Here is a 115,343-nt window from a genome sequence, read left to right on the forward strand (position 1 = left end):
TTCCAATTGTCGTAAATGAACTTCCCGTAAACGTGGAAACAATGATCGTGAGAACTAAAGCGCTCAGCGTAAACCAGCTTGGATCAATCACATTTGTCCCGTAAAAAAGCATGGTAGGAACGGTCCCGCTCATCATCCAGGTGCCTATCAACATTCCGATGATCATCAGAATTAGAACCGGTTTTATTCCAATTGAAATACCGTCGATTAAGCCTTTCTCCATTCGCTCCCATTTATAGCCGAATGCTTTTGCCAAAATTGCAATGGCTACTAGTGATATGAGCAACGGAATGTGTGGTTCTGTCTTCAATATCAACATTGAATACAATATGATGCCGATTAATAATACAAATGATATCAATGAAAACGTCTGTTGTTTCTTTGCTGCCATTTTTTAAACCTGCCTTTGTTTTCTTATATTCTAGCTTATCCATAAAAAAAACTGTCAACACTAACACAGGGGCGATTGAATCGCGGTACCACCCTGCTTGATGTGTTTAACAGCATCTTCTCTACATAGATAAAGGTATGTGACCGATTAAGCTCCACGAATGTAATTTCGTCTAACCTCTTCCTTAGCTTCCACCAGCCGCCAAGTCTCTAATGTTTGAAGAAATCGACTACTCATTTCGCTTCAACGCTTTTGTGCTTTTGTGCGGTTAAGTAATAATGTATATCTACTATAAAATCAAATCAATCATTCGTCAAGAAGTTTTAACTAAAAAACAAAAAAACTGACACCTTTCTGTTAGCGTGTCAGTTCAATATAATCTCCTGGTGTATTCACATTCTTAAAGCAACTCATTCGTTCTTCAGACGTGTAGTGAAGATAAGCGCAGTTCGTTTGTTGAAGCAAATCCGTCAGCCTACGTTTATCAGACTTCAGTATCTTTGGGATCAACTCAGTAATTGACGCAGAGTATATAGCAGCTAACGGTTGAATTCGTCCATCCACACAAGGAATGATTGTACAATCTGATGTGAGCATCTTTTTCACCGCATATTGTTGCTGAAAAACGGATGACCTCATAATCGGCATATCACTTGCAAGCACAAAATAATCTGCAGCAGGCAAGTACTTTATCCCACTATAAATGCCGGCTAGCGGACCCATTCCTTTATATTCAACCACATCTGTTATGACGTCAATCTGGTCATCCAATTCATTTAACTGATTTTCGATAGACGGGTGCGCAACAATCACAATCCTCTCTACTAAAGGGCGTAGTACGTCAACTGCTCTTAAATAAAAAGGGATGCCATTTAACTTCTCTAGCGCTTTTGGTGTACCATACCTTCTAGACTCGCCCCCAGCAAGTATGATACCGACCTTATTCAAGTTCATATTCTTGCTTCCGTTGCATGTACTTTTTTAGGTAGAATGAGATAATCTACAGGTTTATCAAATGACTCTCTCGGGATATCATTATTGAGTTGAACCGGGTGTAGTAAAGAGACTGTTGTGCCCGTATAACGCTCTAAATATCTGTCGTAAAAACCGCCCCCAAATCCAATTCGGAAACCTTCTTCATCAAAAAGGAGACCTGGTACGATAAGGAGATCGATTTCATCTGGTGTGATGAGCTCGGTTTTTTCAACGACCGGTTCTTTAAGTCCAAAATAGACGACTTCAAGCTGCTCAAATGAATCAATTTTACGAAAATCCATTGAAAAATCCTTCGCATGACATTTCGGGACAACGACTGTTTTCCCTTCTTCCCAAGCCTTCTCAATAATCGGATATGTATTTATTTCGTTGCCTCTAGAGACGGTCACTCCAATTGTATCGGATTTTTTCCAGTCATCAGTTTGAAACAGCTGCTCTCTAATTTGTACGGATTCTTGATCGCGGGTTCCATCAGACAGATTAGATAGCTTTTTTTGTATATCCATTCGCATTTTCTTCTTTAATTCCTTCATACTATCACCTTCCGTTACAACCTATGTATAACGATTTTAACATAAATGTCTTGCGGTCGAGCTTTATTCAATTTATGATTATGTAAAAAGATGGTAAGGGGAGATGGTTATTGCTCATGAAAGTAAGAACAGTGCCCGAGGAATTGCAAATATTACGTGCTCTAAACTACCGTAAGTTGCTTTCAAATAAAGATAAGAATAAGTATATAAACGCAGAAAAAGGATATGAAGGAGAATGTAAGTTTGATGAATGGCTATCACCATTAATAAGTGGAAAAATTGTTTTGAATGACTTGTTACTGGAGTATAACAATTCTATTTTTCAAATTGATTCTCTCCTGCTTACTACTGAAAATATCATACTCTTTGAAGTGAAAAATTTCGAAGGCGACTATTATATTAATGGTAGTGAATGGTATTCGATGAAAGGTAAAGTAATCAACAATCCCCTACATCAATTACACCGAAATACTGTATTGTTACGAGGACTCTTAAATGAATCTGGACTAAAGCTGCAGATTGAACCCCAACTAATTTTTATGAATCCCCTCTTCCAACTCTATCAAGCACCAATTGAACCACCAATTATTTTTCCAAACCAGTTAATTCGATACAGAGCAATTTTGAAAAAAGACCGTTCATTTATTAATGACAAAATGAAAAAAATTGCCAAACATCTCTTATCTCTGCACCTCGATAAGAATCCCAACTCCCGCTCACCTAAATATCATTATAATGAGCTTCAAAAAGGAACCATCTGTCCAAGTTGTCACCAAATGTATAGAGAACTTACAAAAACTATATTAGTGTGTGGCAGTTGTGGCGGCACTGAACATTACGAGCCCGCTATATTAAGAACGATTGCAGATCACCAACTTCTTTTTCCAGACAAGAAAATTACTACTGACGAAATACACCAATGGAGTGGTAAAACAGTGTCTAAAATCACCATTCGGAAACTTTTAAATAAGAACTTCAAACAAGTGAAGTGTGGACCATCAACGTATTATGAGATTAGAGTTCAAACGTAAATCAAGAAGATTGTTTTTACTCATCCTACAGATATTTAGCTTAATCTTATCCTCATATCGGGGTTTTTCCTATTTTGAGAGAGGATAGAGCCCTTATCTTAACCTCATAACGGCGGTTTTCCTATTTTGAGAGAGGATAGAGCCCTTATCTTAACCTCATAACGGCGGTTTTCCTATTTTGGGAGAGGATAGAGCCTTTATCTTATCCTCATAACGGCGGTTTTCCTATTTTGGGAGAGGATAGATCACTTATCTTAACCTCATAACGGCGGTTTTCCTATTTTGGGAGAGGATAGATCACTTATCTTAACCTTATAACGGCGGTTTTCCTATTTTGGGAGAGGATAGATCACTTATCTTAACCTCATAACGGCGGTTTTCCTATTTTGAGAGAGGATAGAGCGCTTATCTTTCCCTCAAATCCAGTGATTCTCTTTTTCGGGGAGGATAGAGCGCTTATCTTTCCCTCAAATCCAGTGATTCTATTTTTAGGGGAGCATAGAGCGTTAAGAAAAAGAAAAAAACAGCAGGAGATGTCCTACTGTTTTACTTCGTCTCACGATGTAGTGTGTGACGCTTCAATCTTGGGCTATATTTCTTAAGCTCCATGCGATCTGGATTTGTACGTTTGTTCTTAGAAGTGATGTAATTACGGTCACCAGTTTCTGTGCAAGCTAATGTAACTTGTACGCGCATATCGTTTCCCTCCAAACTATCTACGATGTTTAAGCGTACGAAAGAATCACCCCTGTTGGATGACCGATCGCTTAACAATAATGAATAATTTCTTTAGTCGAAATGACACCTTTGTATAATATCAAATTCGCACGGAATAATCAAGATGTAACCTCAACAGAACACACATGATTTTGCATATATTTTACCACTATTTTAAAGGAGATTGTTCAATCGGCAAAAAATGTCGAATTTTAATAGGAAGAACGTTTCAAATTTGCCCAAAATACTATCATGACGACATAGACTGTGATATAAAAGAATAGGAAAACTATTAAGGAGGAGCATAATGGAATTTACAATTATTACGTTATTGATAGCGGGCATAGCATTGATCGTTCTTTCATTCTTCAAGCAAAATAAAACACAACAGATCGAAACGCAATTAGAGAACGTATCTATACAATTAATGAAAGAATTATATCAGATCAATAAGAAGATCAAAGTTCTAGAAGAAGAAATGATGATCACTGATCGAAAAGAGATACGATAAAAGGAGTAATCACCATGTTTAATAGCGGGTTAAGGGGTTTTGGAGCAGGCCTGATCGTTGCTGCAGGGGTACTTGCATTGGTCTATTACCAAGGGGCAGATGACCAAAGTAATGAAGCGGATGCTGCAAATTCAAAATCTATTACATATGAAGAAGTGAACCACTTCTTAGAAAATGAAGGTTTGGTAGCTGTAGGCCAGAACGAGCTTGATCAGTTAAAAGCAGACCAAGACAAACAAGCTGATTCTAAAAAGAATGATGAAAAAACAGAACAGCCTAAAGAAGAAAAAGTAATTGAAACAACTGTGGTTATATCAAAAGGGACATCCACTGGACAGGTTACAGACTATTTAGAGAGTAAGAAGATTATTAAAAATAGCGATGATCTCCTGAGCTACCTCCGTTCAAATAACTTAGAATCTAAAGTAAGATTCGGCAATTATAAGGTCAATAACAAAATGACGCTCGCAGAAATTGCCAAGATTATCACGTCACCATAAACCATAAAAAAAGAGCAGCCAAATTGGTTGCTCTTTTCATTATTATAAAAAAGGGAACTGATTTGCATCCTCAGTTCCCTCGCTATTTTTCTATTCGTTTAAGTCATAGTGTTTGCCTTTGACAAGGTATACGATGTTTTCACCGATATTTGTTGCATGGTCTGCTGCACGTTCAATATAGCGACAGATGAAGCTTAATTGTATGATTTGGTTCGTTGAGTCTGGATAGTCCTTCATACTGCCGAGTAACTCCTGAATCAACTGACCATATTTTTCATCGACAAGATCATCACGATCTGCCATTTTTTTAGCGAGTACAATATCCTCATCATTGTATGCTTGGATTGCTTCTACCAACATCGTCTTAGCTGATTCAGCGAGCTCAGGTATATCCACTAATTCTTTAATCAGAGGCTCTTTACCGATCCGAATGACAGATTTAGCAATGTTAACAGCAAAGTCTGCGATACGTTCAACATCAGAGGAGATCTTGATGGCAACGATAATTCTGCGCAAATCACTTGCTACAGGCGCTTGTTTCGCAATCAGCAAAATCGCTTTGTCGTTAATTTCTTCCTCTAAATTGTTTATACGAAAATCATTGTCAATAATGCGGAGTGCTTTATCTACATCTTGCGTTTTCAATGAATCGATCGCGTCATCTAGTGCACTTTCCGCTTGGCGACCTAAGTCAACCAACATATCTCTTAACTCATCAAGCTGGGTTTGAAAACTTTCTCTTACAACCATTCTATTCCCTCCCTTATCCGAAACGTCCAGTAATATAGTCTTCTGTTCTCTTATCTTCTGGGTTTGAGAACAGCTTGTCCGTATCAGAGAATTCAACGACCTCACCATTTAAAAAGAATGCTGTCTTATCTGAAATGCGGGCTGCTTGTTGCATGTTATGCGTTACGATGATGATACTGTATTCTTTCTTTAAATCCTGTACGAGTTCCTCTACTTTCAACGTCGAAATAGGGTCCAATGCAGAAGTAGGCTCATCCATTAAGATGACATCAGGTTCAATTGCGAGACAACGTGCAATACAAATTCGTTGCTGTTGTCCACCTGAAAGACCGTATGCATTTTCATTCAATCGATCCTTAACCTCATCCCAAATTGCTGCTCCTTTCAAGCTTTTCTCTACAATTTGGTCGAGTGTTTTTTTATCTCGGATCCCATGAATTCTTGGTCCATAGGCAATGTTTTCATAGATCGATTTAGGAAACGGATTCGGTTTTTGGAAAACCATCCCTACTTGTGTTCTTAATTCTTCCACTTTATATTTCGGTTCAAAAATATTTCGCTCTTTGTAACTGATCGCTCCTGATACTTTTACAATCGGAATCGTTTCTACCATACGGTTTAACGTTTTTATGAATGTTGATTTTCCGCACCCTGATGGTCCAATGATCGCTGTTACTTGTTTTTCAGGAATCTGAAGATTGACATCTTTTAGTGCATGATCTTCACCGTACCAAAGGTTCAGCTGGTCTACACCATACACTGTCTTTGCAGGTTCTTTCGCTTCGTTTTCCACTTTATTTACTGGAGCACTTTTGCGCTCATCGACTACTGTTTTCATTAAAGAAACCTCCTCAATTTATCATCAACGCGCTAAATTAGTATCGCTTCTGAAATTTGTTTCTTATTATGACTGCGATTGAGTTTAAAATAATTAGCATGACAAGTAACACGAGAATACCTGATGCTGCGAGTTCTTGGAATTCTGCTTGTGGTCGGGACACCCAGTTATAAATTTGAATCGGCATAACCGTAAATCCTGAATAAACACTCTCAGGTAAGAATGCGATAAAAGTTAACGCACCAATCATGATAAGAGGTGCTGTTTCACCAATCGCACGCGAAAAGGCTAAAATAGATCCCGTTAAAATACCTGGAACTGCAGCCGGTAGTACAACTCTTCTGATTGTCTGCCACTTGGTAGCTCCCATCGCAAAGGATGCGTCCCTCAACTCTTGTGGAACAGATCGAATCGCTTCTTGAGCGGCTACTACTATAACAGGTAAAATTAACAAGCTTAACGTATATCCACCAGCTAACACACTTCTGCCCATTTCAAGTAACCGAACAAATATCGTAAGACCTAGCAAACCAAATACGATAGAAGGAACACCTGCTAAATTTGAAATGTTGATTTGAATGAGTTTCGTAAATTTATTTTTTGGTGCATATTCTTCTAAATAAATCGCCGTTCCTACCCCTAGGATAAAGGATACGGGTGCTGTTACAGCCATGACCCATAAAGTCCCGACGATCGCTGCTTTAATTCCAGCCTTTTCAGGGAATCGAGAGGCGAAATTCATGAAAAATTCCGGAGTAATGTAACCGATCCCTTGTGTGACGATTCGATAAATCAAAATCCCTAATACGACAAGTCCAAATAATGTAGCCATTAACAGAATCGCTCGCTGTACATTGTTCATAATGAGTCGGGAGGTCATTTTCTTTTCGACGGTTTCTTGATTGATTAACTTCATCTTAGTAAACCTCCCTGAAACGTTTTGAGATATATTGAGCAAGTAAATTCATAATAAGTGTAAAGACGAACAAGGTCATCCCTACTGCATAAATACTGTAATAAATGGTTGTTCCATATCCAGCATCACCTAGACTGACTTGAACGATATAAGCTGTCATCGTTTGAATGGATTCAGTAGGATCTAACGTTGCTTTAGGCGATGAACCCGCTGCTACTGCGACAATCATCGTTTCACCGATTGCTCTAGAGATTCCTAATACAACAGATGCGATAATTCCTGACATCGCTGCTGGTAAAACAATTTTAGTTGCAACTTCAAACTTTGTAGCACCCATCGCGTATGCACCATCTCGAATCGAGTTTGGTACTGAGTTCATTGCATCCTCAGAAAGTGATGCAATCATCGGAATGATCATGATCCCTACAACAAGTCCAGCACTAAGTGCGTTGTAAATCATTACTCCGTCTATAAAAGTTCTGAGAATAGGTGTAACGAAAGTTAGTGCAAAGAATCCGTATACGATTGTTGGTATTCCTGCTAATACTTCAAGGACTGGTTTAATGATTTGCCTCGTTCTTTGGGATGCATATTCACTTAAGTAAATCGCAGAGCCTATCCCAATTGGAACAGCTACAATCATCGCAATCCCTGTAATCAATAACGTTCCAGCAACTAGAGGCCAAATCCCATAACTTGCATCTTCGCCTGTATAGAATGGTAGCCATTCCTTACTCGTAATGAATTCTATAAATGGCACTCTATTGAAGAAAGTGAATGTTTCTACAAGCAATGTAAAAACAATCCCTATAGTTGTTAAAATCGAAATGATACCACAGAACAATAAAAAATATGGCACAAGTTTTTCAATAATTTGAGTGCTAGAACCTTTACGTTTGTTATGTCGGATCATTTCACTCACAGAACGATTTTCTTTATTTGACAATCCCATATTGTTTGCCTCCCTCACATCACAACAAAACGGGATAAGTTGAGATCATTGAAGGATCTCACCCATCCCAATTTTGTAAAACAAATCAACTAATCTCTCTCAGTTATTTACCTGCAACTTCTTTCATTTTCTTCAGTTGCTCTTCATATTTTTCTTTCGGTAAAGCTACATATCCAACTTCTTTCGCATATGATCCAGAGTTTTCAAGTGCGAATTTCACATAGTCATATACTGCATCGTTGTTCTTGATTGATTCATGTTTAACGTATGTGAAAAGTGGACGAGAAAGTGGGTTGTATTCACCTGACTGAATCGTATCAGCAGTTGGTTTAACTGCTTTACCTTCTTCGTTTTCAATTGGAACGACTTTTAAGTTATCTTTGTTTTCAAGGTAGTATGCATAGCCAAAGAACGAAATTCCACCTTTAGATCCAGTAACACCTTGAACTAGAACGTTATCGTTCTCAGAAAGCTGAGCGTCTTTACGGATTCCTTTTTCATGCAAAATTTCTTCATTAAAATAGTCAAACGTACCTGAATCTGTACCAGGAGCGAATACTTGAATTTCTTCCTCAGGCCAACTTTCTCGAACATCTGCCCAAGTTTTCACTTCACTACCACGTTTGAAGATTTTGTTTAGTTCTTCTACAGTTAATTTATCTACAAAATCGTTTTCTTTATTTACAACTACAGAAAGACCGTCATAAGCAAGTGTTAGTTCCGTAAATTCGATACCATTGTCTTCTGCAAGCTTCTTCTCTTCTTCTTTAATCGGACGGCTTGCGTTACTAAGGTCTGTTTCACCTTTTGTAAACTTCTCGAATCCACCGCCAGATCCTGAAACACCTACAGGCGCTTTAATGTTAGGATTTTCAGCATTGAACTCTTCTGAAACAGCTTCCATGATTGGGAATACAGTAGATGATCCGTCGATCTTAACACTTCCACTTGTTTGACCCTCTCCACCTTCTGCACCTGTTCCGCCTTCTCCATTTCCATTACCACAAGCTGAAGCTACAACTAGTAGTGCAGCGAGTACAAGGAATAGTGAACTCTTTTTGAATGCTTTCATTACGAAATCCCCCTGTTTTTTTGTAGTTGGGTAAGAAATAGAGCCGTATGATATCTCTCCATTTCAATTGGGCAATTGCCCTTACAATGCACATCTTATCGATTAGTTATTAAGTGTGTATAAATGGATTGTTAAGGTTTTGTAAAGATGAAAGTTTTAAATGCAAATAAACCCCTATTTTCTTCAAAACCAGCACTAAAACTGTCTATAATGCCACATAGAGTTGATTTTCTGGAAGCTCTATGTCATTTTTGCTTTAATAAGGAATGAACTACTTGAAATTCATTCCCTGTTTGCGGGCGAACCGCAAGCCCCTAACGTTGTAGAGCTTATGAATTTCATCTCATTTTCAACTTAATAAAGCACAAAAAAAACCAAGTAGAAGAACTCTACTTGGTTTTGTTATTAGTTATATCATCTTTCTTCTTTATTGTTATTTTCACGTTCTTTTTCATTTTTTTGATTGGGTTGGTCTAATAGGTTTTCTTGATGCCCTTCTTTCTTAATATCAAAGTATGCATCCAAGATTTCACGACCAATTTTATTGTTTATGCCACCTTCCTCTGCATATGGGCTTACAACCGCGAATGCAACTTCCGGATTGTCAGAAGGTGCATATCCAACCAATGTCAAAATATAAGAATCACCATCATATTGGGCTGTTCCTGTTTTCCCAGCTGCCGTATATCCCTCTGTATTTCGGAAGTAGTAACTTGCAGTTCCTTCTTTCGTATTCATTACAGACCAAAGTCCTTGTTTTACTCGGTCAATCCACTCTTGCTTCATATCAATTCGATTCAATACTTTTGGCTCAAATGTATAAATACTTTCTCCGGGATTCTCTGCACGCGCACTTGGACTTCTAATTTCTTTCATTAAATGAGGTTGCATACGGTATCCGTTGTTGGCGATCGTAGAAATGTACTGCACCATTTGCATCGGTGTATACGTATCAAATTGTCCAATACCCATATCCATTAGGTTACCAAGCGCTTTGACTCCCCCATTGTATCCATCATCTTCATAAGGTAAGTCAATACCAGTCGGCACACCTAATCCAAATTGGTTGAAGTAATAACGCATCGTTTCAAAAGCCTGTTGAGGTTTGGTGAAACCTTTCTTCTCACTGTAGTCATATCCTGCCATCATCATAGCGATCCGGAACATATAAACGTTTGACGACTTTTGAAGGGCTTCAATATCGTTTACATAACCCATGTTTTTATAAGATTTCTTAATTTTAGTTCCTGGTAATTTGAGTGGCGTATCGTAAAGCACTGTACCTGGTTCAATGACGCCTGTTTGAAAACCTGTTAAAACGGTTGCTGCTTTAACAGTTGAACCCATCGGATATTGATTATAGACATTTCCAAAAGGTGCATCTTTAAATTTTCCACCCTCTAATTTTTTGCCGACCATTGAATATATTTCGCCCGTTTTCGGGTTCATCATTACGACATAAGAGCTTTTCAGTTGATTATTTTCTGTATACTCTCTTCTAGCATCTAATATTTGTCGCTCAACAATTTCTTCCACTCTCTTCTGAAGCTCCATATCAATCGTTAGAACAATATCCTTACCTCGACTACCTTTTAATTCTTCAGGCTTTCCGACAGGATTACCAGACTTATCGGTAACATAATTGATTTTTGTTTTCGTTCCTCGTAATACGGACTCATATTGTTCTTCAAGGAAACTCGTACCAACTAAATCATTACGGTCTCTACCTTCGAGTACATATCCACTAATCAATTCCTTCGGGATTTGACCGACTTTCCCAAAGATGGATTGCAGGGTATCCTTATACGGGTATGTACGTCGAGCATCGGGCTTAATATCAATGGTTCCATTGAATTCATCAAGATTCTCACTGATCACAGCTATTTCTTTAGAGGTAGCTCCAATTTTCACACGTTGAGGTGTTAATGCGTATCCTCTTATCATTTCACGCCAAATCGCTGCTATCTCTTCCTCTTCTTCAGACAAGTTAATATCTTCAGCATCCAAACGATCGATGACCAGGTTGTATTGTTCCTTATCGCTCAGCGTCTCTAATTCCTTTTGTGTGAGTAATTTCTTGTATATTTTTTGAGCATTCACTTTATACGAGAGGTAGAAATCCTTCGTTTCTCTTTCCGTAAGTTGATCTGTGTCCTTTTCGATATACTTTGATAGTTTCTTCGCAATATCATAAATCTCTTCTTGTTTTGTATTATTAGTCCGAGTAAATGTTACGGAAAATACAGGTTCATTATCCACCACTACTCTCCCATGGGTGTCGAACATTTTACCACGAGGCGCATCAAGTTTAGCCGTTATATTTTCAGTCCGTTCTGCTTCTGCTTGAAAGGATGTTCCATGAACAATTTGAACGACACCTAACCTTAAAATTAAGGTTGTAAACAATAAAAAAACCGCTAAAAACAGGATGTTCAAGCGTAAAGGAACATGTGTCTTCTTTCTGTTTCTCTCGACCATGTATACATCTCCCCAAAAATATGTAGAATAGACACCCAAATAGGTGCCTGTATAAGCATAAATTGCTTTTATATTGTATCGTATTCATATATCAAAAAAAAGTCTAAGTTATACATTTGATCCGTTTTCGTTCGAAAGTATTAACTCGTTGTTTTCATCCTTGTTTTCAAATTTTATTTTCCGTACACAGAAATAAATTAAAGAATGCCCAATCCCAACAATCGGTAGTAAATATGGAATACTTGTCTTTTCATCAAAAATTGTGATGGCAATAATGAATAAACAGATCGAAGTTATTCTCCCATAGTTTAAATACAATTCTCTAACAACAATATACTCTATCCGCATTTCCCTTGCTTTCCAACTACGACCAATCACATCATACGTTAACGAAACGTAAGGAACGAGAAGTATTGGGTATGCGATTGAGATGATCACACCATAAGTAATGAGCTTCGCAAAGGTTAGTTCGAAAAGAATTAAACTTAATGCAGCGTACAAAATGATGCCACCAAATAATATTGCTTTTTTTCTGTGCTCTGACTTAATAAATCTCGTTGCAACATAATAGGCTAAAAACGAAACGGCAGAATTAATCAATCCAAACGTTCCTAATGCCAATTCACTATTAGTCGTGATAAATACCCAAACGACGATAACAAATAAAAAGGTTCCTTCCCTAAGTCCTTGAAAATAATGGGCATACAAAATACCTTTCCAATTTGCATTTCGCTTTCGTTCTTTTATAATTCTTACAAAAGAATAAACCCCTTCAGCAGATCTACGATTTAGCATAAAGCTCATGATCACAGCTGCAAAGAATAACGTTAGTGAGATTGCAAAGATGGTCTTATAACCGACCAACTTATCCATTCTTGTTATGATCCAACCAGCTAAAAATGGTCCTACCATCCCGGCAAATGAGGTTAATAACCCAAGAAATCCGTTAAAAAAATCTCTCGTATCAGGCTCAGTAATTTCAAAGGTCAACACATTAAACGCAAGCCAGTAAAACCCCATACCGATGCCCAGCAGTGCTCCAAGTAAAATTAAAAATTGTTCTGCATGAACGCCAAGTAACAATACGGTCAGATAAAAGACCGCTAAACTGATTACGCCAAGCCTAAGCACGATAACGCGATCAATTCTTTTCGCTAATCGACCTGCAATAATAAAGGTTATCGGTTGAAAGATCACGATAGACAGATTGTAAATGGCAATATCGATGAATTTACCCGATTGTTTCCATAGAAACACATTAACAAAGGTATTAGACAAAGCTATGCTGAGTGCATATAGTCCACCTATGATTAAAAGCATTAAGAGGTCTTTCGTTATTTCAATGTTTCCGATCATCTTTTTCAATGCATTCATCATTTGTCTCCCCTTTACTCAATTCTAGTTTTCCTTAAAGCCTTCTCACTATTCCATAAGTATTTAGATCATCATCAAATACTCGTCCGACAAAGTGAGATCAAATTGAGCAAAGCCTATACACACCAACAAATAGATTCACCACATCAGCAAGAAATTTCTGTTACAAATAAAAAAGTAGCTGTCCAGAAGGTTAGTGACGACCTTTAGACAGCTACTTGTAAAACAATGATACTTGGTTTTGACTGATTTAACATGCATTAACTTACTGGGACTAATTTATAGCATTTCATATCGACTAAAAGTATTTTTGTTTCATTTGATCTATTTTTGTAAGAGAAGGTAGCACAACATGTTTTCTCATCTTCACAAAGTAAAGTGAAGATCGTTGCTTTTGTACCTCCATTGATTGATATTGGTTCACCTGTTTTACAATCGATTAATATATATTGATTTGGTCCCACAGGCGTTGGTCCATTTCCATCTAGAGCATAATCCCTTGTTAATGTTTCACCTTGATTTAAGAAAATCGGATCCACAACCGTTTCATATCCTGTTGCAGAAACGAGAACCGTATACTCACCTTCAGCCAACCCAGTGATGGAGTAACGTCCATCCGGATTAGTTGTACCCTCTGCTACTATCTCATTGTTTCTTCTTAGCGCTATCGTTGCACCACTGATTGCATCACCTGAGTTAGCATCAAATACAGTTCCTTCAAGAGTAGCTGGATCAATGACCCCTAGAACAAAGTTTATTGTTAAGTTGCTGTTTGGTGGTACGTCCACTACTTTTACATCTGGCTTAAACCCTGGTAGTGATGCAATGAAGGTTAGAGTCTCCCCAGGTATAGAACCAATTACATATTCACCCTCTCTACTTGTGACGCCAAGGTTCAAAAGTAATCCGTCTGCATTGTATACCCTCACACTAACGTCATTTAGAGGATTTCCTTTTGTATCGGTTACATTCCCACGGACAGTGGATGGATCACTGGTCAACAAGAAATTAATGGTTGTCGATTCTCCTGCTATAATCCTTAATTCCTTAGCTTCTGAATCACACCCCAAAGCAAGTGCCCGGATTGAATAGGTTCCTGGAGCAAGGCTTGTGATCAAATAATTACCTGTTTCATCAGTAAGCGTATTGGCTGTGATCACACCATTTTCATCCGTAACGATGATCGATACACCAGAGACAAACTTATCTGTTCTTCCGTCTTTCACACGTCCATTTACTGATCCCGTATCTCTAGTTAATGCAAAGTTAACAATTTCAGTTTGAAGAGGTTCCGCTGTAAAGTTTTTCGCATCAGATTGATACGTTTCACTTTTAACCGTAACAGTATACTCACCTGGATCAAATCCTTGGAACATATACTTTCCAGATGTATCTGTTTGTGTTCGTTGAAGAATCGTTCCACTTGATGCAATAAGCCTTACGACCACGTTTCTAATCCCTAACCCAGTTACAGCATCTGTCACTTGACCCTTTACACTAGACGGAAGTGGAAATAGCCCGAGGTTTTGTACTGTAGTTTGGTTAGGGAAAATTTGAATCGATGCTTGATCACTCCCCAAACCACCTCCATAAGCTAAAACCGTATAGATTGCAGGCGTCAATCCTTCGAACAAATATTCACCATTATTGTTCGTTATAGTGGAAGCTAGCAGTTCTCCATCTGGACTTAACCACCTTAACTGAACGATAGCCCCCGAAACAGCTTCCCCTGTCACTTGGTTGGTTACAATACCGCTCAAACTACCTGTGACAGGTGTTAATTCAAAGTTTAAAGTGGTTCTTTCATCACTGGTTACAATTGCCCCAGCAATCTTTGTTCCATAATCAGGATGACTGCTTGCCAGTTCATATACACCAGGACCTAAATCCATTACTAAATAACGACCATCTGCTTGCGAAAGTACAGTTACAAGTGTAGATTCATCTCCTCCAAGTACTTGCACCACGGCATCGGAAATCGGTTCTCCAGTTTCCTGATCCGTAATTACTCCTTCAATACTTCCAGGATTTGGTGTTAACCGAATAACCCGTTCAACAGTTTCATTCGGTTCAACCATGATGGTTACTGACTTTGTTCCGAATCCTTCTCTCGAAACCATTACAGATAAGGTTCCCGTTGGAAGGTTGTCGACATTGAAACGACCATCCTCGTTCGAAATACTCGTGGTTAATAATTTGTTGGCCGCGTCTTTTATATTGATTGAAGCTCCCGCAATTCCTACCAATGTGTCCATATTAATGACCTGACCAATCAAGTTGCCCGATTCTCGGAAAAGGGTAATGTCCAATTCCTCCGTACCTCCACCAACAACAGTAACGGGAACTACTTTTGATTGGAATCCTTCAGCACTTATACTGATGAGATATTGACCAGGACTCAAACTCAAGAAACTGAACTCGCTTTGTGGCGAAGCGATAGTGGATTGTAAGAGCAATCCCTGCTGGTCAAGTAACCTTACGCCAATTACTAAACCTTGAAGTCTGTTACCTTCTTCGTCCCTAAGGATACCGAATACTGAACCAGCAGATCTTGATAAAGTGATATTGACATTGGTCAATTCACCAGTTTTAACAATTCCTCCTGCTGTTTGTTTGGCATATTCATTTTTCGTGACAGATACCGTATAGCTCCCAGCTGCCAATCGGTCGACAAAATAGTTGCCTAACGTATTCGTCGCTGTCGTCGCAATTACCAATCCATTCGTATCTAGGATGTTAACATTAGCACCTACTATTGGATCACCTGTCTCCCGATCGGTTACTTTACCGAAAATTGTTCCAGGGCTTACCCGAAGTACGAAATTTACCACCTTTATTTCATTTGCAACTAAAGTGACCCCTGATGATTGGGATGCAACATCTGGTGCGGCTACACGAATTGAATACGTTCCTGGGCGTAGATTTCCAATCGAATAAAATCCTTCTGCGTTCACTGCACTTGTTCCGATTACTACACCATTACTATCAATGATCTTAATAACCGCATTCTTGAATGGAGTTCCATCAGTTCCCAGGACAGTCCCAGAAACACCTGATGATTCACTTATCAAGGAAAGATTTGTGGTCGTTGTTTGGTTTGCTAATACCGTACTACCAGTAGAATTTTCAGTGTACCCAACTGCGTTCACTACAATCGTATACGTACCAGGTACAAGTCCTGTAATTGTATACTCTCCTAATCCGTCCGTTAACGCCATTGCAATGGGCACAATATCCTGTGCTGAAAATACAAGGACCTCTGCTCCAACGAGTCTTGTTGCCGTTTCGGCGTCCGTTATCGTTCCGGATATTGAACCAGGATTAGGTTCTAAGCCGAAGTTTACAATCGTCGTTTCATCAGAGACAACCAATACACCAACCTCTTGCGTTTGGAATTCAGAATTGCTGGTGACTATTCTGAACTGCAATGGGGCGAGTCCGGTAAATTGATAGAAACCATTTGCATCTGTATTTGTAGAAAACACCAAAATCCCATCTACGTTAAAGATTTCTATTAGTATTCCTGATAATGGTGTGCCTGTATTTGAGTTAGAAATTGTACCTTCAATCGTACCTGGATTTGGTACCAATTTAACATCTACTGTCTCCGTTTGATTCGATTCTACAATGGTTGTCGCCTCTGCAGCTCCAAACCGATCGGCTGAAGCTACAATCGTATACGTACCAGGAGCTAATGTCGCTACGGTGTATTCACCATTTGAGTCTGTTAATGTTGTCGCAACAATCGGACCACTTGGGGACAGCGAACGGACCGCAATTGTGGCTCCTATAATCGGGTCACCCGTATTGAAATTCGTAATTCGACCTTGAACGATTCCAGGCTCAGGAGAGAGTGCAAAACTAAGGGTTGTCGTTTCATTTGGTAAAATCGTAAAGCTCGCCGTCCTAGACGTATAATTATCAGCTGCTACAACCGCTGTGTAATCGCCTGGGCTTAACCCTTGGGTTAGAAACTGTCCAGAACCATCAGAAGTAATCGTTGCAATTTGAGCGCCATTTTTATCAATTAGAATGACCGCCCCAGAAATCGCATTCCCTGTGTCTATATCTGAAATAAAACCTGTGAGGAAACCTAAACTTTCGGTTAATCCAATATTCGCAGTGGTTGTTTCGTTAGGTCCAACAACTGCTGTAACAGCATTTGCTCCAAAATCATCCGCAACGGCACTAATGTTCACTGTTCCAGGAGGTATGTTATTCGCCTCATACTCACCATTTATACCTGAAATTGTTGTTGTAATTGGAATTCCTTCCGCAGTAGTGAATGTAAGAACGGCTCCGTTTATACCATCTGAAGTAGATGTGTTAAAAACTCTACCAGTAATCGTGCCCGGAAGTAACGAGAGTGGGATCGTAACCGTTTCTGTTTCATTCGCGATAACAGTAGCATTTACTGAATTTGCAGCAAAATTGGTAGCCGTAGCATTAATCAAATATTGACCAGGTTGTAGTCCTAGAATTGAGAATGTCCCATCATTACTCGCAACAAGTGTTTGGAGAAGCGCTCCACTTTCATCAAATAATTTAATCCCTATATTATCACCGGTTATCGGATCTCCATTTTCATCAACAACTATTCCGGCAATATCTCCAATCGTACTCGTCAGAGTGATGTTAGCTACAGAACTAAGGTTACTTACTACCATTACACCTACAAAGTTTGTTGAGAAATCTGGAGCTGTAGCGACAACTGTATAAGATGCCGGCGCAATTCCTTCAACAAGGTATTCACCGAATTCATTCGTTGTCGTCGATCTGATCTGGAGGTTATCCGCATTACGTATGATGATGGTAGCACCTGAAATCGGATCCCCGTCTGTATCGATTATAGTCCCCACAATTGCACCAGGATCAGGTAGGAGGACGAAGTTTGCATCCGTAACTGTTTCACCTGGTTCTAGTGTGACACCCCCTGTTGCCGTAGAGAAATCTTGCGCATTAACGACAATGGAAAATGATCCAGGAGGGAGGTTGCTTAATACATATTGACCATTTTGATCCGTTCCACCCGTATTCAAAATCGTACCATTCATATCTATTATTTGGATTGTCGCGTTCGTCACCGGTATGCCTGAAGGATCAGTAACAACACCGCTAACTTCCGCTGGATTAGGTTCCATTTCAAGTGTTACAGATGTTGTTTCATCCGATACAACTGAAGCTCCAACGGTTGAAGTCTGATAATTCGGTGCTGAAGCAGTCAGAATATATTGGCCTGGTTGTAGGTTATTAAATTGGAAATCCCCATTTGTATCTGCAAGCGTTGAAGCAATCGGAATACCGTCAGATGTACTTAAAGTAACTAAAGTATCATTAACGACTGGCGTGATCGATCCTGAGATTGTACCAGGATTGCTTACCAAGCTTTGATCAACGACTGTTGTTTCATTTGATTGAACGATCGCACCTGTAGAACGTGATTGAAACCCTTCAGCGATTGATGTGACCGTATAGTTCCCTGGAGCTAAACCATTGAACTCGTAATTTCCATTCGTATCTGTCAAAACAGTGCCTACTATGAAGCCAGTATCATCGACAATAGTGATGGAAACATTCGGTAGTGCGTTCCCGCTCGTATCGGTAATCGTCCCTATAATTGCCCCAGGTTCTGGAGTCAATGTGACATTGACCTCAGTCACTTCGCCGGGTAATAGCTTTGCAGTTGCTGAGTTCGTTTGAAAATCTGGTGCACTGGCAAGGATTCCATACGTTCCTGGCTCAAGATTGTTCACTTCATACTGACCGTTTAAATCTGTAAATGTCGACGTCACGACATTTCCAAATGAATCAACAATTTTGACCTCAATCATTGTGTCAGTTATTGGTAACCCTGTATCAGCATTAATAATTGTTCCTGTGACACTGGCTGGATTTGCAACTAATGTGAAGTCCGTTATCGTGGTCTGTCCAGATTGGATGATTGCACCTTTTCGTTGACTCTGAAAATCCTCAGCTTGTGCGAGAACTGAATAGTCTCCAGGAGCTAATCCAAGCGCTGTATAATTCCCTTGATTATTCGTCACAACTTGAATGATATTCGCACCTGTCCTTAGGTCCTTAATTGTGATGACCGCACCTTGAATGGGATCGCCTGATGAAGTACTTACTGTACCAGTCAAGATACCTGGGTTAGGGGTTAAAGTGACATTGGCAGTGGTGATTTCATTCGCTAGTACCGATGCGCCAACGGTTTCCGTTCCAAAATTCTCTTTAGAAACACTTACTGTGTAGGCTCCAGGTGTTAGGTTGTTGATCGTATAGCTTCCATTGCCACCTGTTGAGGTTGATGCGATGAGTATATTATTTGAGAAAATTTCTACCAATGCACCAGATATAGGATTTGAACCTGTGTCTGTTACTGTACCGGAAATCGCACCTACAAGTTGATCCAATGCTACATTCAAGGTCGTCGTTTGATTGGGTTCAATTTTTGTGCCAATATTTTTAGATCCATAACCTTCCGCGATGAATGTGACAGTATAAGAACCAGGCGCTAATCTTGTGAACGTGTAGTCCCCACTTGCATCTGTTATCGTCGTACCAACCGTGACTCCATTTCCATTCGTTACTTGTACTGTTGTATTGGGTAGTGGATCACCTGTCTCAGAATCTGTAACTTTACCAGTTAATGTACCAGGATTAGGTTTCAATTCGACATTAAGTGTTTCTGTCTCTCCCGCCGATAAATTAAATCCAAGTACTTCTGTCATGAAGAGTTCTTTACTGACTCTCAGTTTATAATCACCTGGAGCAAGATCATCCACGACATACTCCCCTGAAGCATTTGTTGTCGTTTGGGTGACCACTGAATCTGCAGTATTCAATATTTCTACAAGTGCGCCACTAATGAGCGAACCTTCTGAAGTTACAACACCTTGAACTGTACCCGGATTTGGCTCTAGGACGAAGTTAACCGTTGAGGCATCATTCGCTTCTACTTTTACACCTTTTGTAGCTGATTGAAAGTTTGTAGCCGTTACCGTAATAGAATACTGCCCGGGTCTTACAGATGGAAACGAATATGCTCCAGTAGGATCTGTGGTCGTGTCAGCTACAACATTTCCAGCTGTATCAACTAATCTTACAGTGGCATTATTAATTGCTCCGCCACCAGAGTTCGTAACTGTACCATTGATACTTCCTGGCAACTCTGTCAAAAAGGCATCTTTCCTAGTAATTTCACCTGATAAAATCGTAACAGATTGTATATTTGTAATGTAATCTATCTTGGAATATTCGATCGTATAGGTTCCTGGCGCTATGCCAGTAAGACTGTATTCTCCATTTAAATTGGTTGTTGTCGTCGCTATGGTTGTTGCTCCATCTTTCAACTCAACATTGACATCTGATAGAGGGAATCCAGTTGTATGATCTTTTACAATCCCAACAACTCCACCGTTAGCAACAACATTCACATTAGTTATTACTGTGTCAGGGCGTAATGCTTTCCCAGTTTCACCGTCCGTTCCATTAACAGTGGCAGTTTCTAAAGTTCTTTCACCTGCTGTGTTAAAAAATCCACTCATTTCAAAATCTAAGACAGCAGTTGCACCTGGTGCTAGTTTCCCAATCTCCCAACTTAGCGTTTTCGTTTGTTGGTTGAATGTTGGGTGACCTATTGAGGAACTTATAATTGAAAATGTGTTGAGAATATCGAATGAAATAACATCCTTCAGACTTACAGTCGTTGCTTTGCTTTTCCCCGTATTTTCAACGATCAATCGAGCTGTATATTCTGCTTCCGTACCTGCAGAAACGGATGTAGGGCCGCTTAAGATGATTTTTCTTAAATCGAGTTTCGCTCTAACATCTGTATCATCTGGAGAAATGGGATCTGAAAAAGCATTTGAAAATTGAAATCCTTCACTCGTACGCAAAGAGTCTTTATTGTAATTATTAGAGTTCGTAGAAGTAAATGAAATCAACTGCAAAGGTGTATCTACATTAATACCCAGAAAGTCGAATAGAACACTAGCTGGAATGAAGAAGTCTAAAAACACATTATCATTGTTACCAAATCGTGTATTAGCAGGTATCACTCTAGCAATATCGAAATTAATAATCGGTTTTGAATAATTGGGAGCACCTCTACCATTGGTACCTTCCGCTGGGTCGTTCCATGAGTTAACCTCTTGAATTGTATTTTCTATTAAATTGAGTCGGCCACTATTTCCGTCAACCGATAACATCCATTGGTAGGTGCCAGGTGCCCCGCCTGTATTGAATAGAACCCCCCACGCAAAATTTCGGAAGCCCGTTTTTTGGTTGTTCCTTGGGTCAGCTTGTAATCGTAATCGAAAATAGACATTCGTCCCATCATATGCCATTGAAAAGGATGGATTCGACTGGTTACCTACGAGGTCTACTGATGTAGGCGATTCATCTCCTGTCACATCGAAATAAAATCCCGATCCTAATGGTATCGATGTATATTCATTATCATTTGGAAAAGTCACTTTTCCTCCTCCTTTATATTCACTCCTTATAGTTGTATGTCCTATTAAGTCGAAGGTGTTGGTTGCAAGTCCTAATCATCTATAAAAATCCATATATGACCATAAGCGAACAAGCCCTTTTTGCATTAATAAAGTAGAACGTACAGTAGTCCCGAATCCGTATTTCACTTTGAGAAAGTTAAGTGAGTAGTTAAACAACTTAGTCCATGTATCTGAGGCAAAAAAAAAAAACGAAGGGATCACTCCCATCGTTTTAAAGAAACTAATTTACTGGCACAAGCCTAAAACATTCTATACAGACTAGAAGAATTCTAATTTCACCTCTTCTACTCTTATAGGAGAAGGTGCCACAACCCGTTTTCTCATCTACACAAAGTAATGTGAAAACAGTTGGTTTTGTACTTCCATCTAACATGAGAGGTTTACCGGTCTTACAATCAAACAATAAATATTGATTGGGTCTTACTGGTGTTGGAGGGGCAGTTTCTTCTAATGCGTAATTCTTTGTCAAAGTTTCTCCTTGGTCCAAGAAGATCGGATCAACAGCTGTCTCATAACCTTCCGCGGATACTAAAACTGTATACTCCCCTTCTGCTAATTCATTGATGGAATAACGTCCATTCGTGTCTGTTAAGCCCTCTGCTACTATTACGTTATTTCTTCTAATCGCAATTGTCGCACCACTAATTCCATCACCTGTAGCTGCATCTGTAACAGTCCCTTGTAGTGAACCAGGATCACTGACGCCTAGAACAAAATTAATGATAAGATTACTATTCGGTGGTACGTCCACCACTTTTGTCTCTGGCGCAAACCCTGGTAAAGAAGCAGTAAAGGTCAATGTTTCCCCAGGAAGATAACCAATTACATATTCCCCCTCTCTACTTGTCACTCCCAAGTTCACAAGCAATCCATCAACATTGTATACTCTGATACTGACGTCATTAAGAGGATTTCCTTTTGTATCAGTTACATTCCCTCTGACAGTTGCAGGATCTGGGGTTAATAAGAAGTTAATGATCGTTGTCTCTCCTGCAACGATGGTCATTCGCTTTGCATCTGAATCGCAACCTTCAGCTAGCGCTCTTATAGAATAAGTTCCAGGAGCTAGCCCTTTAATCAAGTAATTTCCATTTTGATCAGTGAGGGTGTTCGCAATGAGAACTTCATTTTCATCTAACACAATGATGGAGACGCCGGAGACAAACGATTGCGTTGTTTCATCTTTCACTTTACCTGTAACAGATCCAAATGCACTTTCCAATTCAAAGTTTAGAATTTGTGTCCCGAGCGGTTCTGCTGTAAAGCTTTTGGCAAAGGATCCGTAATTTTCATTTCTCACAGCCACTGTATAATCCCCTGGGTCAAACCCCTGAATCATATAATTTCCAGAAGAGTCTGTCTCTGTCCGTTGAACAATCGTACCACTTGAAGCGATGAGCCTGACAAACGTATGCTGTATTGGCATACCTGTATCGGCATCAGTTATCCGTCCTTTAACAGTGGAAGGTAGAGGAAAGATGCCAAGATTTTGTACAGTCCTTTGATTTGGACGAACTGTAATAGAAGCAATGTCGCTCCCAAAGCCGCCACCATATGCTACTACCGTATAAATAGCTGGTGTCAAACCCTCAAATAAATACTCGCCTTTTTCATTCGTCAAAGTCGAAGCAAGTTGCTCTCCATCTGGACTTAACCACCTCAATAGAACGTTAACACCTGGTACCCTTTCTCCAGTCACCTGATTCGTTACAACTCCACTTAAACTTCCTGGGTCCAAAGGCAGCCTGAAGTCCAGTGTCGTCTTTTCATCACTTACTACGATTGCTCCAGCAATCTTCGTTCCATAATTCTGACGGCTTACAGCTAATTCATACACACCAGGAGTCAAGTTCGTTAGAAGATACTTACCATCAGGTTGGGTCATGACAGTACTAAACAACGTAACGTCACCATTGAACAGTTGCACATTAGCACTTGAAATCGGCTGACCTGTACCCTCTTCTGTTACCGTACCTTCAATACTCCCTGGGTTCGGAGTCAGTCGAATAGTCGCTGCTACTGTTTCATTCGATTCAACCATAATACTTACAGACTTTGTTCCGAAACCTACCCTTGAGGCTGTTATAAATAAAGAACCTATAGGGAGGTTTTCAGCATTGAAGTTTCCATCCTCATTTGAAGTACTAGTCGTTACAAGATTGTTCGCTGAATCTTTCACAATGATGGTTGCCCCTGCAATTCCAACTTCTGTGGATTCGTTCAATACTCGACCAATAACTTTTCCTGATTCCCTGAATAGGGTGATATCTAGTTCCTCTGTCTCTCCTCCAACTAGAGTCACGGGTACAACTTTGGTTTGGAATCCTTCTGCATTTATACTGATCAGGTATTGGCCGGGACTCAAGTTAAGAAAACTGAAATCACTATTTGGTGAAGCGACTATTGATTGTAAGAGTAGACCCTTGTTGTCAAGTAACCTGATTCCGGTCACTATTGATTCTAGCCTGTTTCCATCCTTATCCCGTAAAATACCGAATATCGATGCCATAGACTTAGATAAAGTTATATTGACATTTGTCAATTCGCCAGTATTAACGATTGCCCCTTTCGTTTGCTTAGCATAAGAGCTTTTTGTTACCGAAACTGTATAACTTCCTGCTGCCAATCGGTCGACAAAATAGTTGCCTAACGTATTCGTCGCTGTCGTCGCAATTACCAATCCATTCGTATCCAGGATATTGACATTTGCTCCCACGATTGGTTCTCCAGTTGTCTGATCGGTAACTTTCCCAAATATCGTCCCAGGACTTACCCGAAGAACAAAATTCACTTCTCTCACTTCATTTGCTACTAAACTGATACCTGAAGATTGAGATGCAATATCTGGTGCAGCGACACGTATCGAGTACGTCCCTGGACTCAACCCACCAATTGAATAAAATCCATTAGCGTTCACTGCACTTGTACCAACAACTACTCCATTACTATCAATGATCTTAATAACCGCATTCTTAAATGGTTTTCCGTCAGTACCAAGGACAGTCCCAGAAACGCCAGCAGACTCACTTATCAAGGATAAATTCGTGGTCGTTGTTTCGTTCGCTAATACCGTACTACCAGTAGAATTTTCAGTATATCCAACTGCATTCACTACAATCGTATACGTACCAGGTACGAGTCCAGTTATTGTGTACTGTCCTAACCCGTCCGTTAGCGCTCTTGCAATGGGTACGATGTCTTGTGCTGAAAATACAAGGACCTCTGCACCAACGAGTCTTGTTGCCGTTTCGGCGTCTGTTATCGTCCCAGATATTGAACCAGGATTAGGTTCTAAACCGAAGTTTACAATCGTCGTTTCATCAGAGACAACCAATACACCTACTTCTTCTGTTTGGAATTCTGGATTACTAGTCACAACTCTAAATTGCAACGGGGGAAGCCCTGTAAATTGATAGAAACCATTTGCATCTGTATTTGTAGAAAACACCAAAATCCCATCTACGTTAAAGATTTCTACTAGTATTCCTGATAATGGTGTGCCTGTATTCGAGTTAGAAATCGTCCCTTCGATTGCTCCTGGGTTAGGCACCAATTTAACATCTACTGTCTCCGTTTGATTCGATTCTACAATGGTTGTCGCCTCTGCAGCTCCGAATCGGTTGGCTGATGCAACAATCGTATACGTACCAGGAGCTAATGTTGCTACGTTGTATTCCCCATTTGCACCCGTTATTGTAGTCGCAACAATTGGACCACTTGGGGACAACGAACGGACCGCAATTGTCGCTCCTATAATTGGATCCCCCGTATTGAAATTCGTAATTCGACCTTGAACGATTCCAGGCTCAGGAGAGAGTGCAAAACTAAGGGTTGTCGTTTTATTTGGTAAAATCGTAAAGCTCGCCGTCCGAGACGTATAATTATCAGCAGCTACAACCGCTGTGTAATCGCCTGGACTCAACCCTTGGGTTAAAAACTGTCCTGATCCATTAGACGTAATCGTTGCAATTTGAGCGCCATTTTTATCAATCAGAAGTACCGCCCCAGAAATCGCATTCCCTGTATTAATATCTGTAATATAACCTGTGAGAAAACCTAGACTTTCAGTCAATCCAATATTCGCAGTGGTCGTTTCGTTAGGTCCCACAACCGCCGTGACAGCGTTAGCTCCGAAATCTTCTGCAACTGCGCTGATGTTGACAGTACCTGGTGGAATGTTATTAGCTGTATAATCACCGTTCATACCGGTAATGGTGGTCGCGATTGGAATTCCTTCCGTGGTCGTGAGCGTAAGAACAGCTCCGCTTATACCATTTAATGTTGAGGTATTGAATACTCTTCCAGTTATCGTTCCTGGTAATAAGGATAGCGGTATCGTAATCGTTTCTGTTTCATTCGCAATAACAGTGACATACACAGAATTAGCAGCATAGTTCGTAGCTCTAGCATTGATCAAATATTGACCAGGTTGTAGACCTAAAACTGAGAAGGTACCATCTACATTCGCAACAAGTGTTTGCAGAAGTGCACCACTATTATCAAAGATCTTAATGCCTGTATTGTCACCTGTAATCGGGTCACCATTTTCATCTACAACTGTACCCACAATATCTCCTATCGTACTCGTCAATATAATGTTAGCTATAGAACTAAGGTTACTACTTACCATTACACCGACAAAATTTGTAGAGAAATCTGGTGCAGTAGCCACTACTGTATATGACGCTGGTGCAATTCCCTCAACAAGATATTCACCGAATTCATTCGTTGTCGTCGATCTAATTTGAAGGTTATCGGCAGTACGTATGATAATCGTTGCGCCTGAAATAGGGTCGCCGTCTGTATCGATAATGGTACCAACAATTGACCCAGGATCTGGTAGGAGGACGAAGTTTGCATCCGTAACTGTTTCACCTGGTTCTAATGTGACTCCTCCAGTTGCAGAAGAAAAGTCTTGTGCATTCACGACAATTGTAAATGAACCTGGAGGGAGATTACTTATCACATATTGCCCACTTTGGTCCGATCCACCTGTCTGCAATACTGTTCCATTTTCATCTAAAACTTGAATTGTCGCATTCGTTATTGGTGAACCCGAATTATCAGTTATAAATCCGCTTACTTCTGCTGGATTTGGAATCATCGTAAGTGTAGCTGATGTTGTTTGATCAGATACAACAGTAGTTCCAACGGTAGAGGTTTGATAGTTTGGTGCTGAAGCAGTCAATATGAATTGTCCTGGTTGGAGGTTATTAAATTGGAAGTTCCCATTTGTATTTGTCAATGTAGAAGCAATTGGGATGCCATCAGAAGTACTTAATGTAATTAAAGTATCCTCAACAACCGGACTGACCGTTCCTGAGATGGAGCCCGGATTACTAACCAAGCTTTGATCAACGACTGTGGTTTCATTGGATTGGACAATTGCTCCTGTTGATAATGATTGAAAGCCTGCAGCAATGGATGTGATGGTATAGTTCCCTGGAGCCAGTCCGTTGAATACGTAGTTTCCATTCGTATCTGTCAAAACAGTGCCTACTATGAAGCCTGTATCATCGACAATGGTGATGGATACATTTGATAGCGGGTTCCCACCTGTGTCAGTAATCGTGCCGATTATGGTACCTGGTTCCGGCGTTAAAGTCACATTTACATTTGTTAATTGGCCAGGTAGAAGTTTTACTGATGCGGAGTTCGTTTGGAAATTCGGCGCACTGGCAAGAATTCCATATATTCCTGGCATGAGGTTATTGACCTCATATTGTCCATTTAAATCTGTAAATGTAGATGTCACAACATTCCCGAATGTATCAACAATTTTCACTTCGATCATGAGGTCTGTGATTGGTAATCCTGTAGTTGCGTTTATGATTGTACCTGTGACACTTGCAGGATTTGCAACTAATGTGAAGTCCGTTATCGTCGTTTGACCGGATTGGATGATTGCTCCTTTTCGTTGACTCTGGAAATCCTCAGCTTGCGCGAAGACAGAATAGTCTCCAGGAGCCAAACCAAGTGCTGTGTAATCCCCTTGATTATTCGTCACGACTTGAGTGATATTCGCACCTGTCCTTAGATCTTTAATTGTGATGACCGCACCTTGAATGGGATCGCCTGATGAAGTACTTACTGTACCAGTCAAGATACCTGGATTAGGGGTTAAAGTGACATTTGCAGTGGTGATTTCGTTCGCTAATACCGATGCGCCAACGGTTTCCGTTCCAAAATTCTCTTTAGAAACACTTACTGTATAGGCTCCAGGTGTGAGGTTATTGATAATATAGCTTCCATTGCCATCTGTTGAGGTTGATGCGATGAGTATATGATTTGAGAAAATCTCTACCAAGGCACCAGATATAGGATTGGTACCTGTGTCGGTAACTGTACCAGAAACCGCTCCAACGAGTTGCTTCATTTCAACATTCAATGTAGTTGTTTGATTGGATTGTATTTTAGCACCTATAGATTGTGAACCATAACCTATCGCAATAAATGTAACAGTATAGGAACCAGGCGCTAATCTTGTGAGTGTATAGTCTCCGTTTATGTCTGTCATTGTTGTACCAACTGTGACTCCAGTTCCATTCGTTACTTGTACTGTTGTATTGGATAGTGGATCACCTGTCTCAGAATCTGTAACTTTACCAGTCAGTGTTCCAGGATTAGGTTTCAATTCTACATTAAGTGTTTCTGTCTCTCCAGCTGATAAATTAAATCCAAGTACTTCTGTCATGAAGAGTTCTTTACTGACTCTCAGTTTATAATCACCTGGAGCTAGATCATCCACGACATATTCTCCTGAAGCATTTGTTGTCGTTTGGGTGACCACTGAATCTGCAGTATTCAATATTTCTACAAGAGCGCCACTAATGAGCGAACCTTCTGAAGTAACTACACCTTGCACTGTACCGGGATTTGGTTCTAATACGAAATTAACAATAGATGTATTATTCGCGGTAACTTTAACGCCTTTAGTTGCAGATTGGAAGTTAGTTGCAGTCACTTGGATTGAATACTGTCCTGCACTTATAGAAGGAAAAGAGTATGAACCCGCAATGTTGGTAGTTGTATCATCAACAATATTTCCAGAGGTGTCTACTAACAGGACAGTTGCATTATTAATTGCTCCGCCACCAGAGTTCGTAACGGTACCATTTATACTTCCTGTTAGTTCAGTTAGGAAAACATCTTTTCGCGTGATGACCCCAGAGGTGATTGAAACACTCTGAATGTTGGTAAGATAATTCACTTTTGAATATTCAATCGTATAGGACCCAGGTGGTATACCTGTAAGGGTGTATTTACCATTTGTATTTGTAGTAGTTGTCGCAATCGTCGTTGCACCATCTTTCAATTCAACAACGACTCCTGAAAGCGGGAACCCAGTCGATTGATCGTTCACGATCCCTACGACTCCACCATTTGCAACAACATTAATCTTGGTAGTTATAGAATCTGGACGTAAAGCTTTCCCAGTTTCACCGTCCGTTCCATTAACAGTGGCAGTTTCTAAAGTTCTTTCACCTGCTGTGTTAAAAAAACCACTCATTTCAAAATCTAAGACAGCGGTTGCACCTGGTGCTAGTTTCCCAATCTCCCAACTAAGCGTTTTCGTTTGATGATTGAAAGTTGGATGTCCCGTTGAAGTATTTGTGATAGAAAAAGTATTGAGTATATCAAACTGTATAACATCCTTTAAACTTACAGTCGTTGCATTGCTTCTTCCCTTATTTTCAACGATTAATCGTGCTGTATATTCTGCTTCAGTACCAGCCGATACAGATGTAGGTCCACTTAATAAGACTTTTCTTAAATCCAATTTCGCCCTTACATCAGTATCTTCAATGGAAATCGGATCAGAAAACGCATCCTCGAACTGAAAGCCTTCACTTACACGCAAGGAGTCTCTATTATATCTGTTAGAGTTCGTAGCCGTAAACGACACTAATTGCAATGGTGTTTCTTCTGTAATGTTCAAGAAGTCGAATAAAATTTTGGCGGGAATGAAGAAGTCTAGAAATACATTATCATCGTTCCCAAATCTTGTATTTGTGGGAGTCACTCTCGCAACATCGAAATTGATGATTGGTGTTGAGTAATTCGGTGCCCCTCTTCCGTTCGTTCCTTCAGCTCGGTCATTCCATGAGTTCACCTTTTCAATCGTGTTTTGAATAAGGTTCACCTGTTCTTTTCTTCCATCCACATTAAGCATCCATTGGTAAGTACCTGCTTGACCGCCTGTATTAAAAAGAACTCCCCATGCATTATTCCTGAAACCTGTTTTTTGTCTATTTCTAGGATCTTCTCGCAATCGTAATCGGAAATATACATTCGTTCCATCATAGGCCATTAAAAACGACGGATTCGACTGATCTCCAACTAAGTCCACCCTTTTGGGGGATATATCACCTGTAACATCAAAATAGAACCCCGCACCTAATGGTATCGAGGTATATTGAACATCATTTGGAAAAGTCAAACTTTCCTCCTCCTTTATAGTCACTACTTATAGTTGTATGTCCTACAGTAATAGAGGTGTTAGTTGCATGTCCTAACTATTCAATAAATTCCATATATGACTATAAAGGTACAAGCCTGTTTACAAAAAAAAGAACCACGGGATGAATACCCGTGGTTCCTTAAAATAAAATTATTTAGCTTCGTTATAACGCTTTTCAACTTCATCCCAGTTAACCACATTCCAGAATGCTGAAATGTAATCAGGACGACGGTTTTGATAGTTCAGGTAATAAGCGTGCTCCCAAACGTCAAGTCCAAGGATAGGTGTTTTACCTTCCATTAACGGAGTGTCTTGGTTTGGCGTACTTGTAATTTCAAGTTCACCATTGTTCACAACTAGCCAAGCCCAACCAGAGCCAAATCGACCAGCTGCTGCTGCAGCGAAGTCTTCTTTAAATTGGTCATAGCTACCAAACTTAGAGTTGATTTTGTCAGCTAATTCACCTGTAGGAGCTCCTCCACCATTCGGGCTAAGTACTTGCCAGAACAATGTGTGATTGGCATGTCCTCCACCATTGTTACGGACAGCTGTGCGAATGTTCTCAGGTACAGCATCTAAATTGCTTACTAACGCTTCGATGCTTTTATCTTGTAAATCCGCGTGCCCTTCAAGTGCACCATTAAGCTTTGTTACATATGCATTATGATGCTTACCGTGGTGGATTTTCATCGTTTCTTCGTCAATGTGTGGTTCAAGTGCGTTGAACTCATACGGAAGTGCAGGTAGTTCGTGTTTTGCCAATTAAATCTCCTCCTTATAAAGGTATGTAATACAAAAGCACGATTTATGTGCCTCTAAGATTAACAATATCAAATTTACCCGACTGATTCAATTTTTAAACACTGAAAGATGATCCTGCAGGAGTGATATAGATGAGAATTTATTCAAAAATAGAGAATGCACGGATTAGCGTCTTTTCATAACTTATTTGGAGGATTTTCGCTCGATATGTTGGGATTAGCCCTTTTTCACAACTTATTTGGAGGATTTTCGCTCGACTCGATATGTTGGGATTAACCCTTTTTCACAACTTATTGGGAGGATTTTCGCTCGATATGTGGTGGGAATCTAATTTCTTGTTAAAAGATATACTGATTGTAAGAAATTTAGGCAAATAAAAAAACCTCTTATATCAAAGAAGTTTATAATGGTGGCTCGAGACGGAATCGAACCGCCGACACGAGGATTTTCAGTCCTCTGCTCTACCGACTGAGCTATCGAGCCAAATTATGTAATTTAACGTTGTAAGTTTTACCCCTTCGGGTACTCCATATGTTCATTGAGCAAGATGTCATTTCGACGTAGTGCAATGAACTAAAATTGGTTGCGGGGATAGGATTTGAACCTATGACCTTCGGGTTATGAGCCCGACGAGCTACCAGACTGCTCCACCCCGCGCCGATATAAATGTTTACGGATGATGTTCACCCAATGATGGGATGATTGTACTGCATGTTCCTCGTCCAGATTTCAGAATGAGTACCAAGTAGCAGCTCAATCTGTACGCTGATGTTTATGCTACGTAGCTTATTCCTACGTGCTTCACCCCGCGTCGATAATACTATTCTAGATTGCTTCTCTCAATAGTTTGAGAAAGGCTTAAATGAAAATGGAGGAGGTAGAGGGATTCGAACCCCCGCGGGCGGTTAAGCCCCTGGCGGTTTTCAAGACCGCTCCCTTCAGCCAGACTTGGGTATACCTCCGTGCTAAATTGGTTTAGTGGTGGACCCTGTAGGACTCGAACCTACGACCAATCGGTTATGAGCCGACTGCTCTGACCAACTGAGCTAAGGGTCCAAAACGATATGTAGTTTTCTGTAATTTTAATGGGGCGGCTGATGGGAATTGAACCCACGAATGCCGGAATCACAATCCGGTGCGTTAACCACTTCGCCACAACCGCCATGACTAGTTATTAAAATTAAGATGGTAGCGGCGGAGGGGATCGAACCCCCGACCTCACGGGTATGAACCGTACGCTCTAGCCAGCTGAGCTACACCGCCATGGCTCCACAGGCAGGACTCGAACCTGCGACCGATCGGTTAACAGCCGATAGCTCTACCACTGAGCTACTGTGGAATAATATAATTTTAACGACAAGAATTAGAATAACACTTTAATTATGTATTGTCAATCTGTTTTTTCAAAACCGAAAATGTAAAAACAGGGACAAGAAATAATATATCATGTTCTGTCCCTGCTTGCAATAATCTTATAAAACTTTTATTAAGAAATATATAACCATACCTGCTTGGATGATCAACTTAACGGTTGTTCCACCAATAAAGCCTAACAATGAGCCGATACCAACTCTAACTGCTTGCTTAAAATCGCCTTTTTGATGTAAGAGTTCACCTACAATCGCACCTACAAATGGTCCAATCAATATACCGATCACCGGAATTATGAATGGTCCAATTAAAAGCCCAATTGTACTACCCCATATTGCATATTTGCTTCCGCCTCTTTTTTTGACACCATAAAAATTGCTCGCATAGTCAGTTACATAAAGAAGGATGACGAGTATGCCTTGAATGACCCAAAACACCCAGGTCAGTGGTCCGAAATCAAACATCCATCCATAGACGAAATAGCCTGCAATTAAAAAAATAGAGGAGGGAATGATCGGATAGATCAATCCCACAAATGCTAACACAAACAAGGTCGAAATTATGACCCAAGCTAATACAGTCATTCTACTCTTCTTCTCCTAACACGTACTCGGCAATATTAGTTGCATGGTCACCAATACGTTCTAGGTTACTAATAATATCAACAAATACGATACCAGAAGCTCCTGTACACTTACCTTCATTCAAGCGAAGGATGTGTTGCTTACGAAGCGTTCTTTCCATTTTGTCGATCTTGTTTTCCATATCTACAACTTTTCTTGCTTTCTCTTTATCATTTTCGTCCATTGCGTGGAATGCTTCATCAATCGTTGACATTGTAAGTTCAAACATTTCATTAAGATCTTTCAATGCAGTCTCAGACAAGTCCACTTTATGCGTCATTTGATAATCAACCAGTTCTACAATGTTCTCCATATGATCACCAATTCGCTCGATGTCACGTACAGAATCCATTAAGATTGAGTGTTGTTCTGAATCTTGAGCTGAAAGTGTATAAGAAGACAATTGAACTAAATAATCCGTAATCCTTTGGTCAAGATTATTGATGGCTTCTTCATACTGAGCAGCTTTTTCAGCGTTCTTTTTCGACTTCGTATCAAGATAAGTAAAGGTTTCATGTAATCCTTTCTTAGCGTAATCTGCCATCCGCAGGACTTCAAGTTTAGCTTGTCCGAGCGCTACTGCAGGCGAGCGTTCTAAGAAAATAGGATCTAAGTGTTTTGCTTTATATTCAATTTCTACATCATCACCTGGGACTAACTTCGTAACGATATAAGCTAATAATCCGATGAACGGAAATTGTATGGCTGTGTTAGCAAAGTTAAATGAACCATGTGCAAATGCAATTTGCATTTTATTGTTCAAGTCTAATGCTTCAGCCAAATATTCTACGTACGATGTAAATGGAACGAGCAGTAATAAGAATATGGCTGTACCTAACAAGTTGAAAATGACATGGGTTAGTGCTGCTCTTCTCGCAGCTACACTAGCACCAATTGCTGCTAATACGGCAGTAATCGTAGTTCCGATATTGTCACCAAACAGTACAGGTAATGCTGCACCTAGAGTGACGGTTCCTTGAGAATACAGTTCCTGTAGGATTCCGATTGTCGCACTTGAACTCTGGACAATAACTGTAAATAGAGTTCCTACAACTACACCTAATATTGGATTATTTGACATATCAATCGTCAGTTGCTGGAAGGCTTCAAGAGAACGTAATGGCTTCATTCCAGAACCCATTAAATCCAATCCATAGAATAGTGCACCGAATCCAAAGAACACTTGTCCAATGTATTTAATTTTCTTGGAGTTAAAGAAAAATAGTAGCAATGCACCAACAGCTAGAATTGGTAAGGCGTATTCTTTAATTTCAATCCCGATAATGAAGGCTGTTACAGTTGTACCAATATTGGCCCCCATAATGACTCCGATTGCTTGTCGGAGGGTCATAAACCCTGCGTTCACAAGTCCAACAGTTAACACGGTCGTTCCAGAACTTGATTGAATCAAGATTGTAACAATAATACCTGCAAGTACACCCATGAACGGGTTTGATGTAAAACGATCTAGAATTTCCCTTAATCGATCACCCGCTGAGTTCTGAAGACCATCTCCCATGTATTTAATACCAAATAGGAAGATACCAAGTCCACCAATGAATTCAAATATCATCTTTTGAATGTCTAAATCCAAATCATTCAACCCCTACGCTTAATTTTCGACATAATTTGCCCCATTCATTATTACCAACTTCATTAGGTTTGTAAAGACTTTTAACGTGATTTAATTTTTTTGTAATTAATTCATAGACCGATTATTTCCTCTCAATATCGATGCAACTTTTAGGTTGTCCGTATCGTAGAGTAAAGATACAATGAATCTAGAGTATTTAAGGGGGAAAATCATGAATATATTTAAGCAATTCACTGTAAGTTTCTACTCACCAAAAGACATGGCAGCCTTTCGTTTTCAGAAAATCGGTAAAACAATCGGCTATGTATTTATTATGATGTTGTTCGCGTTCATCTTCTTAGGAACGAATATGGGACTAATGATCTCTGGCTTTGTAAATAACTTTGAAACAGTAATCAATGATGAGCTACCTGCTTTTGAATTCAAAGATAAACAGATCACCTCTGATATTGATAAACCAATAATTTATGAAGACAAAGAACAAACATTTATATTTGATACGACTGGTCAGGTTACACGTGATGATCTTGACAAATATTCAGATGTGGTTGCAATCTTTCAGGATGAAACCTATATCATCACGAACTCATCTGTTGAAAAGTTAGATTACACAATGATGGGTGATATGAACTTTAATAAGGAAGACATAACAAACCTACTTGATGGAGCTAAGAGTTTGTTACCACTGATTATCAGTGTGGCAATTATTGCAGCCTATATATTCATGACTGCTCTTAAGTTCATCGGAATTACAGTTCTTGCACTTATAGGTTTAATCGTAAAAAATGTGATGAAAAGAAAGAATATACCTTACCGTCAACTCTGGATTATGTCTGCATATGCAGTAACCCTTCCGACCATTCTATTTGCGATTTTAGAGTCGCTCGGTATTATGTTTCCAGGACAACTCTTTATTTACTGGGCCGTTGCGGTCTTCATACTTTCAAGAATTGTAAAACATGTACCTGTTCCTAGAGTACCCGAGGACAAATAACCTAAACCACAAAATGAAATAAAAAGAGGGCTGACTATGCATGATCAACATGGCAGGTCAGCCCTCTTTCTTTTGATTCTTCGGTGATTGTATTCTTTTCTAAAGTAGTGTGTGTTTATTTAAACAGATTTTTTAATGCTTCAATTAAAGAAATAAAGAAGTCAAGAATGTTTCTGATTACGCTTTTCGTTTCCTCTTTATTCAGAAACTCACTAAGATTGTTTCTAACGTTTTCTAGATTACTTTTCACTTGATCCCAATCAATGTTCATATCTTTCATCTTATTAAATAATGACACAAGTCCATTCAATTCTTCTTCCGTTAAATTGATACCAACTTCTTCGGCGACTCTTTTAATAAGTGCTCTTAAGTCTTCTTCAGTTTCAACAGGATTATCGGCTAGTTCTTGTTTGATTTTGGTCATCAATTCAGTAGCTTTGTCCGCACCTACTCGATCACCTAACTTAACCGTCTTCACCATTTCTTCGTTGGCAACTTGCTTTTTCTCTTCTGGTATCTTTATATCTGCTTTAACTTCATAGGCCTTAAGAATACCTGTTAATGCTGCAGTACCTGAAACTTCAAATGGAGCTGTTACATAAATGTCTGCATCAGTAACGCCTGCTGTAGTAAGAGCGTTCGCATACATTTCTTCTGTTACCCAGTTGATATTATTCGTTTCAACATTAAGTCCAGAGTCCTTCTCACCAATTGTGATCTTTGTAGAAGAAATGGCTTTAGAACCAATCTGAGCCTTTGAAATATATTCTCCAAGATATTGATGCTCTTCCTCATTCGTTACTGTGATGGTTTCAACATCCGCTGATACATCCATCTCTTTAAGCAAATCTTGCTTTTGTTGCTCAGTCAGGTCCTCTCCTAAAGTTACGATGTTGTCTCCTGGGGCAGCATCTGCTAATGCGACGCCCGGTATGATGAATACTGCTAAGAGTGCTAATACTAACCATTTTTTTATTTTCATAATTGTATTCTCCTTTAAGTAAGAATTCCTTATATCATACGTGTGTTCATAGATTTTCTGTAGGTCCTACCTTTATTTTACAAGCTATTTAGCCATATGACCAATATTTTCTATTATCTCGCATGAACAGTAGTGGACAAGCATATGTATGAGGTAAGTCGTAATATGCGGAGGCGAAGTTTATGAAGAAGTTTAGCATTGCGTTTCTGGCATTTCTTTTGTTCTACAGTGTTTACTTTGATTTGAAGATTGGAACTTTACCTGCAAAAAACGATGCGATTCCAGTCAATGCCGCTTATTCTGGAGAAATAAATGTACCAGCTTATAAAGAAGTCGTCGTTCAACCTGGTGATACAATGCTTACTATAATGGAAAGGGTCCATAATGGTTCCCTTCCTGTTTCAATAGATACGGCAGTGAAAAATTTTGAAGAATTGAACCCCGGAACATCAGCTCATGCAATCAAAGCTAATCAATCCTATCGCTTCCCTTTATTTCAATAGCTCTGTTAGAGAATACTGTTGATTTCTATTAGTAAAAGTGGATGAAGCATAATTCACGAGACTCCTCGAAAATGAAATTCGCATTTTCTCCGTGCGATATAACGCTGCCTAAGCGTTCCTTGTCCTGCAGGACTAGCGAACCAGGCGAGACCCAACAACTACCTTTTGAAAATGGTTCTAAATCGAGTGAATGTCTAAGAAATCAACAATAACATTTAACAAAGCCGTTTCAATAAATACATTTCCTTGCCAAAACCTTCAAATCATTGCTAAAATGAAGTCGTTAAAGAAGGAATTATACGTCCTTAAAGGAGCGATAATATATGAGTGAAATAACTCACCGTACGAAAACAAGACCCGTCAAAGTCGGTAACTTAACGATTGGCGGAAACAATGAAGTCGTAGTACAAAGTATGACAACAACAAAAACACATGATGTAGAAGCAACTGTCGCAGAAATTTTACGATTAGAAGAAGCAGGCTGTCAGATTGTCCGAGTCGCATGTCCAGCGATGGAAGATGCTGAAGCCATTGCAGAAATTAAAAAGCGTATTAACATCCCTCTTGTAGTTGATATTCATTTCGATTATAAGATGGCTCTAAAGGCAATCGAAGGCGGAGCAGATAAGATTAGAATTAACCCAGGTAACATTGGACGAAAAGAAAAAGTGGAAGCTGTTGTAAAAGCAGCTAAAGAAAAAGGCATTCCAATTCGAATTGGAGTCAATGCTGGATCTCTTGAAAAGAAGTTTCTAGAGAAATATGGATACCCAACAGCTGATGGAATGGTAGAAAGTGCGTTAAGCCATATCAAAATCCTTGAGGATTTAGATTTCCATGACATTATCGTTTCCATGAAAGCCTCTGATGTCAACTTAGCTGTTGAAGCATATGAAAAAGCATCTAAAGCCTTCGACTATCCTTTGCATTTAGGTATTACGGAGTCAGGAACCCTCTTTGCTGGAACAGTTAAAAGTGCAGCTGGACTAGGGATTATTCTTCACAAAGGGATCGGAAATACTGTCCGAATTTCATTAAGTGCAGATCCTGTTGAAGAAGTTAAGGTTGCAAGAGAATTACTAAAGACATTTGGTTTAGCATCGAATGCTGCAACACTCATTTCATGCCCTACATGTGGCCGAATTGAAATTGACCTCATTTCTATTGCGAACGAAGTCGAAGAATATATTTCAAATATTAAAGCGCCTTTAAAAGTTGCTGTACTTGGATGTGCGGTAAACGGTCCTGGTGAAGCGCGTGAAGCAGATATCGGTATTGCAGGTGCCCGCGGGGAAGGATTACTCTTCCGCCACGGAGAAATCATTAGAAAAATACCAGAGGATATCATGGTCGAGGAGCTCAAGAAGGAAGTCGACAAACTCGCTGAAGAATATCATGCAAAGAAAGCAAAAGAAGCAGAAGAAGCTGAAAAAGTTTAATTCATCAAAGCTGGCCTCAGGGTCAGCTTTTTTTGTGGCTTTTTGCATCAAAAAAAAAGAAGGCAGCTTCAACTGCCTTCTAAATGTTAGAAGAATGGGACAAAGATTAGACTGACGACAATAGATGCTATTCCTAGCCCAATTGCCCAGTTTCCTGTTGTGCTTGCTCCTCGTCTTCTTGCAAAAAATCCAACGATGATCCCAGCGGCCCCTAACAATACAGGAAGGAAGAACAGTGATAGGACTGAAAGTGCAAGCGCGAAATACCCTACACCTCTACCCTCGTTCTGTTCATCTGAACCTTCTTCAAAATCACGGTCGCGATTCGTATTGTTTTCGTATCCGCGTTCTTGCTCTGGAAGAGGGAGTACCTCTGCAGCAGTTTCTTCCATAAAATCATTGTCGTACTCTCGGTGAGTTCTTTCTTCACGATCGTATCGATTATTTTCCATCAGGATCCCTCTCTTTCTTTAGAAAAGTTAAGGAGCCTTCTTATTATTCGCTATGGATACGCCGTTCATAATGACAATGATTACTAAACCTGTCTATTGCAATGCGGTAAAATTTACATCGCATAAGATTTTCAGATGTCTTTGCTCATCAAACTGAATATCGAAAAAAGGATGATATCTAATATCATCCTTTTAAGAAATTAATGTTTTGAACGAAAGGTGTGACAGCATGTTTCAGCATTATGTCTGGCTTGATCCTTATGCAAAGCATCTTCGATCAAGTTACCAGAGGCAGACATATCATAATCTTCGTTTGCATGTTGGTCAACTTCAACTAATATCGAGTCAGCTTGACAGTTGTTCCCTTCGCCCCAATAAACACAGTTGGCTACATTACATTTTACTGTTGGCATAAGATCTCCTCCTTATCGGTTAGAGTGCCTCTTTCACCAACTTTTCATGAATGTATTGTATTGGCATTTAAATATATGGTCAATGACATTCCTTGCAGTACCCGTAAATTTCAAACTTATGATCTGTAATCTGAAAATCATCTGATTCGATGTCGTTCATGGGACACGCCTTCACAGCACTTGTCTTGCCACAGGTAAGACATATCATATGGTGATGATGTCCTGGCATCATACAAGAATATCGAAATCTTTTCTCACCATCCAGTTCAGTCTCCTCAAGTATTCCGAGTTCTGTAAATACAGATAAGTTTCTATAAATTGTATCGAAGCTAAGCCCTGAGAATGTTGGTTTTAAATACTCCAACACTTCCCTTGCCGTTAAGTAACGACGTTCGCTGGCAAATAGCTCCAAAAACAATTCTCGCTTACGAGTATATTTGTACCCATGATCCTTTAAGATTTTAAGTGCTTCAGAAACATTCATTTCTTTCCCTCCACAGAACGAAATGCATATCTATATTTTTTCCAAATGATCACAAGTAATAAAATAAGTGCAGCGAATAGTACAATTGTTCCTCCTGGTGCTAAATCAAAATAATAGGCTGTGAAAAGACCAGCAATGACCGATGCTTCTCCAAACAAAATCGATATAAAAATCGTTTGTTTAAACCCTTTTGCAATCCGAATGCTTGCAGCAACAGGCAATGTGATTAAAGAAGATACGAGTAAGATCCCAACGATACGCATGGACGCCGCAATAACGAGTGCAACCATAACCATAAATAAGAACTGTATAGACTTTGATCGGATTCCCGCAACCTGAGCTTGATCCTCATCAAATGAGAGCAGAAACAGTTCTTTATAAAACAATATGATTGCTGTTGTTACCACAATTAATATACCTAAGACCATCCACACGTCCGAAGCATCAACTGCAATGATACTTCCAAATAAATAATTGAATAAATCAGTGTTAAATCCATTTGCTAATGAAATAAATATGACACTTAATCCAATCCCGACTGACAAAATGATAGGGATTGCCAGTTCTTGATAATGTTTGTACTCTCTTCTAAGTCGCTCAATAAGTACAGATCCCGTAACCGAAAAAGCCATCCCAAGATAGACCGGATTCAGCATTTTAAAAGCAGGGACTTGTTTGCTGACAAGTAAGCTTGCGGCTATGCCTGCTAATGTGATGTGGGAAAGCGCGTCTGCTATTAACGCCTGCCTTCTTACTACAATAAAAACACCAAGTAAAGGTGCAAGAAATCCAATCATCAAGCCGACAAATGTTGCGTTACGAATAAAGTCATATTGTATAAAGTCCTCAATCATAATAAACTCCTCTTAATCATGGTGATGATGATCCATTGCATGCACAGGGTGACCATAAAAAGCTGACAAGTCTCTGTTGTCCATTCTTTCATATTCAGTCGTGTTTCCGTGAAAGTGCAATTTCTTGTTCAAGCAAGCGACGTGGGTAACCAAGTTTGTAACTGGACCCATGTCATGCGTGACGAGCAATAAAGTGATTCCATATTGTTGATTTAATCGTTTCAACAATTCATAAAAGTCCTCAACAGAAGAAGCATCTACTCCTACGGTTGGTTCATCAAGAATTAATAATTTAGGATCACTAACGAGTGCTCTTGCAATAAAAGCCCTTTGTTGCTGCCCACCAGACAACTCTCCAATATTCTGCTTTGCATACTCTTCTAGCCCGACGGTCTTAAGCGCTTCCCTCACACGTTTTTTATGTGCTTTGTTCATGAAATTGAACATGCCAATTTTACCGAATAACCCCATCGATACGACTTCAAATACAGTAGCAGGAAATCCAGTATTGAAGCTATTCGCTTTCTGGGAGACATATCCGATTTTGTTCCAGGCTTTAAATTTCCGTAAATTCACACCAAATAATTCGACCTGTCCTGTTTGTAAAGGATTAAGACCAAGTAATATTTTAATTAATGTAGATTTACCTGATCCATTTGGACCTAGTAATGCTAGGAATGATCCTTCAGGCACTTCTAAATTTATATGTTCTAACACGTTCCGATCTTGGTAACTAAATGATACATCTTTAATGGATACGACAGATGATTTCATCGTGATCCCCTTTCATTAATCTACCTTACATAGGAATGATTACGATTTACTTTCACTAGTATATCCTACTCAATAATTTTGTAAAGTAAATTGAATTAAAAAAAACTGACCACAATACCTTTTTGTGGTCAGTACATTACCGGTAGCTTTTACTTATCACCTACGGCAATTAATTCTTGCTTTTCTGCTTTTTGTTGAATCTCTTTAGCATACCAGCTTTCTGCATGGCCTTCTTTTTGAATATATTTCTCAAGTCCATACATTCCTCTATGATATGCGGTTAAAGCTTTATCCCAATCATCATATTTGGCATGAAGATAATCCAAATATACAATGGATAACTGAATCGCATAATATGGGTTAAATAACTGCTCTTTGCTTTCATATTCCATGCCTGCCATCTCTGCGATCCATGGTGCAGTATTTTCCATAAATTGAGCCATTCCATATGCTCGTCCATATTTCGTCTTCGGTCCTACTAAGGTTGGATCAAATTTGTTACCCGTTTCAACACGTAGTAGTTCATATACAATATAAGGGTCTACATCATTTCTTAACGATTCTGTTACTAGAAATTGTCCCCACTCTTCTTTAAACCTTCCGTCACTGTGCTTGTGAAATTGTTTAGCAAGCTTCTGCGCTTCTTTTCTGACGACAAAACCGCTGGCTTGAGGCTTTTTACTTTGGCGTTCTTTTTTATAAAACGAGACCATTTGTTGATAGTCCTTTTCTGACTCCAAAAGTAAAGTTTGTTCCTTCTTCTTCTCAAGCTTTTGCTTCAAAGTATGATTTTGTAAAAACGTATATGATAATGCCATGATTAATGACATAAAAGCACCAAAGAGAATGTATAAATGCTTTTTGTTTCGCAATGAAAACACCCCATTCACTTTTAGGTAGTTTGACACACGCCCTTCATCATAGATGAATGAGGTGAGCAAATCAAGTAAATGGGGTTAAGTAGCCATTATTTTACAGTTCCTCCATTAATGAATCTGTGATTTGAATTTCGCGCCTTTCGTTTCTTGGGTATTCATAATTGTAATGAATGCATTTTTATCGATATCATGAACAATGTTTTTAAGTTTGGTTACTTCCAGCCTGGTGATTACAGCATAAATGACTTCTTTCTGAGCATCGGTATAACCACCTTTACCCATTAACTTAGTTGTACCACGTCCAAGCCTGTCTAGAATTGCACCAGATATTTCTTCATAGTGATCAGACACGATTAAAACGGCTTTCGTTTCATCTAGTCCTTGAATAACCGTATCAATCGTTTTAAAGGCTATGTAATATGTAAGGATTGAATACATGGCTCTTTCTGGACCAAAAACAAATCCTGCCCAAGCAAATACAAATATATTCAAAAACATCACAATTTCCCCGATAGAAAATGGAATCTTTTTCGAGATTAGAATTCCGAAAATTTCTGTACCGTCTAGCGAACCCCCGTGTCGTATGACAAGACCTACCCCGACACCGAGAACTAAACCTCCAAATACGGTCGCTAAAATCAATTCATTTGTAAATGGCTCTAAGCCATGAAGGAGAGGCTCAAATATAGCTAAACTCAATATACCGACGAGAGAAGAAACAACAAATGTCTTTCCGATCTGCTTGTACCCTGAAAACATGAACGGCAAATTTAAAAGGATTACCAACACAGAAAAGCTGAGTGGAGAAAGATAATCCAGTATCAAGGAAACCCCGATAATGCCTCCATCAATAATTTTGTTCGGTATGAGAAATAGTTCAATCGAAACCGCTGCTAAACCAGCTCCAAGAATGATCATGACCAATCGGTAGATCAGATGTCCAATACTTTCTCTTTTATGTTGTTTTGGTTGTACCATAGGTCACTCCTCGAAAATGTATTTGTATAGTTATTATATCATGCACACTTGAAAGTCATGAAAAAATCGCTATAATTAACAATCGTGGTATATAAAATTATGCCATGGGTGGGAGAGGGTTATTTATTAGAAAGAAAGGTTTTTGATGAAACAATTTATTGAAAATTGGTTTCGACTTTCCGTACATGGTACTTCAATTAAGCAGGAGCTAGTTGCTGGTATTACTTCTTTCTTCACAATTAGTTATATTATTATTGTCAATCCGCTCATTTTAGCGGATGCAGGTATTCCTTATTACGGAGCTCTTATGGCGACGATTCTAGTCAGCATCATTTCGTGTCTCTTTATAGGAATATACGCTAATGCCCCGATCATTCTTTCCCCAGGGATGGGCGTTAATGCGTTTTTCACTTATACAATTGTGCAAGGAATGGGATTAACGTGGCAAGAAGGCCTAGGCGCAGTCGTTATGGCAGGTATTCTTTTTTGTATTGCTGCCTTTACACCTATCAAGTCACTTTTATCAAAGTCAGTTCCAGACTCCTTAAAGCATGGAATCACGGTTGGTATTGGTTTATTCCTTGCCTTCATCGGTCTACAAAAAGCTGGAATCGTTGAAAAGAGCCCAGATACATTTGTTAAATTAGGAGACTTAAGCGAACCATCCACTTTACTCGCATTACTAGGTTTCATAATTTGTCTAACCTTCTTTGTGAAGAAAATTAAGGGTGGGTTCATCCTATCTGTACTTTTGATTTCAGTGCTTGCGTATTTCTTGGACTTGACGCCACAAGCTCAACCAATGAAGGGAAATACATCACTTCTCATTTTTGAAGCAGATTTGACTAGCTGGATCACGATGGATTTCTGGATTGCATCGTTTTCACTTGCACTGATCCTTATTGTAGAGAATATGGGTTTACTGCACGGAATGCTCCCAAATGAAGACAAATTCGATCGTTCGTTCCAGTCTAGCGCTTTTTCAAGTGTGCTTTCCGGTATGTTTGGCACAAGTCCAACTATATCGACTGCTGAAAGTGCATCAGGAATAGCTGAAGGTGGTCGAACTGGACTTACAGCAATTGTTGCTGGATTACTGTTCATTCTATCAATCTTCGCAATCCCTGTACTCTCAGGAATTCCGGATGCTGCAATTGCACCAGTACTTATTGTAATTGGTGGCGTTATGATGCAGTCCATACAGTATATTCAATTAGACGATTTTACTGAAAGCTTTCCAGCTTTCATGATTATCGCATTGATTCCATTAACTTATAGTATTGTTGATGGTTTGGCTTTTGGATTTATTGTGTACCCCATAATTAAAATGGCAATTGGACAATTCAAACAAGTGCCGAAAACAATGTATGTCATGGCATCCTTATTCATATTAAATTTCGTGTTCCACTTTTATATGTAAATAGAAAAGCCTAAAAACATGCTTACAAGAACAGCTGAGATTCAGCTGTTCTTTTTATTGATTAAGGGTAAAGTGAATTTTATTGAAGTACCTTGGCCTAATTTACTTCTAATACAGAATTCTCCACCATGATCCTCAATGATCTTCTTACATAAAGCAATTCCAATGCCGTTTCCTTTTTCTTTCGTAGTGAAAAAAGGTTTACCAATTTGTTCGAGAATCGTCTCATTCATTCCTGGCCCTTGGTCTCTAAATATGACTTCGTAACAGGTTGAAGTCACAGACCCTGAAAGTTTGATAAAACGATTATTTTCTATGTTATGATACGCCTCAACGGAATTCCTTAATAAATTCAGAACGACCTGCTTAACCATAGATTCGTTCATCATACTGTAGAAATTACATTCTTCAACGTCATGTTCAAAATACACATTATGTAATAAGCATTCAGACTGTATGATATGGACCAATGATTTCACAATTAAATCGGGTCTCTCCTTCTGTTTGTGCATCTTTCTCCGTGATACAGATAAGAAATCCTCAATGATCTCATTCATCCTCGCTAATTCAGATAGTACCGTGTCATAATATTTACTGAAATCTTTCGTTACTGAAGACAATTGAATAAACCCTTGTATGACCGACAAAGGATTACGCAATTCATGAGCAACCCCAGCAGCTAAATGCGATACTGATTCCATCTGCTTTTTATATAACAATAAGTTCTCAAATCGTTGTTGGTGGGATCGATCGTACAACACAAAACGAATACTCTCATCAGACTCAAAGTACATGCCTTTTACCTGATAAAGAATATCATCTTCATAATAAAATCGTTCATTCACAATTTTTGTTGAGCGGATTTCTATTGTCATCTGTTGTATTTGAGATAACAATGGGTGGAGAGCATTCAAATGGAGAAGATTTTGACCAATTAATTGATTTACTGATTCTAATTCGAAAAATAATTTCATCCGTTCATTACAGCAATCAATTTCATTTGTCGAGGTAACCGTTAAAATGCCAATCTCTAGTTCTCGAAACATAAATTTTCGAAATTCATGTTCTTTCTCGTATTTCTGTTTATAGTCAAGCGATTTAATCTTTGTGCAATTTTGTACAGCGTTCTGTTGAACTTTACCTAAGAGTACTAATTCATCATTTAATAACTTTCCACGATATTCTACTGTAATCCAACCGCTTCTGGATGGGTGCGTAAGGGTTCGAATGGCTGAGCCTTCAATCGACAGCTCTTCTAAAAAAGAATAAGCTTTAGGTTGGTCCTCTTTCAAACATAGATCATAGAAATTTACTGAACCTTCAATCATTATTTTCGATTGAGCAACTTTATTAGATTCTATAACGGACCCATTTGACTTCACAAGTAAATAAAGGTCATCTGTAAGGTCATTCATTATATGTTGAAAGGCTGCAAATGTATTGTCGGATTGACAGTATTGCATAGTATGCACCCCTATACTTGACATAGTATTTTAATTATACTAAATAATCCTTCCAATACCTAGTGCAAGAACCAATAAATCCCTAGACATATCTCGTCAAAATACTACAAATGTAAAAGTTTTTCTCCCAAAGATTGTACCTAAACCATACAAGCACAGAATCAAACGCCTCTTCATAAATTATGCAAGAGGAGGGAACAAGACATGAATCCTTTTCTACAACAGATGATCAACCATAAGCTGAATACGCTATCAGCAGAAGAATTGATTGCCCTAGGATCACAATACAATATTCAATTAACCGATGCGCAAGCTGCTCAAATCATTCGAATACTTAGACAAGAGAAAATTGATGTTTCAGATGTTAAGCAAAGAGATCGTATTATAAAAAGAATTGAAGCTGTTACTAGCCCTCAAGTTGCACAAACGATCCAAGTCATGTTCCAATCGATCTCAAGATAATGAATGCTTAACAAAAAACGGAGCTGTCTTGAAAGTTTGGTTCATTAAACTTTCTGACAGCACTATTTTTTAGAATTACTATTTCAAATAAAAACAAGACCAAGTAATTGTGCAGTTCGCACACTTCTTGGTCTTGTATGATTTAAGCTTGCATAATTTTTTCGAGTACATTCTCATCAAATTCTTTTTGCTTTAACATTTCAATCTCAAATTTGTATGGAGGTTTTCTATCTTTCTTATCCTCACCTACATATGGGGTTTCGAGAATCTTAGGGATTTCCTTTAACTGTGGATGATGGATAACATAGTTTAAAGTTTTAAATCCAATCTTTCCAAAACCAATATTCTCATGCCGGTCTTTAGCAGCGCCTCTTTCATTTTTACTATCATTGATGTGTAATACTTTAAGGCGATCTAAACCGACGATCTTATCAAATTCATTTAACACGCCGTCAAAATCGTTTACTAAATCATAACCAGCATCATGTGTATGACAAGTATCAAAACAAACGGATAATTTATCATTGTGCTTGACCCCATCAATAATTGCAGCTAATTCTTCGAAAGTTCTACCACATTCAGAACCTTTACCAGCCATAGTTTCTAGTGCAATTTGAACATTTTGATCCGCTGTTAGCACTTCATTTAATCCTTCAATGATCTTTTTGATTCCTGCTTCTGCACCAGCTCCAACATGTGCGCCTGGATGTAATACGATTTGCTTTGCACCAATTGCGTCTGTTCGTTGTATTTCAGATGTCAGAAAATCCACTCCGAGTTGAAATGTCGCTGGCTTCGTCGTATTGCCAATATTGATGATATACGGAGCATGAACAACGATTTCCTCAATACCGTTTTCTTTCATATGAGCCATTCCATTCTCGATATTAAGTTCTTCAATCGCTTTTCGACGAGTGTTTTGTGGCGCACCGGTATAGACCATAAATGTTGTTGCACCATATGAGGCAGCTTCCTCACTTGCGCCTAGCAACATTTTTTTGCCACTCATTGATACGTGAGATCCTAGTTTCAACATCCTTTTTCCCCCTGAAATCTATTTCTTTTTTCTTCTGTTGAATTTATTTTCTTGTTTTTGTTTAAATTGGAACTTCTTCTTATAGCCTGGTTTAACTTTCTTCGGTTTAGGTGTTGAGAAGCTTGTTGTATCTTTTTCAGCCTTCTTCTTTGGTTTAGGACGTTGAACATTCACCTGTACCCACTCGTCACCCTTCAATTCCTGGTGGTTAAAAGTTATGCCCTTCTTTTGAAGCTTCTCTAACTTGTCCATTTCGTCTCTTTCATATAAAACTGCAGCAATACCGCTCATACCTGCACGACCAGTTCTTCCCGAACGATGGATATAGTAATCTAAATCGGTAGGAATTTGATAATGAATAACATGACTGATTCCTTTTACATCGATCCCTCGAGCTGCGAGGTCAGTTGCTACGAGATATTGACATTCTGCGTTTGCGACACGTTTCATTACACTTTTTCTCGTTCTCGGCGGGAGATCACCGTGTAATTTATCGACATTCAAGCCTTCAGCCATCATTTTATCTGCTAATTCATCGGCATCTTTTTTAGTATTAGCGAAAATAATCGCTAAGTAAGGGTTATATTTTTTTGCAACTTCAATCGTCAGTTGAATTCTATCTCGACTTTTTAAAGGAATAGCAAAATGTTCGATTTCACCTGGTGCAATTTCCTCAGGTTTTACGTGTACATGTTTAGGATTGTTCATATATTTACGTAAAAAAGGTTCGAGATTTTCTGGAATTGTAGCCGAGAAAACCATCATCTGTAACTGATGCGCCATTCTAGATGCGATTTGATCGACATCCTCAATGAATCCCATATCTAGCATTTGGTCTGCTTCATCAACAACAAGCATGCTTGCACTGAAAATCGAAATACCTTCTTGCACGACTAAATCTTTAATTCTTCCTGGCGTTCCAATAATGATATGTGGTTCATTCTTCAATTGATCAACCATTCTTTTACGATCTGTTCCACCAACTACAGTCTTCACGACGATATTAGATTCTTCTACTAGCTTTTGCGCTTCGTCATATACTTGCCTTGCTAGTTCACGTGTTGGTGCTGTAATGACTGCTTGTACCTTTTTGACATCCGGATTAATCTTTTCAAGTATAGGCAGAAGAAAAGCTAACGTCTTACCAGATCCGGTTTGAGATTGACCAATAACGTCATTTCCTTTAATAATACTTGGAATTAACCGCTCTTGAATATCTGTTGGCCGATCAAACGCCTGTCTTCTTATCGCTTCAAATAAAAACGGTTTTAGTTGAAACCGTTGTTCAAATACATTCTTATCCATTTTATATCACCTTCATTTTTGATTCCCAATTTGAATCTATGTCCAAAAGGGCGAGGTATCTGAAACACCTGCTCTTTCGAACAACCTCTTTAAGTATTATAGAGGAAATTACGTAATTTCGCTATCCATTTGGGGATATACCCATTCTTTACATGGATGGACACCAAATATTGCAATTTCGCATATCTTGTTTATCAGAATAACCACTTTTGTATAAAGTTATTGAGAGTATATTGAAAGGAGCATCTTTATGTACCGTATGCCTCCCGGTTTCGGTCCCCAAAGTATGGGACCCATTTCGCAATTCGGTCAAATGATGCCTTTTAGAGGGGGATTTCCCGCTGCTCGTTCAGCAGGTTTTTTGAGTCGATTTCTTTCACCAAATCCCGGTGCTGGTGGAGGACTCAACCTCATAGGTATGGTTGAAAATGTGCAAAAAGTCATGAAAATGGCGGATACTGTAAGACCGATGATTCAACAATATGGACCCATGATCAAAAACTTCCCATCCATGTTGCAACTACTAAAAGAATATCAAAACTATTCTTCAGATTCTAGTTCTGACGAAGAATCTGAAACAGAAACTCAACCAGAGCAAAAAAAATCATCAACGACAAGCGGGAAGAAAAGCTCTTCCAGTGGAACGACCACTTCTGGTAAGAAAACATCTACATCTGGAAAGAAGAAGTCCACGGCCGGTAAGAAGACATCGAAGGCCTCTTCTGGAAGTCAAAAATCTTCTACTAGTGGAAAAACCATGATAAAGAAAACGACGATGAAAAAGAATGTTCCGAAAGTAAAGCAAATCAGCTCTGGTCCAAGTGATCAACGCAACTCTGTACCTAAACTTTACATCTAACCTATGATTTATTTGTCAATTGGATAGGTCCTCCTTTATAATAATGCTATGAGCGCATGAATAAAGGAGGACCTTTCTATATGAAGGTAATGAAGGTTTCACCGCGCGGTTATTGTTATGGCGTTGTCGACGCGATGGTGATCGCGAGGCAAGCTGCAAGTAATCCAGATGTACCTAGACCAATCTACATTCTCGGTATGATTGTTCATAATAAACATGTTACAGATGCATTTGAAGAAGAAGGCATTATTACACTTGATGGACCTAACCGTTTAGAGATTTTAAAGCAAGTAAATGAAGGTACCGTAATTTTCACTGCACATGGTGTCTCTCCTGAAGTTAGAAGAGTTGCTAAAGAAAAAGGGCTTCACACAATCGATGCAACGTGCCCTGACGTCACAGTGACTCATGATTTGATTTTGGAGAAGAAAGAACAAGGCTACCATGTTGCCTATATTGGAAAAAAAGGTCATCCCGAGCCAGAAGGCGCAATTGGGATTGCACCAGATATCGTTCATCTTATCGAGACTGAAGAGGACGTTTCGAATTTAGATATCCAAGCTGATCATATACTGATTACAAACCAGACGACGATGAGTCAATGGGATGTGCAGCATTTAATTACAAAAATTCAAGAAAAGTATCCACAAGCAGAAGTCCATGAAGAAATTTGCAAAGCAACACAAGTACGACAGGAAGCTGTTGCCGTGCAAGCTGTTGATGCTGACTTACTACTAGTGGTAGGAGATCCAAGGAGTAATAACTCTAATCGACTCGCTCAAGTTTCATGGGAGATTGCAGGTACACCCTCTCACCGAATCGCTGATGTATCTGAAATACAGCTTGAATGGTTGGAAGGCATTGAAACAGTAGCTGTTACCGCGGGTGCGTCTACACCTACACCGATTACGAAAGAAGTCGTACTGTTCCTTGACCAATATGACCCGAACGATGAGTCAACATGGAAGAGAGAACGTAAGGTGAAATTGAATAAGATATTGCCTAAAGTTAAAATGGCAAAGAAATAAGCACGATGCAGGGACAGTTCTTCTCGTTTCAGAAGACCTGTCCTTTTTTATGTGATTTCTCGTGCTTTTCTAGATAATTTCGTTTTTTTCTAGATAATTTTCTGTTTTTCTAGATAAATCCTAATTTTTCTAGATAATGACCTCCGATTACATGTACATACCATAAAAACATCGCATTTCACCTTTCATTCACACAGAAAAACGGCGTTTCACAGCTCAATACACCTAAACATAACAAAACGGGCCTCTTTTTTAGAGTGCCCGTCTCTTATATCTTACAAAAATGTAAATGGGTCCGTTTCAGCCTTCGAAAGGTACACCTCTGTATCCGAGTTTTTTGATTTAAGCCAATCAGACAAAATGGATCCGACCCCATCAATCATAACCTTTTCAATGTTATGACCTGCATCAATAATCGCCATACCTTCCATCCATGCTTCATGCGCAAAGTGATACTTTATGTCACCACTAATATAGACATCTGCACCTTTAAACATAGCATTACTGATAAAGTCGTTTCCTTCACCACCTGAAACAGCGATTTTCTCAACTTTCTTATCCAGATCTCCGACGACTCTTAATCCTTGCAGATTGAATGTTTCTTTAAGTTGTTTAGCAAGTTCTCCTACAGTTACATCGTCTTTTGGCTTTCCTATTCGTCCAATTCCAAATGTTTTGCCCTTGTTATCAAGCTTAAGAATATCATACGCTACTTCTTCATATGGATGAGATTTCTGCATGGCTGACATCACATCTTTTTCAATGCTCATAGGAAATATCGTTTCAATTTTCACTTCGTTCACGTACTCCATTGTTCCCTGTTCACCGATATGAGGATTCGTCCCTTCATTAGGTAAAAATGTACCCGTTCCAGGTGTATTGAATGAACAATGACTATAGTTTCCGATAAAACCAGCACCTGCATCACCAAGTGCATTTCTAACTGTATCGGCATGTGTCTCCGGAACAAATACGACAAGCTTTTTCAATTGATCTTCGACTCGATTCACAAGCACTTCCGTATTTGTCATTCCTATTTTATCAGCTAATAAATCATTCACCCCCCCCACTGCAACATCGAGGTTAGTGTGCGCAGCGTACAACGTAATATCATGTTTCAACAATTTTTGAATCGTCCTGCCGTAAGACGTATCAGGATTAATTTTCTTTAACGGTTTAAAGATTAAAGGATGATGAGCAAAGATTAAATCAACACCCTCTCGAATCGCTTCGTCTATTACAGGTTCAATGACATCTAACGTTACCATAATTTTTTTGATGCGTTTTTGTAATGAACCCACTTGTAGTCCTATCGGATCCCAATCTTCAGCCATCCACTTAGGCGCTAATTGATCAATTCGCTGAATGACTTCCTGTACATGAACAAATTTGTTACTCACTTTAACGCCTCCGATACAATTTGAATTTTCTTTAAAACATCCCTTTTCCTATCAATAATTTCCTCGGAAGGATTCGCTTGTTCAAGCTGATTAACGATTCGCTTCCAATTCATTTGCTCCCTCTCCCATTTCTTTATGAATGTTTCATTCTTTTCACGCATGAGAAATGGGCCAAGCAAGCGTTCTGCATCGCTTAATGGGTTAGTTGTTTCAGTCCGTTCCGCAACAAGTATCTCATAAATCTTCTCATCTTCTTCTAAAATTGATTCTGTTATGAGTGCCCATCCGTTTGCTTCTAACCACTCTCGGATAAACTTCGCCCCCATATTGGGTTGCAAGATGAGACGGTGTACCTCTTCTAATCTTGCTTTTCCACGATTTAGAATATTACTGATTAGTTGACCACCCATACCCGCAATGACAACCACATTGACTTCATTTGGAGATACGACCTCTAGCCCATCCCCCAACCTTACTTCGATTTGATTTTCTAACCGAAGTGCTTTCACTTGTGATAAGGCTGAATCAAATGGTCCTTGATTTACTTCACCCGCAATAGCGGACTTAATTAGTCCATTTTGGACAGCATAGCAAGGAAGGTAGGCATGATCAGATCCTATATCTGCTATTACTGATTCAATCGGTATGTATGTTGTTACTTTCTTTAATCGTTCTGACAGTACTATCATCGTTTCGCTCACCTATTCTATTGGTCTCTTGAAATCTAGTCCTTACTATAGCTTTTTTCACGCCTTCATTCAACTGTTTGCGAATGACCGTAAAATGTTTAAGCATCCTCATTGAAAGAATTGCCCTCATATATAAAAAGGGCTCAACTACGTTATATAACGTCAGTCAGCCCTTCTTATTATCTGTTTAGTGCTCTTTCTTCTTTTCTTTACCTTCTTCTCCGCCGCCAACTAAGAATTCAGCAACTTTTTGTGCTTCTTCTGCACTTAATCCTTGGGCTGGCATTTGTCCTTTACCATTTTGGACAATATCAACAATCTCATCTGGTTTAAACTTTGAACCAGCATCTGTTAAAGCTGGACCAACGTTACCTTCTAGGTTTTGCCCGTGACAAGATGTACAGCTTTGTTGAACGATCTCCTCACCTGACTTCGTTTCGCCTCCGCCAGATGCTTTTTCTTTCGCTTCGTTAACGCCTACTGCAGACATAACTAGCATAATGGCAATACCGACAACAGCAGTAATGGCGAATGGAATCAATGGATTTCTTTTCATCTCTAATCCTCCTTCTGATGCAGGTTATTCTCTGTTATTGTTTCCTACCTATGTAATAGTAAACAAGCCATTTACTATTTTACTTGAAAATCGATAGGAAGGAAAGTCTTAAACGATAGAGATGGTTCGATTGTCATGAATTGGACACGATTAACCGCCAGGACTGCTTATTTTCAAACAATAATAAATGATATAGGTAACTAAATAATCAAACGACCTTATTCTCCTCTGACCATTTTACCGCCAGTTCACGTAACTTATATTTTTGAATTTTTCCGGAGGCTGTCATAGGGTACTCATCGACGATGAAAATATATTCTGGTATTTTGTGATGAGCGATTTTCCCTTCACAAAAAGAACGAATCTCCTCTGTCGTCAAGGAATCTCCTTCTCTTACTTGTACACAAGCTGCGACTTTTTCACCATATTTTTCATCCGGCACTCCAATTACTTGCACGTCTAAAATAGAAGGATTCGTATAAAGGAATTCCTCAATTTCACGAGGATATACGTTTTCTCCTCCTCTAATGATCATATCTTTTAATCTCCCAGTAATTTTCACATAGCCTTCTTCATCCATTGTTGCTAAATCACCGGTATGCAACCAACCCTCAGAATCGATCGCTTTCGATGTTGCTTCTGGCATATTATAATAACCCTTCATAACGAGATATCCCCTCGTACAAAGTTCCCCCTGCACTCCAGCTTCAACTTCATCATTTGTGACTGGATCTACAATTTTCACTTCAGCAATTGGATGCTTCTTACCAACTGTCTCAACTCTACGTTCAAGTGGATCATCCGTTCTAGTCTGTGTGATAACTGGAGAGGATTCCGTCTGGCCATAAGCAATTGTAATTTCATCCATCCCCATTAAGTTGATCACTTTTTTCATGACTTCTATCGGACAAGGCGATCCAGCCATAATCCCTGTTCTTAATGTGGATAGATCGTAGTCATCGAAAGATTCGTGATTTAATTCTGAGATAAACATTGTCGGCACACCATGGAGGCCGGTACACTGCTCTTTCTCAACAGTCCAAAGTACAAGCTCCGGGTCGAACTGCACAATAGGTACCATTGTCGCACCAACAGACACAGCCGCCATTGTACCTAGCACACAACCAAAGCAATGGAAGAATGGGACAGGAATACACAATCGATCCTCTTCAGATAGGTTCATTGCATTCGCTACCTGAAAAGCATTATTAACGATGTTATAGTGCGTTAACATAACACCTTTCGGAAAACCTGTCGTACCACTCGTATACTGCATGTTAATAACATCATGCACGTCCAATTTGCTTTCTCTAATACTCAACTCCTCGTCTGATATATTTTCTCCAAGTGTAAGAAAGTGTTCCCATTCCAAGAAACCATCCGCTGATCCTTCTTCCATGAATACGAGCTGCTTTAAGTTTGGCAATATATCTGATTCTACTTTACCATCACTCTTCGTTTCTCCTATGATTGAGCGGACGATTTCAACATATGAACTATCTCTAAATCGATCCATCATAAACAATGTTGTCGTATCTGATTGTTTTAATAAATATTCTAGCTCACTCTGTTGGTAGTTCGTATTTACCGTCACAAGTACTGCTCCCATTCTTGCTGAGCCAAACTGTAACAATAACCATTCAAACCGGTTTGTGGACCAAGCGGCGATATGATCCCCTTTTTGAACGCCCATAGCCATTAAAGATTTAGCGACTTGTCCTGTTAAATTGTAAAATGATTCATATGTATGGCGAATGCCTTCCTTGCTGTACACAACTGCTTCTTGGCTAGGAATCTTTTCTGACTTCTCCTTCAAAAGTTGACCAATTGTTTGCGTTAAATACATGACAGCACCTCCGGATTTTAAACAATCTAAATTATCTGACTTCTATAGTTATTGAATAAGGGATTGAACATTCAATCCCTTATTTCGTCTATTCATTTAGCAACCAATTTCTCTTGCGATAACCATTCTTTGTACTTCCGAAGTACCTTCTCCGATTTCTAAAAGGCGACCATCACGATAGAATCTTTCAACGTGATAATCTTTCATGTAACCATAACCTCCATGAATTTGGATCGCTTCTGTACATACTTCCATACAGATCTCAGATGCATAAAGTTTAGCCATAGAAGCTTCTTTCGCAAATTTTCTACCTTGGTCTTTTAACCATGCTGCCTTATATACTTGTGTTCTTGCTAATTCAATTTTCATAGCCATATCTGCAAGCTTGAATTGTGTTGCTTGGAATTTAGATAGTGACTGTCCGAATTGTTTTCTCTCTTGTGCGTAAGCTAATGCCTTTTCATAGGCTGCTTGAGCAATACCGACTCCCATTGCTCCAATACCAATTCTTCCGCCGTCTAGCGTCATTAAGAACTGTCTGAAGCCATTACCGCGTTTTCCAAGCATGTTTTCTTCTGGAATACGTACGTCTTCTAAAATGAGTTCTGTAGTATTAGAAGAATTCAAACCAAGCTTTTCATAGTTATCGACGACTTTAAATCCAGGTGAATCAGTGTTTACGATGAAGGCAGTGATTTCTTTCTTACCTCCATCACGGTCAGTTATAGCAGTAAGTGCTAAATTCTTAGCATAGCTTGCATTTGTAATGAAACATTTACTTCCATTAATGACCCACTCATCACCGTCTTTGACAGCTGTTGTTTCAGTTCCACCCGCATCTGAGCCAGCGTTCGGTTCCGTGAGACCAAAAGCACCCATCGACTCACCCGTACAGATTGGCGTTAAATATTTTTGCTTTTGTTCCTCTGTACCGAACATATGTAGAGGTGCTCCACCTAAGGAAATATGTGCAGAATATGTAATACCTGCAGATCCACAAGCTCTACTTAATTCTTCTACCACAATTGCGAAGCTAACTGCATCTGCGCCCCCTCCGCCGTATTCTTCGGGGAATGGCAGTCCCATTAAACCTAATTCTCCTAGCTTTTTATAGATCTCAACTGGAAATCGCTTTTCCTTATCTCGTTGCTCTGCTCCTGGTGCAACTTCCTCATCAGCGAATTCACGAATCATCTTCCAAATCATTTTCTGCTCGTCTGTTAAATCGAAATTCATTTACTCCACTCCTGACTGTTATGTTAAATTTCTCTGTATACGCTTACATCAATTATACGTTTAAATGCAATAATTTTTCAACTGTTAAAAAAAGTGCGAAAATATCGTTTATTTTTTGTTAATATCCTAAATTTTTCCGAACTTGGTTTGCAAATGAAACAAAATATAAGTAAAATAAATAACAAGAAGCTGAAAATAGTTCTAAACAACCGTTCCAAAACTTTATAATCACATAAAAAAACACGGACCATAAATGATCCGTGTCTAAAGGTATACTATTCTAAGAAATCTTTTAACCGTTTGCTACGGCTTGGATGGCGAAGCTTACGAAGTGCTTTTGCTTCTATTTGACGAATTCGTTCACGGGTTACTCCGAACACTTTTCCTACTTCTTCAAGAGTGCGTGTTCGCCCGTCGTCTAATCCAAAGCGGAGTCGAAGAACATTCTCTTCTCGATCTGTTAATGTATCGAGTACATCTTCTAGCTGCTCTTTCAACAATTCATAAGCAGCTGCATCTGACGGCGCTAGAGCATCCTGGTCTTCGATGAAATCTCCAAGGTGTGAATCATCTTCTTCACCGATTGGCGTCTCAAGTGAAACGGGCTCTTGAGCAATTTTGAGAATTTCTCTAACCTTTTCTGGAGTAAGTTCCATTTCGTTTCCGATTTCTTCAGGAGTTGGTTCTCTACCGATATCTTGTAAAAGCTGTCGTTGTACACGAATAAGCTTATTAATCGTTTCAACCATGTGAACTGGAATACGAATTGTACGCGCTTGGTCAGCTATCGCACGAGTAATCGCCTGTCTAATCCACCATGTTGCATACGTACTGAATTTGTATCCTTTACGATAGTCAAATTTCTCTACCGCTTTAATTAATCCCATATTTCCTTCTTGAATCAAGTCTAAGAACAACATACCTCTACCTACATAACGCTTCGCAATACTGACTACGAGTCGTAAGTTAGCTTCAGCTAAACGACGTTTTGCTTCCTCATCACCTTGTTCGATCCTTTGAGCAAGACTTATTTCATCATCAGCGGATAATAAATCAACCCGACCAATTTCTTTCAAATACATACGGACTGGGTCATTGATTTTTACACCAGGAGGTACGCTTAAATCGTTTAAGTCAAACTCGTCATCCCCACTTTTAACTACCTCTTGAATGTTTGGGTCATCGCCTTCCTCATCTTCAACGATCTCAACACCTTGATCACCCAAATACTCATAAAATACATCCATTTGATCAGAATCTTGTTCAAATGGTGCAAGTTTATTAGTTATTTCATTATAAGTGAGAACGCCTCTTTTCTTTCCGAGTTCAACTAATTGTTCTTTTACTTGATCGATGGTCAATTCACCTTCCGCTTCTTGACGATTAGGTTTCTCAGCCATGCGATCCCCTCCTTCCATACTTCTAACTCTGTTACTGACTCTTTAATGCCTTCTTCAAGTTCACGATTTCCATCGCGATCCGTGCCGCTTCAACCATATCCTGCTCACGCTCTGCACGGTTCTTGTCTTTCTCTTTTTCTTGTATCTTAAGCAATTTAGGATATTTTTGAATTTGATGAACATAATCATATAATTCTTGATCTGAAATATCCTCATTGATCGTAAGCATTGCCAATTCTGTAACGACCTGTTTCAGTCGTTGATCATCCACTCTTTCTAGAAACAAACTAATATCAGGTGTGTGACCCTCAGCATAATAAGCATAGAGGTAGGCAGCAATCGCACTGTATTCATCAATGTTAAAAGCGCCACCAAGGAGTTCTTCGACCTTTTCTGCTATACTCACATCCTTTAGCATATGAGCTAATAATATTCGCTCCGCATTGTGGAATGCAGGTAAAAGGCGTGTAGATTGACCGATAAATTTCTTAGGGTTATTCTCCCTATTTCGACCAACATTATCCTTATTCCTCTTCTGATTTACAAATGCTTGATATTGTTGTTGCTTCAATGCATCTAAAGAGAGATTGAATTCCTCCGCTAACTGCCTTAAATAATGATCTCTTTCTACAGCTTTAGGGAGTTTTGCAATTTCATGTAATATCTCTTCGATATAGCGCATCCGTTCTCCTTCATCTTGAAGGTTTTTTCCTCTGCGCATGAATTGCATTTTAAATGCCATGACCGTTAAGCTTGCCCCTAATACATCCTGCTTAAAGCGTTCTCCGCCATAATTTTGGATATAGTCATCGGGGTCCAACCCTGGTGGCATTTGTGCGATCCTTACATTACAGTCCATTTTTTCAATATGTTCTGTAGCACGGAATGCAGCATTGATTCCAGCTTGATCAGAATCATAACAAATGACTACTGTATTAACATTTCGACTCAAAAGCTTCGCCTGATCTTGGGTTAATGAAGTCCCTAGGGTAGCTACCGCATTTGTGATGCCTGCCTTCCATGCTGCAATTACATCTACATAGCCTTCAAAGAGAATCGCCTTATCATCTTTTCTCATGTCTGGCCTTGCCATATGATACCCGTATAAAGTTTTACTTTTATGAAATATGCGTGTTTCGGGACTATTTAAGTATTTAGGTTCGCCATCCCCCATAATTCTTCCACCAAACGCAATGTTTTTCCCTTGTGTATCCCAAATAGGAAACATGATACGACTTCTGAACCGATCGTAGAATTTACGGTCAAATTCACGCTTAGCTAAAATGCCTGCTTCTTCCATCGTTTGAAGGGTAAAATTACGTTTTTGCAGAAAGGACGTCGCAAAATCCCATGATTCCGGAGCAAAACCGATTTGAAAATGGTCAATCATTTCATCGGTAAACCCTCGATTATATAGGTACTCTTTTGCTTTTTGCCCATATTCTGTATTTGTTAAACAATGATGATACAATCTGGCGAGTAATTCATGGCCTTCCTTCATGATTTCTTTTTCTTTTGTTGCATGATCATTTTGAGGTGAAGACGGTAATTGAGGTAGTTCAATATTCGTACGATCTGCTAAGTTCTTGATCGTCTCTATGAATGAAAAACCTTCAATTTCCATGAGAAAGGAAATTACGTTCCCACCCTTGCCACAGCCAAAACACCTATAGATCTGTTTTTCAGCAGATACAGAAAAGGATGGCGACTTCTCATCGTGGAAAGGGCAAAGCCCAAAGTAATTTCGTCCTTGCTTCTTAAGTTGGACATATTCTCCCACTATTTCTAAGATGTCATTTGATTTTTGAATCCGTTCAATTGTTTCTTCAGGAATACGAGTTCCCATTTTATCACCATTCTTTACTGATCTACCTTCTAAAAATCAAGATAAGGGAATTACTCTCCGATATCAGAGAATAATTGATTAAAGCTGTTACTAAACCTTTCCGCATCTTCTTCAGTAAATGGGGGTGGACCTTTCGTCCGATGTCCCGACCTTCGAAGTTTGCTTGAATAGTAACGAGATTGCAGCAATGATGGCATTTCTTCTTCACTGTAATGTTTCCCTCTAGGCGAGATCACATAAACCCCTTTTGATACGAGCAGGCTTGCTAAACCATGATCTTGAGTGATCACGACATTTCCCTTAATGGATTGGTTGACGATGTACATATCAACCGATTCAGGCTCTGCATCAACAAGGATCCACTCAGCATTTCGATATTGATCTGTGGCATGACTGTATGAAGCAATAAAAAAAACCTTGTACTCATAGAAATTCGAGATTTCAAGGATTGCCTTTTTTATTTGATTTGGACATGCATCTGCATCAACCAACACAATTCGAGTTTTCTTCATGTACTTGTATTTCTACATCCTCTCAATGATTCCTGCAAATTCATCAATGTTTTATATTTCAGAATATTGTCGTATTCTTAACCATAGTATGTCCAGAATAACAAGATTCATAACTTGTCTTCTAGGATTGCACACAATAGGATATTATAACGTATTTAGTTGTCATTGACCATTAAAAAGGGCTGCTTTTCTTTTTAATTCGACAAAAAATGCACATCTCCTTTATTTTAGGGTAGATATTTTTGTTTAACAAAAAATCTGCCTTTAATTGGTTCATATATTGATTTCGTCAACAAAATAGGAAAAGAAGGGGCTGACAACGTATTTTCTGTCAACCCCTTCAATTTATGTTGCTGTTATTTAATGTATGCTGAATTAATTTCTTTTTTTATGGATATTTAAAATATAATTTGCTGTTTCTTCCACAGCTTTGGTTGAGACATCTACCACTTTACAGTCTAATCGGTCAATGACATTATCAAAGTAGTTTAGTTCTTTTTTGATTCTGTCCATATTTGCGTAATTCGCATGATCATCTAGACCTAGAGCTTTTAATCTTTCCTTTCGAATATCATTTAGCTTTTCAGGACTAATTCTAAGACCATAGCATTTTGATTTCGAAACCTGAAACAATTCTTCTGGAGGCTCAACCTCAGGTACAATCGGAACATTCGCAACCTTAAGACGTTTCAAAGCAAGGTATTGAGAAAGTGGAGTTTTCGATGTTCTGGATACACCAACGAGTATAATATCTGCCTTCAAAATGCCTCTTGGATCTCTTCCATCATCATATTTAACGGCAAATTCTATCGCTTCTACTTTCCTGAAATACTCCTCATCAAGCTTATGAACAAGTCCAGGTTCATTCCTTGGTCCCTCTTTAAAGACAGATGCCATTTGGTTGATCATTGGTCCAACAATATCAACTGCTGGGACGCCTTCACTAGCTGCTTTTTCCATAAGATAGTCTTTTATTTCTGGTACAACTAACGTGTACCCAATGATGGCATGGTGATCCTTCGCTAATGCGACTACCTCATCAATTGTTGGTTTATCTTCAACGTATGGAACACGTCTAATTTCAATGTTTGTGGAGTTAAATTGACTAGATGCTGCTTTTACGACAAGCTCTGCAGTTTCGCCTACAGAGTCAGAAACTACATATACAATTGGACGTTGCTTTTGATCCGCCATAGCTACCTCCTTACTATTCAACTTAGTTATTATATGATGGCGTCTCCTGAGAAATCCACCAAAGCTTTTGTAATATTCGTCTTCGTAATTCTTCCAATTACTTCAAATGCATCCTCATCAGTTGAATTCTTAATAACTGGTAATGCATCAATTTGTTTATCAATGAGTTTCTCAGCTACTTCAACTAGCAAGTCTTCTTTAGAACAAACTGTGATGTTGGGCATTCTCGTCATAATAATACTAACAGGGATTGAATTTAAGTCTTGATTCCCCATACTTGCCCTGAGTAAGTCTTTTCTAGATAAAACACCAGCAAGCTTTGAGTGTTTATTTACAACAAACAATGTCCCTACATCTTCTAAGAACATCGTACAAATTGCATCGTATACCGTTGCATCTTCCTGAACGAGAACGGGCATAGATAAATACTCTTTCACTTGAATTTGTCGAATTTTTTCTGTTAATAGTTGTGCACTCGTTTTTCCAGTATAGAAATACCCTACTCTTGGACGTGCATCTAGATATCCTGACATTGTTAATATCGCAAGGTCTGGACGTAGTGTTGCTCTTGTTAGGTCTAAGCGGTCCGCAATCTGTTCACCAGTGATCGGTCCTAGATCCTTGACGATTTCTACAATCTTTTCTTGTCTCTTGTTAAGTTCTATTGGTAACACCACCTTATTGCCTATATGCTATACTCTTTAGGATACATTATATCCTATTTCGATGATCAATAGGAAATAAATCAGTTTGATTGTGTAATATTCATCCTATTAGTACAACATATATCGAAGAATGTGAAAACGAAGACCTCTTTGGTCTTCGTTCACTTAATTAGTTCAGGGATGTTCAGATTACTAATTGGTTGAAATCAGCAAAAGCTCTAATTACATTAGCCATTTGTTTCATTTGTGTTTGTCGATTGGCTCTTAAGTGATCTTCCTCGGCATTAACCATGGTATTTTCAAAATACTGATCAATTGCAGGTGGTAACTTCTTAAGCTTATTGTAAAGCATTTCTACATCATGACTCTGATGAATGCTTTGACACGCTTCATTTGCATCTAAATATAGTTCATAAAGCGCTTTTTCCTCGCTGTTTTCAAACAGTTCTGGTTGAACTTCTTCAGATGATTCAGATACATTTTTGGATATGTTAAGAATCCTTGTTAATGATTCATTCATTCCCTTAAATGATTCCTCTTGTAATGCATTTCCAAGAATTTCTGCACGTTTCACTAATAAATCTACCCGACCTATCTTTCCAGATAGTACCGCATCAATGACATCATAACGTACAGCTTGGTCCTGCAAGATGGTTTTCATTCGTATGTTGAAGAACTCAATCAGTTGGTGAAGGACCTTGTTTCGGTCATTTTTTAATTTTCCTGCTCGCTCATACTCATCTAATACTGCATTCAACAATTCTTCGACCGTTACTGGCCAACCTTTTTGCAATAGGATTTGTAATACTCCAGCAGCTTGTCGTCTTAGTGCATAAGGATCCTGTGAACCAGTTGGAATAATCCCAATACCAAAACATCCTACAATTGTGTCTAACTTATCTGAAACACTCAGTACCGAACCTACAACTGTTCCAGGTAAGTTGTCTCCAGAGTATCTTGGTTGATAATGCTCGTTAATAGCTGCAGCGATTAAATCATCTTCACCGAACATTTTCGCATACTTTTCACCCATAACACCTTGAAGTTCTGGGAATTCATAAACCATTTGAGTGACAAGATCGAACTTAGAAATGGTTGCAGCACGACGTATAGCCTCTTTCGACTCTTGATCAAGCTGTAATAAAGCACTTGTACGCTCTGCATGAGCACTAATGCGAGATACCTTATTTGCAATCGTTCCTAGTTCCTCATGAAAGACGATTGATTTAAGACGTTCTAAGTATGTGTCTATCGATTTCTTCTTGTCTTCATTATAAAAGAATTGTGCATCTTTAAGTCTTGCACGAAGAACTTTTTCATTTCCTTTCGCTACGTTTTGAAGGTTATTGTGATCTCCATTACGTACTGCCACGAAATAGGGTTGTAATTCTCCATCTTTATTCTGCACAGGGAAGTATCTCTGGTGCTCTCTCATGGAAGTGATTAAGACTTCAGATGGCAATTCAAGAAACTCTTCATCAAATTTTCCGTGCAGGGCAGTTGGGTACTCCACAAGATTATTTACTTCTTCTAACAAGCCATCATCTATTGGAATAATCCAACCTTCTTCTTCTTGAAGGTTATGCAGTTGATTTTGTATCGCTTCTTTTCGCTCATTTGAATCAGCAATGACAAATTGACCTAACAATTCGGTCGGATATTGTTCGGGGCTGTCAATTTCAATTTCTTCTCCTAGAAAACGATGTCCGAAAGTTTTGCGATCAGACTTTACTCCAGCTACTTCTAAATGCGGTACTTCTGATCCAAATAAGAATAAGATCCATTTAATTGGTCTTACAAATTTGAATTCTTGATCACTCCACCTCATGTTTTTCGGAAAATGAAGGTTTTGGATGACTTGATCTAGTTGAGGAAGTATTTCCATTGTTGAAACACCAGATGTATGCTTATTCGCAAATACATACTCAGTGTTTTTCACTTCTTTAAAATACATATCCTCCGGGCTTACCCCTTGCCCTCTAGCAAATCCAAGAGCAGCCTTCGACCAATTTCCGTTTTCGTCGAGGGCGATCTTTCGAGCCGGACCTCTAAGCTCTTCAGCTTTATCTTCTTGTTGTTCTGAAACCTCTGTTACTTTTACCGCCAAACGACGTGGTGTTGAATAGGGGATGACTTCACCAAATGGGACACGATTTTCGGTAAACCATCCAGCAATCTTATCAGAAAGTTGATACATTGCATCCGTAACAAATCTTGCCGGCATTTCTTCTAATCCAATTTCTAACAAGATATCTTGCTTACTCATGATTATTCGCCCCCTTTAGCATAGGAAATCCTAGTTGCTCTCTTTGTTCGTAATATGCTTTCGCACACTTCCTGGCGAGTTTCCTTACACGCCCGATATAACCTGTTCTTTCCGTTACTGAAATATCTCCTTTTGCATCCAATTGGTTGAATACGTGTGAACATTTCAGGACATAGTCATATCCTGGAAAGACAAGTTGCTCATCGATCGCACGTTCTGCTTCTTTTTCATAAATGTTAAACAAGTTAAATAGCATTTCTGAGTCAGACACTTCAAACGTATATTTAGAGTGCTCATACTCCGATTGGAAATAAAGGTCATGGTAGGTAATACCTGAATGCCATTCCAGATCAAAGACATTCTCCTTATCCTGTATGTAAGACGCAAGTCTCTCAATTCCATAAGTAATCTCGACAGAAACGGGTTTCGCTTCTAATCCCCCTACTTGCTGGAAATACGTAAACTGCGTGATTTCCATACCATCCAACCAAACTTCCCATCCCAATCCTGATGCAGATAGTGTTGGCGCTTCCCAGTTATCCTCAACAAAACGAATGTCATGCTCTAAAGGATCTATACCAATTTCCTTTAAACTTTCAAGGTATAGCTCTTGAATATTATCTGGTGATGGTTTCATGACTACTTGAAACTGATGGTGTTGATATAAACGATTTGGGTTTTCACCATAACGTCCATCAACAGGTCTTCTTGATGGTTCAACATACGCGACGTTCCATGGCTCAGGACCTATGCTCCGCAAAAAGGTCATCGGGTTCATAGTGCCTGCACCTTTCTCAACGTCATAGGCTTGCATGACAAAGCACCCTTGGTCTGACCAATAACGCTGTAATGTAAGAATCATGTCTTGTAAATTCATAACGCACCTCCGAATTTCATTTTTTCAGGTTTGATTTGGAAATAGAAAAAACTCTCGTTCCTATGTCCAAATCAGACATAGGGACGAGAGTTTACCCGCGGTTCCACCCTATTTGTCTTTAATCCGTCATGAATCAAAGACCACTTTATTAAAATGCTCCAGAGCGCCATTCCTTACTTCTCATTCCCTAGCTCACACGATCCTAGGGTCGCTATAAATGAGGGGCGTAAGTACTCCTCTCTATCAACGCATAAGTTTACGTATTGTTGAAAGTATCATAATCGTTTTCAAATTGTTTGTCAACTTCTACTCAAATGCTTGGATTTGATCTAAAAATCGTTTCGACTTTAAACGAATCCCTGAGTATTCATCTATATATGTTGTTAAAATTTGAGCGATCATCTCTTTCGTTTCCTTTTTTACTGATACATTTCCTAGTCGAGAAAGATCAATATGATAAAAAAGATTTAGAAGCCTAGCTGTTTGTGAGCTTAGTGCCACTGCTCTTTCATCTGAAAAGCGACATTGTCCGCATAAAAAACCACCTTCAGAAATCGAAAAGGAAAAATCACCTTCTTTACGTCCACAAAGTACACATCGATCAACTTGTGGTCCGATTCCGGCAAGCCTGAGCATTTTCATTTCAAAGATTGCCTTTAATACATCTGGGTCAATATCTTCCTCTAAATAAGTTAAAGAAAGGGATAGAAACTCAAATAATGCTGGGGAAGGTTTATGCTCATCCGTCACTTTATCAAGTAACTCTACCATGTATGCCGCATAAGCAGTTTTAATAATATCTTGTTTAATACCTCGAAACGTGTTGATGATTTCGCCTTGGCTTAGACTGCCTAGACCGCTTCCCTTTTGAATCAGAAAGTGAGCATGTGTGAAAAGTTGGGAAACAGAAGAGAGGCGACTTTTCGTTTTCTTCGCCCCTCTTGCCATCATACCCAATTTGCCAAAATCCTTTGTATAAACAGTCAATACTTTGTTCGATTCACCATAATCCGAAGTACGGATCACAATCGCTTCTGTTTTGATCAACATCTCCATCACCGCCAAATTTCAGTGTAGGAGTAATCAAAGCTCTGTTTCTATAAAATCGCTTTTCCTTTCTTCCACATTTAACAGGTTGTCCGATAACTCGTGGTCAGCCTCTAATTCCTTCCACAATAAATACGTATCAATGTCGCCTGTTTCGCAAAACAATTTCCAGGTAAAGTCCCTCATGGAATATCTCCACCTTTCGAAAGAAAAATTAGCAATCCTTAAGATTAGAATAACCTTGATTACACGATTTCATGTTATGGAATTTTTGACAATTTCACCGTTCCACCAATTCTAGTCCCTTAATAAGTATCTTCGCTAAATCCTAAATCCTTTAAGTTAAAGGGACGATTTCTCCAATCCTTTTGTACCTTCACCCAAAGTTCGAGATACACTTTCGACCCAAGAAGATGTTCGATATCCTGCCGAGCACGTGAACCGATCTTTTTAAGCATGCCGCCTTGCTTTCCAATCAAGATTCCTTTTTGTGATGAGCGTTCAACGACAATCGTCGCTTGGATATCAACCATGTTACCACTATCTCGTTGCTTCATCTGATCAATCACAACTGCAACAGAATGAGGCACTTCCTCATGTGTAAGATGGAGCACCTTCTCACGGATTAATTCAGCTACAACAAACCGCTCTGGGTGATCTGTTACTTGATCCGCAGGATAATACTGTGGTCCTTCTTCTAAGTAGTTCTTAATTTGATCCATCATTGTTGTCACGTTATTTCCATTCAATGCCGAAATCGGAATCACTTCCGCAAAATCAACCTTTTCACGGTACTGTTCAATGATAGGTAAAAGTTCATCAGGATGCACTTTGTCAATCTTATTTATGACTAAGAAGACTGGGCTATGGACATTTTGAAGTCGGTCCATAATAAATTGATCTCCTCGACCAAATCCTTCTTCAGCATTAATGACAAATAAAATGATGTCGACTTCATTGAGTGTATCTTGTGCGATCCTTGTCATGAAGTCCCCTAATTTATGTTTAGGTTTATGAATACCTGGTGTATCGATAAACACAACTTGTTCCTCGTTCGTTGTATACACACCATGAATCTTATTCCTAGTCGTCTGAGCCTTATCGCTCATAATAGCGATTTTCTGCCCAAGTATGTGATTGATTAATGTGGATTTTCCAACGTTCGGTCTTCCGATTATTGAAACAAACCCTGATTTAAAACCTTCTTTATTCATTTAAGTCCTCCGGAGAAAATGCACCAGGAAGCAATTCACTTACTTTAAGCTCCTGGAAATCACCATTTAAATTTGTTAAATAGACTGGCATAGATGGATCACAAAGCTCTGAAATCACTTGTCTACAAGCACCACAAGGCGGTACAGGTCGTTTCGTATCTGCAACAACTGCAATGGCTTTAAAAGCCGTATCGCCTTCAGAATACGCTTTAAAAAGAGCAGTACGTTCAGCGCAGTTACACAGACTATAGGCAGCGTTTTCAATATTCGACCCTCGATATACTTTACCATCCTTTGAAAGTAAAGCCGCTCCTACTTGGAAGTTCGAATAGGGAGTATATGCAAATTTGCGCGCTTCAATCGCTTCTTTTATCAAATCTTCTTTATTCAAATTATTCACCTCATACAATATATTCAATTAACGGTCCTGCAAATAGAAGGATACCTATTATAACAGCAATAACGCTGAAAATAAAGACAGAACCTGCTGCTAGATCTTTCGCTTGCTTCGCTAATGGATGGTAATCTTCAGTAATGAGATCAACCGTCCTTTCAACTGCCGAATTCATTAATTCTAAAGCAAGCATGATGCCAATTGTGAGGAGAAGTATGAACCACTTTGTTAAACTGAAGTTCAATAGGAATGCAAATGAAACCGTCAATATAGCGAAAACGATATGTATCTTAAAATTCCGTTCGTTTCTTCCTCCATCTATGACCCCTTCTATCGCATAGAGGAAGCTTTTCAAGATACTGATCATGACCGATTCAGACCATAGGATTCCAAAATGACATCTTGCCTTTCGAACATTACCTTTTCTTCTTTTTCATTCATATGATCATAACCTAATAAATGTAGGAAACCATGTACAGCTAGAAATCCTAACTCTCTGGAAAAAGAATGGTCATATTCTTCTGCTTGTTCCTTCGCTTTTTCAACAGATATGATGATATCACCTAATAGAACAGGGTTCTCATCACTCAAGAGTACTTCTTGCTCACCTTCTACTTCATCTTCTAAAGCAAAAGAAATGACATCTGTAGGTCGATCAATGTTTCTGTATTCTGCATTGATTTGTTGTATACGCTCATTCGACACAAATGTTACGGAAAGCTCTGATGTCTTTTCAAGCGCTTCTTCCTTTGCCGCATGAATAAGAAGCTTCTTGACCTCCTCAATCATACCCATATCAAGTTGTTCCGTTTCATCATGTACATCAATCGTTAACATTACGCTTGACTCACCTTCTTTTTGTGTATTTCCTCAGGGTACTCAATTCGAGAGTGGAACATCCCATTTAACGTTTCACAAATACTAATTGTTACTGTTTCAAGTTCCTTCAGTGTAATCGAGCATTCATTAAATTGTCCATCTTCCAATCTGTCGGCAATAATTTTTCGAACTAAGCTTTCAATCTTAGTTGGTGTCGGCTTTGGCATCGATCTTACCGCTGCCTCAACAGCATCAGAAATGCTAATAATCGCAATCTCTTTCGTTTGTGGTTTTGGTCCTGGGTAACGAAAATCTGATTCTTCAATTTGCTTATCAGATTGCTGCATCGCTTTATGATAGAAATACTTCAACAAGGTTGTACCATGATGTTGTTCAGCGATATCAACAATCTCTGTTGGAAGGTTATAGTTCCTTAACAGTTCGGCACCATCATACGGATGTGCAATTATGATTGTTTTACTTAACTGTGGCGATATTTTATCATGCGGATTTTCAATATTCATTTGATTCTCAATAAAAAAGTGAGGTCGCTTCGTTTTACCTAAGTCGTGATAATACGCCCCGACTCGAGCAAGCAAGCCATTTGCGCCAACCGCCTCACATGCTGATTCCGCTAAATTAGCCACAACAACACTATGATGGTATGTGCCAGGTGTTTCCATTAACAATTTTCTTAATAGCGGATGATTTGGATTTGACAGTTCTATTAATTTCATTGAAGTTAATATACCAAAGCCAGCTTCTAGAAATGGTAATAACCCCAATGTCAAAACTGCTGAAATGAAACCAGAAAGAAGCGCAAATGAAACTTGCCAAATAATGCTCCACTTATCAAACTGTCCGTTTGTGAGCGCTAAAGTCAATAGAACAACCGCTGCATTTATGATTGAAACGTAAAGACCCGTCTTTAAAATATTGGATTTTACATTCCTTTTCCCAAGAAATACGATTCCAGCTAGTGAGCTAATTAAAATGTAAGTACCGTACGTGAAATTAAACGGACTTGTCGTATTCTCGTTAAAAATTAAACTCCCACAAATTGCAAAAACAATACTCGATACAATGGCTGATTGTTCATCGATCAGCATTTTAATCATCATCGTACCTAACGCAACTGGCACGATGAAAGCGACACTTGGATAATAAATGCTTAACAAGCTGACAATTTTCATTAACACTAGCGTAAGCGAGAACATGAGTGTATAAATAATAATTTGAATGTTCTCCTTCTTCTTCTCACCGATCAAGTCTTTAAGGAAATAGATCAAAAAGGCAGTTAACAAGATAATGAGCATGCTCAAACCAATGTAAGGGTATGGTGAAATATTTTCTTTCAATAACCCAACTCGTTCTAATTCATAAAGGTCATCACTCGTAATGACAGAACCTTTTTCTACAATGATTTCGCCTTCTCTTATGAATACAGGCTCTACATTTTTAATTGCATCTTCACGTAATTGTTTAGTCGTTTCTGCATCAAACGTGTAGTTATACGTAATTGCACTGCTTGTGATATCAATGAGAGCTGGTTTAAGTCCCTCTGGTAAGGTAGACTGAACAATTTCTGGACCAACATCGTCCTTCTTATCATTGATCTGATCAACCGTAATCGGCTGATTCATAATGTTTTTCACTGTATTACTTGCTAGTTCTTTAGCAAATGCAATGTCAGAAGGCTCCGCCTTTATAATGGATTTAAGTGATTCATCTCTGATTTTGTTTGAGATTACATCAGGCAGACCTTCTTTTAATATCGAAATTTGATTCTCAATTTGCTTTTGATCATCAGGTACATCTTCATTTGATGTTTCGACATTCATTTTTTCAATACTCGTAAACAATTGATCAATGATGACAACTTGGTTAAGACCTCTTTCTTTATCAAGATAATATTTATCTTCAATAGACGAAACAGCTTCTTCAACCTTCGCTTTCGTTTCTTTCTCATTTTCTACCGCGAACGGCGCTTGTATGTCCTCTTCTGCAATTGCATTAAGCTCTAAGTCTATTTGCTCTGGAATGATATTACTGAGCATCGTAATGAACATGACGATCGAAAGGACGGCATAAAGAAGCATTCTGCTAATCTTACTATTTTCAATCCTATTCCATCTCGTCTTTATATCCTGAATGAGTTTTGGAGACATCCAACAACTCTCCTTCCGTTCTACACCATGCCCTTATTCTATCACGGAATGTTTAAAGTTGGGACAAGTAGAAAAGAAAATATTGTAAATGTTTTTGTGGGATTTTGTCGGAATTCATCGGTTAGTTGATAAGACATTCTAAGTCGTAAGGATGATTAGAAAAAAGAAGAAATGACCTGAATATCCATTCCTCATTCCATTCGTCGAGGTTCCATGAATTCCAGATCATTTCTTTATTAATCTTCTGTAATTTCATATGCATTAATAATTTTTTGTACGAGCGGGTGACGGACAACGTCGGATTGTTGCATGTACATCATTCGCACACCTTGAATGCCCTTTAAAATCTTCTGTGCAACACGTAAGCCTGATTCTTTTCCACGAGGTAAATCTACTTGCGTAATGTCACCTGTTATAATCATTTTAGATCCAAATCCTAAGCGGGTCAGGAACATCTTCATCTGTTCTGGTGTCGTATTTTGAGCTTCGTCAAGCAACACGAATGCTTCATCTAAAGTACGACCTCTCATATAGGCTAATGGTGCAATTTCAATCGTCCCTCGTTCAATCAGTCTTTCGGTATGCTCCAATCCAAACAAGTCATGCAGGGCATCGTATAAAGGACGTAAGTATGGATCTACTTTTTCCTTTAAATCTCCAGGAAGAAATCCAAGACTTTCACCAGCTTCTACAGCTGGACGAGTCAAGATGATTTTCTTAACTTTCCCTTCTTTCATTGCCTTAACTGCCATCACAACAGCTAAATATGTTTTCCCAGTTCCTGCGGGACCTATGCCGAAAACAAGGTCATTCTTTTTTATCGCATTAATGTAATGACGTTGGCCTAGCGTTTTTGCACGTATAGGCTTCCCCTTTACATTAGTCGTAATCTCTTCTTCAAATAATTGATCCAGTTCATCGAGTATACCTTCATGAGCCAGCTGGATGGCGTATATGACATCTCGATCGGTAATATTAATCCCTTTACGAATCAAAGATAATAACGCATTTAAGACATCTTCTACGAGCTGAGCAGTTGTGTGATCACCCGTTACAGCAACTCCGCCTCCACGTGTAACGATGTCCACATCAAGCGTCTGCTCAATAGTAGTAAGATGAGAGTCATTCGGACCAAACAGAGCAATACCCTCAGCTGGATTTTCTATTGTTAAATTCTTTAGATTTAAGCGATCAGACAATATGGCTCAATCTCCTCCAATTATAGGTTGTTCTTCAACAATATTTTCTATCACCTTATAATACATTGATACATTTACTTTACCATTGTCGATTGTATGGTGCAAAATTTTTCCGCTTTTTATTGTGGCTTCTTCATCCAAATAACTTTCCATCTCTTCATCTGCCATTTGTTTCGCCATCGAAACCGCTTTCTCCGCCGTATATTCTCTAATTACTCTTTCAGACTCTAGCACATCTTTCTTCACATAAGAGAGCGGGATCTCCCAATTAAACATTCGGAACGTATTCACATCTTCAATTTCTTCAAAGTGCTTGTATTCAATTTTTCCAAAGCCCCATATAGGTACATTCATTCCAAAAATTGATACGTAATGTCGTACTTTTTTATTTCCTGTATACGTTTCAAATGAAGACTTTAATGGTACTGAAACGTCTGAGCGGTACCACGTTTCACCGAACACTTTACCTTTCGCTGCCACTGTGCGCATATGCTTATCTTTACCAATTTGTCCAGATACTAATAAATCTCCTTTGTGCACCAATTGATTTTTCTCAACCTTGATTTGTCCCTGCTCAACGTACGTCGTAGTAATGAATGCTCTTTTCTTTGCAACTAAATTCCTTGGTTCTACCGTTTCGACTTCTTCAGGAAGTTCTTTTTGGACAACATTGAAGTGAAAAGTCGTCCCTTCAAGTGTTACACCGATCCAAGTAACCTCGTCCATTTTTTCGGTAGCCAAATATTGTATTTCTCTTGGGTCAGGTAACCGAAAAATGAGCTTGCCCTTTTGAATACCCATTTCATCAATTACCTTTTGAAGATGATGCTCCGTTTTCGGATCTGCTCCTCTTATTTCAATATTCCAAACGGTATTAGACATTAGGAAAACGATGATAAAAAAAATAAATAAACCAATTACGAATCCACTTCTAGATATCATCTTTCGAACAAGAGAAGGCGCACCCTTACGATGAATGACTTTAAAGGTACAGCCCATATTACGAAGCGGCACCCGAATTTTAAGTGCATCATCCGTATACATGTGTAATACTAAGTGATCGGTTCGGCTAACTTCCCAAATTTGTATATTATTTTTTAAACAATAGTTGAGAAAACGCTCGGAATCTTCTCCTTTTACTTTAATCCTAACGGTCCCCCGGAGATACTTTGTCCAAATTTTTGTCATCGTTTCTCCCCTCCAAAAAAATTCACGAAATATTTATGTAACGCACATCTGAGATTGTTCCTTCAAGTAAAATTTCTTCAGGAAGAATAGTCTTCAACACAAAATGATTACCAGAAATCAATAGTTCACCTTGTTCGAGGTTCAACCTGAGTTCTTGATTGGAAAATGTTTTCACACCTCTATGATTTTCAATATATATGTGAAGGTGACCGATCATTGTGATTCTTGGTAGGTCCATTACGACATCTGCTGGTAGTTCTAATGAATGCGACATCCAACTTTTAATTTTTTGTCTCCACTGCGCCATAATCGAACCCCCTCTCATCTCATTTTTATGATGGAAATCGATAAAGTATCACTCAGGAATTCAATGTTCTAGCTTATGATGGGGAAGAAACTTTAAACACTACAAATTTTGGTGATGATGCGATTTCTGTTGTTGGGTTCCAACTTCTCGACTCTTGTGTTTCACTTGTCGAATTCTCAGCATTGAACAAAAAAAGCTGTGCACAAATGTGCACAGCTTTTTTTGATATTATCTTTGATTCATTTTTGTAGAGTGTGGCTTTCTCGATCGAGGAGGACCGAGGATTTCTGCCCAAATGACCCCTTGGGCAACATTGTCTGGATTGGGTATGAGATCGCTTTTTGACGCTTTTAATTTTGGTTTAGATTTTGAACGCACTGGCCTAATCGTTCTTTGCATTCGGTCAGACCGATCTGTAGTTGACCGATCTGTAATCGACCGGTCAAATTCTTCGCGTTTTTCCATATACATTTCTTCAATGTTCGTTTGTACCTTTTTAGAGCGTTCAGAAGGCTGTCTAGCTGGGCGTGAAGAGCGAGAACGCTCTTCACGTGGCATTGACATTGTTTCCGCTTGATGAGGATTGTGTTGCCTCTGACGGTTCTTCCCAGGCTGTTGTTCTTCATTGTACTTCTCCATTTGACGTTTGAAGAAGCTGTAGATCCCACCAATGATCAAGATTACAAAAAAGAGGTTTGCCATCAGCAGTTCTATTAATTTTTCTAGCACTAGTAAGTGCCCCCTCCAGAAGGATCATCTTCATCTTTCGGATCCGTTGCTTTACCGATTGACCCTCTCATGTCTGTGTCAGCTTTCACATTATTGTAGTTCATGTAATCCATTACACCGATATTGCCTGAACGTAATGCCTCAGCCATCGCCATAGGTACTTCTGCTTCCGCTTCCACAACTTTTGCACGCATTTCTTCAACACGAGCCTTCATCTCTTGCTCTTGGGCTACAGCCATTGCACGACGTTCTTCTGCCTTAGCTTGTGCAATATTCTTATCTGCTTCTGCTTGTTCTGTTTGCAATTCAGCTCCGATGTTCTTGCCGATATCAACATCAGCAATATCGATCGAGAGGATTTCAAACGCTGTACCTGCATCTAGTCCTTTTGTTAAGACTGTTTGCGAGATTAAATCTGGATTTTCTAACACTTTCTTATGGTTGTCAGAAGAACCTATCGTGGATACGATACCTTCACCTACACGAGCAAGTACTGTATCTTCTCCTGCACCACCGACTAGTCGTTCGATATTAGCACGTACTGTAATTCTTGCTTTCGCTTTAACTTCAATTCCATCCATTGCAACACCCGCAATAAATGGCGTTTCGATTACTTTCGGGTTTACACTCATTTGAACAGCTTCTAGTACGTCACGACCAGCTAAGTCAATCGCTGCACAACGCTCGAAACTTAATTCGATATTTGCTCTGTGAGCTGCAATTAATGCGTTAACCACTCGGTCGACATTACCACCAGCTAAATAGTGAGACTCAAGCTGGTTCGTGCTTAGTTCAAGTCCAGCTTTTACCGCTTTGATCAACGGATTAATAACACGGGACGGTATAACTCGTCTTAAGCGCATTCCGATTAGTGTGAAAATACTAACTCGGACACCCGCAGCTAGTGCAGAAATCCATAACGCGACAGGTACGAACGTAAATAATACAGCAAGAGCGATGACGATTGCCCCGATTAAAATGACCATAAATAATACATTTTGATCCATTTGAATATTTTCCCCCTTAGTTTTCTACTTCATTAATTTCTCTAACGACGATACGAGAACCTTCTGTTTTGACGATTTTTATGGGACGATTTTGCCCGATGTAATTCCCTTCGGTGACAACATCGTACCTTTCATCATCGATTACCGCAGTTCCTGAGGGACGAAGTGGTGTCATTGTTGTTCCAGTTAATCCAATCAGCTCACTTTTCGTCACACTCGAAATATATCCCTTTTCGCTGGTTGTTGAATCGAACAAGATGATTTTCTTGAGCGGACCATTGTATCCAAAATATTTTAAGAAGACTATCGAAACGACGATGGTCGCAACCATTGCAATTAAGATCGATAACAGAATATTACCGAGGGATCCTCCAGCCAGTACAATACCAATTAATACGGCTAGGATACCTCCAACTCCTAGTATTCCACCAGGTACAAAGACTTCAGCGATAATAAGCCCTATACCTAGTATGAATAATATTAAGGATTCCCAACCTGCTAGACCGGCAATCATATGACCGAAGAAAAAGAGTAGCAATGATCCTAATCCTAACATCCCTGGAATTCCGAAACCTGGTGAATAAAGTTCTAGAACTAGACCGATACTCCCGATTGAAAGTAGGATCGGAACGACCACTGGATGCGTCACATATCTTGCAATCGTTTCTGCAAATGATACTTCGACATCTCTAATTTCAGCATCAGGAATTTCTAAATAACTGAGTAAGTCGTTGCGACTGTTGACAATAGCCTCCGCATACCCAACTTTCTTCGCCTGAGCAGCATCAAGTGTTAAGAGTTCGCCTTTCTTGACGCCTAAGTCTTCAAGTACAATATCCTCATCTGCCATTGCCAAGGCATACTTCGGGTCTCGGTTATGTAATTCAGCCGAGGCTCTCATATCAGCTAACCAAGCTGATTCAGCTTTTTTTCCAGCTGTGTTCCCTTGAGAATCAATAACTGCCGCAGCCCCCATTGTTGTTGAAGGCTTCATGACGATTTGGTCAGCATTCAATGCGATATATGCACCCGCTGATAAGGCATGCTTTGTCACGTAAGCAATAATCGGCACTTCTGACTCTCTCATGATTTTAGCAATATTATTGGCAGCTTGCACTAGCCCACCTGGTGTATTGATTTCAAGCACTAAATAATCTGCTCCTTGTTCTTCTGCCTCTTGAATGGAACGCTCCAGAAATTTCTCTAAGCCTCTTTCTACGGCATCTTCGACAGGTGCAAAGTATACCACACCTTTTCCTTCGGCTGCATTCGAAGGATTAATCTGTACAACTAATATAGGAACTAGTATTAATAGCATATAGAAAGTAACTTTCATCATTTTAAACATGTTTTTCATTTCACTCACCCCCGTTTCAGTTACTACCCTTTACGTTCAACTATACAGGTAGGTTTCACTATTTTGAAGATAAATTATTCCTCTGGAAGGATTAATGAAATAAATATCAGATTCACCATAAAAATTCGTTTGAAAGCGATGCTGATTCTAGAAGCATCAACGTACGTTCTTAATTCGGAGAACTTTCCTCACGACTTGTGGAACTCAGCACTATTTTACTATACTGCTCTCGTCACATTTAACCCATCAAAAAAACGCCTTGCATGATAGCAAGACGTTTTTATAGATTATTTACGATAAGTTCTGTTGAACTAGACGGTTCACAAGACCACCATCAGCTTTACCTTTTACTTTAGGCATGATGGCTCCCATGACTTTACCCATATCTTGTTTGGAAGTTGCACCAACTTGTTCAATTGTTTCTTTAACGAGTTGATCGACTTCTTCTTCAGATAGTTGTTGGGGAAGATACTCACCGAGTACTTCAATCTCTTTACGTAAGTTTTCGACTAGATCATCACGACCAGCTTTCTCGAATTCCTGGAGGGAGTCTTTCCGCTGTTTAACTTCACGTGAAAGAACCGTTAATTCCTCTTCTTCGTTCAACTCGTGTCCTAGCTTAATCGACTCGTTCTGAAGAGAGGCCTTCACCATACGTATGACCGTTAATCTTTGCTTGTCTTTGTTTCTCATTGCTTGTTTCATATCTTCATTCAAACGGTCAAGAAGACTCAATTAAGAACACCCTCTCTTAAAACTTACGCTTACGAGCAGCTTCGGACTTCTTCTTACGCTTAACGCTAGGCTTTTCGTAATGCTTACGCTTTTTAACCTCAGCCAATGTTCCCTCTTTAGAAACGTTGCGCTTAAAACGACGAAGTGCATCTTCTATAGATTCGTTCTTACGAACACTTGTTCTAATAGACATATATTTCCCTCCCTCCAAGCTCCTTCAGAAAAAAATTAGTAAAGGAGCGAAAACCATATCTTAAAACATTATAATATATGTGAGTTTTTTTCGTCAACTTTATTCGCATAATTTATTTCGTCATGTCCTAAACATCTCGTCCATAAAATAGATTAGGTGGTGATAACATTGACGCACATAATCTCTTTGTTTGCAGTGTTTTTAACGATTTTTATATACGGAATGACCGTCATGCGTTTAGGACTCAATTCCGCTTCGCATCAAAAATTAAAAAAGTGGTTGTTACATTATACCGACCATACTTGGAAAAGCTTTCTGCTTGGCATTTTTATAACAGCACTGATGCAAAGTAGTTCAGCTGTCATGGTGATGGTGATTGGTTTAGTTGCAGCTGGTGTTATGGGATTCAAGCAATCCATCGGTATCATATTAGGGGCTAACATAGGCACCACAATCACGACAGAGATCATTACATTTCAAATGGATCAATATATTTTACCTTTTATATTGATCGGTGTACTGTTAATCTTTCTAAATCGAAATTGGTCATTTTCAATTGGATCCACACTGTTTGGTCTAGGGTGTATGTTTATCGCGATGAATGGGTTTGAAATGCTTTCTGAACCTTTAACTGAGCTTAACGTGGTACAGCACTTTCTTCAGCTAACCGATCATCACCTTTTTATTAGTCTGGCACTTGGAACAACGATGACTGCTATCATACAGTCTAGTACAGCCACAACGGCAATCATCATGCCGTTGATGAATGAAAATTTATTAGAATTGACATCAGGAATTGCAATCTTATTAGGGGCAAATGTCGGCACTTGTGTTACTGCCCTTATCGCTTCTCTCGGTACTAAAAAAGAAGCGAAGCTAGTCGCTTTCGCTCACGTATGGATTAATCTTATTGGAGTTGTGCTGTTTCTGCCATTCTTAAAAGTCTTTGCCGAATTGGTTACCTTTTTAACAATCCTACCAGATGTACAAATTGCCCATGCAAGTGTGTTATTCAATGTAATTTCTTCGTTATTGCTACTCCCGTGTGCAGGACTCTTAGCTACTTTAATCACTAAGATCCACCATTCCCGTCCTATTTAAGCATACAAAACAAAAGAGGCTGTCTGATAAGTTCCTAAAATCAAACAAGGCAATGAAAATACGAAACACTACCCTCATCAAACATGTTGTTGATTTCAACGAAATTCACGAGACTCCTGCGGGAATAGCGAGCCAGGCGAGACCCCACAGCAAACTTTAACTACTGGAATCTGCGGTGAGCGAGGAGGCTCGCGGTTCGCCCGCGGAAAGCGAGTGAATTTCGAAGAAATCAATATCTTTATTTAACAAAGGGCTGTCAGAAGATCAGTTTTCACTGACTTTCTAGACAGCCCCTCCATGCAGAAATTTAATAGTCAGATTGTGATGTTTCGCCTTTCACAATTGAAATGCCTGAGCTTGCGCCAATACGTGTAGCTCCAGCATCAATCATCGCCTTCGCAGATTCTGGACCACGAACGCCTCCACTAGCTTTTACACCAATTTCAGGTCCGACAACCTTGCGCATTAAAGCTACATCTTCAGGAGTTGCTCCACCAGTTGAAAATCCAGTAGAAGTCTTCACAAAGTCAGCACCAGCTTTTACAGAAAGTTCACAAGCTTGTTTCTTCTCATCGTCTGTTAGAAGACAAGTTTCGATGATTACTTTCGTTAATGCTTTTCCTTTTGCTGCATCTACAACAGCTTTGATGTCTTTTTCAACTAGGTCATAGTCTTTGCTCTTCAAAGCACTAATGTTGATAACCATGTCCACTTCTGTTGCACCATTCTCAATTGCATTCGTTGTTTCAAATGCTTTTGTTTCAGGTGTTGATGCGCCTAAAGGGAATCCAATTACTGTACAAACTTTTACGTCTGTATCTTTTAAAATTTCATATGAAGTCGACACCCATGTTGGGTTTACGCAAACAGAAGCAAAGTTGTATTCTTTCGCCTCGTTAGCAAGTTTAACGATATCTTCCTTGTTTAATTCCGGTTTTAAAGCTGTGTGATCAATCATTTTTGCAATGTTCATACTAGCATCTCCTCTGTTGTTATATGATTGTTTGTTTAAATGATGTATGAATTAAGCCGTGGCGGATGTTTCAGATTGCTCAACATCCATTATTCTGACAAATCGTCCTTCGTTAAAAGGGTATCCCGCTTTTGTAATCTTTACTCGAACGAGTTTACCGATTAAATCTTCTGTACCTTCGATTCGGACTTTCATATAATTCGCAGTATATCCGATTACCCTATTAGAATTTTCCTTGTCAAGTTCCTCAGGAATGATTTCAAGAACTTCACCTTCATAATTGGAGGCGTATTCCTTCGCTAACTGATTCGATAATTCGATCAGTCGATGAACTCGATTATTTTTCACATCTTCAGGTACTTGGTCTTCCATATTTGCCGCAGGCGTACCTGTTCTTCTACTGAATGGGAACACATGCAACTCAGAAAATTTATGCTCTTTAATGAAATTGTAAGTTTCCATAAATTCTTCTTCAGTTTCGCCAGGAAAACCGACGATTACATCAGAAGTGATCGCAAGTCCTGGAAGTGCTTTCTTGAGCTTGTTCAAGCGATCTGCAAACATCTCCATGCTATACTTTCTTCTCATACGCTTTAACACAGTATTCGAACCTGATTGAAGTGGTATATGGAGATGAGGGACGACTTTATCAGATCGATCGAGAACCTCAATTACTTCGTCTGTCACTTGACTAGCTTCAATAGACGAAATTCTTAGTCGTTTAATGCCATCCACTTGATCATCTAAATCCGATAGCAGTTGTGCGAAATTGTAATCTTTCATATCCTCACCATATCCAGCTGTGTGGATACCAGTCAATACGATTTCTTGGTACCCTGCGTGAACAAGCTGTTGGGCTTGTTCAATGACATGCTCAGGCTTTCGAGAGCGTAACAACCCTCTTGCCCATGGGATAATACAGAAAGTACAGAAATTGTTACATCCTTCTTGAATCTTTAATGAAGCACGTGTTCGATCAGTAAAAGCCGGAACTTCTAATTCTTCATAGACACGAGCTTTCATGATGTTACCTACGCCATTTATCGGCTGGCGTTCACGTTTGTATTGTTCAATGTAATCAAGCATTTTTACACGATCTTGAGTTCCTACAACTACGTCAACACCTGGGATTGCCATTACTTCTGCTGGAGAGGTTTGTGCATAACAACCTGTAACACAAATCACAGCATTTGGATTCTTTCGAATGGCACGACGAATGACCTGGCGACTTTTCTTATCCCCAGTATTCGTAACTGTACACGTATTGATCACATAGACATCAGAACGCTTTTCAAAATCTGTTCGTTCATAACCATTACTTTCAAACAATTGCCAAATGGCTTCAGTCTCATAATGGTTTACTTTACAGCCTAACGTATGAAACGCTACAGAAGGCATAATTGGTCACCTCAATAACTCTAATTGATAGGATACAGCAGCCAAAACGTATAATGGAGCTGTTTCAGTCCGAAGAATACGGGGACCCAGTCCACACGTAACAAAGCCAGCCTTTTTCAACTCATCGACCTCTTCTGGTGTTAGACCACCTTCTGGTCCAACGACAACAAGCAACCGATCCTTATTTGGATCAATCTGTTGAAAAAGTTCAGCTAACTTCGCACTTTCGCTTTGTTTCGCATCTTCTTCGTAAGCAACGACTTTTATCGTATACGTATTACTCTGTGAAATCAGTTCATTGAACGTAATAGGTTCCTCACATACAGGCATGCGATTTCGATGTGATTGTTCAGCCGCCTCTTTGATAATTTTCTGGAGACGTTCTGTTTTTTTCTTCGATTTCTTTGCATCCCATTTTACAATCGATCGAGAAGCTTGAAAAGGCAAGAATACATTCGCACCTAGCTCAGTTCCCTTTTGAACAATCATCTCTAGTTTATCAGATTTGGGCAGGCCTTGTGCAATCGTAACAGGAATTGGCAATTCTGTATGACGGTCCAACCACTCTATAACTGAAAGCTCAACTCGAGAATCATCGAAATCGATAATTTCACATTTGGCAACACGGTCGTGGTTATTACTACAGATTACTTCATCACCGGTTGTCATCCGCATCACTTTAGCGATATGTTTAACATCATCTCCCCGTATCGTGACCGTCGAATCTGTCATTTGATCGGGTGAAACGAAGTAACGCTGCATTATGACATCACCTGTTTCGCAGGTTTTCTAGCAATAAATGCGACCCAATCTTCCATTAGTAACGTTTCATCAATCAAAAAGCCATTCTGTATGAGTGATTGCTTCACTTCTTCCTTTTTCCCTTTAATGATTCCAGAAACAACAAACTTCCCGCCTGGGTTCAGCAGTTCAAATGCTTGTTGGTCAAAACGTAAAATAATTTCTGCAAGTATGTTTGCGACAATGAGGTCTACTTGTCCTTCGACTTGGTCCAATAAATTATTTTGTCGAACTTGAATTCGGTCGTGGCATTTGTTCAGCTTAATATTCAAACGTGCACTTTTCACTGCAACCTCATCCAAGTCAAGTGCATATACAGACTTAGCACCAAGCTTAGCTGCAGCAATACTTAATACACCTGAACCAGTTCCGACATCAATCACATCGTCACCTTCAGACATCGATTTCTCAAGGGCTTGAATACACATTACAGTAGTGGGATGAGTCCCGGTACCGAATGCCATTCCTGGGTCAAGTTCCACAATCAATTCATCTGTGCTCACTTTTTCATATTCTTCCCATGTTGGAATAATCGTAATTCTCTCTGAAATTTTGACAGGCTTATAATATTTCTTCCAAGCCGTTGCCCATTCTTCCTCATGTACTTCACTAATCGTAATTTTGTTATGCCCTAAATCAATGTCATAAAGAAGCAAACCGTTAATCGCTTCTTTAATTTCATCAACCGTTTCTCCTAAAAAGCTATTTACGGGTAGATAGGCTTTGACTATAACACCTTCATCAGGGTAATCATCAGGATTAAGTTGGTAGATCTCTCCAAGAGATGTGTCCCATACTTTCACTAGGTCTTGTGGATCTTCAATAACGACACCACTCGCTCCAGACTCGTGCAAAATATTAGAAATAGGTTCTACAGCTTCCTGAGTTGTATGAATACTAATTTCAGACCACTTCATGAGATCTACCCACTACCTTTCCTTTTTTCAACCTTAAGTTGGTCATTCAAAGATTATTCACCTTTAAAAGCTCTCTTCACCTTACTAAAAAGGTTACCGTGTTGCTCATCTACAGATTCTCCGCTTAGTTCAGCGAATTCACGTAATAAAGACTTTTGACGTTCCGATAAATTTTTCGGTGTGACAACCTTCACTCTTACGTGTTGATCCCCTTGACCATAACCTCTGACGTTTTGAACACCTTTACCACGTAATCGGAAATTTGTGCCTGATTGAGTACCAGCAGGGATTTTTAGTTTCACGTTTCCGTGTAATGTAGGCACCTCAATTTCGTCACCAAGAGATACTTGCGTAAAGGTTAATGGCATATCTACATGAATATCATCGCCTTCACGACTATAAAATTCATGTTGAGCTACGCGGACAACAACATAAAGGTCTCCCGGAGGTCCTCCATTTTCGCCAGCTTCGCCTTTTCCAGCCACACGAATTTGTTGGCCATGATCAATTCCAGCCGGAATGTTGACATGAATTTTCTTTTGTTTTCTCACTTTTCCTTTACCACTACACGTATTACATTTATCTTTGATGAACTTTCCAGTTCCGTTACAGTGGTGACAAACTCTTCGATTGACTACTCGACCGAATGGCGTGTTTTGCTCAACGTTTAATTGTCCAGCACCACCACAATGTGAACATGTTTCTGGCTTAGTCCCTGGTTTTGCACCAGATCCAAAACATGTGTCACATTCTTCTTCTTTAGGAATTTGTATATCTGTTTCTTTACCGAAAACTGCTTCTTCAAACTTAAGTGTCATCGTATATTGTAAATCTGCTCCTTGACGAGGGGCATTCGGATTACGACGACCTCCTCCGCCTCCAAAGAACATATCAAAGATATCACCGAATCCACCGAAGTCTCCGCCACCAGCACCAAACCCTTGGTTTGGATCAGAATGACCGAATTGGTCATAGTGAGCTTTCTTCTGAGAATCCCCTAAGACATCATAAGCTTCTTTTACTTCTTTAAATTTCTCTTCAGCATCCGACTCTTTATTGACGTCCGGATGGTATTTTCTCGCGAGTTTTCGATAAGCTTTTTTAACCTCATCTGTCGAAGCGTTCTTGTCAACGCCTAAGACTTCATAATAATCTCGCTTACTCAACACACTCACTCCCGATTCTTTTACATAACGATTATCATATCACTATATTCTAGTATTCTGCAACTTGTTAGGCAGATTTTTCACATTGTACAAACGTACGGAAAACTCGGCTGGGCCAAGCTTTCCTAGTTTGGACATTATGATGATTGAAGGGAAATCCAACCCGATTTTCAGGCACGAACAGTATGTTGTTCGAGAAAGGGCAAAATTCACTTTTTAAACTTCCTCTCCAAGTAATAACGGTTTGTAACAAAGTAAAGTTCTAAACCCGAAAAAAGTCAAAGTCTAGAAGACTGACTTTGACTTTTTCGTATTACCATTACTTTTTCTCGTTGTCGTCGTTCATTTCTTCATATTCTGCATCTACGACATCATCTTCTGCTTTTTGCTCTTCTCCGCCTTCTTGTTGAGCTTGTGCTTGTTGAGCTGCTTGCTCGTAAAGCTTCGTTGAAAGCTCTTGAACAATTTCTTGCAACTCATCTTTCGCTGTGCGGATTGCTTCTAGATCTTCGCCTTCTAACGCAGTCTTAACTTTGTCTTTTGCTTCGTTCGCTTTTGTAACATCCGCTTCGTCAACATTACCTTCTAAGTCTTTCAACGTTTTTTCAGTAGTAAAGACTAACTGATCTGCTTCATTTCGAAGATCAACTTGTTCACGACGTTGCTTATCAGCTTCAGCATTTTCTTCTGCGTCTTTTACCATCTTTTCAATCTCATCTTCAGAAAGGCCAGAAGAAGAAGTGATTGTAATGGATTGTTCTTTATTTGTGCCTAAGTCCTTCGCCTTAACATTAACGATTCCGTTTGCATCAATATCGAACGTTACTTCGATTTGTGGTACACCACGTGGTGCTGGAGGAATATCTGTTAGTTGGAAGCGACCTAATGTTTTGTTATCTGCTGCCATTTCACGCTCACCCTGGAGGACGTGAATATCAACTGATGGTTGGTTGTCAGCTGCTGTTGAGAATACTTGTGATTTACTTGTTGGAATTGTCGTATTACGTTCAATCAGCTTCGTTGATACGCCACCCATAGTTTCAATACCAAGAGAAAGTGGAGTTACGTCTAGTAATACAACGTCCTTCACATCACCAGTGAGTACACCTGCTTGAACTGCTGCTCCTAATGCAACTACTTCATCAGGGTTTACACCTTTATGAGGGTCTTTTCCTGTCACCTTTTTAATTGCTTCTTGTACTGCAGGGATACGAGTAGAACCACCTACTAATACAATTTTATCAACTTCAGAAGGTGTAAGACCTGCATCTTTAAGTGCACGACGAGTAGGTCCCATTGTGCGCTCTACAAGATCTGATGCCAATTCTTCAAACTTCGCACGAGTTAATGTAAGTTCAAGGTGCTTCGGTCCAGATGCATCTGCTGTGATAAATGGTAATGAAATTTGAGTTTGTGTTACACCTGAAAGATCTTTCTTCGCTTTTTCAGCAGCGTCTTTCAAACGTTGTAAAGCCATTTTATCTTGTGAAAGGTCAATTCCGTTTTCTTTCTTGAATTCACTTACCAAGTGGTCGATGATTTTTTGGTCAAAGTCATCTCCTCCAAGCTCGTTGTCTCCAGAAGTTGCTTTAACCTCAAAGAATCCTTCTCCTAATTCAAGGATAGAAACGTCAAATGTTCCTCCACCGAGGTCATAAACTAGTATCGTTTGATCTTCTTCTTTTTCAAGACCATAAGCAAGCGCTGCAGCAGTAGGTTCATTTACGATTCGCTCTACTTCAAGTCCAGCGATCTTTCCAGCATCTTTAGTAGCTTGACGTTGAGAGTCATTGAAATATGCTGGTACAGTGATGACTGCTTTTGTTACTTTTTCACCTAGGTATGCTTCAGCATCTGATTTAAGCTTTTGAAGGATAATTGCAGAAACTTCTTGAGGAGTGAATTCCTTACCTTCTGCTTCAACCTTGTAGTCTGTACCCATATGACGCTTAATGGACATAATTGTGTTTTTGTTTGTTACTGCTTGTCGTTTTGCTACTTCACCGACTTGACGCTCACCGTCTTTAAATGCGACAACAGATGGTGTTGTACGGTTTCCTTCTGGGTTAGGAATTACTGTAGCTTCTCCACCCTCCATTACTGCGACACAAGAGTTTGTTGTTCCTAAGTCAATACCAATTACTTTGCTCATGACATATACCTCCTATATTAAATATGTAGCCCTTTCGATAGGACATTACTTATTTTGAATTCACTTTAACCATTGCTGGTCGAATGACACGATCTTTTAAGACGTAGCCTTTTTGTAAGACTTCAACTACTGTGTTGTCTTCATGATCGTCTTCTTGTACTTGCATGACTGCTTGATGTAAATGCGGATCGAATTCAGCTCCAACTGCATCTACTTCCTCAACACCTTCATTTTTCAAGGCTTCAATTAACTGGTTATACACCATTTTCATACCTTGAAGAAGTGATTCATTTTGTTCTTCAGCCGCCTCCATACTAAGTGCGCGCTCGAAGTTATCAATGACAGGCAATAAACCTTCTACGATGCTTTGCGCTCTATACTTTGCAGCAGCTTCCTTTTCTTCGCGAGTACGACGACGGAAATTATCGTAATCGGCCTGCGTACGAAGAAGGCGATTTTTTATTTCATCGAGTTCCTGTTCTATTTCAGTACCTCGGTTCATTTCATCATTTTCAACAGTCGAATCTTCTTCCATTGATGCCTCAGCTTCTTCAACTGCCTCTTCGTTTTCTTGAACAGCTTCATCTTTTTGTTTATTCTCTTCCACTTCATTCACCTCCCTGTAAGGATCAAATATATATTTTTTTACATAAAAACAACATGAAAACTTAACTCATAATTGTGTTCATATCACTACTTATAAGCAAGAAAATAATGGGAGAGGCGTTCTCCCACTCTAAATGTATTACCATTATCAGTTTGAATAATACCGTTGAGTAAGGACCTTCGTCAAATCTTTTGAAAGTAAATCAAGAAGTCCGATAACACGGTGGTATTCCATCCTCGTGGGACCAAGAATCGCAAGCGTTCCCATGTGTTGCCCACCGATTGAATAATTTGCAGTAATTAAGCTACAATTCTTCATTTCTTGAATCGTGTTTTCGGCACCTATTTTTACATTAATACCAGAAGAACCATCCTGATAAAGTAATTGTTGAATGAGATCTTGCTGTTCAATGGCATTATACAAAGCCTTCACCTTGTTTACATCTTGAAATTCTGGTTGATTCAAGATGTTCGTCTTACCACCATAATAGACTTTATCCGACTTCTCAGTTTGAAACAACTGCGCTAAGAAATCAAGGGATTGCTCATAATTCTCAATATGTGCCTTTAACAACCCTTGAACCTCTTGTTGAAGTTTCACCTTTAAGTGTGAAAAAGGGACACCTTTCAAACGGTCGTTCAAAATGTTAACGGTGCGCTCTAAGTCTGATGCATTCATTTCAGGTGGTAAATCTACAGTATACTTTTCAACATGTCCAGTATCAGTGATTAAAACAAAGATGGCCGTACCTTTAGAAATCGGTACAATTTGAAGATGTTTCAACTTCGTTTCATACACTTCTGGACCAAGTATAATAGATGTATAATTCGTAATTTCTGAAAGTAAGTTAGCTGAATGCTCAATTAACAGTTCTTGTTCATACATTCTATTTTGAAAGAGCGAGTGCACCTTCGCTAGATCATGATGCTGTAATTGAACAGGAGACAGCAAGTGATCGACATAGAAACGATACCCTTTCTCTGATGGAATTCGCCCGGATGAACTATGGGTCTTTTCAATAAACCCCATATCTTCAAGATCTGCGAGTTCATTACGAATCGTTGCAGAACTGAATGTAATATCCTGTCGTTTAGAAATACTACGAGATCCTAAAGGCTCTGCATTTTGAATATATTCGTCTATAAGTATTTGGAGAATTAACAGCTGACGATCTGTTAACATCAAGTCTCATCCCCTTTGTTAGCACTCTGTATGTTTGAGTGCTAATTCTACTTAATAAATTACCAAATCAGAAATTACTTTGTCAATCATTAAATGATTAACTCTTGTTAGAGAATGCTTTTGATTACTTGTTGAAAAGTTGATGAAGAGAACATGATTAAATAACACCAACGAACTCTTGAAAGACCTCATTCCCTAGAAATAACCCTTTTTGCGTTAAACGAATATGTCCTTCATCATTAATGAGTAATTCTTCTTTAACTAGCTTATTAATCTGATCATGGAAAATTTGTTCGATTTGAATACCGTATTTTTGATGAAAAACGGATTTATTCACACCTTCCATTTTCCGGAGGCCTAAATATACCTCCTCTTCCATTTGTTCGCTTCTTGTCAGTTCATTAACGAGTCGTTGAGGCAAATCACCCTCATTGACTTTCTTTATATAGTGTGGCAACGGCTTATTATTTTCATACCGCTGATTATTGATGTAACCGTGTGCGCCGGCACCAATGCCGTAGTACTCTTCGTTTTTCCAGTACACTAAATTATGGCGACTTTCATAGCCCTTTTTGCCAAAATTACTAATTTCATATTGAGAAAACCCATTGGATTTAAGTGTATCGATTAAATACTCGAACATTTCCGATTCATGGTCCTCACCTGGGAGGCTTAGTTGCCCTTTCTTGTCTTTAATATAAAAGACCGTCTGTTTCTCAACTTGTAAGGAGTATGCGGAAATGTGTGGAACTTGCAGTTGGAGAGCATGTTGAACAGATTGCTTAAACATCTCAAGCGTCTGTCCAGGTAATCCAAACATAAGATCAATTGAGATATTTTCAAAACCGGCTGATTTGGCTTGCTCAATCATTTTCCAAACATCTTTTTGTCTGTGATTCCTATTAAGGGCTACTAGCAAATCATCTTGAAAGGCTTGTACACCTATACTTAAGCGATTTACTCCAGCATTTTTTAGAATATCAAGTTTCTTTCGATCTGTTACAGAAGGATTCGCTTCAACTGTAAACTCTACATCAGGATGAATGGGCGCTAAGTTCTCTTTCACACTATCTAGCATTTTCTTTAATTGCTCACCGTTCAAAGCAGTAGGTGTACCGCCACCAATGTAAATGGTTTCTATCGGTTCAGGCGCTTTCTGGTGAACAAGTCGTTTCATTTCAAGATCCATCGCCTCTAAGTAATCGTCGACAGGCTGACCTTCTAGTAGAAATTTATTAAAGTCACAATAGTGGCAGATTTGCTCACAAAATGGAATATGGACGTAAGCGGCTTTTACCATGTTGATCACACTTTCAATGTATTGGTTTGAAAAGAAGCAAAATACTCCTAATCGTAAAAAAGAAGACTGGCTCTGTAAAGAACGCCAGTCTTAGCTCGTTTGATTAATCGTCTGTATCCATTCTAAGAACGGACATGAAGGCTTCCTGAGGAACTTCAACATTTCCAACAGTCTTCATACGTTTCTTACCTTCTTTTTGTTTCTCGAGTAGCTTACGTTTACGAGAGATGTCTCCTCCGTAACATTTCGCTAGTACATTTTTTCGCAATGCACGGATATTAGACCTTGCAACAATCTTCTGTCCAATCGCAGCTTGAACTGGAATTTCAAATTGATGACGTGGAATTAATTCCCGTAATTTGTCAACGACGGCTTTTCCTCGGTCATATGCGAATTCTCTGTGGACGATTACAGAAAGAGCATCAATCTTCTCCCCATTTAAGAGAATATCCATTTTCACTAGGCTAGATGTTCGATATCCAATTAATTCATAATCAAGTGACGCATACCCTTTCGTACTCGATTTCAATTGGTCGAAGAAATCATATACGATTTCTGATAATGGAATCTCATATATGACATTGACTCGAATATCATCCATGTATTCCATCGTAATGAAGTTTCCACGCTTTTTCTGACAAATCTCCATAATAGGTCCAACATAGTCGTTCGGCGTCATAATCGATGCCTTCACATAAGGTTCCTCAACAGAATCAATCGATTGTGGATCTGGCATATTAGCAGGATTGTCAACGGTCAATTTATCGCCATTAGTGAGATGCACATTGTAAATTACACTTGGTGCAGTTGTAATTAACCCAATGCCAAATTCTCTTTCAATTCGTTCTTGTATAATTTCCATATGCAACAGACCAAGGAAACCGCAACGGAATCCGAAACCTAAAGCTTGAGATGTTTCTGGCTCATATTGTAAGGATGAATCATTCAATTCCAACCGTTCTAACGCTTCACGTAAATCGTTATAATCGTTTGAATCAACAGGATACAAACCACAGAATACCATTGGGTTCATACGGCGGTAACCAGGTAATGCTTCAGTAGCACCATTCTTAGCCGAGGTGATCGTATCACCAACACGTGAATCCCCTACATTTTTAATCGATCCTGTTAAGAATCCAACGTCACCAACCGTCAGTTCATCTTTCATAACAGGTTTTGGTGTGAATACTCCAAGCTCATTCACTTCGAATTCTTTCCCTGTAGCCATCATCTTAATTCTTTGGCCCTTTTTCACAGTTCCTTCTTTAATCTGAATGTAAGCGACTACCCCGCGGTAACTATCGTATAAAGAGTCGAAAATCAAAGCCTGTAAAGGTCCATCAGGATCCCCTTGCGGTGCAGGTACTTTCTCAACGATCTGTTCAAGGATATCTTCAATCCCAATTCCACTCTTGGCAGAAGCTAAGACAGCCTCCGATGCATCAAGACCGATCACGTCCTCTATCTCTTTTCTCACACGTTCAGGTTCTGCACTTGGTAAATCAATTTTATTAATTACAGGTAATATTTCTAGATCATTCTCTAGCGCTAAGTACACATTGGCAAGTGTTTGTGCTTCAATCCCTTGCGCTGCATCGACGATGAGTAAGGCACCCTCACAAGCTGCAAGACTACGTGACACTTCGTATGAGAAATCGACGTGTCCAGGTGTATCAATCAAGTGAAAGATATACTCTTCTCCGTCTTTTGCTTTGTATGTTAACTGTACTGCGTTCAATTTAATTGTAATGCCACGCTCACGTTCTAAATCCATGGCATCTAACATCTGCTCTTTCATTTCACGATGTGTCAGAGCACTCGTTACTTCTAGAATCCGGTCAGCTAAAGTAGATTTCCCATGGTCAATATGGGCAATAATCGAAAAGTTCCGGATTCTCTTTTGACGTTCTAATCTGTCGTTTTTACTCATTCTCTTCACTCCTAAGGTCGTACAACTAAGCTAGCATTGATTATAGCAATAGCCAACGCTTTATTCAATTCTTTCTCTATGTACAAAAAAAGAACTGACCCAAAAGATCAGATCAATTCTTCAATTATGAAAATAAAAAGTATAGGATTTTATTTAAAATAGTGCCGATGATTTCCATAAACAAGGTCAGTATATCACTGATTAACGAAGAAATCATTGCGCCTAATTTCGAAAATAAATTGAATGCTTCAACATTTTCTAATTGTTTCTGTTTTTCCTGTAAATCATGACTCGTAATATTCTGACCAAGAACCTCTGCTTCGACAGCCCCATTCTCCTCTACATTCCATTCTAACGCTCTGTTTTCACTTTCAGAGCCCTTCATTTTATCCATTTGAAAGCCTACTTGTTGCATACCAATTAATATGCCAAACAAGAGAACTGATATTAATACAGAACTTTTCAAGAAGAACCGAATCATGCGACAGCCTCCTTTATTATAAGAAACGCATGCGATCGTGTTGGTACAAGCCTATGCGTATTGCCTGAACGTTAGAACCTAATGTGTATAGGAGCCACTGTTCTGTTGGTCAACCTGCCCGTGTAATGCAGCATTTAAGCCGCCAGCAATCACATTTGCCATATCTTCAATGAATATATCGACCTCTTTTGGTGTCACCATTAAATTATGCCCTAGTGGAGCGAGAACTTCTTTAATGAGTTGACGCTTTTGTTGGTCTTCTAATGTTCCAATCATACCTAAAAACGCTTTACGATTTTCTTCATCGGGTAAATCTTCATCTTTTAGTTCGCGACGCTCTCCAAATGTCATACCTGCTGGCGTAAGCGCTTTGGATGGATCATCTTTCTCATTCATCTCACGACCGAAGTGTTTCAAAATATAATCGATCGTATCACTCGTAATCGTCACTGCGTCTACAACTGTAGGCACTCCAATTGCAATAACAGGGATCCCTAATGAGTCCTTACTTAATTCCTTCCGTTTATTCCCTACACCAGAGCCGGGGTGTATGCCAGTATCGGATATTTGAATCGTCGTATTGACTCTCTCAACCGCTCTCGACGCTAAAGCATCAACAGCTATTACGAAATCTGGCTTTGACTTTTCAATAACACCTACAATAATGTCACTCGTCTCAATCCCTGTAGTTCCCATCACTCCAGGCGCAATTGCACTGACTGGACGAAATCCTTCTTCTACATTTTCTGGAGCCAAATCGAACAAATGTTTCGTGATCAAGAGATTTTCCGTGGTGATCGGGCCCAAAGCATCAGGTGTAATATTGATATTACCTAAGCCTACAATGAGGCAACTTGCTTCCTTTGGGATATTTAATTCGGTCAAGAAGTTATTAAGCTCATGTGAGAAAACGTCCTGGACCCGTTGTTGGAGAGCCGTGTCTTGTTGGCGAATACCTTGCATCTCCATTGTTAAATAGATACCCGGTTTCTTTCCTGTCGCTTTTGCACCAGCTTCCTCAATTTCAACCCTCGTCAACTTGATTCCATCCATTTCTCTTTCTTTAACAATCACGCCATCTATCGTACTTTTCGACTTCTCTTCTTGCTCTTTTGTAATCATTTCATTCGCTTCAATTGCTAAATCCGTTCTCACATTGAACTCTTCTAGCTCTTTATTCATGCTCGCGTCCCACCTCACGTTAAAATTATCGCATTTGTCTTATGATGACCGACCTATTCTTTTTTCATTCTTGGACGATTTGAAATGGATTATACTTAGGTGCTTAGAATACGTAGGAGAGCCTTATAAGCTGTGTGGAAAAAAGTACTTCAGTCCCTTAGGAGTGTAAAAATAGATTGCATTTATACGTTCTGTTTGATAGAATACTTTGTGTTGTATTTCCCGCAATTTCGGTTGCATTTCAAGGAGGTGAACGGAATTGGCTAATATTAAATCCGCTATTAAACGAGTAAAAACAAACGATAAGCGTCGCGCTGTTAATGCATCTTACAAATCAGCAATGCGTACTTCAATCAAGAACTTTGAAACAAAAGTAGCTAACAACGATGTTGAAGGTGCTAAAGAAGCATTTGTAGTAGCAACTAAAAAGCTTGATAAAGCAGCAGGTAAAGGTATCCTTCACAAGAATGCTGCAGCAAGAAAGAAATCAAGTCTTGCAAAGCAACTTAACGGGCTTAGCGCTTAATTGATATGAACGTATTAAACGACCTGACAATAGGTCGTTTTTATTTTTGTCAAAAATAGCAAGAGAATGCTCATTTTGTGATGTATGGTGCGCTTGCGGGTACTGAAAACTGCTCCCGTTCGTTTTCAAGGTGCGAGCAGATTTCCACACCACACTAAATGAAGTCAAAAAAATAAACAGCCTCGGAGGACTGTTCATCTCAATTCACTTGTTTTTCTCTTACGACACTCGTTAGGAAAAGTTCAAGTGTCAACTGTTTATCCCTTTGTCCTGTTTTCATTTCAAAGTCTGCATCAGCTGCTTGAATTAACAGCTTCTTCAACTCTTTCTCGGAAAAGGATCGCCCTTGTTTCGCTGCAATTTTCACAGCATATGGATGAAGTGATAATAAGGATGCCATCTTTTTCTCAGTAAATCCTTGTGTACCAAGTTGTTTCACTTGTAAAATAATACGGATTTGCCTAGCCAGAAGTGCCATCAGTTTTATCGGCTCTTCATTTTGTTTCAATAAATCGTAACAAATTCTGAGCGCTGCATCGATCCGCCTATTTGCAACATGCTCAACCATCGTAAATACATTACTTTCTAATGACCTCGAAATGAGTTCATCGACAGTCTCTGGTTCAATGACCCCATTAACCCCTACATTCAATGCCATTTTATTCACTTCACTAATAAGCATAGCTAAGTTTTCACCTTGCAATTGAATAAGTCTCTCTGCTGCCTCATTCGTAATATGCACGTTCGCCTCTTTAGCAGCATGGTTTACCCATTCCTTTTGCAATTGGATATTCATTTTCTCAGCTTGTATAACATCCCCATGCTTTTTCAGGGCTTTCACAACTTTCTTACGTTCATCAAGCTTTTCATATGGGGCTACAAAGATTACAATTGCATGATCAGTCGGGTTGGATAAATAACTCTCCAGTCTCTTTAAATCATGTTCAACTTTTTGCTTCGCTTTTGTCCCCGTCAAAAAATACGGATTCTGAATGATGACGACTCTGTAGTCACCCATGAATGGAAGTGTTTCAGCATCATCTAATGCGGATTGTATTGTATATTCTTCCATGTCATATGAAGATAGATTAAAGTCAGCTGTACCTTCATCCAGCACAGCTTGGACAATCATTTTTTGAGTATGTTCTAATATGTATTTTTCTTTTCCATATAATAAATAAAGTGAAGAATAGGATTCACTCTTCAGCTTTTTCGTTAGCTCTTTAATGGACAACTTCATCACCTCGCTCTATACTATCTTAAGCATAAATGATAAAATTGCAAAGGTATAGGGGTAAAGGAGGCCTAACCCTTATAGGTAAGCCTCCATTTATATGAACGCTGACGTTTAAGACCCGGGATTCTTAATTGTCAACGATTATACTGTCTTCCCCGTAAGCTTAATGTTATGTTATCCTATGCAGTGTGAAACTATAGGTGTCAACTCTTAACAATATGAACAACATTTTAGTCATTTTGGAAATGACATCTTCGTATAAGTTTCACTTAATCGTAAAAAATAGAGTTATGGATTTTTTGGTTTGAATACCGTATACTTGAGTTGAAACAGGAGGGTTGCGGAAATGAATGAATTTGAAAAAGATGTACAAGCGAAGTCCAATGATGCAATTGAATCCGGTCTTGGTTTCGTATATTCGTTCTTGTTCTTTACAATCATTTTCTTTATCGGTGTGATTATTAAAGCAGTTGCGTTGTAAAACGTAATGAACACTTTAAAAACAAACCCGAAGTCCGTTGGATGGGTACATATACGGAGGTAAAAAGCGAAGGGAGAACCTTCGCTTTTTTTCTATTTATGAAACATTTCTCATTCTCGTACCGTTTTAATCATGTACATATCCGATGAAACCACAACAAGGACAGCACCTGATTCAGCTGTTATATAAGTTCTGATTCCTTTTTCATTTAGCCGCTTTACCACGTCTTCTGATGGGTGATGATACCGATTGTTTTTCCCAACGGATATAATCGCTGCTGAGGGTGTCACATGATCCAAAAAGTCTTCAGAAGTTGAAGTCTTACTACCATGATGAGCAACCTTTAATATATCAATATTTAAAGTAGGATAATGCTGTATCAAGGACAACTCTCTTTCTTCCTCAACATCACCTGTAAACAGAAACCCTTGATCATACACGTTCATATAAAGGACAAGAGAGCGATTATTACTCTCTTGATCGACATTCATGGGAGAGATTAGATGTAAATAAACATGTTTGAATTGCCACTTCATATCTTGTTCAATGTAAGTAATTGGAATTGATCGACTGCCAATTTCATTAATTAATTGTACTTCCCCTTGCTTCCTTGCAGTAGATTGTACATAAACGACACTCTCGACTGCAATTTCATCGATTAACCCTAACGTTCCACCAATATGATCCTGATCACCATGTGTAAGAAATAGTGCATCTATTTGATGGATACCTCTCGCTTTCAAGTATGCTGCCACTATATCTTTTCCTGTATTGAAATCACTTTTCCTTTTCTGCCAACTTTCTTTATCAAACGATAATCGACCACCAGTGTCGATGACATAAACCGCTTTTCTGTATGGTAATTCAATGACAACTGCATCCCCTTGTCCAACATCAAGAAAACTTACATACGCCTTCTTATCCAGTTGAGGATATATGTTCATAAAGCAGATGACCACAAATAGACTTATTATCCCCCATTTCATATACCTTTTCTTTTCCAAAGATAATAAGAATAATAACGAGACAATGATGAGTATGATGATGAAGACGACAGTAGGTCTTCCTATAATCAATTTACCAATTGGTACCTTCTCAATGCTTTCCATACATACATGAATGAACGCAAAACACTTCTCCAAAATGTAACTCATCCACTTCCATAATGGAAGTGATGGGAATATCAGAAATGCGCCATACGTCATTAACACGAAAGGCAAGATCAAAATAGTCATCGCAGGAATGTAGATTATGTTGAGAGGTAAAGACCATAAGGAAAAGGTGTGAAAATTCCAGAGGACGATTGGAAGAGATGCTACTTGTGCTACAAATGACCCTAAGATTAATTGTTGGATCGAGGATTTATTTTTCAAAAGGTATGCATTGGATAAGACAATTGCTACGGTAATGACAAATGAAAGTTGAAATCCGATGTGAAATACATAAAATGGTTTGTACACCAAGAGTCCTAATGCGATGTAACTTAACTGATCGATGACAGGTACCTTCAGCTTCAACAAGGTCAAAATACAGATTAAAGCCGCCATCGCGCCAGCTCTAATAACGGATGGAGCACCTCCTGTAACGATGATCATAACCGGTACCATCAGTAATATTACAATTAGCCCCCTCTCTTTCGTCATACCAAGTCTGATCAATAATAAATATAACATCCCTAAAATGGTGCCTACATGTAGCCCAGATACGACTAGTAAATGAATTAATCCTAATCTTTGGTATTGATCGATTAAATCATCATTTAGATCAGATTTATCCCCAAATATTAAGGTGTTCATAATGGGTGCCAATTGCGATGAGAACGCATCCTTGATTCGTATCATTTGCCCTTGTCTAAAGTGATGGAGTTGATTCAGTACATTTACGTGATCTCTACAGGTAAGCAATTTGTTTGATTTGAATATCCATTCAATGTGATACGTGTGTTTTAAATAGGCCTTGTAATCGAATGAATAGAAATTTCTTGTTTCCATCGGCTGTTCGAACGTACCGTTCAGTTGACAAATGTCCCCGTATGATAAGTTAGTTTGTAAAGCAACTTTCTCAGATTTAGTTGAAATAGAATGATGAACGAGAATGTTATCATCAGTGGAAGTGTTGAAGCGGAAGGACACGAGATCCCCATTTATTTCTGGTATCGACGTAATTTGTCCTGTCAGTTCAGTGGTATTTTCAAGCTCAAGCGTTGAGACATGTAGGTGTGAATAAAGGAGCGTATATCCGATGGATGCTAAATACACGATTAATAGTAATAAAGTACTCGAATGTACGATTTTTTGTTTTCTAACTGCTAAAATAACAACTAAAATGAAAAATAACCACCAACGATCAGAAGATGTGAAAATTCCGATGATGGCGGCTATAACGATCATATGTATAGGTATCATTTCTATAAATGATATTTCTCAGGTTCAAATAGGTGATTGAATTGATTCGTTAACTTTCTAATCGTAGCTTGATCTGCATTTGCTTTTACTAATTCTTCTAACAATTCTTCAGCTAATTCTCTTTTGGAACGGGAGATTAGATCATACTGCTCCTCAAGTGGTACCAATTCTGTATCTACCCCTGATTGTTCGAAGAGCTCTATTGCATAAGGATGATTTTTGTAGTCTTCTGCATAATAAACTTTTTTCATACCACTTTGTATGATGGCCTTACAGCATTGTAGACAAGGAAAGTGGGTTACGTAAATTTCTGCACCAGTTGTAGGTACACCAAACTTTGCACATTGCAATAAAGCATTCATCTCAGCGTGTATCGTTCGTACGCAATGACCATCAATGACATAACACCCCTCATCACGACAATGTACGCCACCAGAAATCGATCCGTTGTAGCCTCCTGCGATGATTCTCTTATCCCTTACGATTGTAGCGCCGACAGATAATCGCTCACATGTACTTCTCAGTGCTAGTAATGAGCTTTGTGCCATAAAATATTGGTTCCAAGTAATCCGACTCAACGAGCAAATCTCCCTTCAATGGTTCTTTTTTTAGTTTATATGTAGTTTTTACTCTATGCAATGTTAATTCGAAACCGTAATGTATTCCTTAAGTTGTTCTACTGTCTTCGCCCCAATACCCGGTACATTCGTCAGCTCATTCACATCCGAAAATGGACCATTTTCCTCTCGATAGTCGATGATCGCTTTCGCTTTTGAAGGACCAATGCCTGGTATTGTTTCTAGCTGTACAGATGTTCCGTTGTTCACATTCACTTTCCCGTCCTCTACTTCATCTTTTTGAATATCTGGTTCTTTCTCACCAACTCGAGGCACATAAATGACCATCTCATCTTTCAGTATTTGTGCAAGGTTTACTCTGCTAGTATCTGCCCCCACTGAAAAACCACCCGCACGGATAATTGCATCATTTACTCGATTACCAGGTTTCATTTCATATACACCAGATGTTTTTACCGCCCCTTTCACATCAACGATCAAACTTGAACTTTTTTGTTCATCAGAAGGTTTGTTCTTTGAATTTGTTTTTGGGATTGCCGTGTTTACAGCTTCGAATCCATCAGGTATTTTCGGTTCACTTTTTTTATCAAATGAATCTTTTCCAATCCAAATCAGTAGTCCTAATAAGACAACCACCACTACAGATAATATTCTTTCGTTTTTAGTCATTTGGTTCCAATTCAGACTCATCACCTCTCATATGTGTTCACGACTGTTTCATACATAATTGATTAAACCTACTCATACATTTGAAGATAGAAGACGGTCAAAAGGAGGGTTATATATGAAAGTAGGTATTATAGGCACAGGGAACATGGGGACGATCTTAATCTCTGCTTTTATCGATTCGTTAGCCGTAAGGCCGTCCGAATTAATGATTATCAATCGTACAGCCAAAAAAGCTGAAGGACTGCAAAGAAAATACCCTGACCTAAAGGTAGGAAAATCAAATAGTGAGGTAGCGGCATTCTCAGATATTTTGTTTATCTGCGTCAAACCACTTGAGTATTACGCATTAATTGAAAGTATTTCTCCTTACTTAAACAGTGAAAAGTTGATTGTATCGATTACAAGTCCGATTTCAGTTGAGCAGCTTGAAGAGTTGACAACATGCTCTGTCGCAAGAGCGATACCAAGTATAACAAACCGCGCTCTATCAGGTGCATCCTTATTGACATACGGAAAAAGGTGCTCACCAGAACAAAAGAGAAATCTAAATCGCCTAATGGGTTCGATTTCTACACCCGTACAGATTGATCAATCGATTACGAGGGTTGCTTCTGACCTCTCAAGCTGCGGGCCAGCATTTTTCAGTTATCTCTTACAAGCTTATATAGATAGTGCTGTAGAAGAAACCAACATATCAAAGGAGCAAGCAACTTATTTAGTTAGTGAAATGGTCATTGGAATGGGGAAGCTTCTTGAGAAGGAAGTCTATACACTACCAACATTATTACAAAAAGTTTGTGTAAAGGGCGGAGTCACAGGAGAAGCATTGAAAGTATTCGATGCGGAGTTAGGCCCTCTCTTCAATCATGTCATCAAGAGGACTCATGCAAAATATGATGAAGATTGCGAATTAGTAGATCAACAATTTACAAAACAATATTAATTCTTCAATTCCCATATTCTCTATATGAATCTAAATTCCTTTAATTATATTTTCGTATTGTGTTAATGAGACACATGGCCTCTAAAAAAAACAAAGGGTAGACCGAACGTGTACTGACTCTGTTCACCTAAAAGTCAGTATGTTAGGTCTACCCTATTTTTCAAGCGTTTTTTCTAGCAATAAAGAACAATCTCTCTGACGTATCGCTCGGTTTTCGTGAGGAAAAATCAGAGGTCACTTCAAGTAATTCGAAACCAGCTATATTCAAGAGTTCCTTATATTTTTCTCTCGAATACGTCACTTGATAATGCGTCTCATCATACCGTTTATATACGGAATCACCTATATGGACAAAGAATGTCAGATCATGTTCAACACTACCCTCTTCAATACCAGGGTGGCATTCCCAGATATAGCTGATCTCTTCTCCATTCATTGTGAATGATTCATCTTTAAAGATCTCTTCCATTTTATATAACGTATGTACGTCAAAAAGAAGCAGCCCACCGTCTTTGAGTGTGGCAGACACACGCTCAAATGTTGATCTTACATCTTCTTCTGTTCGTAAATAATTGAGAGAATCACAAAAGATCAAGGCAGCATCTACTTCAGAAAATCCTTCTAACTCTCTCATATCTTGTTGGAAGAATGGGATTTGAAGGCCTTGAATGTCGGCTTTCTCTCGAGCAATTGAAAGCATTTCATCGGATAGGTCAATCCCTTGAACGGCAAACCCTTCATGGGCAAGACGAGTAGAAATTTCCCCGGTACCACAGCCGATATCTAAAACGGATGTGGAATCCTTAATGCCATATTGATCAATAGCATTCCTAAAGAAACTCACCCACATATCATAAGGCGCATCTTCCATGAGCTGATCATATAATCTTGCAAATTGCTGATAAGTCATGTTTTCATTCATCTTAGGCTAACATCGATGCTACATTCAATGTCGGGGCATCTCCCCACAATTTTTCTAAGTTATAATATGAACGTTCATCTCTATGGAATACGTGAACGATGATATCACCTAAATCAATTAATACCCATCTTGACTTGTCAAGACCTTCTAATCGGTTAATTTCTATTCCATTTTCCTGAGCTTGCGCCTTCAGTTCCCTTGCAATCGCTTCTACTTGCTTTTCTGAATTACCGTGACAAATCATAAAATAATCAGCTACTAGTGAAATACCTTTAACATCTAAAACAACAATATCTTCTGCTCTTTTATCATCAGCAGCCTTTACAGACACTTGTACCAATTCATTTGTATTCATGCGTTATTTCCTCCTTGTTGATGAACAATATCGTTATAGGTGTGTATTGTGCCAGGGTAAACTAATTGGTTACGTCTCATTAAGAAAGTAATTGTATTAATGATCGATTGTTTAACTGCATCGTCAAGATTTTCTTTTGCCAGTTCTCTCACTTCTTCCACACCGGGAAAATGTCTCCCTGGCTCGATATAATCAGCCAGAAAAATGACTTTTTCAAGTACTGACATACCCTTACGTCCAGTTGTATGACTTCTAATCGCTTGTAAGATTTCCTCATCGTTTATGAATGCTTCCTTCTGGATCAAATACGCTCCAACCGGCGCATGCCATAGCTCTGTTCCATAATGAATCAAGTCATCACCTAGGTTTTGGTCTAAAATAATTGACTTCATTTCAGCTTTTGGCCAAAATTTAGCATAATCATGGAAGATTGCAGCTAAACGAGCTTTTTCTACGTTTGCTCCAAATCTTTCCGCTAACTCTACCGCTGTATCCATCACACCAATTGTGTGCTGATATCGATGTTCAGTCAATTGTTCTTTAACAATCTTCAATGCTTGTTCCATCTTCATAAAGACGATTCACCTCTATATACTTCCCAACTCGTTTTGTAACATAATATTGCGTATTCTTCCCTGATTTAAATCGTTCTCGCAGCATCGTAGAAGATAAATCGATCAATGGTGTATCTATGGATTGGATCTGCTGAATAAACGGGGTTTGAAACTTATACCCCGGACGTTTGACACCAACAAACGTAACTAAATTCAACAATGTTTCAATCCGTTCCCAAGTGTGTAACGAATCCACCATATCTCCACCTATGATGAAATAAAATTGAACATTTGGATGCTCATCCTTCAACTGCAAAATGGTGTCGACAGTAAAGGAGGGACCAGGACGATCAAATTCAATCGTTGACACTTCGAAATCTTCACGATCCACGATCATTTCCTCCACCATTGCAACCCGGTGTTTACCCGATGATACTTGCCTGCTTTTATGTGGTGGTGTTGCGCTAGGCATAAACCAAACCTGATCTAAATCACATTGTTCTTTCGCTTCAGATGCAATAATTAAATGACCTAGGTGTGGTGGATCAAATGTTCCACCTAAAATACCAATTTTCCTAGTAGTCATAGGATTTAAGAAGGTAACTCTATCGTCTTTTTTTCTTTAGATTCCTTATAAAGAACAATTGTATTTCCGATCACTTGAACGAGCTCAGCACCTGATCGTTTAGAAAGGTTTTCAGCAACTGTGTCTTTATCTTCTTCACAGTTTTGCAATACGCTTACTTTAATCAATTCTCTTGCTTCTAGTGCGTCTCTAATTTGACCATACATATTCTCATTCGTACCACCTTTACCCACTTGAAAAATCGGGTCTAGGTGATGCGCTTTTGAACGTAAGAAACGTTTTTGTTTTCCAGTTAACATGTTGTATTCCCTCCAAGTTTTTGTTTTACGATTTGCTCCATTAATAATAAATCCGGCTTCTCACCAGTCCACAATTCGAAAGCCAAAGCTGCTTGATGAATGAACATAGGTACCCCATTCTGTACTGTACACCCTTTTCGAATCCCAAGTTTCAAGAATTCTGTCGTTAATGGATTATATATGATATCAACTAAAGTTGTCTTCTGATCCAATAAGGTCGTATCAATTGGCGAGGCGGCTGGATTTGGAAACATCCCGATCGGTGTCGTATTAATTACAATGTCGTATTCCCCTAATTGCCCTTCAGCTTCTTTAGGAGTAAGTACTTCCCCGTTGCTACCCTTCATTAATTCTATTGCTTTCTCCATTGTACGATTGGCGACAGACACTTGATGAACATCATTAAGGAGAAAAGTCTTTACTATAGCTCTTGCAGCGCCACCAGCTCCTAGAACTAGAATGTTTGCCTTCTTAAGATCCTCTTGGTAGTCCAGGATCAGTGATTGATAAAATCCAGGACCATCTGTATTAAATCCTTTCATCCTGCCGTTTTGTATTAAAACCGTGTTGACTGCGCCTATTGCTTCAGCGTAAGGATCGATTTCATCAAGGTATTTCATGATAGATAACTTATGAGGTATCGTTACATTAAATCCAAGACACCCAGTTTGTATCATTTGTTCTACAGCTGTACCTAGTTGCTCAGCAGGCACATGAATCGCTTTGTAAGTCGCTTGTATATGCAGCTTTTGTAAACAAGCATTATGAATATCAGGTGACATTGATTGTGAGATCGGATCTCCAATTACGGCATAATAAGCTTGGACATTGTTAAATAAGTCCATTTCGAATATATACTCCTACTCCCTTTGGTGCATAAGCCGATACGTTCGTTCCAGCTTCCGCTACGGTTACCCAACCTAATCCTGAATAAACGATATCCGTTTTATCTTCCTTAATAGAGAACTCATGCTTTACTAAAGGTGGCAATTGTTCAATATCATTACGGTCTGGAGGGCTCAATAATTCACCTTTCTGATTCTCGTATAGATCAGATGCTTTCTCAAGCTTTGTCCGATGTATAGGAAGTTCGTTGGAGAGATAACAAGTAAACGACTGTCTGTCTCCATGAACGAAATCAAAACGAGCTAACCCACCAAAGAATAAGGTTTGTCCTTCATTTAATTGATATACCTTTGGCTTAACTTCTTTCTTTGGCGTAACTTTCTTAAGGTCTTTCTTATTAATATAATGTGCAAGTTGATGATGATTGATGATACCTGGTGTATCAAATAAGGACTGCTGTTCATCAAGTGGTATTTCAATAAGGTCAAGTGTCGTACCTGGGTAATGAGAGGTCGTAATTAATGAAGCCGTCTCCCCACCAAATTCTTTAATAAGCTGATTGATGAAAGTAGACTTCCCGACGTTCGTTGCTCCAACGATATATACGTCACGATTTCCACGATATTTTTCAATCGCTTCAGCCACTTCCGTAATATTAGACCGCTTTTCAGCACTCATAAGTTCCACATCAATAGGTTTTACACCTTGTTGACTTGCCTCATATTTCATCCAATGTTTGATTTTATTTGGCTTTACTGACTTTGGAAGAAGATCCAACTTGTTTCCTACTAATAAGATTGGATTCTTCCCTACAAATCGATGAATACCTGGCAACCAACTTCCACTAAAATCAAAAATGTCTACAATCTTCACAATAAGTGCATCTTGTGAACCGATTCCAGACAAAATTTTTCGATAATCGTCATCCGTTAGCGAGACATCTTGGACCTCGTTGTAGTGTTTAAGTCGGAAACAACGCTGACAAATAACTTGCTCTCGTTCTAATGCAGAAGGGGGAGCATAACCTAGGCTACCTTTTTCTTCTGTTTGTATAGGTACTCCACAGCCTTCACAATGTATTTCATAATTACTCAAAAATCATTCCTCCCAGTTAATTAGACCCTTTCGTTTAAACCATTCTAATACATGTCTTTCCATGTAACGATTTAATTTAGTTGCTAGTCCATCATTTTTCGCCACAGGGACGACTAGTATGGTATACAACCCTAGACGATTTCCACCTAAGACATCAGTGAAAATCTGATCACCAACAACTACAACTTCTTCATTGTTAAGATTCATATTTTTCGCAGCTCGTTTAAAGGCATTTGTCATCGGTTTTCGAGCACGAAAGATAAATGGGATATTAAGCGGATATGAAAAGCTTCTCACCCGTTCCTCATTATTATTGGACACGATCGTCACTTGTAGTCCCTTCTCTTTCAGCATTGCAAACCATTTTATAAGTTCTGGAGTCGCCTCAGGACGATCCCATTCGACAAGTGTGTTGTCCAAATCTGTGATAATACCTTTAATTCCTCTATCCAACAATTCATTCGCATCTATATCATAAATTGATGGGACATGTTCATTTGGTAATAAACGTTTTAACAACCAAAACACCTCGTTATACTTTCTCTTCAGTCCAACCTTTATTGTACCAATAAATATTATGGGAACAATAGAAAAAAAGAGTTGGATGATGATTTTTTAGAAAGAAATTAAATTTCTTGAATCATTTGTTTAGATGAGTAGAACCAAAAAACTTTTCGACACCTTTCGACCCTTTGCAAAATGTGGATAACTTTACTCACATTTTACACATTGAAAAATAACCAATTATTTACTTTATAAACAGTTTACCCACAAGTTATCCACTTCTTTTTGTGGATAAGAGAACGATTGTTCCTCATTTGGATTCGTGGTAAGCTAAGTTTACATCATAACATAACAGCTTATGAGCCCTACCACATAGATATTCTTAAAGATTTAATTTAACCTCAAAGATCCTCTTTTGCTTAACATACGATCAAACCTATTCAATTGCACTTTTCTTATTTTATCGATTTTCAACTTAAACATTTCTTATTATGTCTGGAGGTGCGAAGGCCACTTTTGGCTAATTTTATGGAAAATTTATCAGACGAGCTTCTCATTGAATCCTATCATAAGGCGCGAGAGTTAAAGCTGAGCAACGATTTCATTACTCTCATTAAGCAAGAAATTGACCGTCGTCATCTTTCCCCAAAATTAATAACGACTTATTTGTAACGAGCTAACCTCAGTTAGTTCGTTTTTTTTTTTTGCTTATTTCAATGAATCCTGCGTTGTTTGATCTTTTTCCCTGTTAAAGTAGTGATTATAGGCGATAATAACAATAACGATTCTTCATTATTTTGTAACACCCTGTAAATTTTAAGGTCTTTTGACGTTAAAAAAGTTGATAATACAATCTTTTTTTGATTACAATGATAATGGTCTACTTACATAATCGGTCCGGAAAACTCGATAGGAGGATTTTTTATCATGTTACAGTTTGCAGTTCTTGCTCCTTTTCTGACGGCATTATTCGTGCCGTTTTTCTTTCGATACATAAGAACAGTCCACACTGGCTGGTTTGTTTTACCCATCCCATTTGTTCTGTTTATTTACTTCCTCTCTCAGATGGGATCTGTATCAAAAGGAATAAATATTTCATCTGTAGTTGAGTGGGTACCTTCCCTTGAAATGAATTTCAGTTTCTACTTAGATGGTTTAAGTCTACTGTTCTCATTATTAATTAGTGGAATTGGTGCGCTTGTTACTTTGTATTCCATCTTTTATCTGAATAAAAACGAGAAATTAAACAATTTCTATGTATTTCTCTTCATTTTCATGGGTGCGATGCTTGGTGTCGTCCTCTCAGATAACGTTTATGGGTTATACCTATTTTGGGAACTGACGAGTATTTCTTCTTTTCTCTTAATTGGTTATTGGTATGACCGGGAAGCTTCGAGATACGGTGCACTAAAATCTATGGTGATTACTGTTCTTGGTGGTCTATCCATGCTTGGTGGTTTCATTTTACTTTCTTATGTTACCGGAACAACCAGTATCCGTGAAATGATTGCAGCAAGTGATCAAGTAATTGACAGTCCTTACTTTACAGGTATTTTGTTACTCATTCTTCTAGGGGCATTCACCAAGTCTGCACAGTTTCCATTCCACATTTGGTTACCTGATGCAATGGAAGCACCGACTCCTGTTAGTGCATTTTTGCATTCTGCCACGATGGTTAAGGCAGGCATTTATTTAACCGCGAGACTGTTTCCCATTTTCGGAGGGACGGATTTATTCTTTATTCTCGTCACTGGTTTCGGACTTTTAACGTTGTGTTGGGGATCCTATATGGCGGTAAGACAAACGGATTTGAAAGCGATTCTCGCATTTTCAACGATTAGTCAATTGGGCATGATCATGTCTATGCTAGGTTTTGGAACAAAGGCTGCAATCTTTGCAGCGATCTTCCATATTTTTAACCATGCTACATTTAAAGGAAGCCTGTTCATGGTTGCTGGTATTATTGATCATGAGACAGGGACCAGGGACATTCGCAAGCTAGGCGGATTAATGACACTAATGCCAATTTCAGCTACACTCGCATTCTTCGGCACCTTTTCCATGGCCGGTGTTCCGTTACCATTCTTTAATGGTTTTCTAAGTAAAGAGATGTTTTTCGAAACCTCTTTACACATAACATCTACATCTGATCTTGTTACGGCCATTGCACCGATCATTCCAGTATTAGCTGTTCTAGGAAGTATTTTCACATTCGTTTACTCGATGTACTTCTTCTTCTATACCTTTACTGGAAATAAGAAGGATGAGTTACCGGTTAAGCCGCACGAAGCTCCCATAGGTATGTTATTATCGCCGATTGTACTTGTCGTGTTTGTAATTGTTGTTGGACTGCTACCGAACTTAATTAATGAACCTATTTTAACGCCTGCAGCAATCGCTGTTTTCGGATCGGCACCTGGTAAACATATAGCATTTTGGCATGGATTTGCACCGCAATTATACATGTCACTCACAGTCGTTGCTCTAGGTACGGTATTGTTCTTGACCTTGAAGTATTGGAGAAAGATTTACAACTGGTTACCAGGTCCATTGAGCGCGAATAAAGTTTATGATTTTGTTAATGAAGGTCAATATAAATTGGCAGAACGAACGACCAACTCATACATGACTGGGTCATTGCGACACTATGTTCTTTATATTCTCGTGTTCCTTGTTGGCGCAACTGGTATAACGTTGTTCGTTACTGAAGGTTTTGTCATAGAGACGGATGATCTTGCACCTATTTCATGGCCTGAGATCGCAGTTGGTATGGTTATGGCCATCGCAGCATTTGCAACGATCGTTATGAAAAACCGGATTGCAGCGATACTCGTACTCGGAATTGTAGGTTATGGACTCTCGTTATTATTCGTATTCTTCAGAGCGCCTGACCTTGCTTTGACACAACTTATCGTCGAGACGGTTACAGTTGCTTTATTCTTACTATGCTTCTATCACTTACCGAAGCTTGATACGAAAAAACAGCCTGTTGGTTCTAGAATTGTAAACATGGCGATTTCAATTTCGGTCGGTGTATTAGTTACGATGGTTGCTATTGCGTCACACAGCTCGAAGAAATTTGAAACCATCGCTCATTATTTCATTAAAGAGTCACACCACCTAGGTGGCGGAGATAATGTAGTAAACGTCATCCTTGTTGATATGCGAGGGTTAGATACGCTGTTTGAAATCACTGTGCTAGGAATAGCCGCATTAGGTATTTATGCAATGATTCGACTCCGTAAAGAGGAGGAAACTGATTAATATGGAAATTCTTATGTCTATTCTAGCTGGTCTACTTTTTACCGCTGGAATATATCTTTTACTGCAAAGACAACTATTGAAAATCATATTCGGAACTGCTCTACTCTCACACGGTGCTCATCTTTTAATTTTGACGATGGGGAAGCTTAATAGAGGGGATCCGCCTATATTGACAGAAGGTATTGATCAATATACGGATCCGCTTCCTCAAGCACTGATTTTGACTTCAATTGTTATCAGTTTTGGTGTGACTTCATTCTTGCTTGTGTTAGCATACCGAGCATATAAAACGAACAAGACTGACAACTTGGAGCAATTGAGGGGATCCGACAATGACTAATTTAATCATATTACCTATTTTACTACCACTCATCGCAGGCACATTGTTTGTTTTTTGGCGAAAACGGCTACCTTTTGTAAGAACGGGAGCTCAAATCGTATCTATTATGAATTTGCTTCTTACCACTTTCATTATGTATAAGGTTATACAAGATGGTACGATTATTTTAGAAACTGGGGGTTGGATTGCCCCTTACGGCATTATTCTTGTAGGAGATTTATTATCGGTTTCCTTATTAGTTGCAACGAACATCATTGCAGTTGCAGCTGCTTTTTACGCCCCTTATACACTTGATCAAGGGCGGGAGGAACATTATTTTTATACGTTCTTCTTGATGTTGATTGCGGGTGTTAGCGGAGCGTTCTTAACAGGGGACATTTTCAATCTCTTCGTATTCTTTGAAGTGTTGTTAATGGCATCTTATGGAATGATCGTGTTAGGCGGAACGCGACAGCAGTTGCGAGAGTCCATTAAATACGTGTTGCTCAACTTATTCTCATCAATCTTGTTTGTTACGACTGTCAGTTTTCTCTACTCAGTTACAGGAACTGTCAACATGGCCCAACTTTCTGAACGTGTCGGTCAAGTCAACCAAGATGGAATATTGACAACAATCGCGATTTTGTTCTTTGTTGTATTTGCTACAAAAGGCGCACTATTTCCGTTGTATTTTTGGATGCCACATGCGTATGCAAAACCACCAGCTGTTATTTCAGCCTTATTCGGTGCATTGCTTACCAAAGTAGGTATTTATTCGATATTACGCGTATTCACCTTGATCTTTAATGGGAATGTAGACTATACCCATACCTTTTTCATTATACTCGCTGGATTTACGTTAATTTTTGGCGTAGTTGGAGCAATGTCTACAAACAATATCAAATTAATTATTGCTTATAACATTATTCCAGCAATCGGATTTATGATTATGGGAGTTGGTATATTTACTGAAGGATCTTTAGCTGGATCCGTTTATTATTTACTTCATGACATGATCATTAAAGGTGCCTTGTTCATGCTCGTTGGAGCAGTGGCAATTGTTGCCGGTACTTCTGATTTACGAAAGATCAGTGGTCTTATTAAACAGTATCCATTATTAGGCTGGCTCTTTTTCATAGCTACTCTGACGCTCGCAGGTTTACCACCTTTCAGTGGCTTTATTGGTAAACTATTGTTATTGAAAGGAGCATTTGAAAATGGACATTATGTGATTGGTGCTGTTGGGTTGATTACGAGCTTATTGATTTTAGTATCTGTTATGCGTATTTTCTTGAATGGATTTTGGGGAGAAAGCATGACATTACCAACTAAAACACGATCGATCAGACCACTCTACTTTCCGATTACATTCTTACTCATCTTTTCTGTTGTACTTGGTATCGGGGCAGAATGGTTCTTACCACACATCCAACAAATTGGTGTTGATCTGATGGATCCATCCATTTATGTTGACACAATCTTAAAGGAGTAGTTCGATATGGCTTTTCAACTTTTGATCAACCTCGCAATCGGTCTCATATGGATGTTTTTGACAGAGTCGTATGAGTTTGTCACATTTTTGATTGGTTTCATTATCGGGGTTTTCTTATTATTTCTGTTAAATCGATTCATACCTGATACCTTTTATTTCAAGTATGTCCTTGCAATTTGGAAGTTGATTCTCCTCTTTGCTAAAGAATTATTAATCGCTAACATTGATGTTCTTAAAATGGTTTATAGACCGAAAATTGACATGCAACCTGGTATTGTTGCTTTGCCAACCGACTTAAGATCGAACTGGGAAATCACTTTATTAGCTAATTTGATTACATTAACGCCAGGTACTTTATCCGTTGATGTATCAGCAGATAACAATTTCATTTATATCCATGCAATGGATTTGCCTGATGTCGATGAGACCATTAATCAAATTAAAGGGACATTCGAGAGTGCGATAAAGGATGTGACACGATGAGCATTTTGTTACACAACGTCATTTGGTTTTGTATGATCGTCAATGCGATATCCATTATCATGTTACTTTATCGCGCGATTAAAGGACCTTCGAATCCAGACCGTGCAGTAGCCATTGATACAATTGGAATTAATTTGATATCTATGACAGGATTGGTCGCTATCCAACTTAACACGACTATGTTAAATGACGTCATTTTATTGATTGGTATCTTAACGTTTATCGCAACGGTTGCAATAGCGAAATTCTTAGAAAAGGGTGTTATCATTGACCGAAGTCGTGATTAGTGTCCTATTGCTGATGGGAACATTCTTCGTATTTTCAGGCTCACTTGGAATAATTAGATTTCCAGATGTATATTCTCGTCTACATGCTGCTACGAAGAGTGCTACTCTAGGCGTATCCGGCGTGATGCTTGCTGCTTTCTTATTCTTCTTATTTAAAGAAAACATAGTCAGCGGAAAGCTCATTTTAGGCATTCTATTCGTCTTATTAACCGCACCTGTAAGTGGACATATGATATCGCGTTCGGCATATCGTACAGGTGTACCGCTTTCTGATCGGACCATTAAGGATGAATTACAAACCAATTATGAGGATCAATCTTCTTCATCAAAATAAAAGAGAAAGGACAAAACGGGATGAACCGTTGTCCTTTCTTTTTTTATTTGGCTATTTGATCAAGATAGTTGCTGTTGAAATCACGCAGAGACTGAATAAGCAGATGTGGAACGTAATAGGAGTTACCCTCAAATCGTGAAAAGTTCACTTTTGGGAGAGGATAGACTCTCTATCTTAACCTCAAATTGAGAAAAGTTCACTTTTGGGAGAGGATAGACCCTCTATCTTAACCTCAATTTGAGAAAAGTTCACTTTTGGGAGAGGATAGACTCTCTATCTTAACCTCAAATTGAGAAAAGTTCACTTTTGGGAGAGGATAGACCCTCTATCTTAACCTCAAATTGAGAAAAGTTCATTTTTGGGAGAGGATAGACTCTCTATCTTAACCTCAAATTGAGAAAAGTTCATTTTTGGGAGAGGATAGACTCTCTATCTTAACCTCAAATTGAGAAAAGTTCATTTTTGGGAGAGGATAGACAATTTAGCACACCCCTATTTGTTTGAGGATAACAAAGTTCTTTTTATTTAATAATAGGGACAATTTCTGGAAGATGGAGAACGGCTAAAGGGATTATCGGGTTAATTATCCCTAAATTGTAGTTTTAACGTCCCTGCGCACTTTTGTTTGCAAGAAAATTGTAAAGGGTTCTTCCTTAATTTACAAAAGTGGCATATAATAGTTTTAATCAACTCAGTTGAAATTGGATTTTCTCATAGAAAACCAATAAGGAGTGACACAACTATGTATTTTCTAGAACGGGTTGATCACACAGTCAAACGTATGAAGAGTCAAGCCGCCAATGTACTGACATTACTGAATTTAACACTTGGGGCTATCGCAATTGTGTGCATACTAAATGGACAACTCGAACTCAGCTTCTGGTTCATATTCTTATGTGCGCTGTTCGATCGGTTTGATGGAATGATTGCAAGAAAGCTACAAATAGAGTCAGAGTTTGGAAAGCAACTGGATTCCTTATGTGATTTAATCTCATTTGGAGTAGCACCAGCCTTTCTCATTTATGAAGCTGTTTTGTTTGAATTCGGTCTCCCTGGTATCGTGTTTATTCTCATTTATATTATTTGTGGCGCGATCCGACTTGCCCGGTTTAACATCACAGAATTTGAAGGGCACTTTACTGGTCTACCTATTACATTAGCAGGATGCTTTGTAGCTTTATCTTATTTGACTGTCGACTTATTACCCCATTATTTATTCATGTTTCTCGTCCTTATTCTTTCATTCTTTATGCTTAGTAATGTCTCAATTCAAAAGCGTTAATTTTTTTAAAAAAACAACCCCGAGCGGATGGATTCACATTCGCTCGGGGTTTGTGTTTTATTTAGTGAGTTTCAGGAACTCTTCCACGTCTTCAACAGCAAGCTGTATAGCTCGAGTCCAAAATTGTGGCTTGGTTAAATCCTCGCCAAGATGTTTTTCAGCTAATTCTTCTACGGTCATTCTACCCGTATCTTGTAACAATGCGATGTACTTGTCTTCAAACGCATCTCCCTGTTCTTTCGCAATTGCATAAATACCAGCACTAAACAAATACCCGAATGTGTATGGGAAGTTATAGAAAGGCACGTCTGTAATATAGAAATGTAGCTTTGAAGCCCAGAAGTGTGGGTGATATTCACCAAGCGCATCACAATATGCTTCTTTTTGTGCTTCCTCCATTAACTCATTCAATCTAGATACTGATACAAGACCTTTTGACCGCTCCTCATAAAAGCGTGTTTCAAATAAGAAACGTGCATGGATATTCATAAAGAAAGCTACAGACCGTTGAATTTTATCTTCTAACAATACAAGACGCTCTTCTTCAGTTTTCGCCGTTTCTACCGCTGCATCTGAAACAAGCATTTCAGCATACGTCGAAGCTGTCTCTGCTACGTTCATTGCGTAATTTTGGTTCAAGTATGGAAGTTCATCCATTACATGCTGGTGATAGGCGTGACCGAGCTCATGTGCAAGCGTAGATACATTGCTAGGTGTACCTGAAAACGTCATGAAGATACGTGTTTCTTTTGCGTTTGGGAAGCTTGTGCAAAATCCTCCAGGTCTCTTTCCTGTTCGGTCCTCTGCTTCAATCCAAGATTTCTCAAACGCTTGACGCGAAAACTCACTCATTTTAGGGTTGTATTGTTTGAATTGGTCAATGATAAAGTTTGCTGCTTCGTCATAGGATACTTTTGTTTCTGTCTTACCGATGGGTGCGTCTACATCCGTCCAACCTAGTTGCTCGAGACCAAGCATTTCAGCTTTGCGATCTAGATATTTCACGAAGGTGTTCTTATGTTGTTCTATGACCTTCCACATCGTATCAAGTGTCGCCTGAGACATTCTGTTAATTTGAAGCGGTTCTTTCAATACAGAGTCCCATTTGCGATGATCATATGTGCTTAAACGGAAGCCTGCTAAATGATTGAGTGCTTCTGAACAAAAGTCTTCTTGCTCTTCCCAAGCTTTGGAGTAACTTTCGAATGCACGTTGGCGTGTCTCTTTACTTTGGCTAGATAGTTTATTATCAAGTTGTCCGACTGATAGCTCTTTCTGTTCACCATCTTCTTCAAATGGGATACTCATTTTACCAACGACAAGGTCGTACAAGTTAGACCAAGCATGGTAGCCATCCACTGCTAAATCGTTAATGAGTGATTCTTGACTAAAGCTCAGTTTTTCCACTGCATGTTGTCTACGTTCATTCAAAACAAAGGAGTATGGATACAAACCATCATATTGTAATAACGTCTTCCATTCATTATCTGATACTTGAGTCAATTTCTCTTCAAATTGTGTCCATAGTGAGTGGTATTTCGCACCAATTGCATCGAGCTTTCCTCTAATAGCTACAGCTTCCTTATCTTTTACATCTTGTGCCACTAAACACCCTACATAAGCGCTACTTTCGTGCAGACGTGATGAAAGACGGCTCATTTCTTCAACCACTTCTGCTAATTCCTGATGATTGCTTGGATTACAGCTGTCGATCTTGCTTTTGAGCTCAACGATATGAGTTTCAATTGATTGAATATATGTGCTCAATTGCTCTGAAGTACTTCCGCCAGCAAAGATGTTTTCTAAGTTCCATTGCTGTGATAATTGTGTAAGTTTCATATTTATCCCCCTAGTTCATATGTAATACCTTTATTATAAGGAAAATTCAAACATTTAAAAAGAGAAGTCCCTTATTTATTTTGTTCCCCTTTTCCTGGTGAGGATTTATTAAGCTAAGGAAGGTCTTTAATTATAAAAATGATCCAAGAACGTCCTTCCTAGGATATCCTTGGATCATTTGATCTTTAGTCATATGCGCATGCATACATGAAATAAACGAGAAGAGCTATAAGGGATACATTAAAAATGATGTCAGACATAATGAATTGTCACCTCGTTCCATTTTAATTCCTACTTCTATATTTCCACAATTTCGATACGATTAACCTATTTTCCTGTATTCAATCACTTTTCAATAGAGATTGTTCTTTCATAATGACAATATCAACTAGATTTCTATACATGTAAACATTTGTTAAAGCTTTTTGGTAAGGATTTCATATAGTTCCGTATAGGAGTCTACGTAATAATCCATACCTGCTACATGTTCATTTTGAAAGCTACATGTCGGTATCCCTAATTCTTTTGCTGGTAACAAGTCCAACTCTCGATCACCAACAACAAGGTCTATTGCGTACGTTTCAAGTACATGCTTGTAAGCTGTTGCATCAGGCTTTCTTGGAAAGCGGTCTTCCCAGCCAATCACTTTCGTAAAATACTGATCAAGCCTATGGTGCTGAATGACGTTTTTGACGACTTCTCGTGAGTTGTGTGTAACAATAAAGTTGTGTTCAGCAAGTTGGAGAACACTCTGTAACCCTTCAAATAATTCAAAATCCGATGGAAGAAGCTCTGCCTCTAACGCTTGAAATTCCTTCTTACGCTCATCAGTAAATTGGTAATATTGGAATGCATGAGTAAATGAAACTTTCATTTTACTGTAGATTTCTTCTTCTGAAGTGTCATCTCCTAACACCTTTTTAAAAAGCTTCACAAAAAGCCTGTAACTATCAACAAGCGTACCATCGAAATCCCATAAAATATTCATAAGTTCCTCCTATATTATTAATTATGTATATCACTTTCTTCTAAGTTATAGTGTTCTTCTTCAATCTGAAATGTTGTATGAGTAATTCCGAATTCCTGCTTCATTAAAGCATTTGCATCATTCAAAATGTCTTCGTGAGACATATTTTGTTCAACGAGTAAATGACAGCTTAACGACGGATAGTTTGACGTGATGGTCCACACATGTAAATCGTGCGTTTCTATTACGCCAGAAATTCCTTCTAATTGCTGTTTCACTTTCTCTACATCAATATGACTTGGCGAGCCTTCCATCAACACATGTACTGA

At 38.9% G+C, this 115,343-nt stretch carries 103 protein-coding genes, 7 tRNA genes and 2 other annotated features (2 of these 112 only partly in view); of the genes, 22 read left to right on the forward strand and 88 right to left on the reverse strand.

What is annotated here, in order from left to right:
• From nhaC to L2716_RS09245, 3 genes are all read right to left on the reverse strand, one after another.
• On the reverse strand, positions 1 to 391 hold the beginning of the coding sequence (gene nhaC / locus L2716_RS09235; protein WP_236333909.1) for a Na+/H+ antiporter NhaC. 998 nt of this gene lie to the left of the window's left edge; 391 of the gene's 1,389 nt are visible here — the first part of the coding sequence; its start codon is at positions 389 to 391; its stop codon lies off the left edge, out of view.
• A 64-nt stretch (positions 392 to 455) separates the two neighbouring features.
• Positions 456 to 647 (reverse strand) — a binding site (T-box leader).
• Between the two features lie 101 nt (positions 648 to 748).
• Positions 749 to 1,345: a molybdenum cofactor guanylyltransferase gene (locus L2716_RS09240; RefSeq protein WP_236333911.1), complete on the reverse strand. Its 597-nt coding sequence runs from the start codon at positions 1,343 to 1,345 to the stop codon at positions 749 to 751.
• Positions 1,342 to 1,920, reverse strand: a complete 579-nt coding sequence (locus tag L2716_RS09245; protein ID WP_236333913.1) for a 5-formyltetrahydrofolate cyclo-ligase — start codon at positions 1,918 to 1,920, stop codon at positions 1,342 to 1,344. Before L2716_RS09245 ends, L2716_RS09240 begins: the two co-directional genes overlap by 4 nt.
• Positions 1,921 to 2,036: 116 nt before the next feature.
• Here L2716_RS09245 and L2716_RS09250 point away from each other — a divergent pair, with 116 nt between their 5' ends.
• Positions 2,037 to 2,951, forward strand: a complete 915-nt coding sequence (locus L2716_RS09250) for a nuclease-related domain-containing protein (RefSeq protein ID WP_236333915.1) — start codon at positions 2,037 to 2,039, stop codon at positions 2,949 to 2,951.
• 546 nt (positions 2,952 to 3,497) lie between these two features.
• On the opposite strand, the gene rpmG is transcribed toward L2716_RS09250, so the two are convergent.
• Complete coding sequence (gene rpmG / locus L2716_RS09255) at positions 3,498 to 3,647, reverse strand: 50S ribosomal protein L33 (RefSeq protein ID WP_221565576.1); 150 nt, start codon at positions 3,645 to 3,647, stop codon at positions 3,498 to 3,500.
• A 328-nt stretch (positions 3,648 to 3,975) separates the two neighbouring features.
• Here rpmG and L2716_RS09260 point away from each other — a divergent pair, with 328 nt between their 5' ends.
• Positions 3,976 to 4,179, forward strand: a complete 204-nt coding sequence (locus tag L2716_RS09260; RefSeq protein ID WP_236333917.1) for a hypothetical protein — start codon at positions 3,976 to 3,978, stop codon at positions 4,177 to 4,179.
• A 14-nt stretch (positions 4,180 to 4,193) separates the two neighbouring features.
• Positions 4,194 to 4,679, forward strand: a complete 486-nt coding sequence (locus tag L2716_RS09265) for a hypothetical protein (RefSeq protein ID WP_236333919.1) — start codon at positions 4,194 to 4,196, stop codon at positions 4,677 to 4,679.
• Positions 4,680 to 4,769: 90 nt separating this feature from the next.
• Here the strand turns inward: L2716_RS09265 and phoU are convergent, their stop codons facing one another.
• From phoU to L2716_RS09360, 19 genes are all read right to left on the reverse strand, one after another.
• Entirely contained in the window at positions 4,770 to 5,429 is a 660-nt protein-coding gene (gene phoU / locus L2716_RS09270) for a phosphate signaling complex protein PhoU (RefSeq protein ID WP_236333921.1), read from the reverse strand.
• A gap of 13 nt (positions 5,430 to 5,442) precedes the next feature.
• Entirely contained in the window at positions 5,443 to 6,267 is an 825-nt protein-coding gene (gene pstB / locus L2716_RS09275) for a phosphate ABC transporter ATP-binding protein PstB (protein ID WP_236333923.1), read from the reverse strand.
• 37 nt (positions 6,268 to 6,304) lie between these two features.
• Positions 6,305 to 7,183, reverse strand: coding sequence for a phosphate ABC transporter permease PstA (gene pstA / locus L2716_RS09280; protein WP_236333926.1), 879 nt, complete (start codon positions 7,181 to 7,183; stop codon positions 6,305 to 6,307).
• Position 7,184: 1 nt separating this feature from the next.
• Positions 7,185 to 8,135, reverse strand: a complete 951-nt coding sequence (gene pstC, locus L2716_RS09285) for a phosphate ABC transporter permease subunit PstC (RefSeq protein ID WP_236333927.1) — start codon at positions 8,133 to 8,135, stop codon at positions 7,185 to 7,187.
• Between the two features lie 103 nt (positions 8,136 to 8,238).
• The gene (locus L2716_RS09290; protein ID WP_236333929.1) at positions 8,239 to 9,207 is read right to left on the reverse strand and encodes a PstS family phosphate ABC transporter substrate-binding protein; all 969 of its coding nucleotides are present in this window, start codon (positions 9,205 to 9,207) and stop codon (positions 8,239 to 8,241) included.
• 414 nt (positions 9,208 to 9,621) lie between these two features.
• Positions 9,622 to 11,685 carry a peptidoglycan D,D-transpeptidase FtsI family protein gene (locus L2716_RS09295; RefSeq protein WP_236333931.1) on the reverse strand — a complete coding sequence of 688 codons (2,064 nt, stop codon included), beginning with the start codon at positions 11,683 to 11,685 and terminating at the stop codon, positions 9,622 to 9,624.
• A 108-nt stretch (positions 11,686 to 11,793) separates the two neighbouring features.
• A complete protein-coding gene (locus L2716_RS09300) occupies positions 11,794 to 13,059 on the reverse strand; it encodes an MFS transporter (RefSeq protein ID WP_236333933.1) in 1,266 nt (421 codons plus the stop codon).
• 260 nt (positions 13,060 to 13,319) lie between these two features.
• Positions 13,320 to 21,536: a carboxypeptidase regulatory-like domain-containing protein gene (locus tag L2716_RS09305; RefSeq protein WP_236333935.1), complete on the reverse strand. Its 8,217-nt coding sequence runs from the start codon at positions 21,534 to 21,536 to the stop codon at positions 13,320 to 13,322.
• 262 nt (positions 21,537 to 21,798) lie between these two features.
• Entirely contained in the window at positions 21,799 to 30,018 is an 8,220-nt protein-coding gene (locus L2716_RS09310) for a carboxypeptidase regulatory-like domain-containing protein (RefSeq protein ID WP_236333936.1), read from the reverse strand.
• Between the two features lie 171 nt (positions 30,019 to 30,189).
• On the reverse strand, positions 30,190 to 30,801 hold the full coding sequence (gene sodA, locus L2716_RS09315; RefSeq protein WP_236333938.1) for a superoxide dismutase: 612 nt from the start codon (positions 30,799 to 30,801) through the stop codon (positions 30,190 to 30,192).
• Between the two features lie 407 nt (positions 30,802 to 31,208).
• Positions 31,209 to 31,284 (reverse strand) — tRNA-Phe (locus L2716_RS09320).
• 97 nt (positions 31,285 to 31,381) lie between these two features.
• Positions 31,382 to 31,458: transfer RNA gene (locus L2716_RS09325), tRNA-Met, on the reverse strand.
• Between the two features lie 212 nt (positions 31,459 to 31,670).
• Positions 31,671 to 31,763 (reverse strand) — tRNA-Ser (locus tag L2716_RS09330).
• Positions 31,764 to 31,780: 17 nt separating this feature from the next.
• Positions 31,781 to 31,857, reverse strand: a tRNA-Ile gene (locus L2716_RS09335).
• A 30-nt stretch (positions 31,858 to 31,887) separates the two neighbouring features.
• Positions 31,888 to 31,963 (reverse strand) — tRNA-His (locus L2716_RS09340).
• A 24-nt stretch (positions 31,964 to 31,987) separates the two neighbouring features.
• A tRNA-Met gene (locus L2716_RS09345) sits at positions 31,988 to 32,064 on the reverse strand.
• Position 32,065: 1 nt separating this feature from the next.
• A tRNA-Asn gene (locus L2716_RS09350) sits at positions 32,066 to 32,140 on the reverse strand.
• A 133-nt stretch (positions 32,141 to 32,273) separates the two neighbouring features.
• Positions 32,274 to 32,756: a DUF456 domain-containing protein gene (locus L2716_RS09355; RefSeq protein WP_236333940.1), complete on the reverse strand. Its 483-nt coding sequence runs from the start codon at positions 32,754 to 32,756 to the stop codon at positions 32,274 to 32,276.
• Between the two features lies 1 nt (position 32,757).
• A complete protein-coding gene (locus L2716_RS09360) occupies positions 32,758 to 34,389 on the reverse strand; it encodes a Na/Pi cotransporter family protein (RefSeq protein WP_236333942.1) in 1,632 nt (543 codons plus the stop codon).
• A 211-nt stretch (positions 34,390 to 34,600) separates the two neighbouring features.
• Here L2716_RS09360 and L2716_RS09365 point away from each other — a divergent pair, with 211 nt between their 5' ends.
• The gene (locus tag L2716_RS09365) at positions 34,601 to 35,383 is read left to right on the forward strand and encodes a DUF1189 domain-containing protein (protein WP_236333944.1); all 783 of its coding nucleotides are present in this window, start codon (positions 34,601 to 34,603) and stop codon (positions 35,381 to 35,383) included.
• Between the two features lie 115 nt (positions 35,384 to 35,498).
• On the opposite strand, the gene L2716_RS09370 is transcribed toward L2716_RS09365, so the two are convergent.
• Positions 35,499 to 36,365, reverse strand: a complete 867-nt coding sequence (locus L2716_RS09370) for a DUF1002 domain-containing protein (RefSeq protein ID WP_236333946.1) — start codon at positions 36,363 to 36,365, stop codon at positions 35,499 to 35,501.
• A 182-nt stretch (positions 36,366 to 36,547) separates the two neighbouring features.
• Between L2716_RS09370 and L2716_RS09375 the strand changes: the two genes are divergently transcribed.
• On the forward strand, positions 36,548 to 36,868 hold the full coding sequence (locus L2716_RS09375) for a LysM peptidoglycan-binding domain-containing protein (RefSeq protein WP_236333949.1): 321 nt from the start codon (positions 36,548 to 36,550) through the stop codon (positions 36,866 to 36,868).
• Between the two features lie 323 nt (positions 36,869 to 37,191).
• Positions 37,192 to 38,307, forward strand: a complete 1,116-nt coding sequence (gene ispG / locus L2716_RS09380; RefSeq protein WP_236333950.1) for a flavodoxin-dependent (E)-4-hydroxy-3-methylbut-2-enyl-diphosphate synthase — start codon at positions 37,192 to 37,194, stop codon at positions 38,305 to 38,307.
• A gap of 86 nt (positions 38,308 to 38,393) precedes the next feature.
• On the opposite strand, the gene L2716_RS09385 is transcribed toward ispG, so the two are convergent.
• From L2716_RS09385 to L2716_RS09415, 7 genes are all read right to left on the reverse strand, one after another.
• Positions 38,394 to 38,759, reverse strand: coding sequence for a DUF4190 domain-containing protein (locus L2716_RS09385; RefSeq protein ID WP_236333952.1), 366 nt, complete (start codon positions 38,757 to 38,759; stop codon positions 38,394 to 38,396).
• 200 nt (positions 38,760 to 38,959) lie between these two features.
• The gene (locus tag L2716_RS09390; RefSeq protein WP_236333954.1) at positions 38,960 to 39,172 is read right to left on the reverse strand and encodes a DUF1540 domain-containing protein; all 213 of its coding nucleotides are present in this window, start codon (positions 39,170 to 39,172) and stop codon (positions 38,960 to 38,962) included.
• A 79-nt stretch (positions 39,173 to 39,251) separates the two neighbouring features.
• Positions 39,252 to 39,656, reverse strand: a complete 405-nt coding sequence (locus L2716_RS09395; protein ID WP_236333955.1) for a Fur family transcriptional regulator — start codon at positions 39,654 to 39,656, stop codon at positions 39,252 to 39,254.
• Positions 39,653 to 40,510 (reverse strand): metal ABC transporter permease, encoded by an 858-nt coding sequence (locus tag L2716_RS09400; protein ID WP_236333957.1) that lies wholly within the window; start codon positions 40,508 to 40,510, stop codon positions 39,653 to 39,655. Before L2716_RS09400 ends, L2716_RS09395 begins: the two co-directional genes overlap by 4 nt.
• Before the next feature lie 12 nt (positions 40,511 to 40,522).
• Positions 40,523 to 41,284, reverse strand: a complete 762-nt coding sequence (locus L2716_RS09405; protein ID WP_236333959.1) for a metal ABC transporter ATP-binding protein — start codon at positions 41,282 to 41,284, stop codon at positions 40,523 to 40,525.
• A 149-nt stretch (positions 41,285 to 41,433) separates the two neighbouring features.
• Entirely contained in the window at positions 41,434 to 42,156 is a 723-nt protein-coding gene (locus tag L2716_RS09410) for a lytic transglycosylase domain-containing protein (RefSeq protein WP_236333961.1), read from the reverse strand.
• Between the two features lie 114 nt (positions 42,157 to 42,270).
• Positions 42,271 to 43,140: a YitT family protein gene (locus tag L2716_RS09415; RefSeq protein ID WP_236333964.1), complete on the reverse strand. Its 870-nt coding sequence runs from the start codon at positions 43,138 to 43,140 to the stop codon at positions 42,271 to 42,273.
• Positions 43,141 to 43,285: 145 nt separating this feature from the next.
• Between L2716_RS09415 and L2716_RS09420 the strand changes: the two genes are divergently transcribed.
• Positions 43,286 to 44,560: an NCS2 family permease gene (locus tag L2716_RS09420; RefSeq protein ID WP_236333966.1), complete on the forward strand. Its 1,275-nt coding sequence runs from the start codon at positions 43,286 to 43,288 to the stop codon at positions 44,558 to 44,560.
• Between the two features lie 41 nt (positions 44,561 to 44,601).
• On the opposite strand, the gene L2716_RS09425 is transcribed toward L2716_RS09420, so the two are convergent.
• Entirely contained in the window at positions 44,602 to 46,023 is a 1,422-nt protein-coding gene (locus tag L2716_RS09425) for an ATP-binding protein (protein WP_236333968.1), read from the reverse strand.
• A gap of 204 nt (positions 46,024 to 46,227) precedes the next feature.
• Here L2716_RS09425 and L2716_RS09430 point away from each other — a divergent pair, with 204 nt between their 5' ends.
• Entirely contained in the window at positions 46,228 to 46,485 is a 258-nt protein-coding gene (locus tag L2716_RS09430) for a DUF2624 family protein (protein ID WP_236333970.1), read from the forward strand.
• A 142-nt stretch (positions 46,486 to 46,627) separates the two neighbouring features.
• Here the strand turns inward: L2716_RS09430 and L2716_RS09435 are convergent, their stop codons facing one another.
• Positions 46,628 to 47,521 (reverse strand): deoxyribonuclease IV, encoded by an 894-nt coding sequence (locus L2716_RS09435; RefSeq protein WP_236333971.1) that lies wholly within the window; start codon positions 47,519 to 47,521, stop codon positions 46,628 to 46,630.
• A gap of 18 nt (positions 47,522 to 47,539) precedes the next feature.
• A complete protein-coding gene (locus tag L2716_RS09440) occupies positions 47,540 to 48,826 on the reverse strand; it encodes a DEAD/DEAH box helicase (RefSeq protein ID WP_236333973.1) in 1,287 nt (428 codons plus the stop codon).
• 250 nt (positions 48,827 to 49,076) lie between these two features.
• Between L2716_RS09440 and L2716_RS09445 the strand changes: the two genes are divergently transcribed.
• Both L2716_RS09445 and L2716_RS09450 read left to right on the forward strand, forming a co-directional pair.
• Entirely contained in the window at positions 49,077 to 49,685 is a 609-nt protein-coding gene (locus L2716_RS09445) for a YqfQ family protein (RefSeq protein ID WP_236333975.1), read from the forward strand.
• 80 nt (positions 49,686 to 49,765) lie between these two features.
• Positions 49,766 to 50,713, forward strand: coding sequence for a 4-hydroxy-3-methylbut-2-enyl diphosphate reductase (locus tag L2716_RS09450; protein ID WP_236333977.1), 948 nt, complete (start codon positions 49,766 to 49,768; stop codon positions 50,711 to 50,713).
• 275 nt (positions 50,714 to 50,988) lie between these two features.
• Here the strand turns inward: L2716_RS09450 and L2716_RS09455 are convergent, their stop codons facing one another.
• The 27 genes from L2716_RS09455 to rpsU all read right to left on the reverse strand — a co-directional run bounded on the left by L2716_RS09455 (position 50,989) and on the right by rpsU (position 77,557).
• Positions 50,989 to 52,113, reverse strand: a complete 1,125-nt coding sequence (locus tag L2716_RS09455) for a Nif3-like dinuclear metal center hexameric protein (protein ID WP_329610110.1) — start codon at positions 52,111 to 52,113, stop codon at positions 50,989 to 50,991.
• Positions 52,110 to 52,802, reverse strand: a complete 693-nt coding sequence (locus L2716_RS09460; RefSeq protein WP_236333979.1) for a tRNA (adenine(22)-N(1))-methyltransferase — start codon at positions 52,800 to 52,802, stop codon at positions 52,110 to 52,112. Before L2716_RS09460 ends, L2716_RS09455 begins: the two co-directional genes overlap by 4 nt.
• 187 nt (positions 52,803 to 52,989) lie before the next feature.
• The gene (gene cccA / locus L2716_RS09465; RefSeq protein ID WP_236333981.1) at positions 52,990 to 53,358 is read right to left on the reverse strand and encodes a cytochrome c550; all 369 of its coding nucleotides are present in this window, start codon (positions 53,356 to 53,358) and stop codon (positions 52,990 to 52,992) included.
• A 208-nt stretch (positions 53,359 to 53,566) separates the two neighbouring features.
• On the reverse strand, positions 53,567 to 55,204 hold the full coding sequence (locus tag L2716_RS09470) for an AMP-binding protein (protein ID WP_236333982.1): 1,638 nt from the start codon (positions 55,202 to 55,204) through the stop codon (positions 53,567 to 53,569).
• 96 nt (positions 55,205 to 55,300) lie between these two features.
• Positions 55,301 to 56,440, reverse strand: a complete 1,140-nt coding sequence (locus L2716_RS09475) for an acyl-CoA dehydrogenase (protein WP_236333984.1) — start codon at positions 56,438 to 56,440, stop codon at positions 55,301 to 55,303.
• 275 nt (positions 56,441 to 56,715) lie between these two features.
• Entirely contained in the window at positions 56,716 to 57,840 is a 1,125-nt protein-coding gene (gene rpoD / locus L2716_RS09480; protein ID WP_236333986.1) for an RNA polymerase sigma factor RpoD, read from the reverse strand.
• 31 nt (positions 57,841 to 57,871) lie between these two features.
• Entirely contained in the window at positions 57,872 to 59,686 is a 1,815-nt protein-coding gene (gene dnaG, locus L2716_RS09485) for a DNA primase (RefSeq protein ID WP_236333992.1), read from the reverse strand.
• A gap of 50 nt (positions 59,687 to 59,736) precedes the next feature.
• Entirely contained in the window at positions 59,737 to 60,198 is a 462-nt protein-coding gene (locus L2716_RS09490) for a YaiI/YqxD family protein (RefSeq protein WP_236333994.1), read from the reverse strand.
• Positions 60,199 to 60,573: 375 nt separating this feature from the next.
• Positions 60,574 to 61,392, reverse strand: a complete 819-nt coding sequence (locus L2716_RS09495; RefSeq protein WP_236333996.1) for a pyruvate, water dikinase regulatory protein — start codon at positions 61,390 to 61,392, stop codon at positions 60,574 to 60,576.
• A 29-nt stretch (positions 61,393 to 61,421) separates the two neighbouring features.
• Positions 61,422 to 62,069, reverse strand: coding sequence for a transcriptional regulator CcpN (gene ccpN / locus L2716_RS09500; protein ID WP_329610111.1), 648 nt, complete (start codon positions 62,067 to 62,069; stop codon positions 61,422 to 61,424).
• Positions 62,070 to 62,241: 172 nt separating this feature from the next.
• On the reverse strand, positions 62,242 to 64,323 hold the full coding sequence (gene glyS, locus L2716_RS09505; protein ID WP_236333998.1) for a glycine--tRNA ligase subunit beta: 2,082 nt from the start codon (positions 64,321 to 64,323) through the stop codon (positions 62,242 to 62,244).
• Positions 64,316 to 65,200: a glycine--tRNA ligase subunit alpha gene (glyQ, locus tag L2716_RS09510; protein ID WP_236334000.1), complete on the reverse strand. Its 885-nt coding sequence runs from the start codon at positions 65,198 to 65,200 to the stop codon at positions 64,316 to 64,318. The genes glyS and glyQ overlap by 8 nt, the downstream gene beginning before the upstream one ends.
• 76 nt (positions 65,201 to 65,276) lie before the next feature.
• Positions 65,277 to 65,456: a binding site (T-box leader), on the reverse strand.
• A gap of 50 nt (positions 65,457 to 65,506) precedes the next feature.
• The gene (gene recO / locus L2716_RS09515) at positions 65,507 to 66,250 is read right to left on the reverse strand and encodes a DNA repair protein RecO (RefSeq protein WP_236334002.1); all 744 of its coding nucleotides are present in this window, start codon (positions 66,248 to 66,250) and stop codon (positions 65,507 to 65,509) included.
• A gap of 33 nt (positions 66,251 to 66,283) precedes the next feature.
• The gene (locus L2716_RS09520) at positions 66,284 to 66,433 is read right to left on the reverse strand and encodes a YqzL family protein (RefSeq protein WP_236334004.1); all 150 of its coding nucleotides are present in this window, start codon (positions 66,431 to 66,433) and stop codon (positions 66,284 to 66,286) included.
• Positions 66,434 to 66,552: 119 nt separating this feature from the next.
• Complete coding sequence (era, locus tag L2716_RS09525) at positions 66,553 to 67,461, reverse strand: GTPase Era (protein WP_236334006.1); 909 nt, start codon at positions 67,459 to 67,461, stop codon at positions 66,553 to 66,555.
• Positions 67,454 to 67,852: a cytidine deaminase gene (locus L2716_RS09530; protein WP_236334008.1), complete on the reverse strand. Its 399-nt coding sequence runs from the start codon at positions 67,850 to 67,852 to the stop codon at positions 67,454 to 67,456. Before L2716_RS09530 ends, era begins: the two co-directional genes overlap by 8 nt.
• A 10-nt stretch (positions 67,853 to 67,862) precedes the next feature.
• Positions 67,863 to 68,222, reverse strand: coding sequence for a diacylglycerol kinase family protein (locus tag L2716_RS09535; protein WP_236334010.1), 360 nt, complete (start codon positions 68,220 to 68,222; stop codon positions 67,863 to 67,865).
• Positions 68,219 to 68,692, reverse strand: coding sequence for an rRNA maturation RNase YbeY (ybeY, locus tag L2716_RS09540; RefSeq protein ID WP_236334012.1), 474 nt, complete (start codon positions 68,690 to 68,692; stop codon positions 68,219 to 68,221). Before ybeY ends, L2716_RS09535 begins: the two co-directional genes overlap by 4 nt.
• The gene (locus L2716_RS09545; RefSeq protein ID WP_236334014.1) at positions 68,692 to 70,842 is read right to left on the reverse strand and encodes an HD family phosphohydrolase; all 2,151 of its coding nucleotides are present in this window, start codon (positions 70,840 to 70,842) and stop codon (positions 68,692 to 68,694) included. The genes ybeY and L2716_RS09545 overlap by 1 nt, the downstream gene beginning before the upstream one ends.
• A gap of 236 nt (positions 70,843 to 71,078) precedes the next feature.
• Positions 71,079 to 72,041: a PhoH family protein gene (locus L2716_RS09550; RefSeq protein WP_236334016.1), complete on the reverse strand. Its 963-nt coding sequence runs from the start codon at positions 72,039 to 72,041 to the stop codon at positions 71,079 to 71,081.
• Between the two features lie 6 nt (positions 72,042 to 72,047).
• The gene (yqfD, locus tag L2716_RS09555) at positions 72,048 to 73,229 is read right to left on the reverse strand and encodes a sporulation protein YqfD (protein WP_236334018.1); all 1,182 of its coding nucleotides are present in this window, start codon (positions 73,227 to 73,229) and stop codon (positions 72,048 to 72,050) included.
• A gap of 22 nt (positions 73,230 to 73,251) precedes the next feature.
• Positions 73,252 to 73,536, reverse strand: coding sequence for a sporulation protein YqfC (gene yqfC / locus L2716_RS09560; protein ID WP_236334020.1), 285 nt, complete (start codon positions 73,534 to 73,536; stop codon positions 73,252 to 73,254).
• A 228-nt stretch (positions 73,537 to 73,764) separates the two neighbouring features.
• Positions 73,765 to 74,265: a hypothetical protein gene (locus L2716_RS09565; RefSeq protein WP_236334023.1), complete on the reverse strand. Its 501-nt coding sequence runs from the start codon at positions 74,263 to 74,265 to the stop codon at positions 73,765 to 73,767.
• On the reverse strand, positions 74,265 to 75,272 hold the full coding sequence (gene floA / locus L2716_RS09570; protein WP_236334026.1) for a flotillin-like protein FloA: 1,008 nt from the start codon (positions 75,270 to 75,272) through the stop codon (positions 74,265 to 74,267). The genes L2716_RS09565 and floA overlap by 1 nt, the downstream gene beginning before the upstream one ends.
• Before the next feature lie 16 nt (positions 75,273 to 75,288).
• Positions 75,289 to 76,629, reverse strand: coding sequence for an NfeD family protein (locus L2716_RS09575; RefSeq protein ID WP_329610112.1), 1,341 nt, complete (start codon positions 76,627 to 76,629; stop codon positions 75,289 to 75,291).
• A gap of 291 nt (positions 76,630 to 76,920) precedes the next feature.
• The gene (locus tag L2716_RS09580) at positions 76,921 to 77,364 is read right to left on the reverse strand and encodes a GatB/YqeY domain-containing protein (RefSeq protein ID WP_236334028.1); all 444 of its coding nucleotides are present in this window, start codon (positions 77,362 to 77,364) and stop codon (positions 76,921 to 76,923) included.
• A 16-nt stretch (positions 77,365 to 77,380) separates the two neighbouring features.
• A complete protein-coding gene (rpsU, locus tag L2716_RS09585; RefSeq protein WP_236334029.1) occupies positions 77,381 to 77,557 on the reverse strand; it encodes a 30S ribosomal protein S21 in 177 nt (58 codons plus the stop codon).
• 159 nt (positions 77,558 to 77,716) lie between these two features.
• Here rpsU and L2716_RS09590 point away from each other — a divergent pair, with 159 nt between their 5' ends.
• Positions 77,717 to 78,658, forward strand: coding sequence for a Na/Pi symporter (locus L2716_RS09590; RefSeq protein ID WP_329610113.1), 942 nt, complete (start codon positions 77,717 to 77,719; stop codon positions 78,656 to 78,658).
• Positions 78,659 to 78,965: 307 nt separating this feature from the next.
• On the opposite strand, the gene deoC is transcribed toward L2716_RS09590, so the two are convergent.
• The 12 genes from deoC to gpr form a co-directional block, all read right to left on the reverse strand.
• On the reverse strand, positions 78,966 to 79,631 hold the full coding sequence (gene deoC / locus L2716_RS09595; protein ID WP_236334033.1) for a deoxyribose-phosphate aldolase: 666 nt from the start codon (positions 79,629 to 79,631) through the stop codon (positions 78,966 to 78,968).
• A 51-nt stretch (positions 79,632 to 79,682) separates the two neighbouring features.
• Positions 79,683 to 81,029 carry a tRNA (N(6)-L-threonylcarbamoyladenosine(37)-C(2))-methylthiotransferase MtaB gene (gene mtaB / locus L2716_RS09600; RefSeq protein ID WP_236334035.1) on the reverse strand — a complete coding sequence of 449 codons (1,347 nt, stop codon included), beginning with the start codon at positions 81,027 to 81,029 and terminating at the stop codon, positions 79,683 to 79,685.
• Between the two features lie 6 nt (positions 81,030 to 81,035).
• A complete protein-coding gene (locus L2716_RS09605) occupies positions 81,036 to 81,791 on the reverse strand; it encodes a 16S rRNA (uracil(1498)-N(3))-methyltransferase (protein ID WP_236334037.1) in 756 nt (251 codons plus the stop codon).
• The gene (gene prmA, locus L2716_RS09610; RefSeq protein ID WP_236334039.1) at positions 81,791 to 82,747 is read right to left on the reverse strand and encodes a 50S ribosomal protein L11 methyltransferase; all 957 of its coding nucleotides are present in this window, start codon (positions 82,745 to 82,747) and stop codon (positions 81,791 to 81,793) included. Before prmA ends, L2716_RS09605 begins: the two co-directional genes overlap by 1 nt.
• Positions 82,748 to 82,800: 53 nt before the next feature.
• Positions 82,801 to 83,913 carry a molecular chaperone DnaJ gene (gene dnaJ / locus L2716_RS09615; protein ID WP_236334041.1) on the reverse strand — a complete coding sequence of 371 codons (1,113 nt, stop codon included), beginning with the start codon at positions 83,911 to 83,913 and terminating at the stop codon, positions 82,801 to 82,803.
• Positions 83,914 to 84,232: 319 nt separating this feature from the next.
• On the reverse strand, positions 84,233 to 86,065 hold the full coding sequence (gene dnaK, locus L2716_RS09620) for a molecular chaperone DnaK (RefSeq protein ID WP_236334043.1): 1,833 nt from the start codon (positions 86,063 to 86,065) through the stop codon (positions 84,233 to 84,235).
• Between the two features lie 49 nt (positions 86,066 to 86,114).
• Positions 86,115 to 86,672 (reverse strand): nucleotide exchange factor GrpE, encoded by a 558-nt coding sequence (gene grpE / locus L2716_RS09625; protein ID WP_236334045.1) that lies wholly within the window; start codon positions 86,670 to 86,672, stop codon positions 86,115 to 86,117.
• A gap of 147 nt (positions 86,673 to 86,819) precedes the next feature.
• Complete coding sequence (hrcA, locus tag L2716_RS09630) at positions 86,820 to 87,854, reverse strand: heat-inducible transcriptional repressor HrcA (RefSeq protein ID WP_236334047.1); 1,035 nt, start codon at positions 87,852 to 87,854, stop codon at positions 86,820 to 86,822.
• A gap of 157 nt (positions 87,855 to 88,011) precedes the next feature.
• The gene (gene hemW, locus L2716_RS09635; RefSeq protein WP_236337846.1) at positions 88,012 to 89,154 is read right to left on the reverse strand and encodes a radical SAM family heme chaperone HemW; all 1,143 of its coding nucleotides are present in this window, start codon (positions 89,152 to 89,154) and stop codon (positions 88,012 to 88,014) included.
• A gap of 103 nt (positions 89,155 to 89,257) precedes the next feature.
• On the reverse strand, positions 89,258 to 91,084 hold the full coding sequence (lepA, locus tag L2716_RS09640) for a translation elongation factor 4 (protein WP_236334049.1): 1,827 nt from the start codon (positions 91,082 to 91,084) through the stop codon (positions 89,258 to 89,260).
• A gap of 124 nt (positions 91,085 to 91,208) precedes the next feature.
• Positions 91,209 to 91,565 carry a DUF3679 domain-containing protein gene (locus L2716_RS09645; protein WP_236334051.1) on the reverse strand — a complete coding sequence of 119 codons (357 nt, stop codon included), beginning with the start codon at positions 91,563 to 91,565 and terminating at the stop codon, positions 91,209 to 91,211.
• 78 nt (positions 91,566 to 91,643) lie between these two features.
• The gene (gpr, locus tag L2716_RS09650; RefSeq protein ID WP_236334053.1) at positions 91,644 to 92,747 is read right to left on the reverse strand and encodes a GPR endopeptidase; all 1,104 of its coding nucleotides are present in this window, start codon (positions 92,745 to 92,747) and stop codon (positions 91,644 to 91,646) included.
• Positions 92,748 to 93,006: 259 nt separating this feature from the next.
• Between gpr and rpsT the strand changes: the two genes are divergently transcribed.
• Complete coding sequence (gene rpsT, locus L2716_RS09655) at positions 93,007 to 93,273, forward strand: 30S ribosomal protein S20 (protein ID WP_236334055.1); 267 nt, start codon at positions 93,007 to 93,009, stop codon at positions 93,271 to 93,273.
• Between the two features lie 199 nt (positions 93,274 to 93,472).
• On the opposite strand, the gene holA is transcribed toward rpsT, so the two are convergent.
• Positions 93,473 to 94,507 (reverse strand): DNA polymerase III subunit delta, encoded by a 1,035-nt coding sequence (gene holA, locus L2716_RS09660; RefSeq protein ID WP_236334057.1) that lies wholly within the window; start codon positions 94,505 to 94,507, stop codon positions 93,473 to 93,475.
• Positions 94,508 to 94,856: 349 nt separating this feature from the next.
• Between holA and L2716_RS09665 the strand changes: the two genes are divergently transcribed.
• On the forward strand, positions 94,857 to 94,991 hold the full coding sequence (locus L2716_RS09665; protein WP_236334059.1) for a YqzM family protein: 135 nt from the start codon (positions 94,857 to 94,859) through the stop codon (positions 94,989 to 94,991).
• Positions 94,992 to 95,101: 110 nt separating this feature from the next.
• Here the strand turns inward: L2716_RS09665 and L2716_RS09670 are convergent, their stop codons facing one another.
• From L2716_RS09670 to L2716_RS09680, 3 genes are all read right to left on the reverse strand, one after another.
• Positions 95,102 to 97,381, reverse strand: a complete 2,280-nt coding sequence (locus L2716_RS09670; protein WP_236334061.1) for a DNA internalization-related competence protein ComEC/Rec2 — start codon at positions 97,379 to 97,381, stop codon at positions 95,102 to 95,104.
• Positions 97,382 to 97,398: 17 nt separating this feature from the next.
• Positions 97,399 to 97,974 carry a ComE operon protein 2 gene (locus tag L2716_RS09675; RefSeq protein WP_236334063.1) on the reverse strand — a complete coding sequence of 192 codons (576 nt, stop codon included), beginning with the start codon at positions 97,972 to 97,974 and terminating at the stop codon, positions 97,399 to 97,401.
• Between the two features lie 63 nt (positions 97,975 to 98,037).
• Positions 98,038 to 98,643, reverse strand: coding sequence for a helix-hairpin-helix domain-containing protein (locus L2716_RS09680; RefSeq protein WP_236334065.1), 606 nt, complete (start codon positions 98,641 to 98,643; stop codon positions 98,038 to 98,040).
• A 115-nt stretch (positions 98,644 to 98,758) separates the two neighbouring features.
• Here L2716_RS09680 and comER point away from each other — a divergent pair, with 115 nt between their 5' ends.
• Positions 98,759 to 99,586: a late competence protein ComER gene (gene comER / locus L2716_RS09685; RefSeq protein ID WP_236334067.1), complete on the forward strand. Its 828-nt coding sequence runs from the start codon at positions 98,759 to 98,761 to the stop codon at positions 99,584 to 99,586.
• A gap of 160 nt (positions 99,587 to 99,746) precedes the next feature.
• On the opposite strand, the gene L2716_RS09690 is transcribed toward comER, so the two are convergent.
• Genes L2716_RS09690 through L2716_RS09725 form a run of 8 tightly spaced genes read right to left on the reverse strand, consistent with a single transcriptional unit; the run spans position 99,747 to position 104,762 of the window.
• Entirely contained in the window at positions 99,747 to 100,496 is a 750-nt protein-coding gene (locus L2716_RS09690) for a class I SAM-dependent DNA methyltransferase (RefSeq protein WP_236337847.1), read from the reverse strand.
• 13 nt (positions 100,497 to 100,509) lie between these two features.
• Positions 100,510 to 100,863, reverse strand: a complete 354-nt coding sequence (gene rsfS, locus L2716_RS09695) for a ribosome silencing factor (RefSeq protein ID WP_236334069.1) — start codon at positions 100,861 to 100,863, stop codon at positions 100,510 to 100,512.
• Positions 100,860 to 101,435: a bis(5'-nucleosyl)-tetraphosphatase (symmetrical) YqeK gene (gene yqeK / locus L2716_RS09700; RefSeq protein ID WP_236334070.1), complete on the reverse strand. Its 576-nt coding sequence runs from the start codon at positions 101,433 to 101,435 to the stop codon at positions 100,860 to 100,862. The genes rsfS and yqeK overlap by 4 nt, the downstream gene beginning before the upstream one ends.
• A complete protein-coding gene (locus L2716_RS09705; RefSeq protein WP_236334071.1) occupies positions 101,404 to 102,003 on the reverse strand; it encodes a nicotinate-nucleotide adenylyltransferase in 600 nt (199 codons plus the stop codon). The genes yqeK and L2716_RS09705 overlap by 32 nt, the downstream gene beginning before the upstream one ends.
• 5 nt (positions 102,004 to 102,008) lie before the next feature.
• Entirely contained in the window at positions 102,009 to 102,302 is a 294-nt protein-coding gene (gene yhbY / locus L2716_RS09710) for a ribosome assembly RNA-binding protein YhbY (RefSeq protein WP_236334072.1), read from the reverse strand.
• Positions 102,296 to 103,147 carry a shikimate dehydrogenase gene (gene aroE / locus L2716_RS09715; protein WP_236334073.1) on the reverse strand — a complete coding sequence of 284 codons (852 nt, stop codon included), beginning with the start codon at positions 103,145 to 103,147 and terminating at the stop codon, positions 102,296 to 102,298. Before aroE ends, yhbY begins: the two co-directional genes overlap by 7 nt.
• Positions 103,134 to 104,243 carry a ribosome biogenesis GTPase YqeH gene (gene yqeH / locus L2716_RS09720; RefSeq protein WP_236334074.1) on the reverse strand — a complete coding sequence of 370 codons (1,110 nt, stop codon included), beginning with the start codon at positions 104,241 to 104,243 and terminating at the stop codon, positions 103,134 to 103,136. Before yqeH ends, aroE begins: the two co-directional genes overlap by 14 nt.
• A 3-nt stretch (positions 104,244 to 104,246) precedes the next feature.
• Positions 104,247 to 104,762 carry a YqeG family HAD IIIA-type phosphatase gene (locus L2716_RS09725; RefSeq protein ID WP_236334075.1) on the reverse strand — a complete coding sequence of 172 codons (516 nt, stop codon included), beginning with the start codon at positions 104,760 to 104,762 and terminating at the stop codon, positions 104,247 to 104,249.
• A 513-nt stretch (positions 104,763 to 105,275) separates the two neighbouring features.
• Between L2716_RS09725 and sda the strand changes: the two genes are divergently transcribed.
• The 8 genes from sda (at position 105,276) to pssA (ending at position 112,208) form a co-directional block, all read left to right on the forward strand.
• Positions 105,276 to 105,419 carry a sporulation histidine kinase inhibitor Sda gene (sda, locus tag L2716_RS09730; RefSeq protein WP_236334076.1) on the forward strand — a complete coding sequence of 48 codons (144 nt, stop codon included), beginning with the start codon at positions 105,276 to 105,278 and terminating at the stop codon, positions 105,417 to 105,419.
• 255 nt (positions 105,420 to 105,674) lie between these two features.
• Positions 105,675 to 108,011: a Na+/H+ antiporter subunit A gene (locus L2716_RS09735; RefSeq protein WP_236334077.1), complete on the forward strand. Its 2,337-nt coding sequence runs from the start codon at positions 105,675 to 105,677 to the stop codon at positions 108,009 to 108,011.
• Position 108,012: 1 nt separating this feature from the next.
• Positions 108,013 to 108,351, forward strand: a complete 339-nt coding sequence (locus L2716_RS09740; RefSeq protein ID WP_236334078.1) for a Na(+)/H(+) antiporter subunit C — start codon at positions 108,013 to 108,015, stop codon at positions 108,349 to 108,351.
• Complete coding sequence (locus L2716_RS09745; RefSeq protein ID WP_236334079.1) at positions 108,344 to 109,822, forward strand: Na+/H+ antiporter subunit D; 1,479 nt, start codon at positions 108,344 to 108,346, stop codon at positions 109,820 to 109,822. The genes L2716_RS09740 and L2716_RS09745 overlap by 8 nt, the downstream gene beginning before the upstream one ends.
• 6 nt (positions 109,823 to 109,828) lie before the next feature.
• The gene (locus L2716_RS09750; protein ID WP_236334080.1) at positions 109,829 to 110,305 is read left to right on the forward strand and encodes a Na+/H+ antiporter subunit E; all 477 of its coding nucleotides are present in this window, start codon (positions 109,829 to 109,831) and stop codon (positions 110,303 to 110,305) included.
• Positions 110,302 to 110,592 (forward strand): Na(+)/H(+) antiporter subunit F1, encoded by a 291-nt coding sequence (locus L2716_RS09755; RefSeq protein ID WP_236334081.1) that lies wholly within the window; start codon positions 110,302 to 110,304, stop codon positions 110,590 to 110,592. Before L2716_RS09750 ends, L2716_RS09755 begins: the two co-directional genes overlap by 4 nt.
• Positions 110,573 to 110,926 carry a monovalent cation/H(+) antiporter subunit G gene (gene mnhG, locus L2716_RS09760; RefSeq protein WP_236334082.1) on the forward strand — a complete coding sequence of 118 codons (354 nt, stop codon included), beginning with the start codon at positions 110,573 to 110,575 and terminating at the stop codon, positions 110,924 to 110,926. The genes L2716_RS09755 and mnhG overlap by 20 nt, the downstream gene beginning before the upstream one ends.
• 742 nt (positions 110,927 to 111,668) lie before the next feature.
• Entirely contained in the window at positions 111,669 to 112,208 is a 540-nt protein-coding gene (gene pssA / locus L2716_RS09765; protein WP_236334083.1) for a CDP-diacylglycerol--serine O-phosphatidyltransferase, read from the forward strand.
• Positions 112,209 to 112,265: 57 nt separating this feature from the next.
• On the opposite strand, the gene L2716_RS09770 is transcribed toward pssA, so the two are convergent.
• The 3 genes from L2716_RS09770 to L2716_RS09780 form a co-directional block, all read right to left on the reverse strand.
• Positions 112,266 to 114,047 carry a M3 family oligoendopeptidase gene (locus L2716_RS09770; protein ID WP_236334084.1) on the reverse strand — a complete coding sequence of 594 codons (1,782 nt, stop codon included), beginning with the start codon at positions 114,045 to 114,047 and terminating at the stop codon, positions 112,266 to 112,268.
• A 415-nt stretch (positions 114,048 to 114,462) separates the two neighbouring features.
• Complete coding sequence (locus tag L2716_RS09775; RefSeq protein WP_236334085.1) at positions 114,463 to 115,035, reverse strand: HAD-IA family hydrolase; 573 nt, start codon at positions 115,033 to 115,035, stop codon at positions 114,463 to 114,465.
• Between the two features lie 17 nt (positions 115,036 to 115,052).
• Positions 115,053 to 115,343 carry the final stretch of a cation diffusion facilitator family transporter gene (locus L2716_RS09780; RefSeq protein ID WP_408005301.1) on the reverse strand. Its footprint extends 609 nt past the window's final position, so the window shows 291 of its 900 coding nt (coding positions 610-900); its start codon lies beyond the right edge, outside the window — the gene reads right to left on this strand; its stop codon occupies positions 115,053 to 115,055.

Source organism: Pseudalkalibacillus berkeleyi, from assembly GCF_021608225.1.
GTDB classification, from domain to species: domain Bacteria; phylum Bacillota; class Bacilli; order Bacillales; family Fictibacillaceae; genus Pseudalkalibacillus; species Pseudalkalibacillus berkeleyi.

Bases quoted from the DNA above. Each gene is read 5' to 3' on its own strand.
- L2716_RS09240 (WP_236333911.1), bottom strand. From the start codon at position 1,345: ATGAACTTGAATAAGGTCGGTATCATACTTGCTGGGGGCGAGTCTAGA.
- L2716_RS09245 (WP_236333913.1), bottom strand. From the start codon at position 1,920: ATGAAGGAATTAAAGAAGAAAATGCGAATGGATATACAAAAAAAGCTA.
- L2716_RS09250 (WP_236333915.1), top strand. From the start codon at position 2,037: ATGAAAGTAAGAACAGTGCCCGAGGAATTGCAAATATTACGTGCTCTA.
- rpmG (WP_221565576.1), bottom strand. From the start codon at position 3,647: ATGCGCGTACAAGTTACATTAGCTTGCACAGAAACTGGTGACCGTAAT.
- L2716_RS09260 (WP_236333917.1), top strand. From the start codon at position 3,976: ATGGAATTTACAATTATTACGTTATTGATAGCGGGCATAGCATTGATC.
- L2716_RS09265 (WP_236333919.1), top strand. From the start codon at position 4,194: ATGTTTAATAGCGGGTTAAGGGGTTTTGGAGCAGGCCTGATCGTTGCT.
- phoU (WP_236333921.1), bottom strand. From the start codon at position 5,429: ATGGTTGTAAGAGAAAGTTTTCAAACCCAGCTTGATGAGTTAAGAGAT.
- pstB (WP_236333923.1), bottom strand. From the start codon at position 6,267: ATGAAAACAGTAGTCGATGAGCGCAAAAGTGCTCCAGTAAATAAAGTG.
- pstA (WP_236333926.1), bottom strand. From the start codon at position 7,183: ATGAAGTTAATCAATCAAGAAACCGTCGAAAAGAAAATGACCTCCCGA.
- pstC (WP_236333927.1), bottom strand. From the start codon at position 8,135: ATGGGATTGTCAAATAAAGAAAATCGTTCTGTGAGTGAAATGATCCGA.
- L2716_RS09290 (WP_236333929.1), bottom strand. From the start codon at position 9,207: ATGAAAGCATTCAAAAAGAGTTCACTATTCCTTGTACTCGCTGCACTA.
- L2716_RS09295 (WP_236333931.1), bottom strand. From the start codon at position 11,685: ATGGTCGAGAGAAACAGAAAGAAGACACATGTTCCTTTACGCTTGAAC.
- L2716_RS09300 (WP_236333933.1), bottom strand. From the start codon at position 13,059: ATGAATGCATTGAAAAAGATGATCGGAAACATTGAAATAACGAAAGAC.
- L2716_RS09355 (WP_236333940.1), bottom strand. From the start codon at position 32,756: ATGACTGTATTAGCTTGGGTCATAATTTCGACCTTGTTTGTGTTAGCA.
- L2716_RS09365 (WP_236333944.1), top strand. From the start codon at position 34,601: ATGAATATATTTAAGCAATTCACTGTAAGTTTCTACTCACCAAAAGAC.
- L2716_RS09370 (WP_236333946.1), bottom strand. From the start codon at position 36,365: ATGAAAATAAAAAAATGGTTAGTATTAGCACTCTTAGCAGTATTCATC.
- L2716_RS09375 (WP_236333949.1), top strand. From the start codon at position 36,548: ATGAAGAAGTTTAGCATTGCGTTTCTGGCATTTCTTTTGTTCTACAGT.
- ispG (WP_236333950.1), top strand. From the start codon at position 37,192: ATGAGTGAAATAACTCACCGTACGAAAACAAGACCCGTCAAAGTCGGT.
- L2716_RS09385 (WP_236333952.1), bottom strand. From the start codon at position 38,759: ATGGAAAATAATCGATACGATCGTGAAGAAAGAACTCACCGAGAGTAC.
- L2716_RS09390 (WP_236333954.1), bottom strand. From the start codon at position 39,172: ATGCCAACAGTAAAATGTAATGTAGCCAACTGTGTTTATTGGGGCGAA.
- L2716_RS09395 (WP_236333955.1), bottom strand. From the start codon at position 39,656: ATGAATGTTTCTGAAGCACTTAAAATCTTAAAGGATCATGGGTACAAA.
- L2716_RS09400 (WP_236333957.1), bottom strand. From the start codon at position 40,510: ATGATTGAGGACTTTATACAATATGACTTTATTCGTAACGCAACATTT.
- L2716_RS09405 (WP_236333959.1), bottom strand. From the start codon at position 41,284: ATGAAATCATCTGTCGTATCCATTAAAGATGTATCATTTAGTTACCAA.
- L2716_RS09415 (WP_236333964.1), bottom strand. From the start codon at position 43,140: ATGGTACAACCAAAACAACATAAAAGAGAAAGTATTGGACATCTGATC.
- L2716_RS09420 (WP_236333966.1), top strand. From the start codon at position 43,286: ATGAAACAATTTATTGAAAATTGGTTTCGACTTTCCGTACATGGTACT.
- L2716_RS09425 (WP_236333968.1), bottom strand. From the start codon at position 46,023: ATGCAATACTGTCAATCCGACAATACATTTGCAGCCTTTCAACATATA.
- L2716_RS09430 (WP_236333970.1), top strand. From the start codon at position 46,228: ATGAATCCTTTTCTACAACAGATGATCAACCATAAGCTGAATACGCTA.
- L2716_RS09435 (WP_236333971.1), bottom strand. From the start codon at position 47,521: ATGTTGAAACTAGGATCTCACGTATCAATGAGTGGCAAAAAAATGTTG.
- L2716_RS09440 (WP_236333973.1), bottom strand. From the start codon at position 48,826: ATGGATAAGAATGTATTTGAACAACGGTTTCAACTAAAACCGTTTTTA.
- L2716_RS09445 (WP_236333975.1), top strand. From the start codon at position 49,077: ATGTACCGTATGCCTCCCGGTTTCGGTCCCCAAAGTATGGGACCCATT.
- L2716_RS09450 (WP_236333977.1), top strand. From the start codon at position 49,766: ATGAAGGTAATGAAGGTTTCACCGCGCGGTTATTGTTATGGCGTTGTC.
- L2716_RS09460 (WP_236333979.1), bottom strand. From the start codon at position 52,802: ATGATAGTACTGTCAGAACGATTAAAGAAAGTAACAACATACATACCG.
- cccA (WP_236333981.1), bottom strand. From the start codon at position 53,358: ATGAAAAGAAATCCATTGATTCCATTCGCCATTACTGCTGTTGTCGGT.
- L2716_RS09470 (WP_236333982.1), bottom strand. From the start codon at position 55,204: ATGTATTTAACGCAAACAATTGGTCAACTTTTGAAGGAGAAGTCAGAA.
- L2716_RS09475 (WP_236333984.1), bottom strand. From the start codon at position 56,440: ATGAATTTCGATTTAACAGACGAGCAGAAAATGATTTGGAAGATGATT.
- rpoD (WP_236333986.1), bottom strand. From the start codon at position 57,840: ATGGCTGAGAAACCTAATCGTCAAGAAGCGGAAGGTGAATTGACCATC.
- dnaG (WP_236333992.1), bottom strand. From the start codon at position 59,686: ATGGGAACTCGTATTCCTGAAGAAACAATTGAACGGATTCAAAAATCA.
- L2716_RS09490 (WP_236333994.1), bottom strand. From the start codon at position 60,198: ATGAAGAAAACTCGAATTGTGTTGGTTGATGCAGATGCATGTCCAAAT.
- L2716_RS09495 (WP_236333996.1), bottom strand. From the start codon at position 61,392: ATGGCGGATCAAAAGCAACGTCCAATTGTATATGTAGTTTCTGACTCT.
- glyS (WP_236333998.1), bottom strand. From the start codon at position 64,323: ATGAGTAAGCAAGATATCTTGTTAGAAATTGGATTAGAAGAAATGCCG.
- glyQ (WP_236334000.1), bottom strand. From the start codon at position 65,200: ATGAATTTACAAGACATGATTCTTACATTACAGCGTTATTGGTCAGAC.
- recO (WP_236334002.1), bottom strand. From the start codon at position 66,250: ATGTTGATCAAAACAGAAGCGATTGTGATCCGTACTTCGGATTATGGT.
- L2716_RS09520 (WP_236334004.1), bottom strand. From the start codon at position 66,433: ATGAGGGACTTTACCTGGAAATTGTTTTGCGAAACAGGCGACATTGAT.
- era (WP_236334006.1), bottom strand. From the start codon at position 67,461: ATGAATAAAGAAGGTTTTAAATCAGGGTTTGTTTCAATAATCGGAAGA.
- L2716_RS09535 (WP_236334010.1), bottom strand. From the start codon at position 68,222: ATGATCAGTATCTTGAAAAGCTTCCTCTATGCGATAGAAGGGGTCATA.
- ybeY (WP_236334012.1), bottom strand. From the start codon at position 68,692: ATGTTAACGATTGATGTACATGATGAAACGGAACAACTTGATATGGGT.
- L2716_RS09545 (WP_236334014.1), bottom strand. From the start codon at position 70,842: ATGTCTCCAAAACTCATTCAGGATATAAAGACGAGATGGAATAGGATT.
- yqfD (WP_236334018.1), bottom strand. From the start codon at position 73,229: ATGACAAAAATTTGGACAAAGTATCTCCGGGGGACCGTTAGGATTAAA.
- yqfC (WP_236334020.1), bottom strand. From the start codon at position 73,536: ATGGCGCAGTGGAGACAAAAAATTAAAAGTTGGATGTCGCATTCATTA.
- floA (WP_236334026.1), bottom strand. From the start codon at position 75,272: ATGGATCAAAATGTATTATTTATGGTCATTTTAATCGGGGCAATCGTC.
- L2716_RS09575 (WP_329610112.1), bottom strand. From the start codon at position 76,629: ATGAAAAACATGTTTAAAATGATGAAAGTTACTTTCTATATGCTATTA.
- rpsU (WP_236334029.1), bottom strand. From the start codon at position 77,557: ATGTCTATTAGAACAAGTGTTCGTAAGAACGAATCTATAGAAGATGCA.
- deoC (WP_236334033.1), bottom strand. From the start codon at position 79,631: ATGAACATTGCAAAAATGATTGATCACACAGCTTTAAAACCGGAATTA.
- mtaB (WP_236334035.1), bottom strand. From the start codon at position 81,029: ATGCCTTCTGTAGCGTTTCATACGTTAGGCTGTAAAGTAAACCATTAT.
- L2716_RS09605 (WP_236334037.1), bottom strand. From the start codon at position 81,791: ATGCAGCGTTACTTCGTTTCACCCGATCAAATGACAGATTCGACGGTC.
- prmA (WP_236334039.1), bottom strand. From the start codon at position 82,747: ATGAAGTGGTCTGAAATTAGTATTCATACAACTCAGGAAGCTGTAGAA.
- dnaK (WP_236334043.1), bottom strand. From the start codon at position 86,065: ATGAGCAAAGTAATTGGTATTGACTTAGGAACAACAAACTCTTGTGTC.
- hrcA (WP_236334047.1), bottom strand. From the start codon at position 87,854: ATGTTAACAGATCGTCAGCTGTTAATTCTCCAAATACTTATAGACGAA.
- hemW (WP_236337846.1), bottom strand. From the start codon at position 89,154: ATGGTAAAAGCCGCTTACGTCCATATTCCATTTTGTGAGCAAATCTGC.
- lepA (WP_236334049.1), bottom strand. From the start codon at position 91,084: ATGAGTAAAAACGACAGATTAGAACGTCAAAAGAGAATCCGGAACTTT.
- L2716_RS09645 (WP_236334051.1), bottom strand. From the start codon at position 91,565: ATGATTCGGTTCTTCTTGAAAAGTTCTGTATTAATATCAGTTCTCTTG.
- gpr (WP_236334053.1), bottom strand. From the start codon at position 92,747: ATGAATAAAGAGCTAGAAGAGTTCAATGTGAGAACGGATTTAGCAATT.
- L2716_RS09665 (WP_236334059.1), top strand. From the start codon at position 94,857: ATGAATGAATTTGAAAAAGATGTACAAGCGAAGTCCAATGATGCAATT.
- L2716_RS09670 (WP_236334061.1), bottom strand. From the start codon at position 97,381: ATGATCGTTATAGCCGCCATCATCGGAATTTTCACATCTTCTGATCGT.
- L2716_RS09680 (WP_236334065.1), bottom strand. From the start codon at position 98,643: ATGACTAAAAACGAAAGAATATTATCTGTAGTGGTGGTTGTCTTATTA.
- comER (WP_236334067.1), top strand. From the start codon at position 98,759: ATGAAAGTAGGTATTATAGGCACAGGGAACATGGGGACGATCTTAATC.
- L2716_RS09690 (WP_236337847.1), bottom strand. From the start codon at position 100,496: ATGACTTATCAGCAATTTGCAAGATTATATGATCAGCTCATGGAAGAT.
- rsfS (WP_236334069.1), bottom strand. From the start codon at position 100,863: ATGAATACAAATGAATTGGTACAAGTGTCTGTAAAGGCTGCTGATGAT.
- yqeK (WP_236334070.1), bottom strand. From the start codon at position 101,435: ATGAAGATGGAACAAGCATTGAAGATTGTTAAAGAACAATTGACTGAA.
- L2716_RS09705 (WP_236334071.1), bottom strand. From the start codon at position 102,003: ATGACTACTAGGAAAATTGGTATTTTAGGTGGAACATTTGATCCACCA.
- yhbY (WP_236334072.1), bottom strand. From the start codon at position 102,302: ATGTTAACTGGAAAACAAAAACGTTTCTTACGTTCAAAAGCGCATCAC.
- aroE (WP_236334073.1), bottom strand. From the start codon at position 103,147: ATGGACTTATTTAACAATGTCCAAGCTTATTATGCCGTAATTGGAGAT.
- sda (WP_236334076.1), top strand. From the start codon at position 105,276: ATGGAAAATTTATCAGACGAGCTTCTCATTGAATCCTATCATAAGGCG.
- L2716_RS09735 (WP_236334077.1), top strand. From the start codon at position 105,675: ATGTTACAGTTTGCAGTTCTTGCTCCTTTTCTGACGGCATTATTCGTG.
- L2716_RS09740 (WP_236334078.1), top strand. From the start codon at position 108,013: ATGGAAATTCTTATGTCTATTCTAGCTGGTCTACTTTTTACCGCTGGA.
- L2716_RS09745 (WP_236334079.1), top strand. From the start codon at position 108,344: ATGACTAATTTAATCATATTACCTATTTTACTACCACTCATCGCAGGC.
- L2716_RS09750 (WP_236334080.1), top strand. From the start codon at position 109,829: ATGGCTTTTCAACTTTTGATCAACCTCGCAATCGGTCTCATATGGATG.
- L2716_RS09755 (WP_236334081.1), top strand. From the start codon at position 110,302: ATGAGCATTTTGTTACACAACGTCATTTGGTTTTGTATGATCGTCAAT.
- pssA (WP_236334083.1), top strand. From the start codon at position 111,669: ATGTATTTTCTAGAACGGGTTGATCACACAGTCAAACGTATGAAGAGT.
- L2716_RS09770 (WP_236334084.1), bottom strand. From the start codon at position 114,047: ATGAAACTTACACAATTATCACAGCAATGGAACTTAGAAAACATCTTT.
- L2716_RS09775 (WP_236334085.1), bottom strand. From the start codon at position 115,035: ATGAATATTTTATGGGATTTCGATGGTACGCTTGTTGATAGTTACAGG.